Source organism: Streptomyces krungchingensis, assembly GCF_054729265.1.
The window spans coordinates 1,702,781-1,818,123 of record NZ_JBPUKY010000001.1 but is presented as its reverse complement, the minus strand read 5'-3'; the positions used below and the strand labels follow the sequence as shown (position 1 = coordinate 1,818,123).

Genomic DNA, 115,343 nt, shown 5'->3' with positions numbered 1-115,343 from the left:
TCAGTCCGCTGAGCGCGGTCAGCAGTGTTTGTTCGTCGTCGTCGAGCACGCGCGGCTCGTGGAAGCCGATCACCGCCGCGCCGATCCCGCGCCCCGATACGGCCAGCGGCAGGAAGGCCCACGCCTGCTTGCCGCTCTCCTTGACCAGGATCTCGGTCCCCGGGTACCGCTTCAGGAACTCCTCGGGGGAGGAGACACAGAGCGGCGTGCGGGTCCGCAGGGCGTCCACCACCGGGCTCGCGGTGTCACGCAGTGTCCACTGCCCGTCCAGCAGTCGGGCGAAATGCTCCGAATACCCCTGGGAGCCGATCACTTCCAGTCGGTCGCCGACCACGCCGAGCATGATGAGTCCGCTGGCGCCGAGGGGTGCCATCACGACGTCGGCCACCGCTGTCATCACGTCCTGGGCCGTGACGGCCTCGGCCAGCTCCCGCGTGATCCGCTGCACCAGGGAAGCGCGCTCCGCGGCCGCCCGTTCCGCGGCGACGCGCTCGGCCTCCCGCAGATGCCGCTCGGTGGTGTCGGTGATGTAGAGCGTGAGGCCTTCCGGCACGGGTACCAGCCGCAAGTGGTACCAGGACGCTCCGTCCGGCCCGGGCATGTCGAATCCGGCCGGTCGGCCCTCGGCGGCCGTGGCCCGGCACCACTGCTCCAGCTCCGGCGCGGCATGCGCCAAGGGAATGTCCCAGAGCAGGGCTCCGGCCACATCTCCGGCGGCGCCGAGGAGCCGTTCGGCGGCCTGGTTGAGGAATTCGATGCGCCAGTCCGTGCTCAGGGAGACGAAGCCGTCGCTCATGTGTTGCAGCGCCCGCCCGACCGTCTCGGCGGCGGCATGCGTTTCGCTGCTGTCGCGAAGGGTGCCGATCACCTTCACCGGCTTCCCCTCCGCGTCCGTGATCGTCCTGGCGCTGGCTTCGATCCAGACGTATGTTCCGTCCTGGCGCCGGATCCGGTACTCGTTCCGGAAGCCGCCGCGCCGCTGGATGCCCGTGTCGAAGCCGGCCACCGCGTCCGGCAGGTCGTCCGGGTGGATCAGCTCCGCCCACGCCTCGATGCCGCCGCTCATCACCTTCGGATCGATTCCGGCCAGCACCTCTTCGACGGGCACCTCGGAGGTCAGCTCGCCGGTGTGCAGGTCCCAGGTGTAGGTGAGGGAGGGCGCCTCTTCCACGTCCGACGGGGAGGCGGCCTCCCGCGGTACTGGCTTGTTCTCCGGGGCGCGCAGCAGAGTGGGGGACGGATTGAGGATTCCGGACGACCTGAGCCGTCCGGACATCCAGGCCGCCACCTCGCTCAGGAACGCGCGCTCCACCGCGCCGACCGTGGCGCCCGGCGCGAACAGGACGGAGAGCGCGCCGCGGCGCGAGCCACCGCTCGCGATGGGGACGGCCAGGTGACCGATGCCGGCGGTGAGCCGGGCGGGCCACATGGCCGCGGGGTCCCGGCCCGGCACCGGGTCGGGCGGGGCCAGGTCGGGCTGCCAGGCGATGGTGTCGTTGCGGGCGGCCTTGCTGGGCGGCGCCGTGTCCCGTATCGGGATGATGAGCCAGGGGCGGGTGATCGACTCCGGCAGGCCGCTGTCGGCGACCAGGTAGAGGATCCCGCTCATGCCGGCGCCCGGGAGATGCACCATGCCGCCCAGGCCGTGCACCTCGGCCACCGCCTGCTGGAGCGCGGTCAGCAGCACGTCGACACCGCGCCGGTCCTCGTCCACGGCGTCGAGCAGTTGCATCCGCATGTGGTGCCGGTTCATGGGCTGTAGGGCCTGCAGGGTCCGCAGGTCGTGCGTCTGGCGCAGCGGACGGGGGACGTGGGGTATGGACGAGTCGGTGTTCTCCGCGTCGCCGCCTCTAGTGTTCACCACTGTCGACTGTCGCCTCCGCTCACCGCTTGGGTACCGGCTGAGCCGTATGCGATCGGACATGGACCTACAGCGGTCTACATTCATCGCATCCAACCTAATTAGAACAACTTAGGCGATTTCATCCGCTCAGGTGAACCGTCTATGGCCGGGCAACTGTATGTCAGGCCGGCTCACGCTGTGTCACCGCAGGGAATTCGTCCACGGGCTCGGCGTCGCGGCGGCACCCGGAGGGCGGTGAATCCGGTGGTGGGCGGCGGTGCCGAGGTAGATGCCGCGTCGTGTGACGGCCGCTTCGGTCAAGGCTCGGTGCGGCACGCGTGTGCCGCGGCGCGACGGGTCAAGCCGCCCGGAAACGCCCCGGCTCCACCGTCTCGACCAGTCCGCGTCCGATCAGCCGGTCCAGGTGCTGGACCGCCGTCCGTCGTTCCACCGGATGCACATGCGGTCCCTCGACGTGCGGGCGGTAGACGAGCCTGTGCTCCGCGATCTCGTCGACGGTCCGCGGCTCGCCGAGGAACGAGAGCAGCGCCGCCTCCCGCCGCTCGACGACGCCGGCGAATGCGTCCAGGCGCCGCCGGAACTCGGCGGCGCCCTCGATCACGCCCTTCTGGTGCGAGGTGCCGTACCAGCGCGCGTCGATCTCCCGGCACCGGCGGATCGACGCCTCGAAGGCCTCGACGTCGCTGCCGAGGTCGCCGTAGAACGGGCCGAAGGACGTCAGGTCGATGTCCGCGGTGAAGAGGAAACCGTCCGGCTCGATCAAGAAGCCGCTGTGGCCCATGGTGTGACCGGGGAGGTGTACGGCGGTCACCGTGCGCCCGCCGAGGTCGAACGTGGCGCCGTCCTCGAACCCCAGCGCGTCCGGACGTCCCTCCACGTGGAACTCGTCGCGCAGCCTGTTGTCGAAGGCTTCGACCGCGTCGGACGGGATGCCGAACCCGGCGACCATGACCTCGCGGGACCGCACCGCGTCGAGGTCGCCCACATGGGCGTGGACCGGCACGTCGTAGCGTGCGAGGCCGACGATGTGGTCCTCGTGCGCGTGACTCACGAGGACCGCGTCCACGGCCGGCGCGTCCCCGACGAGCGACAGCGAAGGGTCGATGAGCAGTGATGCGGAGGTGCCTCGCACGAGCAGCGAGTTGCCGTACGGATAGGCGCCCTGCCGGGCGCCCACGAGCACGGTGACCTCACCGAATTCCGCCGCCGTGTATCCCTTGGGGTGCATGCCCGCGACCGTCCCCGCCCTTCGATCCGGCAATCGTCCGAGCCTCGCGTCCGAGCGAACTCGAACATGGTCCGAGACCGTAGCAGTCACACGTGCCGAGCTCCGGCCGTGGACACCGGTGCGCAGCCATGCCCCGGCGGGATAGGCGACCGGGGCCGAGCGCCGGTCAGGTGCGGGTCGCTGCCGCGGGCTTCCGCTCCGTGGGCGCGAACGCGAGGTCGACGAGCCGCCGCCAGTTCACGGGCGGCGCGGGAAGCGCCACGCCCGGGCGGTCGCGCGGCACCAGGACCCGCAGGGCGCCGGCGCGCAGGGAGCACACGACTGGCGTCGGCATCCGCAGGGCCTCACCGTCCACCGCCACCGGGATCGTGTCCTCGTCGGACGTCACCTCGACCCGATGCGCGGTCATGACGGTCAGACCCTCCGCCTGTGTGCCCCGCACGGCCACGTCCGCCGCCTGCACGGCGCCCTCCACCCGCATTCCCAGGACGCCCAGTTCACCGCCGTCGAGGCGGGCTCTGCGGCCGGCGCCGCTCAGTTCCTCGGGGGAGACGTACGGGTTGTTGCTGACCAGCAGCGCCTGCTGGGAGGAGAGCACGGTGTCGTCGACCCGCGCGTCGAGCCTCCGTGCCTGGTCGCCCGCCAGCAGATCCGGCATGAGGTTCAGTGCGGTGGCCGTCTTGGCGTCGCGGTACTCGGGGCTCTGCACGATGTCCGCGTACACACCGAACGACACCGTGTTGACGAAGGCGCGGCCCGCGACGTCACCCAGGTCGACCCGGATCTCCTCGCCGTCCGTGAGCGCGTCGAGGCAGCGTGCCGGGTCGGACCGGTCGAGGCCGAGGTCCATGGCGAAGTGGTTGCGGGTACCGGCACAGACGACGAGGAAGGGCAGGTCGTGCTCGGCGGCGACCGCCGCGACCAGCGCCTGGGTGCCGTCGCCGCCCGCGACGCCGAGCAGATCGGCACCCTCGGCCACGGCCTGACGGGCCAGCTCGGCGACGTCGGCCGGGGCGGAGGGGTCGAGCAGGATCACCCGCGCCCCGAGCTCCTCCGCGCGCTCGACGAGACCGAATCGGCCGACCTTCCCGTCACCGGACTTCGGGTTCATGACGATGACCGCCCGCCTGGGGCGGGGTGCGGGGACCGGGCGCTGCAACCGTGGCGGACGCGCCCTGCGCAGCGCCGACCGGCCGCAGGCCAGCGCCGTGGTCCAGCACAGGGTCGAGGCCAGTGCCGTCAGCCACAGGCCGCCGTGCGCGAACAGCACCAGGACGCCGACGGGCGCGGCGACCGCGACCAGGGCCCCGAACAGCCGCACCGCGCCCCGGTGCGCCAGGAACCACCAGCCGCCGGCCGCGCAGACGACCAGCCCGAGAAGCCCTGCCCCGAGGATGAGCAGCCCGCCCGCTCCCAGCGCGACCATCAGGACCACCGCGGCGGCGACCGCCGCGAGGAGGGCGCACCGGGCGAGCACCCGTGCGGCCGACGCGTCGCCGGGGCTCGTCACCCATGTCCTGCCCATGTCGTCCTCCCGACGTGGTGCCGATCCCGTTCCGACCCGCGCGTGCGAGCGGGGCCGAGGCCCTGAAGGAAGACAGAGCGCGGTCCGTCACGACCGGCTCGACGTGCCGGGAGCAGTCCCCGTCCGGGCCGCCGCCGAAACGTCACCCCGAAGTCAACCACCGCCCAGGGCGGACACCGGGATCGCCACCGTCACCGTGTCGAACGCTCCCGAGGTGTCCGGGGAGCCGCACCACCGCCACCGGCAAGGCCGCCGCGATGAAGATCGACACTCCCGGCCTCGGTGCCGAACAGATCGGAGCGCCTCGGATGCCGCTGACGACCGCCGTCGGGATGCATGACGGTCGCGACGGCGGTCGTCAGAGGCACCGACCGCGCCGGTGGTCCCAGCACCCAGGACACCGTGTCCCCGCGGATGCGCGGGGACACGTCACCGGTCAGCCGCGCAGTGCGGACGCGAAGACCGCGGGCAGGGCGGCGGCCTCGCCGCGGGCCAGGCCGTCGACGGCCCGGTGGATCGCCCATGCCTGGTCGGTCGCCGGCCGGGATGTCGTCATCGTCCGGCTCCCTCCGCGCCGTTGTCCGCCTCGATGAGGTCGGCCGCCTTCTCCGCGGCCATGATCGTCGGGGCGTTGGTGTTGCCCCGCGGCACCGTCGGGAACACCGAGGCGTCGACGACCCGCAGACCGGCCACGTCGAACACCCGCAGCTCCGGGTCGACCACCGAGCCGATGGCACAGGTCGACGTCGGGTGGTATAGCGTCTGCCCGGACCGCCGCGCCCACGCGAGGATGTCCGCGTCGGAATCGGAGTCCGGCCTGTCCCCGTACGGTCCGGTTGCGATGTCGGCCACCGCCCGCTGCCCCGCGATCTCCAGGGCGATCCGGACCCCGGCGACGATGCAGTCCTGGTCCGCGGCCGTCGTCAGGTAGTTGTGCACGATCCGAGGCGCGGCGTCCGGCCGGGGTGAGCGCAGGGTCACCGCGCCGCGGCTGGTCGGGGCGAGAACGCAGGGGCCGAACGCGAAACCGTGCTCGGTGGGCGCGCCGAGACCCTCCTGGTGGAAGAGCACGGGCGCGGCGTGGAACTGCACGTCGGGAGCGGCAAGGCCGTCACGGCTGCGGAAGAAGCCGCCGGCCTCGCCGATGTTGGAGGTCAGCGGGCCGCGGCCCTCGCTCTGCAGCAGCGCGGCGTTCGCGGCGCTCGCCGCGCCGATCAGCGACTCGACGTCGGTACGGAAGTTCAGCAGCGACATGTAGTGGTCCTGCAGACCCTCGCCGACCGGCAGATCGCGTACGACGTCGATGCCGAAGGCGGACAGGGTGGCGGCCGGCCCGATCCCTGACAGCATCAGCAGCTTCGGCGACTCGTAGGCGCCCGCGGACAGGACCACCTCACGCTCGGCGCGGACGACCTCGACGGTGTCGCCCCGCTCCAGTTCCACGCCGGTCGCCCGGCCGTCCTCGATCACGACACGGTGGGCACGGGCCGAGGAGAGCACGGTGAGGTTCGGCCGTTCGAGGGCCGGGTGGAGATAGGCCACGGCCGTGCTGCAGCGCAGGCCGCCGCGCTGCGTCACCTGGTAGCGCCCGACCCCGAACTGCGACTCGCCGTTGAAGTCGTCGTTCGCCTTGTGCCCCGCCTGCTCGGCGGCCCGCACGAAGGCCGAGGCGAGCGGGTGCCCGGACCTGCCGTCGCTCACCGTCAGCGGCCCGCCCACGCCGTGGAACTCGTCCTCGCCGCGCTGGTTGTCCTCGGCGCGCCGGAAGTACGGCAGCACGTCGGCGTAACCCCAGCCCGTGGCCCCGGACGCGGCCCAGCCGTCGTAGTCGGCGCGATTTCCCCGTATGTAGACCATCGCGTTCATCGAGCTGGAACCGCCGAACATCCTGCCCCGGGGCAGGTAGGTCCGCCTGCCGCCGATCCCGGGCTCCGGGTCGGAGTCGAGGTCCCAGTCGAGGCCGGACTTGAACAACTGGGGGAAGGCGGCGGGCACATGGATCTCCTGCGCGGTGTCGGGGCCGCCCGCCTCGATCACCGCCACCCGGACCTCGGGGTCCTCCGACAGACGTGCGGCCAGGACGCAGCCCGCGGATCCGGCGCCGACGATGACGTAGTCGTACGTGTTCATGCCCATCTCCTCGACAGAAAAGGTGGTTTCACGGGTGAAGAGGTGCGGTCGACCCCGCTTCGGGCGCGGAGCCCGGTGCCGTCCGTCCCCGGTGGTGACGGGGAGAACGCGGGGAAGTGAGGACGCTCAGCAGGAAGTCGAGCCGATCGGCCGACGACCGCTGCTGCCACGGCCCCGCGTGGACGTCGAGACGGTCGACGGGGTACTCGCGCAACTGGGCCCACGGACCTGCCTTCCGAGCCGTCCGGCGCGCCGCGCCGGCAGGCGCGATGCGGTCGTTCGTGCCGACCTGCACCAGGATCGGGCACGCCAGGCGCCCCGCGAAGGTGGTGGGCCGGTTCAGGCCAACCTTCACTGCCGCGCGTACGGGGGACCTCGTTGCGGAAGGTGGGCCCGGCGAACGACGCGCAGATCTCCAAGGCGTCGAGGAGGCTCATCATCGCCGGTGATCCAGGCTCCCCGACAACCGGTCTGTGGTGCGGCGCTCGTGCACTGAGGGCGCGAGCCGTGTCCCGCAGCCCGTGTCCCGCCGGCCGGCACAGTCGGCCGAACCCGGCACGGGGCCCGGAGCTCGCGACGACCCGGGGGACGGGCCCGCGGCGGCTCGGACGAGGGGCGGAACTCCCGATGGCCGGTGGCCGCCGCACCGTTGCTCGCCACGCGGAGCCGGGAGGACGGCCTGTATCCGCCAAGTCAGGGCAATTCGTCCATGTTTGAGTGCCCGACCGGGATCGGCTTTCTCGTCCGCGGAGTGCGCCGATGTGACGTCCTCCATTGCGGTCGCCCGCCCGTGCGGACAACCTCTCGGGAAACGAGTGACCGAATAACTGTTATCCGGGGCTCGCCGAGCGGTCTCCCATGTGTCGGACAGCATCGTTCGGAGTCGAGGACGGGGAAGTTTTGATGAGCACAGAGCGCACGGCGGCGTCGGCGGCACTGGTGACCGCCGCGCGGGAAGGCGACCCGGAAGCCCAGGACGCCTTGGTCAGCGCGTACCTCCCGCTGGTCTACAACATCGTGGGGCGGGCGCTGAACGGCTCGGTCGACGTCGACGACGTGGTGCAGGAGACCATGCTCCGCGCCCTCGACGCGCTCGAGGACCTGCGCACCCCCGAGAGCTTCCGCTCCTGGCTCGTGGCGATCGCGATGAATCAGGTCCGGGCGCACTGGCAGGACCGGCAGGTCGCGCCGGACGCCGTGGAGGACACCAAGGACTTCGCCGACCCGGGCGCCGACTTCGTGGATCTGACGATGGTGCGTCTCCAGCTGTCCGGCCAGCGGCAGGAGACGGCGCGTGCGACACGCTGGCTGGAGCCCGACGACCGCGGACTCCTGTCGCTGTGGTGGCTGGAGTGCGCCGGCGAACTGACCCGCAACGAGGTGGCCGCGGCGCTGGAGCTGTCACCCCAGCACGCGGCGGTCCGCGTCCAGCGGATGAAGGCGCAACTGGAGGCCGCGCGCGTGGTGGTGCGCGCGCTCGACGCCCAGCCGCCGTGCGAGGAGCTGCGGGGCGGGCTGGCCTCCTGGGACGGCCGGCCCTCGGCCCTGTGGCGCAAGCGAATAGCCCGGCACGCCCGCGGCTGCGTGTACTGCTCCGGACTGTGGAGCGGGCTGATGCCCGCCGAGGGGCTGCTCGCCGGCCTGGCGCTGGTGGCGGCCTCGCCCGCGCTGCTGGAAGGAGTGCGAGCCGCCTGCCGGGAGCTGGAGCCGGTCGGCTCGGCCTCCTCGCTCGGCGCGTCCGGCGGCCACGCCGCGCCGGGTGCCGGGGCGCGCCACCGTGCCGGACGCGGCCGGGGGACCTCCCGCAGCGAGGCCCGTCGGCAGCGGCGTGTCCGGCGCCGGGCCGTCGGCGGAGCGGTGGTGGCGGTCTGCGTCGCGGGCGGTGGTCTCTGGTACTTCGGCACGGACCCGGGCAACGGCGGCGGATCCGACGAGGCGACCGCCGTGCAGCCCGACGACCAGCACGTGGTGGACCTCTCCGCGTCCGGTCCCGCCGACAGTTCACCGTCGGCCTCCCCGTCGCCGTCCGTATCCGCGTCCGCGTCCAAGAAGCCGAGCCCTTCCAAGACCCCGACCCACGCCAAGGAGAGCGTGTCGACGTCCCGGCAGACGGCACGGCCGACGCCGACTCCCTCCAGGACGATCGAGGCCCAGTCGGCGCCGACGAACACCGTCACGCAGGTGGTCGCGCTGGTGAACAAGGAGCGGGCGGCCGCCGGTTGCGGGCCCCTCACGGAGGACCCGCAACTGGAGGACGCCGCGCAGGCCCACTCCGACGACATGGCGGCCCGCGACTTCTTCGAGCACACCAACCCGGACGGTGCCGACCCCGGCCAGCGCATCACCGCAGCCGGCTACCGCTGGTCCACGTACGGCGAGAACATCGCGCAGGGGCAGCAGACCCCCGAGGCGGTGATGGAGTCCTGGATGAACAGTCCCGGCCACCGCGCCAACATCCTCAACTGCTCGTTCAAGAACATCGGCGTGGGTGTGCACAGGGGGTCCGGCGGCCCGTGGTGGACGCAGGACTTCGGCGCCAAGCTCTGACGGGACGGGCGCCGCGGGGCGGCGCCGTCACAGCATGACGTGCTTGACCTGGGTGTAGTCGAGCAGTCCGGCGAGGGAGAGGTCGCTGCCGTGGCCGGAGTGGCGTACGCCGCCGTGCGGCATCTCCGACACCGTCGTGCCATGGGTGTTGACCCAGACGATGCCCGTGTGGAGCGCCCGGCTCGCGCGCATGGCCCGGTCGTGGTCGCGCGTCCAGACGCTCGCGGCGAGGCCCTGGGGCACGTCGTTCGCCATTCGGAGGGCCTCCGCCTCGTCGGCGAAGGGCTGGACGGTGGCGACCGGGCCGAACACCTCGCTCTGCACGATCTCGTCCCGCTGCCGTGCCCCGGCGATCACCGTGGCCTGGTGGAAGTAGCCGGGCCGGTCCACGGCGGCGCCGCCGGTGACGATCTCCGCGTGGTCCGGCAGCCGGGCCAACAGTCCTTGCACGGACGCCAGTTGAGCCGCGTTGGCGAGCGGCCCGAAATCTGCGCCGTCCTCGTCCGGGGTTCCGGGCCGCAGCCGTGCGGCCCGAGCGGCGAACGCCTCCAGGAAGGCGTCGTGGACCCCGTGGTGGACCAGGATCCTGGTCGCCGCCGTGCAGTCCTGCCCCGCGTTGTAGAAGGAGAGCGAGGACAACTGCTCGACGGCGTCGCCGAGATCGGCGTCCTCGTGGATCAGCACCGGTGCGTTGCCGCCCAGTTCCAGGTGGAGCCGCTTGAGGTCGGCGGCCGCGGCCGCGGCGATCTCCCGGCCCGCACGCACACTGCCGGTGACCGCCACCAGCCGGACCTGCGGGTGGGCGACGAGGGCCCGCCCGGTGTCGCGGTCGCCGCACACCACGTTGAGCACCCCGGGCGGCAGGTGCTCGGCGGCCAGCCCCGCGAGGAGCGTGGCCGACGACGGCGTGGTGTCGGACGGCTTCAGGACGACCGTGTTGCCGGCGGCGAGCGCGGGCGCGATCTTCCACACGGCCATCATCAGCGGGTAGTTCCACGGCGTGATCTGGGCGCACACGCCGATCGGCTCGCGCCGCAGCACCGACGTACGGCCCGGTGTGTACTCGGCTGCCGCGGCGCCCGGCAGGTTCCGCGCCGCTCCGGCGAAGTACCGCAGCACGTCGACGATCGCGGGCAGTTCGTCCGCCAGGAACAGGGCCCGCGGCTTGCCCGTGTCGGTCACCTCGGCGTGCGCCACCACGTCCGCGTGCCGCTCCAGGGCGTCGGCGATGCGCAGCAGCGCGGTCTGCCGTTGTCCCGGAGTCGTGGCCGACCAGCCGGGCAGCGCGTCCCGGGCCGCCCGGCACGCGGCGTTCACGTCCTCGGGGCCGGAGAGCGGGGCGGTGCCGTGGGGGAGTCCGGTGGCCGGATCGACCAGGCGGAGCGTCGCGCCGGAGGCGGCCGGTACGTCCTTGCCGCCCACGTGGTTGAGGCGGTCGGTGTCAGCCACGGCGCAGTGCCTCCTCGGCGGCGGCGCGGCCGGTGCGGACGGCGCCCTCCATGTATCCGGCGACCCACTGGTCGGAGCCGCAGACGTAGAACGGCGGTTCGTGCGTTCCGTGCAGCGGACCGACCGCCATGACCTCGCCCGGCGGCCACTGGGTGACGTAGCCCTGGGTCCACGGGTCGGTGCCCCACAGCCGCAGATGGCAGGCGGCCGGCCGCAGTGCCTCGTCGCCGAACATGGCGGCCATCTCGGCGAGCAGCTCGGGGGTGCGCAGATGGGGCGGGGTGCCGAGCAGGACGCCGTAGCGCTCGGGCGGGATCAGGGCCGACAGGACGCCTTCGTTCTGCGGCCAGGTGCTGCCCAGTACGCCCTCCGACTCGGAGAGGCCGTTCAGACCGGCGGCGCGCCAGAAGGGACGGTCGTAGACGGCGGCGAACTTGGCGGCCGTCGCATGGCGTTGACGGTGCAGGGAGGCGAGGCGGGCCCCGCTCACACCTCTGACGGCCACGTCCCGCAGCGGTCCCACGGGCAGGGCGCTCACCACGGCCGCAGCGGTGATGACCTCGCCGGTGGCCAGGCGCACGGAGCTGCTGCCGGGGCGGATGTCCAGGGCGGCGACGGGGGAGCCGAGCCGGATGCGCGGCCCCAGTTCGTGGGCCATGACCTCGGCGAGCGTCGCCGATCCCTCCGCGAGGCGCAGTCCCTCCCAGTCGTCGTAGTCGTAGTCGCCCGTGCCGGAGCCGGGTACCGCCGCGCTCTTGCGCAGCGCGGCCAGCAGCGAGATCCGCTCGTAGGAGCCTCCGGCCAGGGCGAGCTGGCCGATGTCCCACAGACGGACGACCGCGGGGGTGGCGTGCCGGGAACGCAGCCAGCCGGCCACGGACATCCGGTCCAGGGCGGCGGCGTCCGGATGCGACCAGGGGTCGTCGGGATCCACCGCGGCGGCCAGGGCGGTGAACTCCGCGCCGAGCCGCTCGTGCAGGGCCGCGTCGCCGGGACCGAACCAGTGCGGCGGATCACCGGCCGAGCGGCCCTCCGGCGTGGCCCGGGTGATACGGCCGGGCTCGGCGACGTAGCTGGGGACCAGTTCGAGGCCCAGTTCCTTGGCCAGGTGAAGGTAGGCGGTGTGTCCGTGGCCGACCACTTCGCCGCCCAGCTGGACGGTGCGGCCGTCGGGCGTGCGGGTCTGCTCGACCCGGCCGCCGACGCGGTCCCGCGCCTCCAGGACGAGTACGTCGGTGCCGGCGGCGGCCAGGTCCCGGGCGGCGGCGAGCCCGGCGAGACCGGCGCCGAGCACGATCACGTCGTGATGCATCAGCTTCGCTTTCCTCGGTGCGGCGGATTCGGGGTGCGGCGGCATCAGGCGAGCACGAGACAGTGCTCGGGCCGCCAGCCGAACTCCACCGACTCGCCGCCGCTCCAGCGGTCCTCCATGCGCGCGCGGTCCGTGTTCTGCTCCAGCACCGACAGCGTGACGCCCGGGGCGAGTTCGATCAGATAGGTGGTGGTCGGGCCGCTGTAGACGGTGTCGCGGAGCACTCCGCGCAGCTTCGACATGCCCGGCTCGAAGTCGGACAGCCAGATCTTCTCGGGGCGCACGGACACGCTGACCGCGGAGCCGTCGGCGATGTCGCTGCGGGGACCGACCGCGAGGGCGGGTCCCTGGTCGAGGGCGACCTCGCCGCCGCGGTAGGTGCCGGTCATCAGGTTGGAGGTGCCCATGAAGGACGCGACGAAGCGGGTGGCGGGGTGCTCGTAGATGTCCTCGGGGGTGCCGCACTGCTCGATGCGGCCCTTGTTCATCACCGCGATCCGGTCGGACATGGTCAGCGCCTCGTCCTGGTCGTGGGTGACGAAGACGAAGGTGATGCCGACCTCTCGCTGGATCTGCTTCAGCTCCACCTGCATCTGCCGGCGCAGCTTCAGGTCGAGGGCGGCGAGCGGCTCGTCGAGGAGGAGGACGGCCGGACGATTGACGAGCGCGCGGGCCAGGGCGACGCGCTGGCGCTGGCCGCCCGACAGGGTGCGGGGCTTGCGGTCGGCCAGACCGTCGAGCTGGACCAGTTCCAGCATCTCGCCGACGCGCCGCCGGATCTCGGCCTTGGCCACGCCCTTGCGCTTGAGGCCGAAGGCGACGTTGTCGGTGATGCTCAGGTGGTCGAACAGCGCGTAGCTCTGGAAGACGGTGTTGACGTTGCGCTTGTTCGGCGGCAGCGCGGTGACGTCCTCGCCGGCGAGCAGCACCGAGCCTTCGGTGGGGTCGCTGAACCCGCCGATCATGCGCAGCGAGGTGGTCTTGCCGCAGCCGGAGGGGCCGAGGAGGGAGAAGAAGTGGCCGGCCTCGATGTCGAGGTCCAGGTGGTGGACGGCGTAGGAGTCGGCGAACTGCTTGGAGACGCCTTCGAGCCGGACGGCGGGGGTCGCGTCCATGGGGTCACTCTCCGGAGAGGATGTCGAGGCCGCCGCGGCGGCCGAAGAGGCGCGGGATGAACAGGGCCAGGGCGATTAGGCAGATGGATCCCGCGAGCATCAGCGTGCCGACCGCGTTGATCGTGGGCTGCACCCCGAAGCGGATGGCCGAGTAGATCCGCACCGACAGCGGCTGGGGGTCGACGCCGGTGGTGAAGTAGGCGAGGACGAAGTCGTCGAAGACGAGCGCGAAGATCAGCACGGCGGAGGCGAGCACGGCGGGCAGCAGGGCCGGCAGGGTCACCAGGCGGACCGCCTGCCAGCGGGTGGCGCCGAGGTCCATCGCGGCCTCCTCCACCTCCGGGTTCAGTGCGGCGACCCGGGAGCGCAGGATGACGGTGACGTAGGAGATCGAGAAGGTGATTTCGGCGAGCATCACCGTGCCGGTGGACAGGGCCACGCCCAGCCCCTTGAAGAGCAGCATCGACGCGACGCCGGTGACGATCTCCGGGGTGATCAACGGGACCAGCATGATCAGCCCGGCCAGTGAGCCGAGCCGGGTGCGGGAGCGGACCAGCCCGAGCGCGAGCGCCACTCCGAGGAGGACCGAACCGGCCATCGCCACCAGGGAGATCCGCAGGCTGGTGCCCAAGGACGCGATGAGGACGTCGTCGTGGGCGAAGGTGCGGTACCAGCGCAGGCTGAACCCGCCGAACACGGTGAGGGACTTCTTGGAGTTGAAGGAGAACAGGGCCACCACGGCGATGGGCAGGTAGAGCAGGAGGAAGAAGAGGGCGGTGACGGTGATGAGGATCCGGGGCCGGCGGTCGGCCCGTCCGCGCCGGGCGCGGGTCCGGGCGGCCGGGCGGGCCGGCGCGGTGGCGGAGGGCAGCTTGAGCAGGGTCATCGGCGTGCCTCCGCCTCGTCCTTGCGGGTGCGCCGCAGGTAGCCGAGCATCCCGATCAGCAGGACCAGCATCAGCAGCATGGTGAGCGCGGAGCCCAGCGGCCAGTTCTGGCCCTGGAAGAATTTGTCCTGGATGAGGTTGCCGATCATGATCTGGTCCGGTCCTCCCATGAGCTGTGCGCTGACGAAGTCGCCCATGGCGGGCAGGAAGACCAGCACGAGTCCGGCCGCCGCGCCCTGCCGGGTCGCGGGCAGGGTGACGAAGAAGAACGTCCGGACCGGCCCGCCGTAGAGGTCGCGGCCGGCCTCGATGAGGGAGACGTCCAGCCGTTCCAGCGCCGCGTACAAGGGGATGATCATGAAGACGACGAAGCCGTAGACGAGTCCCGCGACCACGCCGACGCCGGTGTTGAGGATCTTGGTGTCGCCGTCGGCCAGTCCCACCGCGCGCAGCGCCCGCAGGAGGGGACCGTCGTCGGACAGGACGACCGACCAGCCGTACATCCGGACCAGGTAGTTGGCGAAGAACGGCACCACGATCGCGGCGATCAGCGCGTGCTTGTAGCGACCGCCGTGCAGGGCGATGGTGTACGCGACCGGGTAGGCGATCAGCAGGCAGATCGCGCAGGTCAGCAGGGCGTAGCCGAGGGAGCGTGCCAGGACCTCGGTGTAGGCGGGGTCGGCGAGGGCGCGTACGCCGGCCAGGTCGAAGCCGAAGCGCGGGTTGCCGAGGTCGTCGGTGGTGCCGACCGCGAGGACGGCGACGAGCACCAGTGAGGCGATCAGGAATCCGGTCATCCACAGGGTGCCGGGCAGCATGAACCAGGTCCACATGCGGGTGCCGCTGGCGTCCGGGCCGCGGCGGCGGGAGCGCGAGGAGGGGCGCAGCAGTGCCATGTCAGCCCGCCTTCACATGGGTCCAGGCGGTGTCGCGGGCGTCCTCCGCCGCGTGGCCGCGGTTGCGGAAGAACAGGTCCGCCTTCAGGTCCTCCTCGGTGACGAGGCACTCGGGGAAGGGTTTGACCAGGTCGGCGTAGACCTTCTCGGAGCCGGCCACCGGCATCGGATAGCCGATGTACTCGATGTTCTTCTTCACGTTCTCCGGACGGAGCATGTAGTCGATGAAGAGCATCGCGGTGCCCGGGTGCGGGGCGTTCCACGGGATGGCGTAGCAGTCGGAGTTGATCGGCGTGCCCTCCTTGGGGGCCTCGAAGCCGAACACGGAGGGGTCTTTGGCCTGGTTGAGCATGGCGGCCATGTCACCGCTCCACGCCTGCGTCATGACGGCGTTGCCGTTGAGGAGGTTGTTGTAGCTGTCGCTGGAGAAGCCGCGCAGCCGCGGGCGCAGGGTGCCGAGCAGCGAGGTGATGCGGTCGAGGTCACCGGTGTCTCCGGTGCTGACGTCCAGGCCGAGGGCGAGGGCGCCCATGCCGAGGACCTCGTCGCGGTCGTCCAGCAGGAAGACCTTGCCCCTGGCGCGGTCGCTCCACAGATCCTTCCAGGATCCGGTCAGCTCGCCGATCCGGTCGCGGCGCCAGCCGATGCCGGTCTTGTACGCGGTGAAGGGGACGGTGTGCGCGGAGCCGGGGTCGTACCAGGGGTCGGTGAAGTAGCCGTGCGCGCCGAACACGGCGTGCCCGTTGGTGAGCTGGGAGTGGTCGATGCGGCGCAGGCGGCCGCCGCGGACCAGGCGCTGGGCCCATTTGGCGGTGGGGAAGACGATGTCGTAGCGGTTGCCGGCGTTGAGCTTGGCGACCATGCCTTCCATCGAGTCGAAGTTCGACTGGACGACCCTGACGCCGTACTCCTTCTCGAAGCCCTTGAACACGGACGGGTCGACGAAGTCGGCCCAGTTGAAGTAGACGAGATCGCCGTCGACGCGCGCCTGGACCGGCGCGAGCTCCTTTGCGTCGGGCTTCTTCGCGGGCATGAACCCGCAGCCGCCGACCGCGGCGCCCAGCAGACCGCAGGCGCCTGCCCGCAGAAGGGCGCGCCGGGTCGGTGGGGGTACCTCGGGGGACATGGAACGTCCTCTCCGTCGAGGAACGGCACAACTCCAGGGCGGGACCGGCTGGTCGGCTCACGGAGGCCCTGACTCCGTAGTGAAGACCGGTCTGGGGAGGGTGCGAGTGGGGGTCAGCCGACGTGCGGTAAGCCCGACGGGGGGAGCACGGCGTACGGGCGGCGCGGCGCGGCGGCCGTACGGCGGGGCGTCACCGGCCGTCTCCGTCCGGGACGTGCCCGTCGCGCCGGCCGCGGAGCGGGGCCCGGCCGTCATGACCGGGACCGCCCGGGGTCGCGATGTGGCCCTTCAGGTCGTCCCTGACCCGGCGGGCGAACCATCCGACGGCGGCCTCGCGCTGTGACAGCGGCCCCGGCTCGAACCCGGGCGTCCGCAGCCCGGCCTGCACCCGCTCGACCAGCTCGGCGTCCTCGTCGTTGGTGACCCAGCCGATGTGGATGTTCAGCCGCCGGGCCAGCCTGGTGCGGACGCTCTCCCCGTGCCGGGTGTAGAAGGCACCGGGGATCGCCGCCCGGTCCTGGGCGGTGGGCAGGGCGGTCCATGCGAGCACGTGGTCAGGGTAGAAGTCGATGAGCGTGTTGGGGTAGATCACGGCGTAGCGCCACACGCGCCGGTCGTCCTCGGTGAGGCCGGGCATGGGGGTCGCGAGGCGCTGGTAGAGCCGCTCGGTCCAGTTCGAGGACGGCTTGTCGCGCAGCGGCGACTCGAACAGGACGTAGTTCTCCTGGACGTCCACCGTGTACGCCTGGTAGTCGAGCAGACGCATCAGCGCGGGGTGGGCCACGGGGACGTGATAGCCCTCCAGATAGTTGTCGACGATCACCTTCCAGTTGGCGTTCTGCTCCTCGCCGCCCGCCAGGTCGTGGATGCGATGCTTCCCGACGGGCACGAGACCGGGGCCGGCGTAGCGGCCGACGGCCTCGGCGAGCCCGGCACAGCTCTCGGCGAGCGGGGTCGCCTCCAGGTCGAGGTTGACGAAGACGAAGCCCAGGAAGGACTCCACGTTGACCGGGTGCAGTCCGAGGCGGGGCTTGTCCAGACAGGGGATGCGGCGCGCCTCGGGGGCGCCGACGAGCCGGCCGTCGAGTTTGTACGTCCAGCCGTGGTACGGGCAGCGGATCGCCTTGCCCGAGGGCTCGGGGGCGCTGACCAGACGGGTCCCGCGATGCCGGCACACGTTCAGGTGGGCGGCGAGGGCGCCGTCCTCGGTGCGCACGACCAGGACCTCCCGGCCGGCGGCGGTGGCGGTCAGCCGTGCGCCGGGGCCGGGGAGGTCGGATTCGTGGCAGACGAGCTGCCAGGACCTGGCGAAGATGTGCTCGGTCTCGGCCTCGGCGACGGCCGGGTCGGTGTAGTAGCGCGCGGACAGCGCTTCCCCGGGATGCTCGGGGGGCGGCTCCGCGGGGGCAGGGGAGACGGTGGCTGCCCGTGTGGTCGAGGGGTGCATGAAGTCCTCCTCCGCGCCGCGACGGCGGCGATGGGCGGTGAGGCCGTGCCCGGAAGAGGCGGCAGGTGAAGATCAGGACGAGCTCGTCCTGGAAGCCTCCGGACCTGCCGCGATCCGGCTGACTAATTGGTTAGTCAGAGTGAGACCGCCGGGGAGTGAAGTCAAGACTTGTGGGCTGACTAATTAGTTAGTTAGTGTCGTGGCAGGCGGAAGGCCCAGGCCCGCAGACGGCTCCCCGGGCGCATTCCGTAAGCCCGCGGACCACCGTCCGCACCACACCGGGCGTCCGCGTCGGACACCCCGGTCCCCGGACGACGCACGGCTCGGGCCGCGCGCCGCCCCGGTCCGGCCGTGCGGCTCGCACCGGCCCGGACACCCTCGGTCCACGCCGTGCCCGGCCACCGGTCAGGCACCCCGCACCGCTCCCCGCCCCTTTCGTCACGGCGCCGGAGCACCCCTCGTCCACGCCGTGCCCGGCCACCGGCCAGGTACCCCGCACCGCTCCGCGCCCCTCTCGTCACGGCGCCGGAGCACCCCTCGTCCACGCCATCGCCGCGCCACCCGTCTCCGGACCACCCGGAAACGGCGCGACCCCGGAGGCACGCATGAGCGCTCGCCGAAGTCTCGTATGGCTCGGCCTCACGCCCGAACCCGAACAGGAGCTGCCCGCCGCGGTGGCCGCCCTGCGCGCCCCGGCGGACGGCCGCCCGCAGCCGGCCCTGGTCACCGCCGAGCGGCACCGCGTCGAACGGCTGGTGCTGCGCGGTACGCAGCGCGGCTGGCTGCGCTACCTCGGAGAGGTCACCGACCTGGTCGTCGAGGCGGCGACGGAGCCCCACGGCGCCGACCCACGACCCGCGCTGGTGGCCGGCGAGGTCGTCCTCGACCACCACCGCATGCTGATCGGCCTGCCCGGGGCCGGCTATGCCCGCACCGCCCCGCAGCGGCGGGACCTGGAAAACGCGCTGGAGCGGCTCCGGTCCCGACACGGCACGGACCCCTCCGCGGGCTCGGATCCCTCCGGGCGGCAGGCCGAGCCCCTCGTCCCGTCGGGCCTCACCGGTCCCACGGGCCCGTCCGGGCAGCCGCACGAGGCCTCCGAACACTCCGAGTCCAGGAGCACCGCATGACCGGCGTCCTCTCCCTCCTCCCCGAAGGACGGCACGGCCTCCTCGGCGCGCCGCTGCCCGGTGCCGGGCTGCCCGGTGTCCGCGAGCCGTCCGGCCCGGTCGCCCCCTTCGGCGGCGAGGACCTCGCCTCGTACCTCGCCGAGGGCGGTTACGCGCCGCTGCCGGTGCCCGGCCTGCTCCTGGACCGGATCGCCGCCGCGGGGCTCCGCGGCCGGGGCGGAGCCGGGTTCCCCGCCGCCGTCAAGCTCCGTGCGGTACGCGACGCGCCGGGCCGCCCCGTCGTCGTCGCCAACGGCGAGGAGGGCGAACCGGGCTCGGTCAAGGACCGCTGGCTGCTGCGGCACCGCCCGCACCTGGTCCTGGACGGCCTCGGACTGGCCGCCGCCATGACCGGCGCCGGACGCGGCTGCGTGTACCTCTCCGACGCCGGCGCCGAGCAGGCCGTGCGCCGCGCACTGGCCGAGCGCCCTGGCGACCCGCCCGTCGACGTCGTACGCACCGAGCACACCTACGTCGCGGGTGAGGAGACCGCGGTCGTCCGGCGCATCGACGGCGGCCCGGCCCTGCCCACGGCCAAACCCCCGCGCCCCTTCGAGCGCGGTGTCGGCGGGGCGCCCACCCTCGTCGCCAACGTCGAGACGCTGGCCCGCATCGCACTGATGCACGCGCGTCCCGAGTCCGCGGACGCCGTAGCCGGCACCCATCTGGTGACCCTCTCCGGCACCCGGAGCCGTACGGGCGCCGACGCGGCCGCACTCGTCGAGGTGCCCGCCGGCACCCACCTGAAGGTCCTCGCCGACCTGTGCGGCCACGGCAGGTCCGAAGGGGTCCTGCTGGGCGGTCTGTTCGGAGGGCTGCACGGCGCCGGCTGGACGGACCTTCCGCTCGACCACGACCGGCTCCGGGCCGCCGGGGGAGCGCTCGGCTGCGGAGCGCTGCACTTCCTGCACCCCGAGGACTGCCCGGTCGCCGCCGCCCACGAGGCCGCCGCCCACCTCGCGGCCCAGAGCGCCCGCCAGTGCGGGGTGTGCGTCTCCGGCACCGGAGCGCTGGCCGGCGCCCTCGCGACCGTCGCGCGCGGCGAGGCGGACGACGACACCACCGACCGGCTGCGCCGCTGGGCGGAGCAACTGCCCGGGCGTGGCGCCTGCGGTCTGCTCGACGCCGCCGCCCGCATCGCCGGCACCCTCCTCACCCACTTCCCCGACCGCGTCGACGCCCACCGGGGGACGGTCTGCCCGCCGTGCCGGGCGACGCCGAACGGCGAGGCACACCGGTTCACGGTCCCGGTGCCCTGACCTGCCCCCGGCCTCCTCACCCCACCCCACCCCACCCCGCCATCCGCCCGCCCGAACCCGGCGCACCGAAAGGACCGCACCATGAAACTCCTGCTGGACTCCACCCGCTGCCAGGGCTACGGCCTCTGTCAGGAACCCGCGCCCGAGCAGATCGACCTCGACGAGTGGGGCTACGCACAGCTCCGCGTCGGCGACGTCCCGCCGGACGGCGAGGAAGCCGCCCTCGCCGCGGTCGCCGCCTGCCCCAACTCCGCGCTGCGGCTGGTGAAGTGACATGGGACGTGACCTGTCGGCCCTCTTCGACCCCGTCTCCGTCGCCGTCGTCGGAGCCAGCGACGACCCGGCCAAGTACGGCCATGCCATAGCCGCCCAGGCCATCCGCGCGAACGGCCGCCGCCCCGTCCACCTGGTGAACCGCCGCGGCGGCACCGTGCTCGGCCGCAGCGCCGCACCCAGCCTGAGCGCCATCGGCGAACCCGTCGACCTGGCGGTGGTCTCCGTGCCAGCCGCCGGCTTCGAGGACGCCGTCGACGAGGCCCTGCGCTGCGGGGCCCGGGCGATCGTCGCGATCACCGCCGGATTCGCCGAGACCGGAGAGGCCGGACGGACCCGGCAGTTCGCCGTCGCCGAGCGGGTCCGCGCCGCGGGAGCCGTGATGGTCGGCCCCAACTGCCTGGGAATCGCCGACAACACCACCGACCTCTTCCTCGCCTCCGACACCTTCACGCCCGGCGGCGTCGCCCTCCTCAGCCAGAGCGGCAACCTCGCCCTCGAACTCCAGCTCCGCTTCCGCCCGCACGGCCTCGGCTTCTCCCGGTTCGTCTCACTGGGCAACCAGGCCGACGTCACCCTCGTCGACCTGCTCGCCGACTGCGCCCGCCACGAGGGCACCCGCGCCATCGCCGTCTACGCCGAGGACTTCGCCGACGGACGCGCCTTCGCCGAGGCCGCCGCCGACGCGGGCAAACCCGTGGTGCTGCTCACCGCCGGACGCGGCGACGCCTCCGCCCGCAGCGCCCAGTCGCACACCGGGGCGCTCACCACCTCCGCCGACGTGGTGACCGCCGCGTGCCGCGACGCAGGTGTCGAACTCGTCGCCACCCCCCGTGAACTCACCGTCGCCCTGGCCGCGCTGACCGGCGCACGCCGGCCGGCCGGCCGCCGGGTCGCCGTGCTCACGGACGGCGGCGGCCACGGTGTCGTCGCCGCCGACGCCGTCGAGGCGGCCGGCTTCACGGTGCCCGAACTCACCGGGCCGACACGGCAGCACCTGCGCGAGGCCCTGTGGGAACAGTCGGCCGTCGCCAACCCGGTGGACCTCGCCGGGATGGGCGAGCAGGACCCGGGCTCGTACGCGCGGACCGTCGCCGCGCTGCTGGCCGCCGAGGAGGTCGACGCCGTCCTGATGACCGGCTACTTCGGCGGGTACGCGGCCGCCGACGGCGGACTCGGCGGAGGCGGCCTGGTGCTCGCGGAGGGGGAGCGGGAGGCCGCCCGTCTCATAGCCGACCACCACCGCGCCACCGCGAAACCGCTCGTGGTGCAGTCGATGTACCCGGACTCGCCCAGCTGCCGCACCCTCGCCACGGCCGGCATCCCGGTCTTCGCCGCCACCGAGGACGCCGCGCGCGCCCTCGCCGCCACGACGCCCGGCCCCCTGCCCACCGGCGTCACCCCGCTTCCCCCGGCCGCGGCCCCCCTGCGCGACAGCGGCTACATGGGCACCCGCAGAGCCCTCGAAGAAGCCGGACTCGCCTTCCCGGCCGCGCGCGAGATCCACGACGAGAGCGAACTGCTCGCCGCGGCCACGGAGTTCCCCGGACCCTACGTCCTCAAGGCCCTCCATCTGCTCCACAAGTCCGACGCGGGCGGTGTGGCCCTGGGGCTCGCCGGCCCCGGCGAACTGCTCGCCGCCTTCCGCGAGATGCACGCCCGGCTCGGCGCCCCCGCCTACTCCGTGGAGGCCATGGCGGACCTCACCGACGGCATCGAACTGATCGTCGGCGTCAACCGGGACCCGCGTTTCGGCCCGGTCGCCATGGTGGGCCTCGGCGGAGTACTGGCCGAAGCACTGCACGACGTCGCCTTCACACTGGCGCCCGTCTCCGCCGGCCGTGCCCTGAGTCTGCTGCGCGGACTGCGCACCGCCGCCCTGCTCGACGGCGTACGCGGCCGCCCGCCCGTCGACGTCGCCGCGGCGGCGGCGGCCGTCGAGGCGATCACCGCCTTCGCCGCCGCCCACCCCGAGATCGCCGAGATCGAGGTCAACCCGCTGCTCGTCAGCCCGCACGGTGCCCTCGCCCTCGACTCCCGGGCCGTCCTCGCCTGACCACCGCCGAAGGCCCCGCCCCGAGTCCCGCCCGCCGTCCCCCGACCCAAGAGGCCCCCATGGACATGCGCTACACCCCCGAACAGGCCGACCTGAAGCGCCGCGCCGCCGACTACGCACGGCTGCTCATGCGGTACGAGGACCAGTCCGAACAGGCCGGCGGCCCGCTGCCGCAGGCCCTCGTCACCGAACTGACCCGCGCCGCCATGGACGCGGGCGTCTACGCCATCAACATGCCCGCCGAATGGGGCGGCGCCGGACTCAGCCTCCTCGACCAGGTCGTCGTCGAGGAGGAGTTCGGCAAGGTCACCAACTGTCTGTGGGACATCCCCTGGCGGCCCGCCAACGTCCTGGCGTACGGCGACGAGCGACAGCGCGAGAAGTACCTGCTGCCGGTGATCCGCGCGGAGAAGTTCGACGCGTTCGCCGTCACCGAGCCGGGCGCGGGCTCGGACCCGTCCTCCGGCACCTCCACGGCCACCCGCACCGACGGCGGCTGGCTGCTCAACGGGGAGAAGTGGTTCGTCACCTGCGGCGACATCGCCGACTTCCTGCTGGTGCAGGCGGACGCGGGACCCGAGCGGCTGCCCACGCTCTTCTTCGTGGACCGGGCCGCACCGGGCGTGGAGATGACCCGCGTGCCGCACTTCATGCACTCCGCGGTCAACGGGCACCCCGAATTCACCTTCACCGACGTCTTCGTGGCCGACGAGGACGTGCTCGGCGGCGTCGGCAACGGCTACGAACTGACCAAGGAATGGTTCACCGACGAACGCCTGATGATCGCGGCCCGCACCGTCGGCGCGGCCGAACGCGCCCTGCAACTCGCCCGGGACTGGGCGGTGGAGCGCGAGCAGTTCGGGGCGCCGATCGCCTCGTACCAGCTGATCCAGGGCATGCTCGCGGACTGCGCCGTCGACATCGCCGTCAACCGCGCCTACACCCACCAGGTCGCCTGGGAGGCCGACCAGCCGCACACCGACCGCAAGACGCTGCACGCCAAGGCCTCCACCGCCAAGCTCGCCGCCAGCGAGGCCGCCGGCCGGGTCGCCGACCGCTGCCTGCAGATCTTCGGCGGCCGCGGCTACGACCGCACCTACCCCGTCGAGCGCATGTACCGCGAACTGCGCGTCGACCGGATCTGGGAGGGCACCTCCGAGATCCAGCGCCTCATCATCGCCAACGAGCTGATCAAGCGCGGCACCAGCGCCCTGGCCCTGCCCACGCACTGAAACCGCCCGCCCCGCGCCCCCGTACACCCGTCACCACACAGCGAGGACATTCATGGACTTCCGCCTCACCCCGCGCCAGGCGCAGCTCAAGGCCGACGCACGCGCCCTGACCGACTTCATCGCCGACTACGAGATCCCGTGCGAGGAGGACAACGGCCTGCCCGCGAGCGCCCACGTCAAGATCCGCGACGCGGTCCTCGACGCCGGCCTCCAGGCCGTCAACATGCCCGCCGAGTGGGGCGGCGCCGGACTCACCATCGCCGAGCAGGTGACCGTGCAGGAGGAGCTCGGCCGGCTCACCGGCGCCCTGTGGGACATGGTGTGGCGGCCCGCCAACGCACTGCGCTTCTGCACCCCGGAGCAGCGTGAACGCTTCCTCGTCCCGGTGATCAAGGGCGAGCGGCGCGACTGCTACGCCGTCACCGAGCCGGGCGCGGGGTCGGACCCGCAGAACCTCGCCACCACCGCCACGAAGAACGACCACGGCTGGGTGCTGAACGGCGAGAAGTGGTTCGTGACCGTCGGAGACCACGCCGACTTCATGATCGTCCTCGCCGCGGCGGGCCCGGACCGCGCCCCCACGCTGTTCCTCGTCGACAAGGACACCCCCGGCATCGAGATGACCCGCGTGCCGCGCTTCATGCACACCTTCGTCTACGAGCACCCCGAGTTCACCTTCACCGACGTGCAGGTCGGCGAGGACGCGGTGCTCGGCGGCATCGGCGAGGGCTACGACATCACCCGCTCCTGGTTCACCGAGGAGCGCCTGATGATCGCGGCCCGCACCACCGGCGCCGCCGAACGGGCACTGGAACTGTCCCGCGACTGGGCCGTGGAACGCGAACAGTTCGGCGCACCGATCGCCTCGTACCAGCTGATCCAGGGCATGCTCGCGGACTGCGCCGTCGACATCGCCGTCAACCGCGCCTACACCCACCAGGTCGCCTGGGAGATCGACCAGGCCTCGGCCGAGGACCGCAAGACACTGCACGCCAAGGCGGCCATCGCCAAACTCTCCGCCAGCGAGGCCTCGGGCCGGGTGATCGACCGCTGCCTCCAGATCCACGGCGGCCGCGGCTACGACCGCACCTACGCCGTCGAGCGGCTCTACCGCGAGCTGCGCGTCGACCGGATCTGGGAGGGCACCTCCGAGATCCAGCGCCTCATCATCGCCAACGAGCTCGTCAAGCGCGGCACCGAGGTCCTGGACCTGCCCGTCGCATGACGACGCCTCCCGGGCCGGGGCCCCGTGCCCCGGCCCTGGGCAGCCCCTGTCCGGGGACCGTCGCGCCCCGGCCCGCGGGCGGCCCCACTCGGCCGCGCGCCGGGCGGAACCGCCTCAGTTCGCCCCACTTCGGAGAGGAAGACGGATGACCGACATCGAGCGCGTGGGGGTCGTCGGCTGCGGCCTGATGGGCGCCGGCATCGCCGAGGTCTGCGCACGCGCCGGCGTGCCGGTCACGGTCGTGGAACGCGACGCGGAGGCGGCCCGTACCGGGCTGCTGCGCATCACCCGCTCGCTCGACCGGGCCGCCGCGCACGGCAGGCTCACCGCGCAAGAGCATGACGCCGCCACGGGCCTGATCACCGTGACCGACGAGATCGAGGCCCTGCGCGACCACGACCTGGTCATCGAGGCCGTGGCGGAGGACGAGGCCCTCAAACTCGACGTCTTCGCCCGCCTCGACTCCGTGGTCACCGGCGACCGCACCATCCTCGCCACGAACACCTCCTCCATCCCGGTCATCCGGCTCGCCGCCGCGACCGGCCGCCCCGACCGAGTCGTCGGCGTGCACTTCTTCAACCCCGTACCGGTGCTGCGCCTCGTCGAACTCGTTCCGTCACTGCTCACCTCGCCCACCACCGCGGCACGGGCCGAGGCCTTCGTGACCACGACCCTCGGCAAGGAGGTCGTACGCACCCGGGACAAGGCCGGATTCGTCGTGAACGCGCTGCTGGTGCCCTACCTCCTCGCCGCCGTCCGCATGGTGGAGTCGGGCAGCGCGACCGTCGAGGACGTCGACCGGGGCATGGTCCTCGGCTGCGCCCACCCGCTCGGCCCGCTGGCCCTGACCGACCTCATCGGTCTGGACACCACGCGAGCCATCGCCGAGTCTCTGTACGCCGAGTTCCGCGAACCCCAGTACTCGCCGCCCCCACTGCTGTCCCGGATGGTGGAGGCCGGCCTGCTGGGGCGGAAGTCGGGACGGGGTTTCCACACTTACGACGAACAACATCGGGAGGGGGCGACCGCGGCGCGGCCGAGTTGAGGGAAAATGGTCTTGGCGTACGACCACCGAACGAGGGGAGCCGCAGGGTGTCCACGAAGGTGCGCACGGCAGACACGCGCGAGCGCATCCTGACCGCGGCGTGCGAGGTCATCGCCGACATCGGCTTCGAGAAGATCCGCATGCGCATGGTCGCCGAGCGGGCCGGAGTGTCGACGGCGCTGCTGCACTACCACTTCGACACGCGCGAGAAGCTGTTCACCGAGGCGATGACGCACTCCTTCGCCAACACCGCCGTCGACGTCGAACGCGACGCCGAGTCGGCACCGGCGGCGGTCATCCTGGCCCGCATCGTGCGCAATCTGCTGCCCAGCGATCCCCAGCTGCACCAGGACTGGAAGCTGTGGCAGGAACTCTGGGTGAGGGCGCTGCGCGACGAGACCACCCGGGTCTTCGCCGTCGACCTGTACGCCCAGCTGCACTCCTGGGTGTCCGACGCGGTACGCCGCGGCATCGCGACCGGCGAGTTCACCCCCACCGACGTGGACGCCCTCAGCACCCTCGTCCTGTCCCTGTGCGACGGCTACGGCATCCGCCTCATGCTGCGCGACCCGACCATCACGCTGGACATGGTGCTCGCCGCCGTCTGGCGCCATGTGTCCGCAGCGCTCGGCCTGCCCGAGGCAGTACCGACGGAGTGAGCTCCCCGGGTGTCGGCGGCGCCCGACCGGTCGGTGCGGGCGACACCGACCAGGCGCGGCGCCGTCGTGGCCTGGTGGGAGAGGTCGTTTGTCGCAGGTACCGGCAGCCCCTCGCTGGCACCGCGCGATGGACCTAGCCTCGAATCATGGACACCGCCAAGGACATCAAAGACTTCCTGATGACCCGGCGCGCGAAGATCACCCCCGAGCAGGCGGGGCTCGCGACGTCGGGGCGTCGCAGGGTCCCCGGCCTGCGGCGCGAGGAGGTCGCGTACCTGGCCGGGGTGAGCGCCGAGTATTACATCCAGATCGAACGCGGACAGGTCTCCGGTGTCTCCGACGATGTTCTTCAGGCCATTGCCGCGGCCCTCTCCCTGGACGAGGTGGAGACGGCCCACTTGTTCGACCTGGCCCGGGCAGCAACCACCAAGGCGGGCGGGAAGCCGTCGAGGGGCCCGAGCCGCAAGGTTCCGCAGGGTGTGCAGGCGCTCATCGACGCCATGGTCTCCGCGCCGGCCGTCGTGTACAACGCCCACCTCGACATCGTCGCGGCCAACCCACTGGGCCGGGCACTCTACGGGGCGGTCCACGAGCGGCAGACCGAGCCGCCGAACCTGGCCCGGTTCATCTTCCTGGACGACCGGGCCGACGAGATCTTCCCCGACTGGGACAAGGCGGCCGACGACGCCGTCGCCCTGCTGCGCGTGGAAGCCGCACGGTCACCGCATTCCAAGGCGGTCACCACCCTGGTGGCGGAGCTCGCCACGCGCAGCACCGAGTTCCGTACCCGCTGGGCGGCCCACGACGTACTGGCCCACCGCAGCGGCACCAAGCACTTCCACCACCCGGCGGTCGGCGACCTGATTCTGAGGTTCGAGTCCCTCGACGTCACCAGCGCCCCCGGCCTCACGATCACCGGTTACACCGCCGAACCCGGCTCCCCCTCGCACGAGGCGCTGGCACTGCTCTCCAGCCTGGTCGCGACCGAGCAGGGAGGGGAGGCCGCGGCTGCCGACGAGGAGACGCATCCGGAACCGGGTCGCCCGCGGTGACCGGGAGGTTTCTTTCGGGGGCCACCTCTGCCGGCCGGAACGGCAGACTGCCCAGGTCCCGACCGACACACTTTCCAAGTTTGTTGGTCGGGTTCTGGCGGTGGTCCGCTGTGGTTGACGCGCGTTCGTTCCGGGTCGTCAGCGGTGCCCGATTGGACCTGTCGTATCGGTGCGAACGACTCTGAACGGCATTGAGGGAGACGGAAACTGAGGCAGTCCCTGGCCCTCGCTCTGAGAGCGCAAACCAGGCAGAAGCCCAGGGAAATGGACAGGGGCCCTCGGGAACCACCTGGCGAGCCGTGGCAACCACACCGCAACCCTTGTGCTGCTCTTCTGCGGAAGGTGAGAATCCCTCAGCCATCGGGTCACGGTGATCGGGGGCAGGGCCGGGGGGCTGTTGTGGCGCGACGGATGAATTTGCTGGGAGAACCAGGAATGGGGCTGTCGGGGGGACCGGGCAAGCCTGTTCCGAACGTTGCGAAAGTGCGGGCGCTGGCCCGCCGTCAGGTGTGGGGCCTGCTCATCGCGCTGCTCCTCCTCGCGACAAGCCACTCGTGGGTGCACAGGCACCAGCCACGGGACGTGGTCACTGGAGCCCACGGCCCCTTTCCCGCCGCGGTCGGCGCCGGAGCCCCTGTCGCACCTGAACACGTCGTACGTCGAACTTCGGGATTCGATGAAGCCTTGGTCCACGGACTGTACGTACGGCAGACAGGTTCGCTCTCCGGCGTGACTGCGGCGAACGTGCGGACCGGCAAGGAGTACTGGCGCTACGAGCGCCCAGACTCGGAGGCCGGTGTGAATACGTTCGACGTGTCGGAACGCACCGTGGTGGCCGCCTTCGGCGACGGGAGGCTCATCGGCGTCGATCTGCGCACGGGCAAGCCGCTGTGGCACGTAGAAATCCAGCATGCCAAGGGCCATAGGACCACGGCGCTCGCCAGCGGCCAAGCTCTCACCGAGGCCCCCGGTGCCGTGCGTGCCTTCGCCGAGCGCGACGGCCGGAGTCTGTGGACTGCGAAGACGCCCAGATCCTGCCCCGACGGGCTCGTGATCACTGCGTACGCCCTGCCGGGCCACCTGAGCGTCGTCCCTTTGGTCTGCAACGTGACGAGCCCCGACAGGGGCATTTACTACCTCCTGCTAGGCATCGACAACCGCACGGGCAAGGTTCTGTGGCAGCAGCACACCGCGGCCCCCAGGCTGATGGTCAGGGGAGGCGAGCACACGCTGGTCATCCCTGATCCGGACCACCCGCCGGCCATTCAGCTGCTCGGCGTGAACCGCCAAGGGGCCACTGCGCGCGCTCTCACTGCCGCGGATGCGTGGGACGCGGTCGCCGCGGGAGGCGGCATTGTACTGTCGGCCATCGACCCCGGCGACCGATCCGAGGAGGACCACGACACTCTCCTGCGCGCCTACCGCACCCGGGACGGACACCTTGCTTGGCAGCTGCGGGCGCCGACCGGCCAGGAGTACGGGTTTCCCGAGATTGCCGACGGCCGGGTGTACGTCGCACGCCAGCCGTTCCTCACGGGGAAGGACACGGGTCGCCGGATCCGCGCCGACCTGCTCGTCCTCGACGCGGGCACCGGGCGTCTGCTCCACACCCTGCGACTGCCGACCATGACCGTTCCGGACGAGAGCAGGGAACTCGACGTACGTGACATTGGCGACGGGGCAGTGAGCATCGGCTGGCGTGACAGTGAGGGAGACGTACTGATCGCCGCAGACTGACCCCTCCCTCGTGGCGCGCACCTCGCCATCGCCCAGCCCAATGGGCCTGGTGGCACGTGGCGCGTCTTTCCGCATGAGGTCAGCGGAGTCTCAACGGCGGGGCAGGACTGTCAGGGTCCGCCTCGCGGTGACAAAGCGCCATCGTGCCGGCGTTCAACGGGCCACCGCACGGGGGACAGGTTGGTACGGACTCGGTCGGCATCCCTGCAACGTATGTCTTGGCTCCGGTGACCAGAGTCCTCAGCTTGGGATGCTACGGGCCTTTACGGCCGGCCCGGGCCTGGGTGAATGACGTGGATACGAACCGTCGGAGCTGGCTGCATTCACCGTGATTTCCCGCTGTTCCCCGCCCGATCTGGTGCGCTTGTGGTGCGGAGTGATGCGATGTTCAGCGGCTCGCGTCGGAGCACGGATCTACCACTTCCGCCATTTGTCCGTGAGTTGGTACCGCCCCAGTCCATGGCGAGCCGTCAGTGCGACTACGTCGACACCGTGCTCGGTGAGCGACGTGTCGATGTAGTCGCACAATTGCTCACGCTCGTCGGTCTCGAAGGCGCCGCCGTTGGGGGCGTCGTCCACCGCGTTCAGGGCCAGGACGACGCGTTCCACCACGGCAAAGATCTGCGCGTCAGTGGCCTCGGCAAGTCCAGGAAGGTCACCGTCGAAGGTGTCGAGGACGGCATCGGTCGCAGCGAGTAGTTCCTCGGGGAACAGTCCTGCCATGCAGGCGCAGTCGGGATCCAGGGTTCCCGCGGCAAGCTCCGCGGCTTCCTGAGCTATGCCGTGACGCCAGCTTGTAGTTGGTCTCTCAGCCATGGGCGGGACCGTACAGGGCACGACTGACAGCAAGCCCGCACGACCTGCTCACCGATCATGCGGGCATCACCCGCATCTCAACTACGCCGGCATCGTCGTAGGGCAGCCGCGCTAGGGAGTGACCATGTCGAGCGGCTGACCCCTGCATCTGGCACGGCTGTGGCACGCGCGGATCTGCGGTGCGCTCGGGGGCGACCTTCAGATCCGTAGCTCTGTAGGGATCGGTCGTACAGGCCGCCCGAGGGCATGGGCGCTTGCTGACTCAATCTGGTTCCCAAGTAACGGGAAACGTACGCTGTGTACATGGAGTTGGCGACTCTCGCGGTTGCGGTCATCGGAGCGGTCTTCGGTGTCGGGACGACTCTTGTCACCGACCTCGTGCGGTCGCGCAGAGAACAAGACCGGTACTGGAATGAGACGAAGCGTGTTGTATATGCGCGCTTCCTGACATCTCTAGCACAGGCGCACAGTCGCATGATAGTGGCTGCATTTCGCGAGCAACCAGACGATGCCCGGCGGCAGGGGGTTCACGATGCCTTCCATAATGACCCTCAAAACAGTGACGCCAAAGCCGTTCTGCGAGAGTTGGCCATTGTTTCTCCGGATCGCGTTCATCAAGCCGCTCTGCCGGTTTATCGACAGCTCCGCATGATTCGTGAAACCCTCGCCGCGCAGCCTCTTCGGCCAGAATCCGCAGAATATGAGGCAGTAAGGCAGCCGTTCTTCCAGCAGTTGGAAAATTTACAGAAGGTCATGCGAGACGACCTGCAACCGAGAGGCTCTCGCCGGTCTTAGACGCGCTACTGCGTCAGGGAGTTTCTTCGTGCTCCAGCCGGATCGGCCAGTGACGGCCATTCCGGCCGCTCCCAGGGCCCCGGAGGGACGCTACCGGACGCGGGCGGTTGCTGAGGCTACGGTACCTGGCTGCCGTACCGCAGGATCTCGGCGGGGTGACCATGGAACGGCATCTGCTGGACGCGCTGTTGGCCGGAGACGACGAGGCGTCCGCGGCTGCGCGGGGTCGAACCTCTTGGGCTGGAACGAATGGTGCAGCTCCTCCGCGAGCATGGCCGGCCGGTGCGGGGAGGGCTGATCGATTCTGCCGATCAGAAATGGACGTTCCTGTGCTACTTCACCGAGGACGGCATCGCACTGGTGGCCTGCGCCCGTCCGCAGCGGTGGGCCGAGCGTTCACCGATTTAGGAGTTCGATCAGAGACTGGTCCTGGCGTCGTCGCCCGTTGTCGCGACGACGGGATCGGGCTGCATGGGCACATGCTTGACCGACGTCGTTGGTGTCAGGCTTGGATGTCCGGGGATCGTCGCGACGGCTGGGGGAGCTGGCTGCCAATATGTGCGCGAGATCGGGAGGGGCCCGGGATAACCTCCCGCGGTGACCTCACCTGACCAGCCCCTCGTGGCCCCCGATTTCGCCATACCGCACCCGCCCGCCACGGATCGATTCCGCCTCGAGCCCCTCGGCCCTCAGCACAATGCTGCCGACCACGCTGCCTGGACCTCAAGCATTGCCCACATTCGTGCCAACCCCGACTTCGTGGGCCGTTCCTGGCCGCCGTCAGGAGGCATGACCCTGGATGCCAACCTCGACGACTTGCGCCGGCACGCGGAGGACTTCGACCGGCGCGTCGGTTTCACCTATACCGTTCTCTCAGTCCCAGAAGACGACGTCATCGGTTGTGTCTACATATACGGCTCACGTCACGAGTCAGGTGTCACTGATGTCCGCTCCTGGGTCCGCGCGGACCACGCTTCCCTCGACGCCGAGCTCTACCGTGTCGTCAGCGACTGGCTGGCCCGCGAGTGGCCCTTCGAGCGTGTGGCCTACGCGCCTCGCTGAGCCGTGCGGTCTGTGCCGCCACGTGGCCCGGAGAGCAGCACGCGGAAGGCCCACAAGTGCACTGGGTGTTCGTCGGCGTTGCCATGCAGTTGGACAGTCACCCGTCAGAAGGTTCCTTCACTCCTCGCCCGGCGGAATGAGACGATCGGCGCTCTCTGCGTCGTCCACATGTCCGTGCGCGTCGACGGTGATCGGAGCGGCCCGTCCCATGGAAGTGACGAGCCAAGCAAGCACCTGCTCGGTCAACGGTCCGTCGTCGGGACCTTCGTCTTTCCAGTGGGCGCGCCAGCCGCCTCCCGGTATGGCGGCTACCACCTGGTCGGCTCGCTCCAGGTGTGAGAAGTCCGTGTAGTCCGTCACTGGCCGGCGGGTTCCTCGCTGGGGATCGACGACGAGGGCAACGCCTGTTGCCGCGTCCCAGGCGTCCACGTCGACGGTCCGGCTGATCATCGTCTCCGTGCCGGTGAAGATCGCGAGCCAACCTGTCCCATTGAAGTAGTGCATGCTGCCATCGTCCCTGACCGCGGTAGGGGCGCTCCACTACCTTTTCGTGAGACATCAGCTTGGAAGGCTGAGGTGATCTAGAGGCTACTCCGAGGCTGACCTGCTGCTGAGTGCTATCGGCGCCTGGGTTGAGGCCAGTTGGTTCACCGGTGTTCCCCGTGGTTCCCCGTACGATCTGGCACACGTCTGGCACGGCCTCTTCGTCCCGAGACGAGCGCAGGCGGGCTTGCCGCCTTGGGCTGGATTCAGGTGAGAGGGCCGGGCACCCGCGTCATTGCTCGCGCTGTCCTCACCCGGTAAGGTGCCGATCTTCGGTCGGCGGAAGCCGTACGGAGTTCTCGAAGGCCAGGCACATCATGCATCTCGCCGACCACCCCGCACGCCGCCGCCTCAGTGCCGCACTGGACAACATCGCCATCACTTTCCGCGATGTGACCGCGCATCCGGACGAGCACAACTGCGAATGCCACTGGGGGAGTTCGGAAGAACTCTCCCTTCTGAAAACGCCGAACGTGGAGCTGGAGCCGGATCTCCTGCGCCGGACCTGGCAGGCCTGGGACTGGACCGATCACGCGGCCGTGCTGCGCCGCATACTGCCTCAGTTCGCCACAGCACTGGTCGCCGGTCGCGCGGAGCCCCTGTTCGGCCTGGAAGAGGCCGGGTACTGCTTCGCCCTCGGCCGCTGGCAGCAGTGGCCCGACGATCAAGCCGGTCCGGTACGCGAGTTCTTGCATGCCTGGTGGGTGCAGAGCCTCACCGACCCGGATGCGATCGTCCCGGCGCACCAGGTCTTCGTGATGTGCGCCGAGGCATCCGGAACGCTTGGGCCCTGGCTCGCCGAATGGGAGGAGCAGACCGGTCACCTCAGCGACCGCCGTCTCGCCGAGACGGCGGCGGAATGGGAGTACAAGCTCCTGGGGGACAGCCTGCCGTGGCGGGTGAGCTGGTACGAGCATGACGAAGAGGAGATGCGCGCCGAACTGGTCGCGTGGCTCCTCGGACACGCTGCGGCACGGCTCCGCGAGTCGGGCGCTTCGACGGATCTGCAGCACCGGATACGGCTGCTCGGTCTCACCGAGCTGGACCGCTGGACGGATCCGCACTGGCCCGGTCACAGCTACTGACAACCAACCGACGCGACCACTTCGCCGCGAAGTGCCGGTCGTAAGGACTCGATCAATAGCCGAAGAAGTGAAAGGCCGGGTCTGTGACCTGCGGCCGTGTAATCGATCAACGCTGTGACCTGCGACTTACCTGTCGGTGGTTGTCAGCGTTGGTCGTCGTTGAGCGCCCTCGCACGGCCCAGGGACGGCCCAGACGTGATCACCCCAGCGACGCCCCCGACTCGTGCAGCCGAACTCGCACCTGGTGGTTGTGCTCAGCGTGCCCGATGACCTCACCGCGGATGCGCGCCCCGAGAACGGGCAGTCCCATCCCCTCGGGCATGGCAATGATCTCGGCCAACGCGACGGCTCCCGGAATTCCGTCGACCCGGATGAAGACACCGAAGGGCTGGCGTCCGATCACCTCTCCTGCGACGGAGGCTCCCAGGGGGAGGGCTGTAAGGGTCGCCGTCCAGACTTCCTCTGGCGACTGCCCCGGCACGTTGGGGCGGCGCGTTGGCCAGGTGTACTCGTCCATGGGTAGATCATGACCTGCCCAGAAGCCCGCGACCACTGCGTTGTAAGGGCGGACGTGGTCCGCGACATGTTCGCCCAGGTCACTACGGCCGTAGCGGCAGCCCAGGTGAACAGTGCATCTCGACTGCGGCGAGCCGTCGTTGACCGTGGTTGACCGCACGATGTGGCACGGCTGTGGCACGTCCCGAAACGACGGACCGTTTAGAAGGCGCTTTGCCCGTACGCCCGCAATCGGGCCCTGGCCTGGGTAATCACCCGCGTCGACGACCGCTTGCCACTCGACTTCGACAGACATTCGACACGGCCCGGATTACTCGTAGATGGTTGCCGCACGCAGAGCTCGTGCGAAGAACCTCCAGTCACCGCTATCGGGCAGCTCGCGGCCAGCGTTGCGGTACCAGCCGTCCGCGTCGTCGATCCATGCCGCCAAGGCCTCCAGGAAGCTCGGGAGGTCCCGGTTCTGCCATGAGCTGCCATCCTCGGCGTGGCTGCCCTGTAGGGAACGTACGAAGGCTGCCAGGTCTTCTCTGCTGTCGACGTGCTCAGGAGAGGTAGTCACGCGCGGACCCTACTTGGCATGCCGGCCCCGGGGCGCGGTGAGCACCGCCTTGTAAGTTCGCTCCGCAACCGTCGGTACCGCGGCCAGCGCCAAGAGGGGCCGTCGTCCCTGGCGGCTCAAGTCTTCCGAAGTTCGCTGTCGTTGATGTCAGGCATGGATGTCAGCTGAGTATTTCAACTCCTGTCGGCTGGGTCCTGCCAGTGCCAGGGCAGCACCGGCGGCAGCCAGGGAGTACTGTCACTGCGCTCAAGTACTGGTGCCGCGTAGTCATCCGGCAAGGTACTACCGTCGATCACAGCCTCAAGCGTGAACTGGACATAGCGCAGGTACCCACGTAGGTCGCGAATCTGGCGTTCGCGATGGATCTGGCCGATGCCTCGATAGCCGACGTCGAAACACAACCGCACAAGTGCCCTGTACCGATCGCGGACACGGTTGTCTCCTATGGAGAGAAGATCGGTCTGCATGCCCCGCCGGACCGAGTCGACGGCCACTGCACAGCGCTCACGAGCCCGCGGGCTCAACCGCGGCTCGTCCTGTGCGAGGTCCGGCAGCGATGGCAGCCACGCGTAAAGCTCTGCGAGGTGGCCTAAGAGCCGCTGTGCAGCCTCTGCAGAGCGCTGCTGCATCCCTTGTTGACGTGCTAACGCGCTGTTGGCAGCATCTTGAGATGCCGCGAGCTGGATTTGTGATTCGACAGTCCTCGCGGTTTGCCACCGCGCCACGTACACCGCGATACCTCCGCCGGCCAACGTCCCTACAAGCGCGCTGGCTGTTTGTCCCGCTAGATCCCCCCAGCTACCCATGCCTCCCATCTTGGCGGTCTGCGTGAGCTTCAAACCCTCACGTTGAGCCTCAAGACGCCCTTCGCCAGGGACAAGGGGGACAGAACGCAACGAGTGCCCTGAGCTTGGGAAGCTGAGCTGACCTGGGGCGTGTTGGGGGAACCGACCTGGGGTGGAAGGCCGTCGATGTCTGGTGGCGGGTGCCTCGATTCCCCGGTGTTCCTTTCGGTTCCCCGGCTCATCTGGCACGCGTCTGGCACGACCTATTCGTCCCGAATGCATGACTGGGAGGGCATTAGAGGCTGCTGGGATGGCCAGTCGGCCATCGACGGCCACTGGCACTGGCGGTCTACTGCGGTCATGGTGAAACCGATGTGGTAGCCGTGTCACCGTTCAAATTCCCTCTTCACGATCTCGATGACCTTCACCCTTTACGCAATACGAGAGTCTCTGAGTAGCGAAAGAGGTCGAGGGCTCTCACCGTTCCCGCTTTCGTAAAGAACAGCAATTGCCCTGCCTTACCGTCAGTTCGGGTATCCCAGAATGCCCTGCACCTCCCGTAAGGCGAGCGTCACTAGCCGCTTTTCTCTCACGTGCCTCTGAAGAATCAGCCCTCTCAAGGACTCTTGTTTTTGAGCGCACCGTGACCCACTCTGTGCAGATGACCCGACGCGTAGTCCGGCTCCTGGGAGCAACGCTGGCGCTTACAGCGACTGCCGCGTTGTCCATTTATCTGATCCATGTCGGCCTTGATCAGGCGGATAAAGTCTCTAGCGTCACAGGAGTCTTCCTGGCGATCATCGGCCTGCTCGCGACCCTCTATGGAGATTCATCTGCTGCGCACCATGCTTCCGGGCGAAGCGTTCAGCAGCGCACCCCTGGAGGGGATTCCACTCGCAATGCTGGGCGCAGCGCTAACGGCGACGCCTCTCCCTTCACTCATGTGATCAAGAAGGTTCAATTCCGCCCCCTGGTCAAAATTCGCAAGTTGTTGGCGCGGTCTGGTGGGCGTGTATCGATTCCATTCCCCAGCCTCTCCGACATCCTGCCGCAGGGGATACGTACATGGGTAGGCCAATTGGCCTACCGGCCGAAAGTGCTGATCGGTGTGCTTGACGCGAGCGGCGATGGGGACGTTGCCATAGGCAACCGGCAGGAGTCGCCGAGAGACTCCGGCAGTCCTGGGGGTTCCGGCTCCGGCGGCGGCGCCGGCAGCGGCGGTGGAGGCCGTGCAGGCAGCAGGCCTGCGGGAACCAACCCTGGGGGTTCCGGCTCCGGCGGCGGCGCCGGCAGCGGCGGTGGAGGCCGTGCAGGCAGCAGGCCTGCGGGAACCAACCCTGGGGGTTCCGGCACCGGCGGCAGCGCCGGCAGCGGCCGTGGAGGCAGTGCGCTCCACCGGGCAATTGATATGGACCTGTATGCCGCGGCGCCTTCGGAGGAGGCGGACCGCCCCGCGGTGATACCGATCCCACCCCCGCTCGACGAACTGTCCTGGGATGGCTGGGACCGCCCCTCGGTGACGCCGATCGCACCTCAGGTCGATATGGACCTGTATGCCGCGGCGCCTTCGGAGGAGGCGGACCGCCCCGCGGTGATACCGATCCCACCCCCGCTCGACGAACTGTCCTGGGATGGCTGGGACCGCCCCGCGGTGACGCCGATCGCACCTCAGGTCGATATGGACCTGTATGCCGCGGCGCCTTCGGAGGAGGCGGACCGCCCCGCGGTGATACCGATCCCACCCCCGCTCGACGAACTGTCCTGGGATGGCTGGGACCGCCCCGCGGTGACGCCGATCGCACCTCAGGTCGATATGGACCTGTATGCCGCGGCGCCTTCGGAGGAGGCGGACCGCCCCGCGGTGATACCGATCCCACCCCCGCTCGACGAACTGTCCTGGGATGGCTGGGACCGCCCCGCGGTGATACCGACCCCACCCCCGCTCGACGAACTGTCCTGGGACGGCTGGGACCGCCCCTCGGTGACGTCAGCGTCAGCGGATGACCTTCGGAGCGTGCGGGAGGCAGCAAGTGACCCCGAGGTTGACCCTCCTTCAGCAGGCATCCGGTTGAGGGGGCCCAGCTTGGGTTGGTAGTGAGGTCGAGATACTCCCCATCACGCTTGAGCGAGGCGGCGGCCAGCGGTTGCGTCCATGGAGATGGTGTATGGGTTCGACCTGATCCGGGGGTTTGCTCCGGCTTCTGGCTGATGCCCGCATAGATGAACGGCCACCGGCTGATCTTCGAAGTGTCGAAGCCTCGAAGGAGATCAGCACGATGACCGCACCTGACAGTGTGCCCCTGCATGCCCTCGCGGAAGACAACCTCGCCGCGGCGAGTCCCGATCTGCTGCGCGCGATGGTCAAAACCTTCGCCGACGCGCTCATGTCCGCGGAGGCCGACGCCCTCTGCAACGCTGAATACGGCCAGGTCAGCGACGAACGCGTCAACCACCGCAACGGCTACCGCCCGCGCGAGTGGGACACCAGGGCCGGCACGGTCGAACTGGCCATCCCCAAGCTGCGCCAGGGCAGTTACTTCCCGCACTGGCTCCTCGAACGGCGCCGGCGGGCCGAGCAGGCCCTGATTTCGGTGGTCGCCACCGCCTACCTGCTCGGTGTCAGCACGCGCCGGGTCGAGAAGCTCGCCGAGTCCCTCGGCGTCACCCAATTGTCGAAGTCCCAGGTCAGTGCGATGGCCAAGCACCTGGACGAGCAAGTCGCCGCATTCCGCAACCGGCCCCTGGACCAGGGCCCTTACGCGTTCGTCTGGGTCGATGCCCTGACCCAGAAGGTCCGCGAGGGCGGCCGGATCATCAACGTCCACGCGCTGATCGCGGTCGGTGTCAACGTCGACGGACATCGCGAGATCCTGGGCATCGACGTCGCCACCTGCGAGGACGGCGCCGGCTGGCTCGCCTTCCTGCGCTCCCTGATCGCCCGCGGCCTGAGCGGGGTTCAGTTGGTCGTCTCCGACGCGCACACCGGCCTGGTGAACGCGATCGGTGCGGTCCTGCCCGGCTCTTCCTGGCAGCGCTGTCGAACCCACTACGCCCGAAATTTGCTGAGCCAGGTTCCGAAGTCGGCCCAGCCCTGGGTGGCCACGCTGCTGCGGACCATCTTCGAACAGCCCGACAGTGACGCCGTGAAGGCCCAGATGCGGCACGTTCTGGACGCACTGGAGGCCAAGTTCCCCAAGGCCGCAGCCCACTTGGACGCTGCCCAGCACGAGCTGCTGGCGTTCACCGCATTCCCGCGCGAGATCTGGCGGCAGATCTGGTCGAACAATCCGCAGGAGCGGCTGAACAAGGAAATCCGGCGTCGCACCGACGTGGTCGGCATCTTCCCCGACCGCACCGCCCTGATCCGCCTGGTCGGCGCGGTCCTGGCCGAGCAGAACGACGAGTGGACCGAGGCCCGTCGCTACATGGGACTCGACCTGCTGGCCAAGGCCCGCCTCCACCCGATCGAGTCAGAAATCGACGAGACCGCTCTGCCCACCGAACTCACCGCATAGCCTCAAAACGAGATCACCTAGTGGCCGTCGATACACCACTCCAGCGGACGTGACCCGGCCAGCCCACGCCGCTAGCGTGCAATCGACATTGGCTCCACGGCCCAGGGACGGCCAAGCCATGATCGAGGATGCCGTGATAACTGCTTTGTAAGGGCGGACGTGGTTGGCAGCTCTGTTCCCTAGGTCGTTCGGGGTGTAGCGGTAGCCCAGGAGAGCGGCATATGTCGACTGTGGTGGGCCGTCATTGACAATGGTTGACCGCACGATGTGGCACGTTCCGAACGACCGAGCGCTTAGAAGTCGCTTGGTGCGTCGCGCGGGGCACTCCCTCTGACCTGCACCGCTCCCCCGCCCCGGCGCCCCATCGACTGACCCTCGACACGCATTCGACACGGCCCGGTGTTTGCTACGGCCGCCGGTAGACATCGAGGTCGACTCCCTCTTCGGGCGTCCTGGAGAAGCTCACATAGACGGGGTACTCAGGATCGCCCACCTGCATGTTGGCAAACTGATCCACATCGTGGTTGGCGAACCGGTGCAGATACTGGAGGAACAACTCCAACTCCGCTTTGGACAGTGGCTCGTCGTGTCGCTCGTTGCGCATGCGTGCACGATACGAGCAGAGCTCGAAGGGGCGTTATGGAGCCGCCCACTTGCAGCATCATGCACCCATGGCACTGGCTTCGGGGAGTACCGCATTAGGAGCGAGGATGGGCGATCGCATGCGTGACCTGCGGATTCTCTGCCTTGGGAACAGGCCGGCGGTATTGCCCTGGCGAATCCTGGTTTCCCGTGAGTCCCCGTGTGTTCTGGCACGAGAGTGGCACGGCCCGGGAACCGTGCCACGACCCCTCGATGCGAACTACGGGCGGGAAAGTTGCTGAGGTCTGTGGGGCTGGTCAGTCGACCTTTGAGGAGCGACTTAGCTGTCGACGGTTGTCGGCGTCGGTCGTCGTCGAGCACCCTCGGACGGCCCGGGCAGCCGAGTCTGTGGTTCGTTCATGGATGGTCCGTACTGTCTGCGCCCATCATTGCGCGTGCGGGTCGCCAGGCCCCCAGTGCGCTCTGTCGGCTTCAGGACGGCTGCCCGGGCCCGATGATTGTGAGTCCTGCCTGTTCGGCGAGCCAGTGCGCGTACGGCTCCTTCATCTGGCGGCCGCCGATGCTGATATTGCGAACGTGGACGAGGACGGTGTGGTCGTCGGCGGGCTTGTCGAGGTCGCGGGTGCGGGTGTTGCACAAGAGCGTCACCTCGGCATGTGTGGATTCGCCATGGAGGTTCCGCTCGGGCACGTCCGGCCAGTACAGCCACTTCCAGTTGATCCAGCCCATGTTCGGACCGATCGCCGCCGCGAAGACGTCCTCGATGCTGTCCACCGGCAGGTCCCCCAGTTCGTACTCCACTGGCAGCCGCCCTTCGTACGCCGCTGGATCGGTCGGCAGATCAGGCCCGGGAACGCCGGCGACCAGCGGGGGCCAGTTCTTCAGCGGCACTCCGTCGAACTCCTTGTCATCCCACTGTCCCGAGAACCGCCCCTGAGGCAGTTCCCTCGCCATCTGGCGCACCTCGGCGACAGACCAGAGCTCGGCGAAAACGTCGACCTTGGACTCCTCGTAACGGCCGAACTCCATGAGGCGGCGGGCTGTGCTCAGAGCCACTGCGAGGTCGGGGGTACAGAAGACGGGATAGGCGATGTCGATGGACATGAGATGACTGTGCCACGACCCATTCCCGCAGGTCATCCGGTTTCCATGCTGTACAAGCATGCTATCGGGAGCGAGGGGTTGCTGTACTTCGCGGCTGTACGACCGCCCCGCCTCCTGGCCAACACGTTTTTCAAGTCTGTTCGTGCCTTACTGCGCGGAGTGGTGGTGGGCCGGAGCTGACATAGCCAAGAAATCGAGGTTAGTGCTGCGGTTCCGTCAATGGTCGATGTCGCCACCCAGAAGGATAAGAATGCCTTGTGCAAGGCCAATCACAGCGGCAACGAGGCTTATGAGGGCGAGCGCCCCGAAGATCATCACGAGCGTCCACCCAAGGCGGCTAGCGGCCATGTGAAGCCTGTCTTGCGTCGGGTCTTCTTCGGTCACGGAGCCCTCCCTGGCCCGGACTGTACAGCGCGGTCGGCGTAGCGACTTTGGCCGGGAGCTGCTTTGGCGCGAGTGATCATGGCCCCGTAAGCTTCCGGCGCGTCGGGCAGTCTGTGGACCTGCCCGGTAAAGCACGACGTTGGGGCCATGATCTTCGAGGCTCGCGCCAAAGCAGCTGGCCAAAGTCGCGGAGCCGACCGCCCCAGCCACGACGTGTTCTGAACCGTCCCGACTTTCCTGCCGGTGTTTTGCTGGCCGGTGATCAGTCGGCCAAGGGTTCTGTGTCAGCGTAGTGTGCTGCCTCGTATTCGGTGGGGCTGATCATGCCCAGGCTTGAGTGCAGGCGGCGGTTGTTGTACCACTCGACCCAGGAAGCCGTGGCGTACTCGACATCCGAGATGGTCCGGTACTGGCCGTCGTGGAAGACCTTGGTGCGAATGCATTCGGCCTTGTAGAGGCGGTTGATGGTCTCCATCAGCGCATTGTCGTAGGCATCGCCGACGCTGCCGATCGACGGCTGGATGCCTTCGATGTGGAGGTGGTCGGTGAAGCGCACACTCGTATATTGCGATCCCGCGTCGGGGTGGCATATGGGCTGGTCGCGTCCGACCGGGGTGCCTTCGTGGCCACGGCGCCACAGCGCCATCCGTAAGGGCACGTCGACCAGTTCCACGTCCCGTTTGATCGAAGCGTGCCAGCCCGCGATCTTCTGGGAGAAGCAGCCCACGATGAACGCCACGTAAGTGAACGACTGATACGTCCGCACGTACGTGAAGTCGATGATCCACTTGTGGTCCGGGGCCGGAGCGGTGAAGTCCCTGTTCAGCAGGTCCGCCGCCCTCTTGTCGGCTGGGTTGGGGACGGTGGTTCTGAGTCTTCGTCCGCGGACCACGCCGTTGAGGCCGAGTGAGTGCATCGCGCGGTCGACGGCGCCGAAGCCGGCTTCGGGCAGCACTGTTTTGCGGATGAGAGCCAGCATCTTGCGCCGGCCATAGAGTCCCTCGGGAGCCAGCACGCGATGGCCGACTTGGTTGGTGGTGAAGGCCAGTTGGCGGACGGCGTCTTCGACCTGAGCGTCACTCATGGTCCGGGCCGCTGGTCCGTTCGACGGGTCGGCTGGGGCGCACCAGGCCCGCAAGGTTCGTGCCGCGATCTTCAGCCCTGCCTGGTTCAGGGCGATGAGGATCGACTCGACGGCATGACCGACCGCTCGCATCTGGTCGACGAAGCCGACAATCGGCGGTTTCGGGGGTCGAGTTCCCCCACGAAGAAGATAGTCGCGGACTTCAAGACCTCGTTGACCTCACGCAGCCTCTTGTTCTCTGCCCGCAGCCGCTTGAGTTCCTCGCGCTCGTCACTGGTCACGCCCGCGGCCTGACCGCTGTCGATCTCGTGCTGGGCCACCCAGCGCCGCACCGACTCACGCGAGACACCCAGTGATTCAGCGACCTGGACATGCACGGCTCGCTCGGTGGAGTACTCCGATCGATGCTGGGTCACCAGACGCACAGCCTGGTTCCGAAGCGCGGGATCAATCTTCTTGGGCACGTGTCCCATCCTCTCTGCTACCTCACAACAAGGCGGCAGAAAAGCCAGAACGGTTCAGCATGCGACGGTGCTGATGTGCCGCCGATTGTTGTGGTGGCACGGGAGTTACGGATCGCTGCTGACACGGTCCGCAAGTGGCGTCGCCGGTTTCTGGCCGCCCACCTGGACGGGCTCGTGGACGAACCCCGGCCGGGCCGGCCGCCCACCATCAGCGTCGACCAGGTGGAGGCCGTCGTGGTCAGCACGCTGGAAGAGATCCCGAAGAACGCCACGCACTGGTCGCGTGCATCCATGGCCGACCGCAGTGGCCTGTCGAAGTCGACCGTGGGCCGGATCTGGCGACGATTCCAGCTCAAACCGCATCTGAGCGACACGTTCAAACTGTCGACGGACCCGCTGTTCGTGGAGAAGGTCTACGACGTGGTGGGCCTGTACTTCAACCCGCCCGAGGGCGCGGTGGTCCTGTCAGTGGACGAGAAGTCCCAGATCCAGGCCCTGGACCGCTCCCAGCCGGTGCTGCCGATAATGCCGGGCATGCCCGAGCGCCGCACTTATGACTACGTCCGCAACGGACTGACCACCTTGTTCGCGGCCTTCGACGTCGCGACCGGCGAAGTCATCACCTCCCTGCACCGCCGGCACCGGGCCACGGAGTTCAAGAAGTTCCTCATCAAGATCGACAACGAGCTTCCCGGACACCTGCAGGTCCACTTGATCTGCGACAACTATGGCACCCACAACACCCCGGCCATCAAAACATGGCTGGCCAAACACCCCAGGTTCCACCTGCACTTCACACTCACCGGATCCTCCTGGATCAACCAGGTGGAGCGATGGTTCGGCTTCCTCGCCGACCAGAAGATCCGCCGCGGCGCACACAAGAGCGTGCGTTCCCTGGAAGCCGACATCCGCGCCTGGGTCAAGCAGTGGAACGAGAACCCGACCCCGTTCACCTGGACCAAGGCAGCCGAAGAGATCCTCGACTCACTCGCCCGCTTCTGCCAACGAGTCTCCGGCGCAGGACATTAGTGGAGCCTCTTGTCAGTGCTCATGGCTAGGGTCTTAGACGCGCGGCCGGCTTCCGAGGTGTCCAGCTCTACAGAGCAGCTGCATCCCCGGCTCTGTCAGGGGGTGGCCCGGGTACGACCCGGGACCTAACCGACGGTCGGGCTTCGTCGATGGCCAAGGAGAAACCTGCCAGCGCCGGCTGCGCGCTTGGCACGCAACTGGCGCGGCTCTTGGACCCGGTACGGGGGCCTCGGGGGCTGGCGTCCTGGGCCGGAGGTAATCGTGGCGCTGTTCTATGAGGGGCCTGACCTACGAAGATCTCGTCGACTGGGCTGGCGGGCAGGGAGTGACCCGGGCCAAGGTGTCAGAAGTGGGCGACTGGCGGATACCGGATGCAGACAAGGCGGTCCTGACGGAGGTCGGCATTCCGCACACTGTGGACACGCCTCTCACCCCAGTGTGTTTCCAGGGGCCACAGCCGTCGTTGTCGACCACTGATGGTCGACTGTTGTACCGCGTGGCCGAGAGGCAGCTCTCGGACCTCCCGGACGATGCCCTGACGTCCTCGTGGGCCGTGGAGCCGGATACCGGAAGGGTCTACTGCGTTCAGCCGGACGGCGAGCCGTGGTTCGCCAACTCCTCCCTCGTTCTCTGGGTGCAGTCCCTGCACCACTACGGGCTGCGGGTCGACACCTGTGACCTGCTCCTCAACGCCGGCGACCATGAGGAGGACGCCGTCCTGGCCGAGTTGGAAGAACTGGCGGCCGAACTGGAGGAATGCGACCCTCCGGCGTTCGCGGGGTACCAGGGATACATCTGGGCCGAGTTCCTAGGCCGCTGGTTGTGGTGATTTCGCCGGATCGGCCGGTGACAACCATTCCGGCCGCCGGCCGCTGCCAGGCCCCGGAGGACGCTGCCGGACGCGGGCGATCGCTGGGGTTGCCGTACCTGGCTGCTGTACCTCAAGATCCCGGTGGGGGTGACCATGGAACGGCATGTGCTGGAGAGGCTGTTGGCCGGTGACGACGAGGCGTCCGTGGCTGCTCTGGCTGCCCTCCGTAGCGGCGCCACCTACGGCGTGTGGGACACGACGCATCCCGCAGAGCGGCATGCCGGGGTCTTTGCGCGCCGGCTCCGGCGCATGCGGCTGCGCGGGGTCGAACCTCTTGGGCTTGAACGAATGGTGCAGCTCCTCCGCGAGCATGGCCGGCCGGTGCGGGGAGGGCTGATCGATTCTGCCGATCAGAAATGGACCTTCCTGGTCTTCCTCACCGAAGACGGCAGCGCACTGGTGGCCTGCGCCGGCGTGCAGCGGTGGGTCGAGCCATCACAGGCGTGAGGTTGGGTGATCGTAGGCGTGACCTGCTGATTCTCTGCCTTGGGCAGCATCCGGCCGAAGTCGTCCTGCGCCCCGGTTCCCCGTGAGTCCCCGTTCGTTCCGGCACGGGAGTGGCGCGACCTGGGGTCCGTGCCTTGTGACGTCCGGCCCTGGTTCCGAAGACCACGTACGCGGACGCCCGCTGAGCTGTGAGCTCGCTGACCTGGTGGGTAGGGCTACGCCGCCGCGGTTTCCCGTTGTCGCCCGCTCATCTCCAACCGATCGGGCACGGCTGGGGCACGCGCGGGTCGCTCGCCTAGCCGGAGGCCGGCGCCGGCCCGGGGGAAGATTCACCGAGCGCGTGGGTAAGGCGATTGATCACCTCGGGGACGGTGAAGCTCCATCCGACCAACCGCGGGCCCGACCAGTTGATCCCGACGAGCAACTGTTCGTCGGCCAGGTCAGGAAGTTCGGTATTGCGCCAGTGGTCCAGCGTCAGAGATTCGACTCGAAGGTTTCCACCCCAGAGCTCGGCTGCTCGTTTCGCGCGTGCGGCCGTGGACCAGAACGGAGCCGATCGCTGTCCGCCGGAGTCCATCGGGGCAGGGCTGCCGGCATCGTTGCGCACGAACCAAACCGTCCCCTCGCGCGCGACGTCCCGGAAGAATGCAGCTGCTTGGGATCCGCTCTGGCTCACGGCTCCAGAGAGTAGCAAGCGCCCGGCTTCGTGAAGGGGCTGCACTCGGGACGGGCCATGGCACGACTGGTCATGCCGGACCCAGAACACCCGTCGCGCCGAATACGAGACACCCGGCACCGAAGAGGAAGAAGCACTCCGGCCCCCGAACAGCACGCCGTGGCAATGGGCCGCCCAGAATCCCGCCGAACCCTGGACGGAGCCCGAACTCCCGCCCCGCGCCGCTGTTTTTCGGGTCACCCTGCGGAGTGCCTCCCTCCGCTGGGCGGGCCCGGAGATCATGCGAGAGTGGGCCCATGACAGCACCGGAAGCCAAGGTTGTGGCGGTCGACGAGGTCGAGGGGCTGGCGGTGGAGGGCCTGCGATGGCTGACCGCGGCGGCGCGGGAAACCGCCGGCGGGGGCCTCGCCTGGGCGACCAGGCCCTCGGACGACGAGCTCAACCCGATGCTCTACTCCGGTACGGCCGGGATCGTCCCCGTACTCCTGGAGGCATGGCGGCACTTCGGCGACGACTCCTACGCCGACACCGCCCTGCGCGCGGCCCGCAGCCTCGCGGACTCCGTCGACGGCATCGACGACGACTCCCTCTACTTCGGTCGCACCGGAATGGCCCTCGTCCTGCGGGCCGTTCACGACGAACTCGGGGACAGGGCCGCCGGCGCCGCCGCGGACCGCGCGCTGGAACTCGTGCGGTCACGCTTCGACGGGACGCGCTGGGGCGAGCTGTTCGAGCTGATGGGCGGCAACGCGGGGATCGGCCTCGGCGCGCTCGCGGCCGGCGACGCCGACCTGGCCGTCCTCGCGGTGGAGCCGTATCTGCGGACGGCGGAGCAGACCGCGGCGGGCGTTCACTGGGCCCATCGCACGGGCATCGACTCCCGTCTGCATCACATCTCGCACGGCACGCTCGGCATCGTCCTGGCGCTTGCCCGGGTCGGCCGGGTCACCGGCCGTGCGGACCTGGTCGAGCTGGCCCTGGCCGGCGCCGCGGACGTCGTGGCGCGTGACGAAGCGGGGCCGGAGGGCTTCCTGGTGCGGCATTCCACTCCGCAGTACCAGCCCGATGTGATCGAGCCCGTCAGCTACGGCTGGTGCCACGGCCCGGCCGGCGACGCTCAGGTCTTCCGGCTTCTGCGGGACGTCACGGCCGACCCCGTCTGGCCCGTCCTGGCCGACCGCTGCTGGCACACGGTCACACGGTCCGGCCTGCCCCAGCGGCTGCGCCCCGGCTTCTGGGACAACAACGGCCGCTGCTGCGGCACCGCGGGCGTTCTCGCGCTGGCCTGCGACCGGATCGTCGAACGGCAGGACCCGTACGACTTCGCGGACGTTCTCGTCGCGGACCTCGTCGCCCGCGCGATCCGGGACACCGACGGCGCCCGCTGGTCCAACTTCGACCACCAGGGCAGCCCGAGCGACCTCGAACCGTGCACGGGCTGGGCCATGGGCAACGCGGGCATCGTCCGCGAACTCCTGCGCTTCGTACGGCTGAACCGCGGGGGCGATCCCCGGTACGCGTTCGCCTGGCCGGACCAGCCTCCGGTACCCGCTCGGGCCACGATCCACCGCTCCGGTAGCGACCCCGGCCCGAGCACGGCTGATGTCGACGCCCCGTGACATACCCCTGCCTACGCGGACGTCCGCTGTCGTCGCCGGCAGGCGCCGTCGGCCCGGGAAGGACCTGAGAATCGTCGTGGCCGGGAAGTCACCGTCGGCTCACATCCCACACCCACCGTAGATGAACGGCCCCTGACCAGGTGACTGACTCGGTCGGGGGCCGTTCTCGGGACGGTTCACGTCAAGGGCGTGGGTATGGCTGTGGCCGGAGAGCCGAAGGCGCCCAGCCCAGGAGAGCCGAATCAGCAGGTGGCGTTCAAACCGGCCCAGTCGGCACGGTCGTTGTAGCCGCCGTCGCCCGCGTCGCCGACCACCAGGTCGAGCACGCGGACGCCGGTCAGGTCGATGTCGGCCTGGCGGACGTCGTCGCGGCTCAGCACACCGCTGTCGAACAGCACCCGGCCGTCACCGATGACCTGGAAGGTCGACGTTCCGCCCTCCGGGCCGACGTTGCGCACCGCGTCGTCGATGCCGACGGTCGTGGTCAGTCGTGTGCACCGATCGCCGAGGTAGTAGCGGACGGTGGAGGGTGAGGCAACCCCGATACCGGTCGAGTGCACCTGGCCGAGCATGCTGATCGGCGTCCAGCCACCGACGCTCCGGTCGACCGTCGGGCTCATCCACCCGCTGGTGGCGCTGATCCAGTCGTGGTGCGACAGGACGACGTCGCCGTCCGGCGCCGCCGGTGCCACGACCAGTGACGTGGCCGTCTCCTGCCGCAGCCGCCCCTTGCCGGTCACCTCGTACGAGGTGGTGGCCGTCAGCGTGGCGCTGCCCGGCGCGGCGGTGGCCGGCAGGGTCACCGTGAAGGCCAGGGTCGCGGAGCGGTTGGACGGCAGCAGTTTCGGCGCTCTGCCGAGCGGACGTGCTGTCCACCCGGCGGGCACCGCCAGTTCGACCCGCGGCGTGAAGACCGGCTGCGCACCGTCGTTGCGGACGGTGACCTCGACCCGGGCCTGGTCGCCGCCGGCGACCACCGGGGCGATGCCGGCCGGCACCGCGTCGCCGTCGACCGCCGTCACCTGCGGCAGGCCGGCGACGACGTGCGGGACACCGGGCTTGCCCGTTGCCCGGCCGACCCGGAACAGGGCCGCGCCGTGGGCCGGGACGGCGGCGCTGATGGTGCCGGCGCTCTCGGTGACCTTGTCGGTCCAGGCGTTCTTCAGGGTGAACCGGTCCCCGGTCAGCCCGACCGACGAGGCCTTCGTGGTCAGGGTCGCGGGGCTGTCGCCCCGGTTCAGCAGCACCACGGCGCGGTCACCGTTGGCCAGCCGCTTCACCCAGGTCTCCGTCGTGCCCGCGGGGCCGACGCGGACGGCCTGGACACCGGCGGGGTCCTGGTTGATCGCGATGACATCGGGGTCCGAGAGAATGCCGAGGGAGGTCTTGCTGAGCTTGCGGACGTCGCTGCCGATCATCAGCGGCGCGGCCGCCGCCGACCAGAGCGTCATCTGGGTACGGAACTCCTCGTCGGTCATCCCCAGTTCGGGTCCGAGGTAGTCCGGGTCGTTGAAGTGCCCGGGACCTGCGGCCTCGGGGTGCCGCGCGTTCGCGTCGTAGTTCCGCAGCACGTCCTTGTACTTGATCTCGCCGACGAATCCGACATCCGTGTACGTCCGCCAGGACTGCGCGATCGCCGGGGCGTAGGACCAGGAGTGCGTCGACTGCTGCTCCTCCGGGTAGTTGCCCCAGTCCGGGGAGGTCACCGGGTTGCAGAGGTTGAAGATCATGGGGCGCTTGCTCGCGTTGTTCCGCAGCGCCTGCGCGAACTCGGTGTAGACGGTCTTCGGGTCGAGGTCCGCGGCGATCCCGCAGAGGTAGTCCGCCTTGACCGCGTCGAACTCCCAGGCGGCGAACTGGTCCGCGTCGTGCTGGTAGTGGCCGTGGCTGCCGAGTCCGCACTTGCCCGGGATGTACGGTCCGGCGTCGGTGTAGATGCCCGCCTTCAGGCCCTTGGCGTGGATGTAGTCGACCAGCGGCTTCAGCCCGTTCGGGAATTGGTCGGGGTTGGCCACCAGGTCGCCGGCCGAGTTGCGCGGGGTCGGTGCCGCCCAGTTGCCGTCGATCCAGACGTACCGGTATCCGGCGTCGCGCAGTCCGCTGCTGACCAGGAAGTCGGCTGTCGACTTGATTTCTGCCTCGGTCGGGTCGCCACCCAGCGCGTAGTAGGTGTTCCAGCCCATGTACGGCGTCGGGCTCAGCACCTGCTGAGACGTCGGCGCCGTGACGGCGGCACTGTCGGCCGGAGGGGCCGCGTGGGCGGGTGCCTGTGCGACCAGCAGGCCGGTCAGGAGAGCCAGGAGGACGGTGAGATGTCGTTTCACATCGGATCCTTCGGTGTCCGATCAGGCGTGCCGAACCGTCCCGGTCGTGAGTCTGAGGCGGCCGCTGCCCGGCGGAATGTGCGGCGGTCGTTCCTGGAACCGGTCAACGCCCGCTCGCCTACGGGTTGGTTGCCAGGATCTTGCAGCGGTCACCGGCGCGCGTCAATAATAATTCCTAAATTAATAGTTAGCGATGGGTCCTCGGTCGGTACCCCAACTGCCGTCCGCGAGGCGGTACATGCCCCGGAACGAACAGCACTTGCCGGTACACCGGGTGCCGGCAGGCGGGGTGTTCGGGGCCCGTGGCGACCCGGTCGACCTCCACGAACGCCCCGTGGGGCGGCCGGGCCGACCCGGAGTCGGGTCGCTCGGCCGCCCCACGGGGCGTGTGCCTGTGCAGGCGTCAGGAGTGGTCTACTACCGCAGGCTGCGCAGGCCCGAGCGGATCTCGTTCACGAGGAGCTCCGGCTGCTCCCAGGCGGCGAAGTGGCCGCCCTTGGGGACCTGGTTGTAGTGGACGAGGTTCGGGTACGCCTGCTCCGCCCAGCTCTTCGGGGCCCGGTACATCTCGTCGGGGAAGACGCTCACGGCGACCGGGAGGGCGACGCCCTTGACCCCGAAGAAGGAGGTCCTGTTCTCCGAGTAGAGGCGAGCCGCGGAGACGGCCGTGTTGGTCAGCCAGAAGAGCGTGATGTTGTCGAGGACGTCGTCCCGGGTCAGGCCCTCCTTCTCGCCGGCGAAGGACCGGGAGATCATGGCCAGGCTGGCCGCGTCGTGGTCCAGCAGGAAGGCCGCCAGACCGACCGGAGAGTCCACCAGCCCGGTCAGTGTCTGCGGACGCGACGCCATCAGGTAGGCGAAGTAGACGTGCCGGTACACGAAGTCCAGCTGCTCCACCGCCGCCTTCTCCTCGTCGGAGAGCGACAGGCCCGCGGGCAGCGGATTGCCCGCGATGAGCGCAGCGTCGATGGCGGGCGGTACGACGCCGGCCATGTTGGTGTGGATGCCGATCAGGCCCTCGGGCGCCTGGACCCCCATGAAATCGGCGACGATCGCACCCCAGTCGCCGCCCTGGGCCGCGTACTTCGTGTAGCCCAGGCGCTTCATCAGCTCGCCCCAGGCGCGTGCGATGCGCTCGGGACCCCAGCCGGTCGAGGTGGGCTTGCCCGAGAAGCCGTAGCCGGGCATCGACGGGATGATCACGTGGAAGGCGTCCGACGCGCTCCCGCCATGGGCGGTGGGGTCGACCAGCGGCTCGATGATCTTCAGCTGCTCGACGATCGAGCCGGGCCAGCCGTGCGTGACGATCAGCGGCAGGGCGTTCTCGTGCTTCGACCGGACGTGGATGAAGTGGATGTCCAGGCCGTCGATCTCGGTGATGAAGTGCGGCAGGGCTTTCAGCTTCGCCTCGACCCTGCGCCAGTCGTACTCCGACGCCCAGTAGCGCGCGAGCTCCTTCATCGTCTCCAGCTGCGTACCCTGCGACTGGTCCGCGACGGTCTCCTTCTCGGGCCACCGCGCCGCCTCGATGCGTGCACGCAGATCGTCGAGTTCCGCCTCGGGGAACTCGAACGTGAACGGCCGGATCTCGGGAGTGCCGGGATGGGCGGACATATGAATCTCCTTGCTGTCGCCGGCGACCTCGTGTCGCCGGCTCGTCCACGATGTCCGAGGTCGGGCATGCATCGCCCCCGGGAAACCCCCGGGGATCGGGCCCGGGGCGGAACCCGGGGGCAGCGCACTCGCGGCGGAGGTGACGCAAGCGTGGATCACGTAGGGGTGCTGACAGTCGCTGCCGGTGATCAGAGCGCTGCAGGTCTCATACGGGGGTAAGCCTCATATCGGCTGAAAATGGTCAAAGTGCACTACGGTGGCAATGGTGATGTCCGAAGGGGCCATGCCGAGCCGACCGGTCGCATCGGCCGGCCGCGGAGAAACACACCAGGCAGCGGGGTCAGGAGATCGACCATGAGCGTGCCCGGCATCGATGCTCAGGTCGGACTGCTGGGGCGCGACCGGGAGCTGGCCGCACTGGAGCAGGTACTGGCCACGGCGCAGGCGGGCAGCAGCGCGGTCCTGGTCCTTCGCGGCGAGGCGGGGATCGGCAAGACCGCCCTGCTGGACTACGCGGCCGGCCGGGCCGTCGGGTTCCGAACCGCGGCCATCGCGGGCGTCGAGTCGGAGATGAGGCTTCCGTTCGCGGGCCTTCAGCAGCTGTGCACGTTCACCCGCGCGCGGGACCGGCTCCAACAGCTGCCGGAGCCGCAGCGCGATGCGTTGTCCGTGGCGTTCGGACTGCGGGAGGGTACGGCGCCGAATCGGTACCTGGTGGGCCTGGCCGCCCTCGATCTGCTCGCCGGCGCCGCCGAGGCGCAGCCACTGGCCTGCCTCATCGATGATGCGCAATGGCTGGACGGCGAGACCAAGGAAACGCTGGTGTTCGTCGCCAGGCGGTTGATGGCCGAACCGATGGCGTTGGTCTTCGCCCTGCGGGAGCCCGACGACCATCGTGAGCTGACCGGCCTGCCGGAACTGATCCTCGGCGGCCTCAGCGAGCGCGACGCACGCACCCTGCTGGCTTCGGCTCTCCCGGGGCCCCTCGACCCGCGGGTACGGGACCGGATCGTCGCCGAGGCCCACGGCAATCCGATGGCCCTGCTGCTGCAGCTGCCGCAAGCGCCCGCGGAGCTGGCCGGCGGATTCCGGCTTCCCGGCGGGCGCCCCCTGGCGGGCCGCATCGAGAACGCCTTCTACCAGCAGTTCCGATCACTTCCGCAGGACGGCCGGCGTCTCCTGCTGACCGCCGCGGCGGAGCCGACCGGAGACGCGTCCCTGCTGTGGCGCGCGGCCGGCCTGCAGGAGATACCGCGGGACGCGGCAGCGCCGGCCGAGGCCGCGGGGCTCGTCGAGTACGACACCGTGGTGCGGTTCCACCACCCCCTGGTGCGCTCGGCCATCTATCAGCGGGCGTCCGCGCCGGAGCGCCGTGCGGCACACCGGGCACTGGCAGAAGCCACCGACCCCCACCTCGATCCTGATCGCAGGGCGTGGCACCACGCTCACGCCGCCACCCAGCCGGACGAGAGCATCGCCGTCGGCCTGGAACGCTCGGCCGGCCGGGCCCGAGGCAGGGGAGGAACCGCCGCGGCAGCCTCGTTCCTGCGGCGGGCGGCGGAACTGACGCCCGATCCCGCACGCCGTGTCACCCGCGCACTGGCCGCCGCGCAGGCCGCGATCGACGCCGGCGCGGCCGACCAGGCCTGCACGATGCTGACGGCCGCGGAGGCCGGCCCCCTGGACGACCTGCTGCGCGCCCGCATCGAGCGGCTGCGAGCCCGACTGGTGTTCTCCCAGGTGCGAGGCAGCGACGCGCCCCGGCTCCTGCTCGACGCGGCACATCGGCTGGCGCCTCTGGATGCCGCCCACGCCCGTGACACCCTCCTCGAAGCGGTCGGCGCGGCGATCTTCGCCGGCCGTCTGAGCGAGGGCCCGGGGCTCCGGGAGGTGGCCGAGGCGGTCCGTGCCGGACCGCCGCCGACGACGCCACCGCGGACGGTCGACATCCTTCTGGACAGCGTGGTCAGCCGGATCCTCGACGGCTACACCGCAGGCGTCGCCCCTCTCAGGCACGCGCTGCACGTCGTACAGCAGGAGCAGGCATCCGGCGCGACGGATGCGGACCGGCGCTGGCTGTGGCTCGCCTTCCGTCTGATACCCGAGCCCCTCGCGTCCGAGCTGTGGGACGACGACGCGTGGTACCAGCTGGCGATCAGCGCCGTCCGCATCGCCCGCGAGGCGGGGGCGCTCACCATCCTCCCGATGGCGCTGACCTACCAGGCATTCACCCACGTCCATGCCGGCGAGTTCGACACCGCGGCGGCTCTGATCGACGAGGCCACGGCGATCTCGGACGCCGTGGGCGGCGTACCCATGATGTACACGTCACTCGTGCTCGCCGCCTTGCGGGGCCAGGAGCGCCAGGCAAGGGAACTCGTCGAGACCACCGTCGAAGAAGTGCGCGCCAGGGGCGAGGGGCGCAGTCTGGGCCTCGCCGAGTACGCAACCGCAGTCCTGTACAACGGCCTCGGCCGCTACGACGCCGCGCTGGCAGCCGCGACGCGCGCATGCCAGTACGACGATCTGGCCTTCTTCGGGTGGGCACTGGCCGAACTCGTCGAGGCGGCCGTCCGCAACGGGCAGCCGGAGGTCGCGGTGACGGCACTGGACGACCTCACCGAGCGCACCCGCGCGAGCGGAACCCGGTGGGCCCTGGGCGTAGGTGCCTGCGCGCGTGCCCTGGTGGCAGACGACCAGGCTGCCGAAGCGCTCTACCAGGATGCGATCGAGCATCTCGGAGGCTGCCGCGTCGCCCTTCAGCTGGCCCGTGCCCGACTGCTGTACGGCGAGTGGCTGCGTCGTCGTAACCGCCGTCAGGAAAGCCGTGTTCAGCTCCGGTCCGCCTACGAGGCGTTCCGTCGGTTCGGGGCCGACGGCTTCGCCGAGCGCGCCCGCAAGGAGCTCTCGGCGACCGGAGAAACCGCACGCAAGAGGTCGGACGGCACCGACATCGAGCTCACCGGCCAGGAAGCCCAGATCGCCGGGCTGGCCAGAGACGGGCACACCAACCAGGAGATCGCCGCCCAGCTGTTCATCAGCCCGCGCACGGTGGAATGGCACCTCGGCAACGTCTTCGCGAAGCTCGGAGTCAGCTCTCGAAGGCAGCTTCGCTCAGTGGTGTCTCGTCTGTGACCGAAGCCCCCGGTTGGTGTCACCAGTGGGGGCGGAGGTCCGGTGGCGGTGGAGGACGTCGGTGGGTCCTGGCGCAGGCTTCTACGCCGCCGCCGCGTTTCGCGGCGATGCGGCAGGCGATGTGGCTGGGCCGCATCGCCTGCCGACTTGAGCTGGACGAGCGGCGAGGGAGGTTTCGCTACTGCGGCAGCGCGGCGTTCAACTGCGGGCGAACTCGAGGAGGTCCTTGTTGAAGACCTCGGCGAACTTGGGGACCATCGCGAGACCGTGCGGGGCGCCTGGGTAGACCTTGTAGATCGAGTCCTTGACGAGCTTCGAGGACTTGTCTCCCGCTGCGACCTTGGGAACGATCTGGTCGTCGTCGCCGTGCACGATGAGCGTGGGCACGTCGATCTTCTTGAGGTCTTCGGTGGTGTCCGTCTCGGAGAAAGCCTTGATGCAGTCGTAGGCGCCCTTGATCCCGACGGTCATGCTCCAGAGCCAGAACTCGTCGCGTGTGCCCTGTGTGACGGTCGAGTCGTCGCGGTTGGCGCCGTAGAAGGCGGCGCTGAGGTCCTGGTAGAACTGCGAGCGGTCCGTCTCCACGCCCTTGCGGATCCCGTCGAAGACCTCGATCGGCAGGCCCTCGGGGTTGGCGTCCGTCTTGAGCATGAGCGGGGGGATCGCGCCGACCAGGACGGCCTTGGCGACGCGGCCGGTGCCGTGCCGGCCGATGTAGCGGGTGACCTCGCCGCCGCCGGTCGAGTGACCGACGAGGATGACATCGTGCAGGTCCTCGGCTTCGATGACCGCGGCCAGGTCGTCGGCGTAGGTGTCGAGGTTGTTGCCCTCCCAGGGCTGGCCGGAGCGTCCGCCACCGCGCCGGTCGTGGGCGATGGCACGGAAGCCGTTGTCCGCCATCACCTTCATCTGGGGATCCCAGGCGTCGGCGGTGAGAGGCCAGCCGTGGGAGAAGACGACGGGCTGGCCCGATCCCCAGTCCTTGTAGAAGATCTGCGTGCCGTCCTTGGCGGTGGCGAAGGGCATGAATATTTTCCTTTCGAAACCGGTCCCGAACACCTCAGGTCACGCGAGTCCGGTGCCCGGGGCGGATTGTTCCCAACGCCGCGAGCCGGCTCTGGCGTACAGGGAGACTGCGCACACGTAAGCAGTGAAAGGTGACTGAGGGTGAGTACGTGGTCGCCATCAGCGTAAGCGAGGGGCATCGCTTCGGCGCGACGAGGAGTCTTGACCGCCAGCGCAGAAGTCAGGGGCACCTGCGTCTGCTCGCCGTGCCCGGATGGCGGTCTTGGACCTCTGGGCAGGAGAAGCCAAGGCCGTCACCCGTGCGCTCCGAGTCCTGGGCAGACTGGGCGCCTTCTGACTCGCTGGGACCGGGTGGGTGAAGCTGGATGGTCCTCTGGGGCTGCCTTCTTCAACGATCATCGAGGCCGTGGGTGCGGGTGGCTATTACTGGCCAACGCGAGGAGACCGTGTTTCCGAGTTCCGCACATGCTGGAAAACGCAGGTACGCCGTCTTACGTCGGCGAGACGGGGCAGGAACGGAGTCAGCCTGTGCCCAGCTGTCGCAAGGATCGTTGTGTCTAATAAGGGACACCCGACGGACGTCGGTCAGGCAGCCGAGAACAAGATCGTGCGGTTGAGGGACGAGAACGCCCAGCTGCGCTAAAGCCGTCGGCTTCCGCGCGGTGGTCGACCAGGCGATCGGTGTGCTGATCGCGGTATGGCAGGTACCGCCGGCAGACGCCTGGGAAGTACTGGTAGCAGTCTCCCAGCGCCTTAACTGCAGGCTCTACACCGTCGCTGAAGAGACCATCGACCGGGCTCTGGGCAACCATCCGTTGCCCGCCCGGGTCCGTTGCGAGCTGGAATACGGGCACCAAGGGACGTCGGAGAGGCAGAATCCGATGCCTGCGGCGAGCATGCAGTCGATGCCGCTGACCGCGTCAAAGCCCAGCCGTGGACGATGGCCGCGCCCACCGACGCCGCAGTGCAGTGGCGAATGGGGTACCACGACTGTGGCCCTGGGCCCGTGGAGGACTGTGCGATTCTGGCAGAGGGGCTCGACGCCTGAATCCCGCGGCAGAGATAAGGAGCCAGCTATCCGTTCCCACTCCACGGGTCCGCATTCAGTGGACCGTGCGCTGGCCCTTCTCGACGCCCTCGCCAAGGTGCCGCACCCCGTGTCAGCCAAGTTTCTGGCGCGGCGGCTGGACTGCGCCTTGTCGACCATCTACAGCCTCCTCGCGGCGCTGACGGCTCGGGGCTACGCAGCGCGTACAGCGAACGGCTACACCCTGGGACCCGAGGTGCCCGCGCTGTATCGGGCGTTCCAGCGTCAGCTCGCGCTCGGCCCCACGGAGCGAGAACTGCTGCAGCAGGTTCGCGATGCGGTCGGCGCGGAGGCATACCTCAGCATGTATCGCAGCGGCCAGATCGCGGTACTGGACAGCACGCTCCCACTCACGGCGAGCGTGGATCCGTTCCCGGTCGGTCGCGACCTCAACGCGCACGCGACGGCCCACGGGAAGGTGCTGCTCGCCTCTCTTCCTCGCGAATCGCGCCAGCGCTATCTCCAGGCGCACGGGATGACGCGGTGGACAGCGCGCACCATCACCGACCCCGAGGACTTCGAGTCCGAAGTTGTGCAAGTCCGGCGGCGAGGAGTGGCGGTCTCCGTGGGCGAGGTCGTGCCTGCGTTCACCTGCATCGCCGTGCCTGTGCCCCGCGGGGGCCCGAAAGAGCCCGCCAGGGCGCTGTCCGTGTCCTTGCCGACCGACGATTACGCGCGTGGGCACCTACGGGTCGCGGCCGCACTGACACGCGCGGCCGCGACCCTGAGCGGCTGACCAGACGGGCGGTCTACGGAAGCCAGAGAGAGCACCAAGGTGCTGACTCACGAGGCTGCCGCTCTTCGGACTGTGGACTGGTGGGGAGCGACACCCCTGGGCATGGTCGTCACAAGCATGGTTTCCGGCATTGCTGGAATCGGGGCGATCGGACTTCGCTCACTATCCCCAGCGTGGGCAGGGTGGGGTGCTGGGCACTCAAGCCCGTCAGAAGAAGTCCGAGGAGTCAGAGAAACCAACCATGATCTTCATCGCCGTCAAGTTCACTGTCCGTCGGGAGCACAGCGAGAGCTGGCTCGACCGTGTGGAGGACTTCACCCTCAGCACCCGCCGCGAGCCCGGCAACCTCTTTTTCGAATGGTCCAGGAGTGTCGCCAACCCCGACCAGTTCGTACTCATGGAGGCCTTCACCTCCCACGAGGCGGGGGCGGTGCATGTCAATTCGGATCACTTCAAGACAGCCATGACGTGGATGCGGGAGGTCATTGCCGCTACACCGGAGATCATCAACGTCGAGGTCCCCGGCAGCGCCTGGTCGACCATGACCGAACTCTCACCCGCCATCCCATGAAAGCCAGTACCCACGTCGAGGCCTCTCGCCTGACTGAGCCCATCCTCCTCGGCTTGGCGGTCCTGGCAGCCCGCGACCGGGCCGAACGCTGACAACAGCACACCCACCTCGCGGCCTTGCAGTGCCGGAGCGGGGGCCTGGTGCCTCAGGCACCGGGCCCCCGCTCCTTCAAGATGCGCGTGCCGCCGCTGATGGGCAGAGGTCAGAACCCGAGATCGCTCAGCCCGGGGTGGTCGTCGGGACGCCGGCCCAGCGGCCAGTGATACTTGCGGTCGGACTCGGCAATCGGGAGATCGTTGATGCAGGCAAGACGAACCCTCATCAGGCCGTCCTCGCCGAAGTCCCAATTCTCGTTGCCGTACGAGCGGTACCACTGGCCGGAGTCGTCGTGGCACTCGTAGGCGAACCTCACCGCGATCCGGTTCTCGGTAAACGCCCACAACTCCTTGATGAGCCGGTAGTCCAGCTCACGGTGCCACTTACGGGTCAGGAAGGCGACGATCTCTTCGCGTCCGTTGACAAACTCCGCGCGGTTGCGCCAGCGCGAATCCACCGTGTAGCCGAGCGAAACCTTCTCGGGATCGCGAGAGTTCCAGGCGTCCTCTGCCAGCCGGACCTTCTCGATCGCCGTCTCCCGCGTGAACGGTGGCACGGGTGGACGTGTGGTCATGACTGTTCCTCCCGGATGATGGGATCTGCGAGTCGCCCATGAAAGGCATAGCGCGGGCCAGGCACGTGTAATCGGCCGGGCCGCCACCTTCTTTAAGGTTATAGGCGGGCTACCGCATTGGCCTGGGAAGACACGGCGGTTCCGGATGCCGGCTTCGTCGGCGGAATCGTCACACGCACATACGGATCCGGTGGCGCGCGCCGTCATGGCCTACCAGGCCCCTTGGGGTTGTCCTGACGACGCTGTGCGCGGACGGAGGGCGCGGACAGTCAATTGAGTGTGCACACACATGCACGCCAGCCCCGCCAACGCCGCTTACGGTGAAACCACGCCAGGCAGACCCGGCTATTTGCGCGCGGCTCGGGCTGCGCTTGTTCTGATCAGGAGACGACATGAGTCAACGTCCCCCCTCCCGTAACCATGGGCAGCGTGGACGGACTCCGCCTGCCCGAGCATCAGAGGGCTTTTCATCAGAAGTTTCGCACTGAGCCTTTTCCAACCTCCGTAGAGGGTTTGCCCGTTGGCCTGACAGGACGGCGAAGCCCCTGGTAGATGGGCTTTCTGCCGAGAGAACCGTCTCCACCAGGGGCTTCATGTGCTTGTCTACCCGTCCGGCCTCGACGTCGCCTCCTCGACCTTGCGCCTGCTGTCCGCCCAGCTGCGCGCACTGCGCCACGAGCGCGGGACCCGATGGCGGCGTCTGAGCCCAGGACGTCAGGCCCTGCTCGCCCTCGCTCACCTGCGGTGCGGGCACACCTACGCCCAGCTTGCAGCCGGGTTCGGCGTCGGCACCACCACCGCCTACCGATACGTCGTCGAGGCTGTCGAGTTGCTCGCTGCCCTCGCGCCCACCCTGGCCGAGGCGGTCCGCGCCGCGACGACGAAGGCGTACGTCATCCTCGACGGCACCCTGCTGCCCATCGACCGGATCGCCGCGGACCGGCCCTTCTATAGCGGCAAGCACAAGAAGCACGGCATGAACATTCAAGTCCTCACCGATCCACTCGGCCGCCTGCTGTGGGCCTCCGCCGCGCTGCCTGGCGCCGTGCATGACATCAAGGCCGCTCGCACCCATGGAATCATCGACGCCCTGGCCGAGGCCGACCTGCCGTGCTGGGCGGACAAGGGCTACCAAGGCGCCGGCGCCACCGTGCGGGTTCCCTTCCGCGGCAAGCTCCGCAGCTTGCCCTCCGGTCAACAGGCCGTGAACATCGCCCACGCCCGCATCCGGGCCGTCGGCGAGCAGGCCATGGCCACCCTCAAGAGCTGGCGCCTCCTTCGCAAACTGCGCTGCAGCACCACCCGAATCACCAGCCTCGTCCAGGCGGTACTCGTACTTCACCTTGCATCATCTTGAGTGGGAATCTGCTCCTCTTCCTGGCTCTTCCCGGGCTCCATCCCTCCCCGTCATGCTCTTTGCAGAGGCAGAGGCAGAGGCAGAGGCAGAGGCAGAGGCAGAGGCAGAGGCAGAGGCAGAGGCAGAGGCAGAGGCAGAGGCAGAGGCAGAGGCAGAGGCAGAGGCAGAGGCAGAGGCAGAGGCAGAGGCAGCGGGGAGGGGACGCGCATGCCAGACGGGGGAGCACCGAGGCGGACGAGATTGCGCCTGGCTCGGTACCGGCCAGGCCCAAGCCGGGTACGGGCCCGAGAGCGAGCCGACGAGACCGAGGCCAGCACTCGGCTGGGTGGCCTGAACCTCCTCACCCTCGGCGCGGCCGTCACCATTGTGGCGAGCCTTGGCGGCCTAGTGACCACGGGCATCGGCACGATCTGGAGTGCCCGGGTGTCCGCTGACCAGTTGGCGCAATTCCGCGAGCAGGCAGAGGAGAAGCAGCGGGAGCAGGCTGCGCGCGTGTCCTTCTGGGCGGATGGAGGGCCGAAGGGTGAGAGCCTCCTCCACGTGATGAACAGGTCACCAGACCCCTTGTCGAACTTGCACATTGTGTTCCTGATCTCGCAAGATCCGCCTGGCGACGTGGCGTTCCAGGTGTTACTTCCTGCGCTGACCCCCTGCTCGGTCCTGACCATCGAGGCGAAGTCCCTGAGGTACGTGGAGGATGATCCGGCGGACGAGGACGGCTATTGGCCGCCCCTGTTAGAGGCTGATGCCAATGGCATCGACCTCGGGGATTTCGAGGACAGCGTGGGCTTCCTGGAGGCAAGCGTCGGGTTCCAGGACCGCAACGGTGCGCACTGGGCTCGCATCAACGGCGAACTGACCAGGGGTGATGTTTCCATCGACCGGACGCCGGCTCGTCACGGCCGGGTTGTCGGAGAGCCAAAGGTCAAGCTCGTCGACAACTGCGGAGACTACGGGGGGAACTGACACAGCTAGGAGGGCCGACGGCCGCGAACTTGTGCCGCACGTCGTCCGAGCCATCATCACCCTGCATCTGGCCTGGACGAACTGAAGTTGGAAAAGGCTCCCTACGTTGTTCTGCGGGGAGGTGGTGAGCCCTTCGTATGGTTCACCCACCCAGGGGCACCGGGTGTGGTTGAAAAGGCTCTGCCGCTTGTGGCTCTCAGTGATTGGCCGCTCGGTGCCCCACGACGACTCGGCTGCCAATTAGGAATTGCGAATGATCGCTCCGTAGGGAATCGACAGCGAGGTCGTCCGTGGGAGGCACCAGCCGCACACCGCACGGAGGCACCACATGGCCGCGATCTGGGCCGGCATTGACGCAGGCAAGACCCACCACCACTGCGTCGCGATCGACGAGAGCGGCCGCCGACTGCTGTCGCGACGCGTCGCCAACGACGAACCCGAACTGCTCGAACTTCTTGCCGATGTACTGGCGTTTGGTGACGAGGTGACCTGGGGCATCGACCTGGCCGACGGCGGAGCCGCCCTGGCCATCGCCATCCTTCTCAACCACGATCAGCCGGTGCACTACATCTCCGGCCGGGCCATCCACCGCGCCTCCGAGAGCTACCGTGGCGAAGGCAAAACCGACGCCAAGGACGCCGCCGTCATCGCCGACCAGGTCCGCGTCCGCCGCGACCTGCACCCCTTACGCGCCGCCGACGACACCATCACCGACCTCAAGATCCTCACAGGCCGACGCATGGACCTGGTCGCCGACCGCACCCGCACGGTGAACCGCTTGCGAGCCCAGCTCACCGGCGTCTTCCCCGGCCTGGAACGGGCGTTGGATCTGACCAACACTGGCCCGCTCATATTGCTGACCGGCTACCAGACCCCAGCGGCCATCCGCCGAATCGGCACCAAGCGGCTGGAGACCTGGCTGCGCAACCGTCACGTCGTCCGCGCCGACCGGCTCGCCGAGATCGCAGTCCAGGCCGCCGAACGGCAGCACACCAGCCTGCCCGGCGAGAAGCTGGCCGCCCAGCTGGTGCACACGCTGGCGAGGGACGTAATGGGCCTCAACCAGCAGGTCGCCGAGCTCGACAAGGACATCGAGGCCAAATTTCGCGACCACCACGCCTTCGACGTGATCACCAGCATGCCTGGTCTGGGCGTGATCCTCGGCGCCGAGTTCCTGGCAGCCACCGGCGGTGACATGACGATCTTCGGCACCGCTGACCGTCTCGCCGGCTTCGGCGGCGTCGCCCCGGTGCCCCGTGATTCCGGGAAGATCAGCGGCAACCTGCGGCGCCCGCAGCGCTACAACCGCCGCCTCCAACGCGTCTTCTACATCTCTGCGTTGTTCAGCATCCGACACTGCGATGAGTCGCGTCAGTTCTACGACCGCAAACGCACCGAGGGCAAACGCCACACTCAGGCCGTCCTGGCCCTGGCCCGCCGCCGCGTGAATGTCCTCTGGGCACTCCTACGCGATGGGCGGTGCTACGAGCTCACGCCGCCCGGCGCCCTCGCGGCTTGACAGACAGCATTAGGAATCACTGGCGCGTGATGTGCATGTGCGTGAGAGTGGGTTTGGAACCATCGTCTTTTGGGTCCTGCCCAGGCCAACCCTACCGGTGGCACGCACCGAGGCCCTCTGCAGCGAAGAGACCCGGAACAGACCGTGCGAGCACCGAAATCGGGCGGCCCCACGGCGTGACCAAAATCCCCAATTAAAATCAGGGCGGCAGGCGCCGCGATAAACCGCAGCCCCCATAACGTGCGTCTGTGCAAACGGCCGAGATTCGTGGAGAGACCAAATATGATCCCCGTTCACTACCGCACCCAAACCATAGACAACTTGGAAGTCTTCTACCGTGAAGCAGGGTCGCCTGATAGGCCAACGTTGGTACTGCTGCACGGATTTCCGACCAGTTCCCATATGTTTCGGGGGTTGATACCGGAGCTGGCCGACCGGTACCACGTGATCGCGCCCGACCACATCGGTTTCGGATACTCGTCAGCTCCGCCCCTGGGCGAGTTCCCCTACACCTTCGCCGCACTGACCGAGGTCACTGCCGGTCTGCTGCAACACCTTGGAGTCGACCGATACGCGGTCTACGTCCAGGACTACGGCGCTCCGATCGGCTGGCGTCTCGCGCTCCGTGAGCCTGAGAAGGTCGCAGCGATCATCACGCAGAACGGAAACGCCTACAACGACGGTTTCGTCAAGGACTTCTGGGACGGGCTGTTTGCCTACGCAGCGGATCCGAACCCGGAAACCGAATCGGCCATCCGAGTCGCACTCACCCCGAAGATCACCCGCTGGCAGTACGAGAACGGAGTCGCCGACAAGTCCCTCGTCAGCCCGGACACCTGGACCCACGACCAGGCCTTGCTCGACCGCCCGGGCAACGACGAGATCCAGCTGCAGCTCTTCAGGGACTACCCGACCAATGTCGAGCTGTACCCCGATGTACAGGAGTACTTCCGCAAGAGCCAGGTACCCCTGCTCGCTGTCTGGGGGGCCAATGACGAGATCTTCGGCCCCGACGGTGCCCGCGCTTTCCAACGTGATCTCCCGGATGCCGAGATCCATCTGCTCGACTCCGGGCACTTCGCCCTGGAGAGCCACCTTGATGCGATCTGCGGCTACATCCGCGGCTTCCTGGGCAGGTGCCTGGCCTGAACCCAGGACGGCCGCGGAGCGTCAGACGGGCCCCGGCCACGCTCGGAAGGTTCGGCAGCCGTTTTGCTCGTCCAGCAGGCGCAGTCAGTCGCACCCGTCCCGGGTCCGTTCTTGGGGCGCGAGTCCCGTTCGGTCGTGAACGGGCCGGCGCAATGCACTGGTCAGTGTGGACGGTTGCGCCGCATCCGTGGAGGGCGGCCTGGCAACCGACGGCGGCGAGATCACCACGGCGTGATGCTGCGTGGCTGCTGGCCGGGCCCGCTGGGCGGCAGGCGCCACTAGGGGCCTCTGCCATCTGCTTTCGAGCCTAGTAGGACGGGGCCGTCCCACGCTTGGTGGTGCGCGTGCCAGCGACGGCGGCAGCAAGCCAGCTTTCACTTGCCGCTCTGGACGGCCTTCTCGAACGTGTCCATCAGCCTGCGTGCCGCATCCTGCGCCTGGCGGGCGGGCTCGGGCGTGCCGGCGATCGCGGCTGTGGTCATCGCTCCCTCGGCCAGCAGAGTCAGATGATCTGCCAGCTCAGCGGGGCGGCCGGCGGCCGCGACGAGGCCTGCGAGGTAGTCGCGGAAGGCCTTCTTGTGATGCCTGGCCTGCTCGGCGACATCCGGCGAGACTCCGCCGAGCTCACCGAAGGAGTTGATGAAGGCGCACCCGCGGTAATCGGCCTCGGAGAACCATTCGTGCAGCCACGTGAACACCGCGAGGATGCGCTCATCGGGGAGGGCGTGCCCGTCCACGTAGTCGGCGAGGGCCTCCCGCCACCGGGTGTCCCGCCTGCGCAGGAAGGCCAGTACGAGCACCTCTTTCGAGGGGAACAGCTGGTAGAGGCGCTTGAGTGAGACGCCGGAGGCGCTGCGCACCTTGTCCATGCCCACTGCCTGGACCCCCTCGGCGTAAAAGAGCCGCTCGGCTGCCGTGAGCACCTGCTCCTGCGCTGCTTCTTGATCCAGCATCTTCACCCCTTGCGTGGAGAACCATCGTTCTCTACTCTACAAGAACCAAGGCGGAGAACGCTCGTTCTCCGCAGGTCGGTGGGCTTGCCGCCTCCCCGACGCGACCCCGAAACAAGGAGCTGACATGTCTGACACCACCCGTCCCCCGCTCCCGCCCTTCACGCGGGAAACCGCCATCGAGAAGGTCAGGCTGGCCGAGGACGCCTGGAACTCACGCGACCCGCAGCGGGTCTCGCTGGGCTACACGGTCGACTCGCGCTGGCGCAACCGCTCGGAGTTCGCCACCGGCCGTGACGAGATCGTCGCGCTGCTGACCCGAAAGTGGACCAACGAACTCGAATACCGGCTGATCAAGGAGCTGTGGGCCTACGACGGCAGCCGCATCGCGGTGCGCTTCGCCTACGAACACCAAGACGACGCCGGCAACTGGTACCGCTCCTACGGCAACGAGAACTGGGAGTTCGACGAGCAGGGCCTGATGCACACCCGCCACGCCTCCATCAACACGCTCCCCATCGCCGAATCCGAGCGCAAGTACTTCTGGCCGCTGGGCCGACGCCCTGACGACCACCCCGGCCTCAGCGACTTCGGTTTCTGACCACCCGACCCGGCAGCCGAGGCTCGCGGACCTCGGCCCGTGCCCGGACAGAACGCACCACTCAGAGCGACTGCCAGCCCTGCCCCGGACTCACCCCCGAGAGCACCCGCCTCGACGGCACCCACCCCGAACTGCAGAGCCGACCCCGGCCTGCCGCCTCAATCCCTCATCTTCCAAGGAGTCCCCATGCCCACCAACCGGCGTACCCACCGCAAGCTCGCCCTCGTGGCTGCGGCCGCCATCGCGGCAGGCGCCACCGTGACCGTCAACGCCGTGGCATCACCCGCGCCTGGCCCCGGCGTCGTCCTCGAAAAGGACACCCAGGCCTTCGCTGACGCGGCAGCGAAGAACCCACCGATCTACACCCTCTCCTATGAGGACGCTCGCAAGGCCCTGGATACCGCCCAATCCGGGCCCGTGGACAAGCTGCCCGCGGACATCACCCACCGCACACTCCCCGTCGGCCCGACCGGCCAGGTGAAGATCCGTGTCGTGCGACCTGCCGGCGCCACCGAGCAGCTGCCTGCAGTCGTGTACTTCCACGGGGGAGGCTGGGTCCTGGGCAACGAGAACACCCACGACCGCCTCGTGCGGCAGATCGCCAACGGTGCCCAGGCAGCCGTCGTCTTCGTCGACTACACACCGTCCCCCGAGGCCCGCTACCCCGTAGCGATCGAGCAGGCCTACGCCGCCACCAAGTGGGTTGCCGAGCACGGCCGCGACCTCAACATCGACGGCTCCCGGCTGGCGGTGGCCGGCGACAGCGTCGGCGGCAACATGACCGCCGCCGTCACCCTCATGGCCAAGCAGCGCGGCGGGCCGGCCCTGCGCCAGCAGGTGCTGCTCTACCCCGTCACCGACGCCAACTTCAACACCGGCTCCTACCGACAGTTCGCCAACGGGCCGTGGCTGACACGCAAGGCCATGCAGTGGTTCTGGGACGCCTACGCACCCGACGAGAAGGTACGCAGCCAGATCCTTGCCTCTCCGCTGCGCGCCAACCTCAACCAGCTCAAGGACCTGCCCAAGGCCCTCGTGATCACCGATGAAGCCGACGTTCTGCGGGACGAGGGCGAAGCCTACGCCGCCAAGCTGCGCGCCGCCGGGAACGACGTCACCGCCGTCCGCTACACCGGCACCATCCACGATTTCGCGATGCTCAACGCCCTGAGCAACACCAACGCGGCCAAGGCAGCCGTCGACCAGACCAGCCAGGCCCTCCGCGCCGAACTCCACGGCACCTCCTGACGGCCCCACCCAACGGTCATGACCGCCGCCCCGGTGCAATGAGGCAACGGACCAGCCGCAGACACAGACGGTCGGCCACGGCCGCCCGGGTGTCCGTCGCGGCCCGGGCGGCCTGACCCGCAAGACTCGCCGGCCCCGCCCCACCCCCGACCAGCGGGGCCGGGCCGGCGGACCAACCGAGCGACGACAGCACCCGAGGAGGAAGGCCATGACCGCCACAACATCCACTACCCAAGCCGGCTTCCACGAAGGCGAACTCGCTGTTCAACGCTCCGCAGGCGTCGAAGCCCAAGCGGCTCGCCTGTCCCCACTTCTCGACCCGCCAGCGCTGAGCCCGGGCTTCAACCAGTTCCTCGCCACACGCACCTTCGCCGCCCTGACCGCCCGCGACCGCACCGGGACCCTCTGGATCTCCCCGCTCACCGGGCCCCCAGGCTTCATCGAAGCAACCACACCCACCACCCTGTCCGTACACGGCAGGCCCTCGCCCGGGGACCCCCTCGAGCACGTGCAGCCGGACCAACAGGCAGCCCTGATCGTGATCGACTTCGCTGCGCGCCGCCGCATCCGCATCAACGGCACCCTCAGCCACACCGACAGCGGCACGCTGCGCATCAGCGTTGACCAGGCCTACGGAAACTGCCCCCAGTACATCCAGCAACGGCACATGGATCCCCAACCCGCAGGCAGCGCACGGCACATGCCGACACGCCACGACGGCCCGCTCACGTCCGCAGAGGCAGAACTCGTCCACCGCGCCGACACATTCCTGATCGGCACCACCCACCCCACACGCGGAAACGACGCCTCCCACCGAGGCGGTCCGCCTGGCTTCGTCCGCGTGGAAGGCGACCGTTTGTGGTGGCCCGACTACCAGGGCAACAACATGTTCAACACGATGGGCAACCTCGCAGTGGACCCCACGGCCGCCCTGCTGTTCTTCGACTTCACCACCGGCGAGACCCTGCACCTGTCCGGAAGCGCCACCGTCGACTTCACCCCGCAGGACATCCCCGGCGACGACGGCGGTACTGGCCGCCGGCTCCACTTCATCCCCCGCCACGTCGTGGCCGGTCACCTACTGCCCATGCGGGCAAGCACGGTTGCGCCCTACCCCGGCAACCCAGACCTGACCGACGAGCCGCAACCGAGGTGAGGACAACCCTGCCCGGCCGGACCACACACCGCCAGGCACGCCCGGCTCGCCGAGCCACTGCACGGTACCGTGACGCCAGGGTCGACCGCAGAAGGAAGCGCACTGCGCCACTGCGACAGGTCCGAACACGCGCATTCCAGCGTCGCGCTACAACGGACTCCCCAGACCACCCGCCGCCCAGCATCGAGCACGATGGGGCCGCGACCATCAACACACCGTCAGCACGGCCCGGGTCACTGGCCCTGGAACGCCCGGCTGTACAGGTCCCGCATCTCCGGCTCAGCCCAGGCCGTGCCGCCGCACGCGTCGATCCTGCCGTGCTTGGCAACGACAAGGTAGCTGTCACCGGTACTGAACGAGACGGCTTCCAGGTTCTCGACGTGCTCCACCGTCACCGTGCGACCGTCTCCTCCGCGGTACCAGCGCTCGACCCGGAACGTGACCCGCTGGCCCGTCACAGAGGTCACCGCCCCTTCGAAGGCCGTGGTGTTGGTGCGCAGTATGCCAACGCTGGGTGCAGCGCACCTGGTCGCTCCGTCTGCGGCCTGCACGGTCAGCACGAGGGGGGCCGCAGCCGGAGCAGAAGCAGGGGAGCCGGTGATCTGCCAGGCAAGGGTGCCTGCCGTCGTCATCACGACGGCGGCCGCGGCAGCCAGCAGCAGTGTCCGCCGGGGGCGTCGCGTCCCGCTGTCCTGGGCGGGAACCTGGGTTGTAGTCATGGCAGCCTCCAAGAGCCGGTCGACATCAGGCGGAGGAGCATCGCCAACCAGCGCGGGATCCGCGGCCCTGAGGTGGGCAAGCAGTTCGTCCTCGTTCACCGGGTGCTCCCTCCGTCAGCCGTTTCGTGTCCGGCAGGCAGACTGTTCTTTCGTTCGAGCAGCGAGGCCAGCTTCTTCTTCGTCCGGTGCAGGCGAATACTCACTGCGTTAGGACTCAGGCCTGTCACCTCGGCAATGGCACGGGGCGCGAGCTCTTCCCACGCCCACAGCAACACCACCTCACGGTCCGTCTCGCCGAGCGCATCGAGGGCGGCGTGCAGTTGCTCATGACTGCCGTACTGCGGCTGCACGGCCGGGACGGCAGCCGCCCGGGTCAGCCGTTCCACCAGCCGAAGGCGACGCCTATCAGCTCTGCGCGCGTTGGACAGGCACCCCCGAGCCACGCCGTAGCACCATGGCAGGACCGCATCGGCGGCCGGCACACGTCCCACATCCAGACCGGGCACGTCCTCCAGGCGGCGCCACAGGACGAGCATGGACTCCGCGAGGATGTCGTCGACCTGGTCGGCATTGGCCCGTCTCCGTATGTAACGGTGCAGCGGTTCCGCCACAACACGTGCCAGTGCCTCGTACCGCTGCTCGCGGGAGCGGGCGGGCTCCTGTTCTTGGATCGATTCCACACGCCTACCTGTCCGCACCCGAGCCGTTCCTTTCACGGTTCTGCAGATCGGCCGAACCGCCGCTGGGCGCCGCGTCACCGAGGGTCAGCTGGCGCAAGGCTAAGTATGTTGATAGCCCAGCCGCCTCCACAGCGGACCAATGCCGGGGATGGGCTCTCGTCAGCGTCGGTTTGTCCCGAGCCGGCGAGCGAACCGCATGCACCGACAACGCTGCCTGCGAGATGGCGCGGACGATGTGCTCAGACAGCCCCACTGCGCTCTCCGCCTGGGAGAACCCACGTTCAGCGAGCCGACAGCCAGGCCTTTCGGGCCTCGCACTCTCGGCCTCCTCACGGTGGCGGCGGTGAGGCGTAGCCGCGGGCCCCGACGAGGTGGTGCGTGAGGTCTGTGAAGGCTTGGGCTGCGGCGCTCGGGTAGCCGCCCTGGCGTCGGAGAAGTACCACGGTGCGCTTGGGCAGGGGTGGGGTCAGGGTGATCGTGTCGAGCTGAGGGTGGTCGTCGGTGACGGCGTCGGGCAGCACGGTGGCCAGTGTCGTGCGTTGGACGATTTCGATGAGCGCCTGGATGGAGTTCGCCTCGATCGCGATGCGTGGGTTGACGCGGTGCCGTTCGAAGTAGGCGTCGATGTGGCTACGGGTGGCGAAGTCGGGGCTGAGGAGGGCGAGCTGCAGCGTGGCCAGCTCTTGCACAGCCGGTGCCTCGGGTTTCCGGTCCCGGGGGTAGTCGGGGCCCACCACGAGGCTCAGGCTCTCGGTGAAGATGCGTGTGGCGTGGATTCCCTGCTGATGGGGTGCGTCGAAGGCGATGCCGAGGTCGATGTCGTCGTCGAGCAGCGCGGCTTCCATACGGTCCTGGGTCATCTCGGTGAGGGCCAAGGAAATGCCGGGGTGGCGGGTATGGAATTCGGCGGCCATCGGTCCGACGAAATAGCCGATGAACGTGGGTGTGACCGCCAGACGCAGTTCGCCTCGGGAAAGGTCCTGAACGTCGTGCACGGCACGCTGGGCAGTCGTCAGTGAGCGCATGGCCTGCCGGGCGTAGCGCTGGTACACCTCCCCGATGTCGGTCAGCCGTACCGTGCGACCCGAACGGTCCAGCAGCTGAACCCCCAGGCTGCGCTCCAGCTGCTTGATCTGCTGGGACAGCGTGGGCTGGGAGATATGCAGATCGTCGGCCGCGCGAGTGAAACTGCCGTGCTCCGCCACAGCCAGCAGGTAGCGCAGATGGCGCAGTTCCAGAGTCATGGACCCACTATAGATGGCATCAATAGGTTTTATGGTTGATAGGTCTTGGACGCTATAGGAGCAGGCAGGGCAGGGTGGATATCAGGCAAGAGACTCCATCCAGGACCAGTCGAAAGGCCCAGGCCATGCATGACCTCACCGGCGGCGTCACCCGATTCCAGCGAGACGTCTTCCCTGAGAAAGCGGATCTGTTTGCCCGCCTGACAACTGTCCACGCCCCTCACGCCCTGTTCATCAGCTGCTCGGACGCGCGCGTCGTGCCCGAGCTGATCACGGGCAGCGAGCCGGGGGAGCTGTTCGTCATCCGTACCGCGGGCAATCTCGTGCCGGCGCACGGCGTCAGCGCCGACGGGGTCGCGGCGAGCATCGAGTACGCGGTGGACTTCCTCGGCGTGCCCGACGTCGTGGTGTGCGGACACTCGGGATGCGGTGCCATGACCGCCCTGGCCGCAGGGCAGGACCTGAGCACCACGCCGGCGATAGCCGCCTGGCTCCGGCACGCCGACGCCGCCCGGGCCCGCTGCAACACCCCAGATGTCGCAGCGCTGGTCCACAGCAACGTGATCGCGCAGCTGGCGAACCTCTGTACCCACCCCTCGATCGCCCGCGCACTCACCCACGGCGAGGTGGCACTGCACGGCTGGGTCTTCGACATCGCGACCGGACGCGTCGACCAGCTCGACGCACCCGACGCCCCCGCGCAGGCAGCCTGACAGGCCCCACCTGCCGCGTTGCGCGCACAGCGCAATCCCCTAGCCACCCCTGCCCGTTCTCGCGCAGGGCGATTCACCCGAAAGGAATGTCCGCCATGACATACGTTCAGTTCGACCCCGCCGCCCGTCAGGCCCTGGCCAACGACGCAGTCGAAGCCAAGAACCGCAAGGACGTCACCTGGCAGCAGATCGCCGACGCCGCCGGCCTGTCGGTGGCCTTCGTCACCGCTGCCGTGCTCGGCCAGCACGCTCTGCCCAAGCAGTCCGCCGAGGCAGTCGCAGAGGTGCTGGACCTGGGCCAGGACGCGGCGGCACTGCTGCAGACGATTCCGACGCGCGGTTCCATTCCCGGAGGCATTCCCACCGACCCGACCATCTACCGCTTCTACGAGATGATCCAGGTGTACGGCACCACGCTGAAGGCCCTGGTCCACGAGCAGTTCGGCGACGGCATCATCAGCGCCATCAACTTCAAGCTGGACGTCAAGAAGGTCGCCGACCCCGAGGGCGGCGAGCGCGCTGTGATCACCCTCGACGGCAAGTACCTGCCGACCAAGCCCTTCTGACACTGCAACTCCAGGGACGCAGATGGGCCGGCCGTTCTATAGCTGCCGACCCCCTGCGCCTGCCTGGCGAGCGGTGCTGCCCGCCACTTGGCTAGTAGATGACGCCCGCAGGTCCGGCATCTCAACTGCCCAAGGCGGCTGGCGCTGTCGATGACTCGCCGGCTGTCGCCCGGCCATGGCTGGACGCGCTCGCCTCGATTTCGTACACGCCTCCCCGATAGAGAGGGTGGTCCATAAGCTGGGACCGTGGCTGACTCCAGACCGATCTTCTGCGTCGCTGAGGTGCAGAATCTCCTAGCCGGCCTGTACGCCTCGCCGGTCACGGTGGACCGGATGGAGCGGATGGCACCGTGGGCTGTGGCGCGGGTCTGGCTTCGCGGTGCTGCAGGAGTCCCGGGCTCCGTCATTGTGAAGCGGGCGCTGGGCAGGCTGCGCGAGGGGCGCACGGCCGGGTGGCGACTGCGCACCGAACTGGCTGCACTCCGGTTCCTCAGCAACGACCTTGGATCCAGGCTTGTCCCCCGCGTTCTTGCCGCCGATACCGCCGCCGGACTTCTCGTCCTGGAAGACCTGGCGCCCCGCGTGAGCCTCGACGGGCTGCTTCGACGAGACGGCGCGGCAGAGCACGGCACCAGGCTGGCCGCGTTTGCTCGCGCCCGCGGTGCACTGAGCGCTGCCACCGCGGGGCGTGCGGCAAGCTACTACACCCGCCGGGCCGATCTGGGCTCAGTGGACCGTGCGGCAGACCGGGCGGGACGGCACGCCCCCCTGCGGGAAGCAGGAATCGAGCATGCCTCGGCAATCGGGGTACCTCTAGAGGGCCGGGCCGCGTACGAACTCGCTTCAGCTACCGATGAGTTGACCTCTCCCGGCCCATTTCTCGCCCTGAGTAACCAGGACGCGGAAGCCAACAACATTCTGCTCCACGCCTCGGGTCCGCCTGACGCACGCCTCATTGATTTCGAATTCGCTGGCTACACCCACGCGTTGGCGGATGCCGTGTGCCTCTACGTACCAGGCCCAGCCTGGCTGACGGTAGGCGATCCGACCACGACGGGCCTGGCAGACCAGTACCGGCACGCCCTAGCCCTCGGCATCCCAGAGGCCGAGGACGACCGGCGATACGGAGACGGCCTTGCCGCAGCCTGCGTGTCCTGGACGCTGATCCGTCTCCAGCGGTTCCCGCTGCTGGACACCCGCCCACCAGGTGACCACAGCCGACTTCAACTCATCTCGACACTGGAAGCAGCTGCACACACCTGCGAGATCCATCGGTCCCTTCCCCGCCTCACGGACTGGATCCGCAGTATCGCCGCCGTACTGCGCTGCCGTTGGCCCGACGTCGACAAGGATCTTGCCGACCCGGCAAGATTCCCGCCTTACACGCCCCGACTGTGACCGCCAGGCGCCAGGGCCGCCGAGTAGGCAGCAATAACCGTTGCCGTTGAAGCCGAAGCAGAGAGAGAACGTCGCCCGCGCGGCATCAGACAGCTTCAGGTCCGCGCAACAGCATTGCCGGGAGCGCTGGCGTTTGTCCTGACACACCATCCCCGTGCGAATGCCTCGTTCACGCTGATCAGACAGCGGGCAAGCGTCCTGCCCCTATGCACAGTGGGTAGTGCCGGCGTGCAGGAGCAGGGAGTGGTGCCGGGCGAATGGTTGGGGAAGTGGGCCCAGTGGATCTCGGCGCGTTCGCGGAACTCCCAGTCGATGCCCTTGTGCATCCAGGAGGAAGGGGTCGGTCCGGGAGTCTTCCGGGATACATTTGGCTGCAAACGAACTTGTCGGCGGTCCCGCGCCGCCCAGACGCAGTGGAGGAGTCTTTGCCCGCGCCCCGCCGATCCATCACCGAGACCGAGCAGGCAGTACAGCGCAGGCTGGGCGGCCTGACACTGCAGCGCGAAGCCATGGCCGCCGTGGGCAACATCCATCGGGCCGCCGCAGCTGTCCGCCAGCACCTGGAGAACTCGGTGCTGCGGCCGCAGGAACTGACGTGGACCGGCTTCGTGGTGCTATGGGTGTTGTGGATCTGGGGCGAGGCGGAGACCTGGTCGGTGGCCGAGGAGGCGGGCATCTCGAAGGGGACCCTGACTGGCATCTCGCGCACCCTTGAATCCCGCGGCATCGTCGCCCGCGCACCCCATCCCGAGGATCGTCGCCGGGTCCTGCTCTCGCTGACGCCTCAGGGGGAGAGCCTTATGGAGGAGCTCTTCCCGGCGTTCAACGCGGAAGAGGCCTTCGTCGCCTCCTCGCTCAGCCCCGACCAGTGCCTCCAGCTCGCCGAAAGTCTGCGTGCCATCGTCAGCCGGCTCGAGGAGCACGGCGAGCAGCGCAGGCGCGAGCTGCTCGACGGCGAGAACCTGGCGCCGCGGCGTTCGGGCCGCCGCCCGCGGACGTAGCCGAGCCGTCAAGTTCCGTCTTTGATGGCGCGCTCGGCGTCAAAGGTGGTGTGGGTGCCCCGGCTCTTCGAGACCCGCCGCCCGGCTAAATGTTTGGGGTCAAAATTCGCGGCATCCCTTGACACTCCTGCGTCCCGGCTGTCTATTTGGGCCCAAACGAATTGAGGCTGGGACATGACCGCGAGCCCCAAGCTGTCATCGCCGGGATACCTGTTGACACTCGGCACCGGAATCACGGCAAACGCGTCGCCTCCAGCGAGACGATCCCCGACAACTCACCGACCGACGGGAGAGTTCGGGGTGATCGCCGGCTACACCATCGCCAAGGACTACGGACTGCACGATTTCCGTGAGACCGATGCCGGCTCCATGCTCCGCGTCACAGGGTCCGACACCCTCTGTCCACGGCGAGCGGGTGCGTACCTACGTGAACAGCCGCATAGTCCAGGACTGCTCGACGGATGAGATGACCCGGGACATGCAATACCTCATTGTCGACGTCGCCCGCAGCAAAACCCTGTACCCCGGAGCTGTTCTCCTTTTCGGTACCCCGGCCGACTCGCGTCCCGTCCAGCCGGGCGACGTCGTCGAGGTCAAGGTCGCAGGCCTGGGACGCCTGACCAATCACATCGTCACCGGTCCCACCCTCCATGCGCGGCGGCGTCGGAGCCGAGCCCACCGAGTCCGAGGACGTGCTGTCCACCGCGCTCGGCGGGGACTGGGAGTTCCGCGGCATCCGCCCGCCGCGGCGCTAGGTCCGGACGACGTCAATACACCAGAATCAAGGAGAGTGACGGGATGGACCTGACCAGTTGGTTGGCCGCGGCGGTCGCGTCGAACGCCGAATGGGCGAAAACCTTCGGCCCCTTTGACCCGCATCCGGCGCTGGCAGTCGACGACAGTCGGTTTGCCGCCGCGTTCGAGGTCTTCACCGAGCGGCTGACAGACAACTACCCCTTCTTCCACCCCCGCTACGCAGGTCAGATGCTCAAGCCTCCCCACCCGGCGGCCGTGGTGGGCTACCTGACCGCGATGCTGATCAACCCGAACAACCACGCCCTGGACGGCGGGCCGGCCACCGCCGCGATGGAGCGTGAGGTCATCCAGCAGTTGGCTGCAATGTTCGGCTACGAGACCCACCTGGGGCACCTCACCACCAGCGGCACCATCGCCAACCTCGAGGCTCTCTTCGTGGCCCGCGAACTGCACCCGGGCAAGGGCATCGCCTACAGCACCGAGGCTCACTACACTCACGGCCGGATGTGCGGCGTCCTTGGCATGCAAGGCTTCCCCGTCCCCACCGACGACCTCGGCCGCATGGACCTTGACGCGCTGGAGGACCTGCTGCGCGGTGGAGAGGTCGGAACGGTAGTACTCACTGCCGGCACCACCGGTCTCGGCGCGATCGATCCGATCCACGAGGCACTGGCGCTGCGCGAGCGGTACGGCATACGGATCCACGCCGACGCCGCCTACGGCGGATTCTTCACACTGCTGGCCGGTGCGGACGGTCCAGAAGGCCTGCCGGCAGAGCCCTGGCAGGCCGTCGCCCAAGCCGACTCCATCGTCGTAGACCCACACAAGCACGGTTTGCAGCCCTACGGCTGCGGCGCCGTCCTCTTCCGCGACCCTTCGGTCGGCCGGTTCTACCTCCACGACTCCCCCTACACCTACTTCACCTCCGAGGAACTGCATCTGGGCGAAATCAGCCTGGAGTGCTCCCGGGCGGGTGCGGCAGCCGCCGCGCTGTGGCTCACCTTCCGACTGCTGCCACCCACGCACGAGGGACTTGGCCAGGTGCTGGCAGCCAGCAGGCGCGCCGCACTGCGCTGGGCGGAGCTGATTGAAGGGTCCGAACACCTGGAGCTCTACCAACCCCCGCAGCTCGACATCGTCAGCTACTTCCCGCTGGTAGCCGATCCCTCCCTCTCGGCAATTGATGCGGCCAGCCACCGGGTCCTGCAGGAGGGAATGACCGACAGCCATGACCCGGTCTTCCTCAGCACACTTCGCGTCGGAGCCGAGCGCTTCACCGCCCGCCACCCCAAGATCACGGCCAATGCCGACGGCGCACGGATCTTGCGCAGCGTACTTATGAAGCCCGAATCCGAGACCTACGTCGAGCACCTGCATCAGCAGTTGGAACGGCTAGCCCGCTCATGACGGCTCAGGCGCCACCGGCTCACCACAGCCCCACTGACGGTGAGCCGGACGCCAAACCCGAACTCACGCTACGGCGCACCCCCTTGCCGCCGAGGCGCTGCGTCCCCGCAGGAGGCGCTCCCGCCCCTGGAGCACGACGACATGGCCAGTGTCCGCGGACGTCCACCCCAATAGGGCGACAGCATCGCCGACCGAATCAACCAAGCCATCGACCCCGGCGGCAGCCGTGGGTGAGCCCTCATCCGCGCCCTAGTGCACGATCCCGACGACCCACGGCTGCCCCGGTGAGCCGCCGCATGGGGCAGCGCCGCTTCGCGTCGGGAAGCCAGCTCCGGCCACCTGCTCGGCGGCCACCGTCGCCTCGCGGAACAGGCGGCTGAAGTCAGCCAGCATGGCGAGCCTCCATCTCCGCAAGCCGACGTACGGAGTCCATCCACCAGGTCGTTTCGGGTTCAGATGCAGCGGACCTTCCCGCAGGTGCGCGGTGCCGAAGAAGCGCGCGTTCCACGGCCAAGCACGTCAGGGGAGGGCGCCTTCGCGTCTGACTCCGTGCTGCGACACTCACATTTGCCGAACCTCCGACAGGAAAGCCGCAGTACGGCAGGAGCCCCCGGGCCGGCACCTGATCCGGACCTTGGACCGCCAGAGGCACAGCTTCCAGTCAGCCCGCTTCAGCCACTTTCCCCACAGTCGCCCGTACGCAGGATGCGGACCAGGGGAGCGCGTCAGTCGGAGCACTACCCCTGGACGGGAAGATCCGGATGAGTAGCCAGAAAGATCATTTAGGCAATGGCCATGGTTGCCCCCAGGAGGGACAGCACACCACCTACCACGGCCCGCGGCCTGCTTGCCCGGCCCAACCTTGATGCGCGGAACTCGACGTAGGCCGAGACGAGGCCGACGAGCGCCAGGGGCAGCGAGATGAAGCAGACCAGGATCCAGAACGGGCAGCACAACCAGCACGCAATCGAAGCCCCGCCGAACCAGACCGCAAGCTCTGCCCTTGCTCGCGTCTCGTCCGTTGCGCCGACAGAGGTCACGAACTGATCTAAGCAGAACACCAGTAGGAATTGCACAGCAGGTGGCGTCCGATCAAGGCTTCGGTCGACGACACCGGGTGGCACGTCAACGCCGCCAGTGCGGCGGAGTAACGCACCACAACCGCACCCGAGCGAGCGAGCACCTTTTGCCGTAATCATTCCCGCAATTGCTCGGGCGGTCCGAGCATCGGCTCGCGCGACCATGCCCGCAGGCGTGGGGAGTAGACCCCGGGCCAACGATGACTTTGGCGACACGGCGGGACGCACTCGAAGGCGGGCGTACCTACGTCGAGGGCCATGCCGAAGTTCCGGAGACGACCGGGGGGTTGACTGCATTCCACATCTGGCTGGCGTCTTCGCCTTGTCCCGGCCTGTCCGGGACACCCCAATGCTTGTCCGGGACAGGGTGAACGCCTTGTCGGCCACTCGTGCTCTGCGGCAGCGTCTATGGCGTCGCCCGGCCCACGAGACCCATGAGGCCCACGGGTCAGTCGCGACGATCACTCATGCCACCCACCAGCGACTCTTGGAGCGCACATGCGTATACGTCATGCCCTGATGGGCGCCACCGCGGGTGCCGCACTCGTCCTCGGCGGCCTTGCTGCCCCGGCCGTCCAGGCCGCCGACGCCAGCACCAGCGCGGTCACCTGCGGGAACGCATACTGGCCGCACTCCGACAAGGACCGCGGCTCCGGACAGATCTCCAAGTCCGGTAGCGCCGCGGTGCACACGGGGCCGTACGGCGACTGCCAGATCGTGGGATACGTCGCGGAGGGCACCACGGTCTTGTACGACTGCTACTCGGTGAACGACTACGGCAACACCTGGACCTGGGTCCGCGACAGCAGCGGCAGCAGCCTCGGCTGGGTCTATGACGCCTATCTCGACGATGGGGGCTCCACGGCACGCTGCTGACCGACCGGCGCCCTGTGGATCAGGTACTGCTGATCAGGTACTGCTCGTCACGGCCGCCGTCGCATGACCGGAAGGTAGCCTCGGTACCCTCCCGCGGCGTCGGCCGGGCCGCAGTCACGCATCGGCCGACGTCGAGGCGGAACACAAAGGCGGGCGACTCACCATCGTTGCCCGGCACGAGCTGGATCCGAAAGCGGGTTGCCGCGGCGCACGCATCCCGCGGTTCGAGCAGGCCACGGGCGGGCCCGCTGGTGAGCGCCTTGAGGCAACCGGTGCCCTGTACAGGGTGGCGCCAACGTATCCGGTAGGTCCCGCCTCCGGCCGGTACGAGGTCCGTGACCGGAGGCGTGGCCCGTAAGCAGGCCCGGTGCACCGCCACTTGGGAGGTGTACCGGCCGTCCTGGACAAAACCGTCGGTCAGGCACAGTGTGGGGGATTGCACCGGCCGCACGCGCACAGGGCCGCTGGGGATCGCGGCCGCAGTATCGGCGTCACTCCGACGTTCGCTACCGCGGCCGCCACCTTGCTCGCCGGTGTCGGGTCCGGTCGGGGCGAGGATCCAGGCGGCGAGGGTGAGTGCCGTGACTGCCGCACCGACCGCCACAAACCGCCAGCCCCGCCGCCGGGACCGGCCAAGCACCCCCTCATCGCCGACGGCCTCTTCAGCAGGCTCCCCGCTCGATTCGGCCGTTGTCTCGCGCAGGGCGATCCGCTCCCGCGCCGTCAGCCACCTATCCACCCACGCCTCGGACTCCGACTGGTTCCCCGTCGCGCACGCCCGTACAAAGGCGACCACCAGTTCCGGCCTCGGCAGCACGTCACGCGCGAGCGCGTTAGCAAGCGTGCTGCGCGCCAGCACCTCACCACGTGCCGCCGCCCGCTGCTCAAGTTCCCGGTAGGTGAACCCACAGGATTCCTTCACCTGCCGCAGTAGCGCTACGAACTCCTGTGCATCCGACGCCTGTTCGGGATGCGGCGCCTTCCGGGTCTCCATGACATACCAATGTCTCCGGCCGCCTGGGCACCCCACAATTTCCGATCACGCCATTTCCCAGAAGTCCCCTGAACCTCTCCGGCGACGCGGAGACCGTGAGCCCCACAGGCTGCTGCCTCAGACGGGCAGCGTGCTGCGAGGTCCGGCAAGCACTGCCGCTGCTCCACCCTGCGGAACTCGACGCGGTACACAGCAGGACGCTGCACGCCGTCTGGCGATGGACATCAGGGTGTCCTGGATGCAGCGTTGCACGTCCAAGCCCCGGTACTCGGCGCCATTCAAGTGCCCGTCGCGGGCGTACAACTGGCGGCCACACGATGCATGGCCGACCAGTCGGCCTGCATATCCCACCCGCCGGCCGCGCCCCCTGCGAGGGCTTGTTCGGCAGGCAGGCTCGGCACGGGACGTGCACAGTGCCACCGAGGGACAGCACGCATCGCCCGCCAGGCTGGCCCCGTCATCGGCGACCAGCCAGCAACGGCTCCGAACATCCGCTTCGGGGCGGTCTTACAGGAGCGCTGGGGCTGGCCGCCCTGCCGTCGGCTCCCGCCTACAAGAGCACTCTCGCCGGGTTGTGAACCCTCCCCGTGCACGGGGAGCCGTCACAGCACCACGACCGAGCGCAGCACGTCGCCCTTCTTCATTCGCTCGAAGGCCTCTTCCACATCGTTGATGCCAATGGTCTCGGAGACGAATGCACCGAGCGGCAAGCGTCCTTGCAGGTGCAGACTGATGAGTGTGGGGAAGTCCCGGGAGGGAAGGGCATCGCCGTACCAGGAGGACTTGAGCGAGCCGCCGCGCGAGAAGAAGTCCAGCAGTGGCATTTCGAGGGTCATCTCGGGGGTGGGGACGCCGACGAGGACGACAGTGCCGGCCAGATCGCGGGCGTAGAACGCCTGCTTGTACGTCTCGGGGCGGCCGACGGCGTCGATGACGACGTCGGCGCCGAAGCCGCCAGTCATCTCGCGGATGGCCTCGACCGGGTCGGTCTTCCGGGAGTTGACAGCGTCGGTGGCGCCCAGCGTGCGCGCCTTCTCCAGTTTCCCGTCGTCGATGTCGACCGCAATGATTTTCGTGGCTCCGGCGAGCTGTGCCCCGGCGATGGCCGCGTCGCCGACACCGCCACAGCCGATGACGGCGACAGAGTCGCCGCGGCCGACGTTGCCGGTGTTGATCGCGGCGCCGATGCCGGCCATCATGCCGCAGCCCAGCAGGCCTGCGACGGCCGGAGAGACGGACGAATCGACCTTGGTGCACTGGCCCGCGGCAACGAGGGTCTTCTCGGCGAAGGCGCCGATGCCTAGTGCCGGTGTGAGTTCCTGGCCGGTGGCGGCCAGGGTCATCTTCTGCTTCGCGTTGTGGGTGTTGAAGCAGTACTGGGGCCGCCCACGTCGGCAGGCGCGGCAGTCTCCGCACACTGCACGCCAGTTGAGGATGACGAAGTCACCCGGCGTCACATCGGTGACACCCTCGCCGACCGACTCCACGATCCCGGCGGCCTCGTGGCCGAGCAGGAACGGGAATTCGTCGGTGATGCCTCCTTGCTTGTAGTGGAGGTCGGTGTGACAGACACCGCAGGCCTGGATCTTCACGACCGCCTCGCCGGGCCCCGGATCGGGGATCACGATCGTCTCGACCCGCACGAGTTCGTCTCTCGCCGGTGAGACGACGCCGCGGACTTCCTGCGCCATGACCTGGCCCTTTCTCGTCAACGTGGCCTTGGTGCGGACCATACGCGCGACTGACACCACCGATCGGTAGCGACATGGACGCGGACTCGGAGTACCACTGGCGAGCGTTTCGTCGTCGACGCTGATCGCTGAAGAGTTGTCGGTTCTAGGGAGGCCCATTGCAGTGAGAGAAATCAGGGTGTTCGACCCGGGTTCCTCGAGGCGTCGGTCCAGGGTGAGCAGCTGGTCGCAGTCGGGGCAGCCCGGCGCGAGCGAGGCCCTGAGCTTTGAGCCAGGCCGGACAACCGATGGGACATGGGTATCTCCGCCAGGAACAGGGCCCTCGTCCAGCTGCCCTACGGACACAGCGTGACGGCGAGGGCTGCGTGAGTGGCGACGTCCATGCCGAAGGTCATCACGCGGCGTGACATCCTTCGAGATCCGCTGTAGATGCTCAGGCCGAGGTCGTGTGAGCGTCGAGGACCTCGAACGCAGGCCAGACCCCGTCCGGCGTAGAGGGGCCATCCCGCGGACCCCGGTATGGACCCGAAGCTGAACTTTTCGGCTACCTCGCCATCTGCGTGTCAGCCGTGTGGCATCAAGCCGTCAGGTCAGGCGTGGTGATTCGTAAGGTTCTGCAGCGCCTCGGCGAGCGCAGCACGGGAAGTGATGCCGAGCTTGGGATAGAGCTTGTACAAGTGGGTGGCGATGGTGCGGTGGGAAAGGTGCAGCCTGTCGCCTATTTCCTTGTTGCTCAGCCCGGTGGCCGCCAGCTGGGCGATGTGCAACTCCTGGGCGGTCAGGAGCGGTTGTGACGCATGGGATTCGGCAGTCGATACCCCCGCCGCCCGCAGGTGAGCCCTGGCCCGGTCGGCCCACGGCGCCGCACCCAGCTGAGAGAAGGTGTCCAAGGCAGACCGCAACTGGAAGCGCGCACGGGGAAGATCCCGGCGGCGGCGCAGCCACTCGCCGTGGGCGAGCTGGATGCGTGCTCGTTCAAAGGGCCAGCTGTCTGCCTCAGGCAGCGACAAGGCCGCCTCGTAGAGAGCTCCTGCCTGGTCTTCCGGTGCGACTAGCGCCATCGCGCCCGCTGTGATGAGCGCACTGCGCGACGACAGGTTGGCGACCCCTGCTCCCCGTGCCGCGGCAACATGGGCCCGCGCCATCGCCACGTCACCACCGCGAACAGCGGCCTCGGCCATGTCGAGCACGAGCTGCGAAAGGTAGGGAGCGTGATCCGGAAGTGCGCCATACGGGCTTATCGCCTTCGCCAGCCGGAATGCCTCGGCGTGGTCGCCGTCGCCGAGAACAGCGACGGTGCGAGCGTGTTGCGCCGCAGCCAGCAGAGCCTCGATGCCGCGCGGCGCGGCCCAGGCAGTGACCTGATCGCTTATTTCATGGGCAGTCGAGGCCATGCCGCGCGAGGCGTACAGCAGGGCGAGCTGGGAGCGGAAGAGATGGGCCAGAAAGGGATATCTGGTCGCCGTCGCGGTCTCCAACCCCTGCTGCGCCTGCTCGTGCGCCTCCTGCCACCATCCGCGCAGGTATGCCTCGCGCGCCAGTAGGAAAAGGGCGGCGAGACGGCTCGCCGTGGCCCCAGCGTCCTGCTCGCGCTGCACGATGTGCAGGAGGTGGGAACGCAGTTCGGCGATGGCGTCGATCTGGTACGCGGCGAACCCATACCTGACGGCCTGCCAGGGCTCGGCGGTGTCGGAGAGCATTTGGTGCGCGTGCCGGATCCCTTCGAGTACCGTCTGCGCGTTTGCTGTCGGCTCGGTGAGTGCATCTTTGTACAACCGGCTGAGGGGTGATGCCGTCGTGGGCAGACGCGCTGGATCGAATGCCTGCCGCAGCTCACTGCGGCCTCCGAACCAACAGCAGTTGAACAGCAGGATGTAGAGGGTGTCGTCGATGCTGTCGCTGCCACCGCCCGGGCTGGACTCCATCCGCAGAGCGCTGACCAGCAGCCGGTGGGCGGCGTTGAGATCGCCGTGGTGGTGCAGTAGCAGGTACGCGGAGGTGATGCGGGCCTCGCGGGCCGAGTCCAGGGGATTGCCCTGGGCTGACTGGGCCTCCTCCAGCAGCCGCCTCGACTCGTCGTGCAGCCCGCTCTGGCTGGCGACATAGGCCGCCTCGGTCAGTCGCCGGACCCGGTCGCTAGGGTCGGGGCTCAGCCCGGCGGAGTGCGTCAGCGCAGAGACGGCCGAGGCGGCACCACCGCGGCGGGCCGCCAGGGCGGCCGCTTCTTCAAGGGCAGCAGCCACTTCCTCGTCCGGCTCCACGGTTGCGGCGCCCAGGTGCCACGCCCGCCGCTCCGGATCGACCGCAGTGGCAGCCAGCGCCCGGTGCGCTGCGCGGCGTTCCTCCGCTCCGCACAGCTGGGTGACCGCAGTACGGACCGAAGGGTGACGGAAGTGCACGCGGCCGTGGCTGAGTCCGATCAAGCCCGCGTGTTCGGCAGTGAGCAGCGCGTCCAGGTCCCATTTCTCGCCCGCGCCAGCGCGAACTGTCTGAAGCAGGCCGGACTCCTCCAGGGCCGCCAGCAGCAGCAGGTGGCGTGAGGACAGAGGCAGAGTGCGAACCCGATCCGCGAAGAGGCTCTCCGGTGCACTGCTTGGCGTCAGGCCGCTCGGCAAAGGGTCGTGGCCGGTGCGTTGCCGGTCGGTCAGCAGTGTGGGCAGTTCCAGCAGGGCCAGCGGGTTACCGGCCGCCTCCTCGAGCACGCGGGCGCGCACAGCCGGAGCCAGGTCCCGGCAGTGATACGAGAGCAGTTGGCCGGCGGCCTCGTCGGCCAGCGGCTCCACGGCTTGCTCAGGGATTGTGGGCCGCTGGGCTTGGCCCTCCTGATCCGTGCGGCTCGCGGCAAGCAACATGATGGAGGTGTGCTGGAGCCTGTGGGCGATGAACGCCAGCACGCCGATGCTGGACCGGTCCATCCACTGAACGTCGTCGAGCACCAGGAGCAGGGGACGGGCTTGCGCTGCGGTGCACAGCAGCTCTAGCGAGGCGGTCGACACGGCCATCCGGTCGGGCAGCGCGCCCTCCGCCATGCCGAGGGCTAGTTCGAGGGCTTCTCGCAGCGGGGCCTTGAGCCCTGTGCTACTGCCCATCAGCGGATACAGCACCTGGTGCAGCCCGGCGAAGGCCAACTGTGCTTCGCACTCCACACCGGTGCCCCGCAGTACCAGGAAGCCGGCCGCTGCTGCCTGGGCCGTGGCGGCTTCCAGGAGGGCGGTCTTGCCGACTCCGGCTGCACCCCTCAGCAGCAGTGCAGAGTGCTGACTCCGGCCCTCGAACAGCGCTGCAATGGCTTGGAGGTCTTTGTCACGTCCCACGAGGCGAGGCCCAGCGGGAGCGGGATCCTGCGCCACGGCAGGACCGACAACACTGTCGGACCGCAAATGGACAGCAGCCATGTCTGTGGTTGCTCTCCTTCCGCGCGCTACCACCCCTCCACATTGGCCCGCGCTACCGCGGGCGTCACCGAAGAACCTACACCGTAACGCGCCCGGCACTAACCGCTGACCTGGCCATTTCCCTCTACGCGGGGTCTATGGGTGTAGTCGTGGCGGGCGCGAGAGGCGAGGTATCAGCCTTTGACCGCTTCGCCACCCGGGGGCGGCTCCTTCGATTGGATTCTGTGAGACCGCCCCAAACGCCGTACGGCTGTTGGGTGGTGACAGCGAAGTTACGGCACGAGCTCTGCACGGGGCATCGACGGCAGATTCTCCTGGCGGCGGCCTCTCTGTTGCGTTTGGCCTTCCCCCGCTCACCAGCGGGGGAGAAGAACACGGAACTGTCCATGTCGCGGCATGTTGCCTGCAGCTGCCAATCCCAGTGTTCGAGGACGGGCGCGAGATGGCGAGAGGACATGAAGCCGCTCCTTCGGAGGGAGTGATCACGTGGCAGGCGCCGCCGGCCCCCACACCGAGGTCACGATCGAGATAGGTGTGAAGTCCGGCGGCGCCGGGGTCGATACAGTCGAAATTAGGTGCAACCGGGCCATCCTCGGCGGCTACCGGGGAACCGAGCCTTGACTGCCAGTGCAGAACTGCAGACCGTTTCAGATGCTGGGGCGGGCATGCAGGGCGATGTGGAGAGTGTCCGACACCTGCATGGACGCCGCCCTGGCCGCCTGCGTGTCACGCAGGGCGTCCAGCACCGTGAATCCGTGGATCGTTCCGTGGTAGCGCAGGGCAACGACTGGGACGCCCGCGGCGCGCAGCTTGGCCGCGTACGCCTCGCCCTCGTCCCGTAGGACATCGGCCTCCGCCGTGATCACTAGGGCCGGCGGGAGCCCGGCGAGCTGGTCGAGCGGGGTGAGTAACGGCGACGCGGTGATCTGAGAGCGGGCATCCGCGTCGGTGGTGTATTGATCCCAGAACCAGCGCATCGTCTCGCGGCGCAGTAGATAGCCTTCGGCGAACTGGTGATACGACGCGGTATCGAAGTCCGCGTTGGTGACTGGGCACAGCAAAACCTGCTGGACGATGCGGACATCGCCGCGCTGCTTGGCCATGAGGGTCAGTGCTGCGACCATGTTGCCGCCCACCGAGTCGCCGGCCACGGCCAGCCGTGTGGGGTCCAGCCCCAGGCCGGCGCCATGGACGGTGATCCACTGGGCCACCGCGTAGTTCTGCTCGATGGCGACGGGATACTGGGCTGCAGGAGACAGGTCGTACTCCGGGAAGACGACCGCCGCATCGGCACCTACCGACAGTTCGCGCACCAGTCGGTCATGCGTGCAGGCACTGCCGAACACCCACCCCGGACCATGCAGATACAAGATCACCGGAAGCTTCTCCGGGCAGTCCGGCGGCCTGACGATACGCGTTCTCACATGACCCGTAGGGCCCCCGGGCAGGGCCAGCCACTGCTCGTCGACATCCGGCCGTTCACTCGGGTGGCACTGCAAGGCCTTCAGGGTTTCCTCCGCCTTGGCCAGCCCGAGATCGGGAAGGAACGGCGGCCGAGCGTGCGCATCGGCGAGCGCCTGCGCTGCGGGCTCCAGTATGGGTAGCGGTCGCGTGGTGGACACGTGGTCTCCTCGACGTGGGCAGTACTTGTGACGACTCCCGTGCCGCCCGCCTGGAGCGAGACTTCTTGGGCCGCCTGCACAACCCCTGGCTTCGCCCGGCTTAGAGAGTCGGGCGGCTGGGCGCGGTCCAGTTGTCGTGACCTTAGGCACCGGCGTCTTCAGCAGTTGACTGAGAGCGCACGTCGGGTGTTCCAGCAGCGCACCCGTCGCGGCCACTGACAGGTCCCGGTGCCGCATCCGCGCGGTATCAGCATTTCGCCAGTCATTTGACGTACGTATTCGGCCGCAGGATTCCGGACGATTCCAGGGGCCGTCGACACGCTGCGCCAAGCATGCTGAGCGCGTCCGCTGTGGCGTTCCCGGCGGCAGTGGGCGCCGGCCGCCGTACTGACTCCCACCCATGGAGACACGATGAGTCTGGTTGTCACGACCGAAGACGTCCCGGACGGAGAAAGACGCGACTACTGGCACAACGTTGTCATGGAGACGTTCGTGCCGCTCAACGTGGCGATCACCCAGGACGGCTCGTTCTCCGGCAACATCACGACCGACCACCTCAGCTACCTACAGGTGTCGACGGTTGAAGCCGACGCCGAGCACGTGACGCGCACCGAGAGCCTGATCAGCCGGGCCGTAGAGGAATACCTGCTGGTCGGACTGCAGGACGCCGGGCCAGGGGTGGTCTCCCAGGACGGTCGACAGGCCCAGTTGGGGCCGGGCGACATCGCGCTCTACGACACGACCCGGCCCTACACGCTGGACTTCCAGGAACACTTCCGCATGAAGGTCTTCCAGTTGCCGAAGCGGCTGCTCGCGGTTACACAGGACGACCTGCGCCTCGTCACGGGGACGACCATCCGGTCCGATGAGGGTGTGGGTGCGCTGCTGTCACCGTTCCTGTCCGCCCTTTCCGACAAAGCGGCGGACTACCACCCCGCAGCTGGCGAAAGACTCGCAGGCAATGTGGCAGATCTGCTGGCCACCTTGGTGTCCGAACGACTCGGCAAAGAAGCCGACCGGGACACCATCCGCGGCACACACGCGCTGCGGATCAAGCTGTACATCAATCAGCGGCTCGCCGACCCCGAACTGACGCCGGAACTCATCGCCAACGCTCACCACATCTCGGTCCGCTACCTGCACAAAATATTCGAAGAGGAGGGCCTGACGGTCAGCAGATGGATCCAGCGCCGTCGGCTCGAGGAGTGCCGCAGGGAACTGCGGAGGCGCGCCGCGACCAACCCCACGGTCGGAGCGATCGCCCACCGCTGGGGCTTCACCAGCGTTGCCCACTTCAGCAGGGCGTTCCGCGCCACCTACGGCATGTCCCCGAGCGAGTGGCGCGCCGGACAGGGCTCCGAGCCCGCATGACCGGCCAGTGGACACGATAACGGCTGGACACTGGACGACCGCCTCACCGACGACCAGCCCGGCCGAGGGCTTCGGCCCTCACCCGCTCCGGAAACGACGCGGAGGGGTTCGGGCGCACCGCCGTCTCCTTTCCCGTTCCCCGTGATCGCGCACGTGCGACCACAACGAAGGGTGCACACCGGGACAAAACCCAGTGCGTTCACCGTCAACGCGATCCCGGCGAAGGTCATTACGGTTCCCAGTGCTGCGCGAGCACTTCACTCACGCAGCGCGAATGGGAACACCCCTCGAGCGTTCCCCGCGGTCCCTACTTTTCTTGCGGAGAATTTCATGGCAAAAATCGTCTGCGTCCTCTTCCCCGATCCTGCCGATGGGTATCCCCCGAGGTACGCGCGGGACACCATCCCCGTTATCGATGGCTACGCGGGAGGACAAGCGCTGCCTCGGCCCGAAGGGCTTGACTTCAGCCCCGGCGAGCTGGTCGGCAGCGTCTCGGGCGAATTGGGACTCCGGTCCTTTCTCGAGGAGCACGGTCACACGCTCGTCGTAACCTCGGACAAGGAGGGGCCCGACTCGGTGCTGGACAGGGAACTGTCAGACGCCGACGTGCTCATCTCGCAGCCCTTTTGGCCGGCCTACCTGACCGCCGAACGAATCGCGCGCGCCCCCAAGTTGAAGCTGGCCATCACCGCCGGCATCGGCTCCGACCACGTTGACCTCAATGCGGCCATCGCCCGTGACATCACGGTCGCCGAAGTCACCTACAGCAACAGCATCAGCGTTGCCGAGCACGCGGTCATGCTCACCCTCTCCTTGGTGCGCAACTATCTTCCTTCGCACCAGTGGGTCGCAGAAGGCGGATGGAACATCGGCGACAGCGTCGCCCGCGCCTACGACCTGGAGGGAATGGACGTCGGCGTCATCGCAGCCGGCCGCATCGGCCAGGCGGTGCTGCGTCGGCTGGCCCCCTTCGGCGTCAAGCTGCACTACACCGACAAGCGCCGCCTGCCCGTAGCCATCGAAGAGGAACTCGGGCTCACCTTCCACCCCGACGCCCGTTCACTCGCCCGCGCATGCGACGTCGTCTCGATCCACGCCCCGCTGCACCCCGAGACCGAGGGCCTGTTCGACGACGCGCTGATCTCGTCCATGCGGCGTGGCTCGTACATAGTCAACTGCGCCCGCGCCCAGATCGTCGACCGCGACGCAGTCGTACAGGCCCTGCAGTTCGGACAGTTGGCCGGCTACGCGGGAGATGTCTGGTACCCGCAGCCGCCGGAAGCGGACCACCCTTGGCGCACCGCTCCGCACAACGGAATGACCCCGCACGTCTCCGGCGCGTCCTTGTCGGCCCAGGCACGCTACGCGGCTGGTACGCGGGAGATCCTGGAAGCCTGGCTCGCGGGACGACCGATCCGCGACGAGTACCTCATCGTGGACGGCGGCCACCTCGCTGGCACCGGCGCCGTCTCCTACACCGCAGGTGGCGCAGGACATTGACGCGAGGCGCATACGCCCCGCAGTACAGAACGCGCCATCGCAGCCAGCGTGCAGGCAACGAAGCGCCGCGCCCGATCGACGTGCGATCGGCGCCGATGAGGCTCATCACGTCTCTACAGCCCCAGCAGCAAGGCGCCTCCTGCGTGTACAGCCGCACCCCAGGCCTGTGATTCCAGGCCGATGAATACTGCTGCCGTCTCCGGCGCAGCGACGCTGCGCCGGAGACGGCACGTAGATCGGCCGGTTGATCCGCTGGTGCGTCGCACCTGTCTCATGCACCAGGCGCGAGCGAGCCGGTCCGCGGCTGGAGCCGTCGGCAGCGCCTCAGCCGCAGCCAGAGCCGGACCGGCGTCCACTGCCCCAAGTTCGACGATCGCCTCCTGCTGCTTGGCGATGTCGTTCCGCCAAGGCTCTCGGCGTGCAGCTCGCGGACGAGCTGGCGCTCTTCGTCGGTGACGGGGTTCGCACTGCCCATGGGCCTCGCCCCCTGGACACTGCGGAGGCCCGCACGCTAACGGGCCCCCTGTGGTGCGCACGGAGCGCGAATGTTGAGTCTCAGTGTCCAGGCATGCCGGGCTTGGCCCCAGGATTGATCATGTTGCCCCGGGATGCGAGCAGGTCACGCCTCGTTGGCCGTGGCCTTCTTCAGCGCGGCCACCAGCTCGTCCCGCCGATCGTCGTCCGTCAGCTTCTGGTCCCGGGCGGTCCAGGCGAGCGCGAAGCGTCCGACCTGCCGCCAGTCCCCGTTGACCTTCATCGTCTCGACCCAGTGCGCGGACGCGGCTGTCGTCTTGAACTGGTAGATGCTGACGGTGTCGGTAGTGATCAGCTGGACGCAATTGTTCTCAGCGTACTTGCCCTTGCCCGTGCTGCACCCGGAGGTGTTGTCGGTCGGGTTGCCGAGGTCGGTGACACCCGTGGCGTCGGCGAGCTTGGCGGCGGCCGCTTTGGCGGTGAGGCTCGCGGGCTTGGCCGGTGCCTTCGTGGGCGCCTTCGCCTTCGCGGACGTTTTGGGCTTCGCGTCGCTGTCGGTGGTGGAGTCGCTGCTGGACGAGCAGGCGGTCAGGGTGAGGGCGGCGGCCGCGAGAAGCGCGGCAGCGGTGGTGCGGGTGTTCATGGTCCCCCCATGGACGGTTGAGCTTGCTGGGGCATCATGCACTGTGAAGACGAAGTGAAGGAAATGGGGAGTGGCGTGTGACGGGGCCGCGGCTGTAATGCCGCGGCCACCCCAGCCACTCCGGATCGCCGAGTGCACGCAGCAGCGTCAGCAGAACCGGTTCACCCATCGTCCACCCGTTCAAGCTCGGTAGCTTCAGCCTGTCACGGACTCAGATTCAGCCCAGGTTCAGGCGCGGACCAGGGGAGTGTCGACCAGGTGCTCTGCCAAGAACCAGGCATGCAGCTCCCCAGTACGGATCACCTGCGAGACCAGCAAGTCGTTGGTGCCGTCATCGCCCATCTCGGAGGTCCGAGCGGCCGCGTCACGGGCGTCCGTCAGGATCGTCTCGTGGGCTTTCAGCAGCCGCGCGAGCATGGCCGGCACCGCCTCGACACCGTCCGGCGGGCGCGGAATCGACGTGATCTCGGCGACGTGCCGGGGGTCACCTACTGCGACGCCGCCCAGAGTCTGGGCCCGCTCGGCGATTGTGTCGACAAGCTCCAGCTGTTCCCCGGCGTGCTTGTCCAGCAGCAGATGCAGCTGGTAAAAGGTCGCACCGCGCATGGCCCAATGGTGCTTCTTGTAGAGCCCGTAGAGGATTTGGGTGTCCGCCAAAACCTGATTCAGCCGCTGACACGAGTACTTGCGGGTGTCGTGAGAGAGGCCGATGGGGAACTGTTTGACGGCCCCGAACTCCTGAGTGACTTCTCCCTTCTGATGCAGCCAGGGCTGGCTACTTGCATGCTTGGGGCCAGTGGTCATGATGTGCCTCCTGCGAAGTTGTGCTGCGGATAACGCCGCCGACGCTAGGGCTTGGGACAGACGTCGCCTTCCCCCGGAGTGCACGACGTCGTGCCTGTCAGCGCACCGAGCTATCACTCGAAGGCGTGCTGCGCTGTGCCACCTCGTCAGCCTCGCGATCGAGGACGCCTGTCGGTGTTGTCACGCAGCACCAGCTGTGAACCGGTTGGCGACGATGCCTCGATCGATGTGTTGCCACGTGGTTCCAAGCGGCACCATTGCGTCGGCTCGGCGCTGAATGCCGTGACTGCGTAAGTCTCGAGTTCGAGGCCCCCCCCGGAAGGTGCGCCGTCGTACTGCCGGATGGTCACCACGTTCGCGACCCTCGCAAGCCGACGAAGACTGTCTGCGAAGAGCGATCGCCCATGAGCACACGCCGCACGTGGGCCAGTGACGGTCATGAGTGGGCTCGTCCCCATCAGCTGGCCTCAGCGCCGCGCTCCCACTCCGTCCCCAGCTATGCCGAGGAAGCCGGCTGGCGGCACAACGCCGGCGCCCCGCCCCCCTCCCCGGAACGTTGCTGCCTGCTACTCCCTAAATTGACAGTGCCGTCAAGGTGCTCGGAATCACCCGCGACCGTCTGGTGCGCGAGCTCGCCTTTGGCCGACACGGCCGGCACCCTCGAGGACGGCCTCCCCGCGGCGCAGCATCCCGTAGCCGCCGAAGACCGGTGAACGGCAATACGCCCGCTGCCCTGACGCCGATGGACGGCGAACACGGCAAGCTCCTCCTGCTCTGCAGACGCCCTGTCGGTGGTCTTCGAAAAGTGGACCAGTCTCCGACTTTGAGAATTGACCCCGTTCCAGGGTCTGGCTCGTTGAGTCAGGCCGGGAGGATGGGTGATCGACGTGGAGGACTGGGCGGAGATCCGCCGGTTGCACCGGGCTGAGCAGATGCCGATCCGGGCGATCGCGAGGCATCTGGGCATCTCACGGAACACGGTGCGGCGGGCCTTGAACAGCGAGGCGGCGCCGAAGTATCAGCGGGAGCCGAGGGGGTCGATCGTGGACGCGGTCGAGCCGCAGATCAGAGAGCTGCTGCAGCGGTTCCCGGAGATGCCCGCGACGGTGATCGCGGAACGGATCGGCTGGAGCCGTTCCTATGCCGTCGTCCGGCGGCGGGTGCGTGAGCTGCGACCGGTCTATCGGGCCGCGGATCCGGTCTCGCGCACTGGTTATGAGCCGGGTGAACTCGCCCAGTGCGACTTGTGGTTCCCACCTGCGGAGATCCCGCTCGGCTTCGGGCAGACGGCGAGCCCGCCGGTGCTGGTGATCGTGGCGGGCTACTCGCGCTGGATCATGGCAAGGATGCTGCCCACCCGGTCGGCGGCCGACCTGATCGCCGGGCACTGGCGGCTACTGACCGGGCTCGGGGCAGTGCCCAGGGCTCTGGTCTGGGACAACGAGGGCGCCGTCGGATCCTGGCGGGGTGGACGGCCCCAACTCACCGAGGACTTCGCGGCGTTCGCCGGTCTGCTGGGCATCCGGATCATCCAGTGCCGCCCCGGCGACCCGGAGGCAAAGGGCCTGGTCGAGCGGGCCAACGGCTATCTGGAGACCTCGTTCCTGCCCGGCCGGGTGTTCGCCTCGCCCACCGATTTCAACATTCAGCTGGCCGACTGGCTGGCCAAGGCCAACCGGCGCATCCACCGCACCCTGCAGGCCCGCCCGGCAGACCGGATCGACGCCGACACCGCCCGCATGCTGCCCATCCCGCCTGTCGATCCCCCCGGCTGGTGGCGCTCCAGCCTGCGACTTCCGCGCGACCACTACGTCCGCCTGGACACCAACGACTACTCCATCCACCCGCTCGCCATCGGCCGCCGCATCGAGGTCAAGGCCGACCTGGACCAGGTTCTCGCCTTCTGCGAGGGCATGGAGGTGGCCCGGCATGCCCGCTGCTGGGCCCGCCACCAGTCGCTGACCGACCCGGCCCACGCGGCTGCCGCGGCGGCCAGCCGGACGGCAGCCCGGCAGAGGTTCGTGCCACCGGACGAACTCGAGTTCGAACAGCGGCCGTTGGAGACCTACGACCGCATCTTCGGCGTCATCGACGGCGGTCTCAGCAACGGTGAGGGAGTCGCGTGATGGCCCCGACGAGCAAGACCGGCAAGGTGGCCGGCAGTGGCCGCGACGTCGCCTCCGAACTGATCTATCTGACCAAGGCGTTGAAGGCTCCGGCGCTGCGGGATGCGGCCGGCCGGCTGGCCGAGCGGGCCCGCGCGGAGGAGTGGAGCCACGAGGAGTATCTGGCCGCCTGCCTGCAGCGGGAGGTCGCCGCCCGGGACAGTCACGGCGCCGAGGGCCGGATCCGGGCCGCCCGTTTCCCCTCGCGGAAGTCGATCGAGGACTTCGACTTCGACCACCAGCGGTCGATCAAACGGGAGACCCTCTCCCACCTGGGAACCCTCGACTTCGTCGCGGGCAAGGAGAACGTCATCTTCCTGGGGCCGCCCGGGACCGGGAAGACCCATTTGGCCACCGGCCTGGGCATTCGGGCCTGCCAGGCCGGCCACCGGGTCGCGTTCGCCACCGCCGCCCAGTGGGTCACCCGCCTCGCCGAGGCCCACCAAGCCGGTCGCCTGGGTGACGAACTCACACGGCTCAGCCGGATCCCGCTGATCGTGGTCGACGAGGTCGGCTACATCCCCTTCGAACCCGAGGCCGCGAACCTGTTCTTCCAGTTCATCTCGGGCCGCTACGAACATGCCTCCGTGATCGTGACCAGCAACAAGCCCTTCGGACGCTGGGGCGAGGTCTTCGGCGACGACACCGTCGCCGCCGCGATGATCGACCGCCTCGTCCACCACGCGGAAGTCATCTCCCTCAAGGGCGACAGCTACCGCATGCGCGGCCGCGACCTCGGCCGGATTCCACCCGCCAACGCAGGGGAATGAACAACATCAACTGACCGACCGGGGGTCCATCTTCGGAGTCGAGCACCGGGTCAGCTTTCGAAGTTCACCGACAACGCCCTCCCAAACCGGCACCCATGCCTCCCTCAACGCCAGCCATACCAGCAGGTAGCCGACGGGCACCTCGTCCACGACGACATGTGGTTCCCCTGATACGGGCACAGCACCCGCCTCCGCCGATCCCGCTGCGCATCACTGCCTTGCAGCTGCACGACACCGCCGGTCGGCCCCCCCCCACGTCGCACAAGAGAAGCGGAGAACCGGCCCGCAACAGCAGTTCAAGCCCCTTTGGTTTGTCCTGCCGACGCTGTGCGCGGACGTAGGGCGCGGACAGTCAATTGGGTGTGCACACATGCACGCCAGCCCCCAGCCGACGCCGCATACGGTGAAACCACGCCAGGCAGACCGGGCTCCGTCAACGGTGAACGGGTTGAAGGCAAAGCAACGCCGCAGCTTTCTGCGGCCGGCATATACGCGCGGCTCGCGCTGCGCTTGTTCTGATCAGGAGATGACATGAGCCAACGTCCCCCCCTTCCGCCCTTCACACGCGAGACGGCCATCGAGAAGGTCCGTCAAGGCGAGGACGGGTGGAACACCCGGGACCCGGAGAAGGTGTCGCTCGCGTACAGCAAGGACTCCCGCTGGCGTAACCGCGCCGAATTCGTCACCGGTCGTGATGAGATCGTCGCCTTCCTCGCCCGCAAGTGGGACCGAGAGCTGGAATACCGCCTGATCAAGGAGCTGTGGGCGTTCTGCGGCAACCACATCGCGGTCCGTTTCGCCTATGAATGGCGTGATGACTCGGGCCACTGGTTCCGCTCCTACGGCAACGAGAACTGGGAGTTCGACGAGGACGGGCTGATGCGCGTCCGGCACGCCTGCATCAACGACCTCCCGATCGATGAATCCGAGCGCAAGTTCCACTGGCCGATCGGACGCCGACCCGATGACCACCCCTCTCTGAGCGACCTCGGTCTGTAGGCCAGCTCCGGCTGACTCGGCGTGTGCCTGTTCCACGAGCAACGGGCACACGCCGGGCACCTCACGCCAACTGAAGAAGTAGCTGACCGAGCCAGGGAATCAAGGGCGTGGTCCATACAGGGCCCCACCCCCACGGCTCCACACCGAGGACATGCGGGCAGCTTCACCCGCGCGGCTGAGCCTGAGGCACGGCATGCGTGGGTCAAACGCCGTCCCCGGCGATCGCAGACGCACTGCCCGGCGCACGGCGCCAAGCCCGTAGATGCCATCGCCGGGCGTAGGCGTCCAGCCGCCCCGCCCCGAGGGGCTGCCCCTCGTCACCATCGCAATTTTCCCGGGGCTCTCCGGTCTCGCCAAAAGACTGCATTCGCCGGCCAGGCAGCGTTCCTCTCCGCAACAGGAGCGCCGGGGGCATCCGAGCGCAATAGGGGGCTAACGCCGAGCTGTTGCCACAAGCGCCAGCCTGCCCACTGCCCACCCGGTGGCGTCCCACGGACGGTGAACGCCCGACCGGACCGGTCCCCCAGAGGAACGGAAGCAGTTTCATGACTCACTTCGACACGACACGGCCACACCTGCCCCGCCGGCTTCGGCGCAGAGTCGGCCTTGTTCTGGAACGCACCGCAAACGCATTCCTGGTCTGCTCCGAGGATGTGCTCGTCCCTTTCACCATCCGCCTTGTCTATGACTCGGCAGATCCATATGCCGCGCAGATCCACTTCCCCGGCCTTGATAAACAGCGCCGCGCAACGATTTGGTTCCTGGCCCGAAGCCTCCTGGAAGAGGGGCAGCGGGTACTGACAGGCGAGGGCGATGCACTGGTCATCCCCTGCGGCGAGGGCTGGACAGGGTTGGAACTTCGCGGCACGACAGGGAGCACCACCGTGCTGATCGCCGGCACCACCCTCCAGGACTTCATCGCGGCCACCTACCAGACGGTGCCCGCAGGTCACGAGCACCATCTCATCGGCCTCGACGAGGGCCTTGCAGACCTTCTCGACGAAGTCTGCTGACACCAGGACCTGGCGATGCACAGCATCGCTGGATCTACCCGTTCAAGCCCGCTGGGCCAGCGGAGCACACCGCGTACCGCGCCCGGTCACGACACACCTGCTCTGTTCAGACGCTGTGACCCAGCAAAGACCATCGCGGTATTCCCCCGGGACAGGACACCCCGCAGGACGCTCCCGCCCCTGAACGCTTCCTCACAGTGAGCCGCGTGCATCAGCACCGTGCACATGAGGATAAAACAACACGGAGCGGTGCTTTTCTTCAAAGGCATCGACCCTAATACACGTCACCATCTACCACAGAAAAGACAATCGGAGACACGCAATGCCCTTTATCACCGTTGGCCACGAAAACTCCGCCGACATCGACGTCTACTACGAAGACCACGGCCAGGGACAGCCGGTCGTGCTCATCCACGGCTTCCCTCTCAGCGGCGCATCGTGGGAGAAGCAGATACCCCTCCTCCTGCAGGCCGGATACCGGGTCATCACCTACGACCGACGGGGCTTCGGCAAGTCGAGCCAGCCCACCACCGGCTACGACTACGACACCTTCGCTGCCGACCTCAACATTCTCATGGAGACACTCGACCTGCGCGAGACGATCCTGGTCGGCTTCTCGATGGGCACCGGAGAGGTCACTCGCTACCTGGGCAACTACGGTTCACGCCGCGTCAGCAAGGCCGCCCTGCTGGCACCCGTCCCGCCGTTCCTGCTCAAGACCGACGACAACCCCGAGGGCGTTGACCAGAGCGTCTTCGACGCAATCATGAACGCCATCGTCGCTGACCGCCCCGCCTACCTCAGCGCGTTTCTCGACGACTTCAACAACGTCGACCGCTTCCACAACACACGCATCAGCGACCAGGCACTGCAGTCCCAGTGGGCGATCGCGGTCGGCGCATCGGCGCACGCCACCCTCGCCTGCGTGCCGACCTGGCTGACCGACTTCCGTGACGACCTGCCCAAGAACGACGTCCCCACCCTCATCGTCCAGGGCGACGAGGACCGCATCCTGCCCATCGCATCCACCGGACGCCGCCTCCCGGAGCTGATCAAGAACAGCCGGCTCGTGGAGATCCCTCAGGGCCCGCACAACATCGGCTGGACGCACGCAGAGGAACTCAACCCCATCCTCATGGACTTCCTCAACGAGAACTAGCTCACTGCAGCGACGAGAGGGCCGCCGACCGGTCCCTCGCTCCCCTCTCGGAACACCGGGTGAGGGCCATAGGGCAGCCGCCGACCTGCTGCGGCCGCCGCTAAAGGCAAGCCCCCGCACAACACAGGCTTCGTCGGGGCCAGCGGTGGAACAGCCCCTGTCAATCCAAGGTCGCGAGGCCAAGGGCCCTTGCGGCGCCCAAGGGGACGACATCCCCCTCGTGGGGGTGTCCCTGCCACCACATCCAGGGCCCAGGGCTGACCCACTTGGCCACTCACACGACCTTCTGGGCCGTCGCAGGCCCACCAGCTGCAGACGAGACTTCTCGCTCAGTAATTTTTTTCGGTGGCACCCGCCTCACGTTCCGGCGGGTGCCCCGTCGCGTCCTACGACACCTTGCCGTCACACGACTTCTGGGAAGGCGACCATTGAAAGCCCCGCACCCTGCACCCGCTCCCCAAGACCCACCTCACTCGGCCGCCCCTGCAATGCCTGTGTCCCAGCAGTCAGCCATGGAAGGACAGCCCCAGCCTGGGCACCCGGCCCGGGGGAGAGGCCCGGACCCGGCTGGCCCACCCCAGCAGGACGACTATCACCATCCGGCGGCAGGCTGGGGCGCCGCCGAGAGCGTCGCACGCGTCCTGGTCCGCGAGCGTGCAACTGTCAGCGGCCCACGCGCGATCACGAAGATGAATCATGAGAGGAGCGGCTTCGACTGTCCCGGCTGCGCCTGGCCCGACGACACCAAGGGCCTCCACCTGGACATCTGCGAAAACGGCATCAAGCACGTCGTATGGGAAATGACCCCCAAGCGCGTAGGCCGCGAGTTCTTCGCAGCCCACACAGTCACCGAGCTCATGGAGTGGAGCGACCACGCACTGGAAGACCAGGGCCGGCTGACCGAGCCCATGGTCTACAACCCGGAAAGCGACCACTACGTCCCCATCAGCTGGCAGGACGCCTTCGCTCTGGTCGGAGACACGCTGCAGCGACTCGACAGCCCTCACCAGGCGTCCTTCTACACCTCAGGGCGCTTGAGCAACGAAGCGACCTTCCTCTACCAACTGCTCGCCAGGGAACTGGGCACCAACAACCTGCCCGACTGCTCCAACATGTGCCACGAAGCCAGCGGCCGCGCCCTGACCGCGGCCCTTGGAACAGGCAAGGGCACAGCCGATCTCAACGACTGGCAGCAAGCCCAAGCTCTATTCATCCTCGGCGTCAACGCCGCAAGCAACGCCCCACGCATGCTCACCACACTGGCGGAAGCCCACCGCCGCGGCGCCCAGATCGTGCACATCAACCCACTCGTCGAAGCCGCCGCCACCCGCACCATCGTCCCCCACGAATTCACCGAGCTGGCGCGCTTCCACGCCACCCCCACCAGCACTTTCAACATCCAGCCACGCATCGGCGGTGACATGGCACTGCTGCGCGGCATAGCCAAATCCGTCCTGGAAGCAGCCCACACCGACCCCACTGTCCTCGACCGGCCCTTCCTCGAGCGCTACACCACCGGCTTCGCCGCCTACCGCGCTCTGTGCGAGGCCACACCGTGGCAGCAGCTAGAGGACCAGTCAGGAGTCGACCGCGAGAACATCCGCCAGGCGGCTCGCATCTACCAGGACTCCGACCGCACACTCATCAGCTGGTGCCTGGGAATCTCCCAGCACGAACACGGTGTCGATACCGTCCGAGAAATCGTCAACCTGCTCCTGCTGCGCGGCAACATCGGCCGCGAAGGGAGTGGGCCCTCCCCAGTTCGTGGACACAGCAACGTACAAGGCAACCGCACCTGCGGAGTGGACCACCAGCCCACCGACCAGTTCCTCGACCGACTCGCCGCCGCCTGCGCCATCGACCCACCCCGCGCCCACGGCCTGGACACCGTCGGCACCATCGACGCCATGCACCGCGGAGAGGTCACCGTCTTCATCGGAATGGGCGGCAACTTCGTCCTGGCCGCCCCCGACACCCGCCACACATCCAAGGCACTTCAGCGCTGCGACCTGACCGTCCAGGTCAGCACCAAACTCAACCGCAGCCACCTCGTACACGGCAAACAGGCCCTGATCCTGCCCTGCCTGGGCCGCACCGAAAAGGACCAACAAGACGGCGGACTGCAGGCACAGTCCGTCGAAGACTCCATGAGCATGGTCCATCTATCCCGCGGCATGAAAAAGCCCGCCTCACCCCACCTGCTGTCCGAACCGGCCATCATCGCCGCAATAGCCAGCGCCGCCCTGCCCCACAGCCGCACCCCCTGGGAGCGGTACGTGCAGGACTACGACCACATCCGCGACACCATGGCCGCCGTCCTCGAGGGTTTCGAAGACTTCAACCGACGCGTCCGACAACCCCTCGGCTTCCGCATCGCCCAACCCGCCCGCGAACTGGTCTTCCTCACCCCCTCCGGGAAGGCCGAATTCTCCACAGCACCACTACCCGACGTGGTCCCCGCCCCCGACCGCCTAGCCCTGACCACCGTGCGCTCCCACGACCAGTGGAACACCACCATCTACTCAAACGACGACCGCTACCGCGGCGTGAAGAACCTCCGCACGCTCGTCTTCATGCATCCCAATGACATGAGGGACAGAGGAATCAACAAATTCGATCTCGTCGACATCACCAGCCATGCCAAAGACGGCACCACACGCCACGTCAGCGGCTACTACGCCATCCCCTACGCGATCCCCCAGGGGTGCGCTGCCGGCTATATGCCCGAGCTCAACGTTCTCATCTCAGCCGCAGACTTCAGCGAGCAAAGCAACCAGCCGCTCATGAAACACCTTGACGTGACCATCAAACCGACCACAGCAGCTGCGGCCGACCAGAACAGACAGTGACGCCCCCTGACATTCGGTGGGTGTATGTAGCTGCCTGTTACCACAGCGGTGTACATCCAGCCGTCAGGCCACAGCTAGCGGTGAAGCGGCCCTCGCTGAAGTCTGTGCCCCCGTCCTGCTAGATGGGCCCATCCCCGTAGACCGTGGGCGCGACGAGTAGGGCTTGGGCGGCTCCGGGTAGTGCCATCCTCGGGTGGGCGGGGAGGACGAGTGGCCCCCGCCCGTGAAGTAGCCGAGGAGCGGACCGCCCCAGCCTCGGCGGGGAGGACACGAACGCCAAGAACAAGGTCGCGGGGTTGGCAGGATTACCCCTGCGTCGGCGGGGAGGACCCACGCTGTGCACGGAAGGGGGCCATCTCGCGCGCCACCTAATACCGTTCACCCCTGGCGAAGATCATCACCGGACTGCTCCGGACACCGGCCTCGCCCCGACCGCAGACCGACACCCTGACGGCGGACATCGCCCGCCTCAAGAAGGCGGGCCGCACGCTGCGCTCCCAACACGCGGTCGAGCAGCGGGAGGCACGCGTCACCATCGCGGCCTACGCCAACCGCATCCAGACGCTGAGCCTGCGGAACGCCCAACTCGGAGCGGAGAACGCCACCCTGCGCGAAGCTCTAGGCCAGGGCGGCACCGTGGCCTCCCTCCCTGTGACGCGTTGAACGCTGCAGGAAGGACTGCCGCAACCAGGGCGTGCCACCTGTCTTACTTGGGCTCACCCGTCGACCCCGCCGGCAGCGCAGGGGCGGACACGGGGGCGGCGAGCATCGGTTCCGGCAGTGTCCACGTCACAGCCCATGCCTTCCGCCCAGCCCGCCCGTCGGCAAGCCGAGTGCGCGTACGCACCCGACTACCGGCCCGAGCACGGAGCACGGCAGGTCAGCGCAGCCGGACACCGGGCTGCCCGGATCCCGGGTCGTACGGTCTGATGTCGCGGCCGCGCACCGTCCGCAACGGATCTCACCGAACCCGGCGGTGCCGCTGGCACGGCCGAAGATCTGAATCAATATCGGGAATCAGGCTGCGACGAGCTCCTGCTCGCGGTCCGGCGTCTTGACCTTGGGCTTCTTGTTCGGCAGCGAGAGCCGGACGACCTTGCGCCACGCGGAGAACACCTGCTTGGGCAGCGGCCCGGTGACGTACTCCAGCTCGTACTTTTCGAACAGTGCGCGCACCTTCACCGCGACCTCGGCGTACCGGTTGCTCGGCAGGTCCGGGAACAGGTGGTGCTCGATCTGGTGCGACAGGTTGCCGGTCATGAAGTGCATGGCCCTGCTGCCGCTGATGTTCGCCGAGCCCATCATCTGGCGCAGGTACCACTGGCCGCGCGTCTCGCCCTTGATCGACCGGCGCTCGAAGACCTGGACGCCCTCGGGGAAGTGCCCGCACATGATCACCGAGTGGGACCAGAGGTTGCGGACCAGGTTCGCGGTGAACGTGGCGGCGAGTGTGGTGAGGAACGACGGGCCCGACAGCAGCGGGTGGATCACGTAGTCCTTGAGCACCTGCTTGCGGATCTTGCGGCCCACGGCCTTGGCCTGGGCGCGGAACTCCGGGTTCTTGCGGCGGCGCTTGTCCAGGTTCTTGCCGAGTTCCAGGTCGTACGCCGCGATGCCGTACTCGAAGAAGCAGGCGTTGATGAAGTTCCACAGCGGCTGGCCGAGGTGGAACGGGTGCCACTTCTGGTCCTCGTCGACGCGCATGATGCCGTAGCCGAGGTCGTTGTCCTTGCCGATCACGTTGGTGTACGTGTGGTGCAGCTCGTTGTGCGAGTGCTTCCACTGATCGGCCGGCGAGACGTGGTCCCACTCCCAGGTGGTGGAGTGGATCTTCGGGTCCCGCATCCAGTCCCACTGGCCGTGCAGGATGTTGTGGCCGATCTCCATGTTGTCCATGATCTTCGCCACGGACAGACCTGCGGTGCCGAGCAGCCACGCGGGCGGGAAGAACGAGAACAGCAGCACACCCCTGCTGGCCAGTTCGAGCTTGCGCTGCGCCGAGATGACCTTGCGGATGTAGGCGGCGTCCTTCTCGCCACGGCTGGCGATCACCTCGTCGCGGATCGCGTCCAGCTCGCGGCCCAGCTCCTCGATCTGCTCCGCGGTCAGGTGGGCGGTGGGGTCGATGGCGGTCAAGGTGCTCCTACCGTTCGATGTCGCAGGGGCCCGCCGCGGCGGACACGCAGGTCTGGATGAGGACGCCCGGCTCGGCCTCGGTGATCTCGCCGGTACGCAGATCGCGGACGGCGCCCGCCTTGAGCGGCGTGATGCAGCCGAAGCAGATGCCCATGCGGCACCCGGAGGGCATGAGCACGCCGGCTTCCTCGCCGACGTCCAGCAACGGCGTGGCGCCATCCGCGTCGACGGTCTTGCCGGTGGCACTGAAGGTGACCTCGCCGCCGTCGCCGGCGACGACGATGCTGGGGCGGAAGCGTTCGGTGTGCAGGCGCTCTAGTACGCCGTGCTCACTCCAGTGCTCTTCGGCGGCGTCGAGCAGTCCCGCGGGCCCGCAAGCCCAGGTCTCGCGCTCGGCCCAGTCGGGCACGAGTGCGTCGAGACGGGCGATGTCGAGCATGCCGTCCGTGTCGGTGTGCACCTCGGTGAGCCGCAGCTTCTTGTCCGTGACCAGGTCGTGCAGTTCGTTGCGGAAGATCACGTCCTGCGGCCGTGGCGCGCAGTGGACCATGACGACGTCGTCGAACTCGGTGTCGCGCAGCATGCCCATCACGGGCGTGATGCCGCTGCCGGCCGTCAGGTAGAGCACCTTGGCGGGCTTGGCCTGCGGCAGCACGAAGTCGCCGGTCGGCTGGTCGAGCTGGAGCAGCGTGCCCGGTGCCGCCCTGCGGACCAGGTGGTTGCTGACCTTGCCGTCCGGGATCGCCTTCACGGTGATCGTGACGCGGCCGTCCTGGCGGTTTGTCGGCGAGGTGATGGAGTAGGCCCGCCACAGGCGCACCCCTTCGACATCGACCCCGATCCGCACGTACTGACCGGCCGTGTGGCCGCGCCAGCCCCGTCCCGGCCTGATCACGACAGTCGCGGCGTCACCCGTCTCGGGGTGTACGTCCTCGATGCGCCCACGCAAGTCAGCGCCGGCACGCAGCGGGCTGACCAGGTCGAGATAGTCCGACGGCAGCAGCGGCGTCGTGACCATCTCCAGCAGTTTCCACGCCCTGCTGCGGAGGGCTGCACTCGTCATGACTCCAGCTTGCTGCGCCTCAAGGCGTAAAGTCCTGACCGCAGGACGTAAATCTGGTCGGCTGAATTGTTCGCAGGGAACAAAAACGTGAACCATGCAATCCGGAGGGCCAGCGAACTGGCCCTGGATGAGACGACGGTCACCGCACTTCGGGCCGCGGTGAAGACCACCGCCGACGAGGTCGTCCAGGCGATCATCGACGAGGTCCCTCCCTACGCCAACGCCCTTTCGGGCCGTATGGGCGGCACCATCCGCCGAGCCGTCCGCACCGCCCTGGGGCACTACCTGGACCTCGCGAGCGGGAACGCCGCAGGCGGCGACGGCGGTGACGCAGCCTACGAGCTGGGCCGCGGCGAGGTGCGCGACGGCCGTTCGATGGACGCCCTGCTCAGCGCCTACCGCGTCGGCGCCCGCGTGGCCTGGCGATGCCTGGCGGCGGGTGCCGTACCCGCAGGTCTGCCCGCCGCCGAGGTCGCCAAGTTCGCCGAGCTGACCTTCGCCTACATCGACGAGCTCTCCGCCGCGAGCGCCGCGGGCCACGCCGACGAACTGGCCGCACAGGGCAGGGCCCACGAGCGCCACCTGGAACACCTGGCCCGCGACCTCCTCGCCGGCGCGAGCCCGGACGTGCTGCTGGCCTCTGTTCAACGGGCCGGGTGGCAGCCTCCGGTTTCGCTGACCGCGGTCCTGCTGCCCGCCGTCCAGGCCCGGCCTGCCTACCGCACGCTCGACCCGAGCACCCTCGTCCTCGACGATCTGCCGGACGCCACCGGTGTGCTGCTCGTCCCCGATGTCGACCGATCACATCTCTTGCGGCAGCTGACCGACCGCACCGCCGTGGTCGGCCCGGCCCGGCCGTGGACTCGCGCGTCCGCCTCCTACGCACGAGCCGTACGCGCGCGCTCCCTCTCCTCTGATATTCGCGACACCGAGGACCACCTGCCCGAGCTGGTGCTGAGCGCCGACGCGGACGCGTTCGCAGACCTGCGTACCCGAGCCCTCGCACCGTTGCGGCCCTTGCCTGTCGCGACCGCACGGCGGCTGGAGGAGACGTTGCGGGCGTGGCTGCTGCACCAGGGCAGGCGGGACGAGGTGGCGGCGGCGTTGTTCGTCCATCCCCAGACGGTCCGGTACCGGATGTCGCAGCTGCGGGAGCTGTTTCCGGACCTCGCATCGCCACAGCGGGTCCTTGAACTGACGCTGGCGGTCGGTCTTCGGGTCAGCTGACGCGTACTTCGACCGTCCGGGACTGTGTCCGCTAGCGGTCCAGGGATCGTGCGTCGTTCTCGGTGCCGTCAGCTGGCTCATGCGGCCCGGGGAAGAGCGGTATTAGCCAGCTGAGACCGGGGGTTGATGCGAAGACCAGACAAGGCCTCGGGAAGCCCGCCGGGGGCGCTGTCTTTGAGAAGCGCGGTGGTGGATACGGCTCGACTGGATCCGGTGGACGATGCGCACCGGCCCGCTCGTCGACGCGCTCATCGAGCGCCTGGGTGATCTGGGCCACTATGCCTTGGAAAACGGCTATCTGTCGTCGTGGAGGGCGGTGTCCTGGCACGAGCTGACCCACGGGCGCGCGGCGGGCTGCAGCTGGGTGACCGGCGGGGCGTCCAGGCCGGGTCACCAGGGGCGGGGGCCGGGCCGCTCGCGCTGGGGACCACCGTGGTTCTGCGACGGCCCCGTGCCTCTCTTCCGGCCTTCCGACAGGTCAACCGGACGACCGACCGGGCCGGCCTGGCTCACCGTGCAAGGGATGATGGGGATGGAATGGCGGAACGTGAGGTCAGGACCATCGATGGCGAAGCGGGTTCACCGACCCCGTGAGGACGCGGAGTTCAATTTCAGCCTCGGGATGAGCGGAGTTCCGGTCCTCGCATACTTCACCGGGACATGGCCCAAGGCAATCGAGCCCTGCCGGGTGATGGACCTCATCGTGGGTAACATCGCCGACGACTACACGGGCCGCCTGACGGCCGTCCGCGCCGACATCACGCGTTGTCCGGCCGCAACCGAGCGATACGGGGTCACCGGCGCCCCGTCCTACGTCCTGCTGAAGGAGGGCGAGGTGGTGGCGCATGGCACGGGGCCTATGACCACCGCCGAGGTACAGAAGTTCCTGGACGGCCACCTCTGAGCGGCCGCTGCGGCACGTGGCCGCGACGCCCGTCACGTCTCGTCTAGGCGGGGGCCGCTGGGAGCGGCTCAGCCGGTGGTGGCCCTACGGCTTGGATCCCGATGGCACTCCCACGCCTCCATGGCAATGATCAAAGGAGGCCATGCACCGGGTACTACCGAAACATGACGCGACAACGCCCGTATCCCAGCGACCTCTCCGATGCGCGCTGGGAGTTGATAGGGCCCACACTCACCGCCTGGCGGGCCGAGCGCAGGAGCAAGGGGCTCGACATCGGCCGGCCACCCCGAGCACGACCTGCGCCGCATTATGGACGCCATCCTCTACGTCGACCGCACCGGCATTGCCTGGCGTTACATGCCACATGACTTCCCGCCGTGGGAGACGGTCTACGGCTATTTCGCCGCCTGGCAGAATGAAGGCGTCTTCGACCAACTCAACGGCCTCCTGCGCCGACTGGTGCGAGAGGCCGAAGGCCGCGACGGCGAGCCAAGAGCCTTCCTCTTCGGGCTCGGCGATCAGATCGTGGGCGCCGTGGCATTCGACATCACAGGCGGAAAGATCGCAACCGTGCGCGTGGGATCGCCGTCTCATGCGCCTCGCTTGCCTCACCGAAGCCTGGCGGGTCACACAAACCAGACACGCCGTTCATCACCCAGTGGTGTCCGGACGCCGACCGCGGCCGGGCACAGCACCCGTGCTGACCATTGAGCCAACCGACCGACGCAGATGCCCAGTCCTGAGATGCAGGCCTTTCTGAGGGGGCTATCCTGCGGCCAGGGGAGCCGAGTTGAGTTCGCGTACCAACTGTGGGGTGAGCAGTTCACCGGCGCGGTCGGCGAGGACGGCCATTTCATAGCCGACCAGGCCGACGTCGCACCCCTCGTCGGCGAGGACGCCGAGGCAGCTGCCGTCGCGGATGCGGCCGACCATGAGAAAGCCCCCGAGCATTTCGATCATGACGAGCTTCATGCCGAGGAAGCCGTGTGTCGTCGCCGCATTCTGGGCGAGACTGGTGATGCCGGAGACGACGGCAGAGAGATGGTCGGCGCGATCTCGGACGAGGGTGTCAGAGGCGGCCATGAGCAGGCCGTCGGAGGAGACGGCGACAGCGTGGGTGACGCCATCGGTGGTGCGTACGAATTCGGAGATGAGCCACCCGAAATTCTGGAATGCGCTTGTCACGATGATGCTCCTTGGTTGCTTTGAGCCTCTGCGCGGGCAACGCCTGCTCGAAAGCCGTTGAGCAGGGTGGAGACAACGGGGCTGATGGGCGGGGGCGAGGTGGAGGCGGCTTCGGCCGAGGTGAGTAGGCGCCCGGGAATGGCGAGAAGTGCGGACAGTCCGCCACCGGGGGTCTCGGATAGGTGGACTTGGGTGCCCTCACCGAGACGATGGGTGAGTCGGCCGACGACGAGGTGGCCGAGAAACCGGGCGGGCGCGGAGAGGAGACCCTCCTCGCCTGCGCCGGAGAGGCGGGCGTTGGCCCGTTCCCTGTCGGCTTCGGACATGCCGATGCCGTGGTCAACGACAGCGAAACAGTAAGCGTGATCCTCGGTGTCGTACCAGCCGTGCACCTCGACCGGTTCGGTTGGCGGCGAGAAAGTCAGCCCGTTCTCGATGAGTTCGGCAAGGAGGTGGGCGACATCGGCGACGGCGTGCCCACGTACTCGTACAGGCTCTACCTCAGCGATCACGACCCTTCGGTAGTGCTCCACCTCGGCAACGGCGGACTGGACGACTTCCAGCCCGTCGGCGGGTGCTGCCGTGGGCCGCGGCGGATTCTGCCCGGTCAGGACCAAGAGACTTTCGGCGTTGCGCCTCATACGGGTGGCGAGGTGGTCAAGCTCGAAGAGCTCGGCGAGGGCGTCCGGGTCCAGTTCCTTGTGTTCGAGGCGGGTGATGAGGCCCAGCTGACGACGCACTAGGTTCTGGTTGCGTCGGCCGAGATTGGCGAGCGATTCAGTGGTGTTACGGCGCAGACTGGCCTGCTGAGCAGCCAGGTGGAGGGCGGTCTGTTCCACTTGACGCAAGGACGCTGCGACCTCGGCGATCTCCACCGCGCCGGTAAACAGGCCTGAATCAGTGGTTTCCGGCGCGTCAGTCGACGCAAAGAGCTCGCCATCGACTGGCGGGGACTGCTGGATACGGGCCACGGTTGCGGGCAGCCTGCGCCGTGCCACGTCATGGGCGGTACCAGCGAGCGCGCCGAGAGGGCGCGTTAGGGAACGGGAGGCAAAAGCCGCGAGGCCTGCCACGAGGGCGGCCATGAATATTCCAGCGGCGAGGTAGGCGGCGAGGCCAATCTCTGCATCCCGGCTGAGCCGGTCGGCCCGGTCTCTTGCGTCGTCACCGACCGACTGCTGGACAGCGTACAGATCGTCGACGAGCACGGTCATGGAAGCCCACCAGGAGCTGGCGTCGGCGCCCAGTGCGGAGCCGTCGGCGGCGTCTTCCGCACGGTCCTCGGATGCGGTGGCGCGTTTGGCATCCTCGGTGCTAAAAGCCTGCTTCACGGCGGCAAGTTGGGACGGGGTGGCGACTTGCCGGAAGCGGGCGAGGGCAGCAACGCGCGTGGCACGTACCTCGGCGAAGGTCTGGTATTCGCTCCCGTGGAAGCCGCCCTTGGCGAACACGCCGTTGAGCAGACCTCGTTCGAGCGCGACTGACTCCTTGGCCGTGGCCAGTTCCCGCAACGCCGCAAGTCCTCTGCGCAGTTGAAGGTCGGCGCCGGCCGCGGATTCCGCCACCGGGTCGACCGAATTGAGGGCGTCGACTGCGGTGGTATAGAAGGTGAGGGTCGCGGTCCGATCCCCACTGCCCTCGTCAGCGGCAGCTCTCGTATCGGCAAGGCGCTGCAGGTGCCGCTGGATGACTTCCGCGACAGCACTTTCGGATCGTATTCTGCGAAGGGCCGAGTCGACGCGCTTGCGAGTAGCGGTGAGCGAGGAGCGAAACCCTCCCTCGCCTCCCAAAAGACCATTGGTCAGGCCGCGTTCGCGTTGCAGCTGGTGCACCAGAGCCTGGATGCGCAGGCTGAGACCAACCTCCGAACGGGTCGTCCCGGCGTCACCGAGAGCCTCAGCGCGTCCGAACACGGCGACGCCGGCCACCACCAGCAGCAGGCAGATAGGGACCGTGATTACCACCGCCACACGCCCTCTGATGCTGCGCCAGCCGGGTACCGGCCGACGGCCAGGCGACGTCAGCCTTCCGCTGTGGCGGCGCCCTGAAGAGGTCATGCCTAAACCGCGCTTGCTGATTGCGCCGTGTCCGCTGAGTGCCGAGCGTACTGGCGTCCACACCTTCATGCTCACGAAGTTAGTCCGAGTGCCATAGAGGCCGGTTTCCCACCTGTTAGGTCGTGTGGGAGATTCAGTTGCGCCTCCCTCACACTGCGGGTCAAGAGCCTGTGACCGTGTATGACAAGACGGCTTTGGGCGCGCGAGAAAGGCGACCTCAGGAACCGACTGCTCCTCAGCGCACCAGGGCCGTGGTCGGCGTACGATTTGATGCGGTGAGTTTTTCTTACCGGGACTCTTGCAGAAAGGCCCCAGCGCGCGCTCAGGTTCTAGTGGTCGTTGTAAGAGTCCCGGTAAGCCGGGTGATCCGGCGGGCTCGTACCGTCAATCGTCGACTGCCACACTGGTGTCAGGACCAAAGAAGACGAGTTGGGTGACAGCAGCCCCGTGGTCAGCTTTGGCCGTATGGCGGTAGAGCCCAGGGCTGGGCAGGGTGACTTCGGCACCGAGCATGTCATCATCGGTGGCTTCGAAGCGCAGGGGCTTGCTCCAGTCAGATTCCACGGCGGTGATCGTGCCCTCGACTTGAGCGGGGTCATCGGTGCCAGCGACGACGCAGTCCCATGGCGTCCCGACCGTGGCGTAGTCGAGCAGGTTGAGGCCGATGCCGTCCGCGGCTTGGTCGGGACCGAGGTGGTCGTCCTCATCGACGCACAGTCTGTGTGCGGTCGCGGCGCCGACATTCCTGAGCAGAGACCTGCCGTCGTCGCGCCGATCGATACGGAGGAGGACCTCTTAGGGCGGGCGGCTTCCTGTTCGAGCCGTTGCGCTTGGGCGGCAATCTCGACTGAGCGCACGGCGGCGTCAGCTGACCGGCGGATGTCTACCGTTGATTGCTCGGCCGCACTGCCTGCCTTCTCCGACGCGGTGGCGGAGCGCCGCCCGTCTGCCCTCGCTCTTGCTCCCACGAGCGTCGCAATGACTGCTGCTGCACTGGCTACGGCTGTGGGCACGTCCTCCAGTTCATGGGCGGCACGGTATCGCGCGAACGTGGGCGTGCGAAGCCCATGGGGCGGCCATAGCCTGGCCTCCTCGGGGCTGCTGTGGAGGTTCGTCATGCCCCGAACGATCTGGTCAGGCGCGATCAGCTTCGGCCTGGTCACGGTGCCGATCCACGTCGTGTCTGCGACCGAGGACCACTCTGTCCGCTTCCACCAGGTGCACCTCGAAGACATGGGCCGGGTGCGGAACCGGAAGATCTGCGAGCTGGAGGACCGCGAGGTCAGCCAGGCGGAGATCGGGAAGGGCTACCAGCTGACGAAGGACCGGATCATCCCGGTCACCGATGAGGAGCTGCGGGAGATCCCGTTGCCGACGGCGAAGGCGATCGAGATCCACGCGTTCGTACCGCTCGACTCCATCGACCCGATCAAGATCGGTGACGGGTACTACCTGCAACCCGACGGCCAGGTCGCCGCCAAGCCGTACACGCTGCTGCGGAAAGCTCTGGAGCGGTCGTCCAAGGTCGCCGTCGCCAAGTACGCGTGGTCGGGACGCGAGCGCCTCGGCCTGCTGCGGGTCCGCGAGGACGCGATCGTGCTTCATTCGATGCGCTGGCCCGACGAGATCCGCAGCCCCGACGACCTCGCGCCCGCCGCAGCCGACGTGTCCGACAGCGAGGTCGATGAAGCCGTCGCCCTCATCGAGAGCCTCACCCGCGACGAGCTCGAAGGCGACGACCTCCGCGACACCTACACGGAGGCCGTCGAGGAGCTCATCGAGGCGAAGCGCGAGCACCGCGAACCGCCCGCGGTCGCCGAGCCGGCTCAGGAGCGGGCACAGATCGTCGACCTGATGGCTGCACTCCAGGAGTCCGTGGCGAAGGCCCGCGAAGCCCGCGGCGAGGACGCCACCGTCCACGAGATGTCGAAGAAGAAGACGGTGAAGAAGGCTCCCGCGAAGAAGACCGCATCCAAGAAGACGACCGCGAAGAAGGCCACGGCCAAGAAGGCCACGGCCAAGAAGGCGACGGGGCGGAAGTCGCGGAGCGCCTAGGCCGGCTCGCCGGGCGCCGTCCACACGTCGGATCCGCCGCCCTGCCATTCGATCAGCTCGGGGTCGTCGATCGTCGTATCCGCCTCGGGCAGGCCTGCCAGGCGCAGGAGCTCGACCAGGTCCAGCAGGTGGTAGGCCGTGCCGACATGCTCGCCGCGGATCGACACCCGCCTGCCGCCGTCCGGCTGCGGCGGGTGCACCACTACAGGCACACTCTCCGGCACGCTTCCAGCCTCTCACCCGGATTACTTGAATACAGGTCTGCGCTGGTCACTCCAGGAATCTGAGCTCGCGGTCGGGCCGGCAGTGCGTGCAGGCGTCGACCCCGTCGGCGAGCGCCTGCAGCGTCTGCCCCCTGCTTGCAGGCCGGGACCGCTTCCCCGCCATGTGGCAGTCGCCTGTGTGGACGTAGACGGCGGGGGAGTGTCCGTCGAGCCCCCGCTCGATTATCCAGTCGGGGGTGGGCGGCCGGGCTTGCTCCCCGCGGCGCCGTTCGGCTTCCCGCTGCTCGACGGCGGAGATCTGCTGCCGGACCTGCTGGAGGCTGTAGCTGAGCCAGGTCTCCAGGGTGCGGAGTCTGGGCAGGTCAGGCGGTAGGGCGCCCACGTGTCCAGCTTGCACCAAAATTCGAACACACGCTCTAATCGATTTATGGGCCACTACAAGGTCGAGTACCTCACCGACCGGCAGGAAGCCATCCTGCGCTACATCCGCGACACCATCGCCGACACCGGCGAGGCCCCCACCATGCGCGAAATCGGCGCCCACGTCGGCCTCCGCAGCCGCTCCGCCATCCACTACCAGCTCCGCGAGATGGAAGCGAAAGGCGCCATCGTGCGCGAGCGCCACCGTCCCCGCGGGATCCGGCTCACATGACCAGCCCCGGCCGCTACCACCTCCTCCTCGCCCTCAACGGCCGGCCCGCCATGCACGGCTGGTGGGAGAAGGAGAGCGTCGCCCGCCGCCAGTTCTCCTCCTGGGTAGGTGACCGCGGGAGCATGCCCGGCGTCCGCATCACCCTCACAGACGTAGAGACCGGCCGCCTGTTGACGGAGTGGCCAAAGGAGCGGTGAGCTTCTGCCACGCTTCCCGCATGATCCATGAGGAAGACCCGGCAGTAGGCGAAGAAGAAGACAGCTTCGAGGACGATGCGGCGGACTTCGCCGAAGCCCCACCCGTCGACGAGTACCGCATGTCGACGCGCTGACGCCCTCTTGCCGCGCTCCCTCTGGTGGGTCACGCTCGCGGGCATGGGACACAACGAGGGGGCGGGCCCCATAGGAATGGACCACGTCGCCGACATACCGCTCGTCGATGGGCCCTACGGTCAGCCGGCCCCGAAGCCGAAGCGGCAGGAGCAGGTGCCGGGCCACGACTGCTACGCGCTCGTGCGTCATCCGGTGCAGGGCAAGGGCAACGAATACCGATGCCCGTCATGCGGAGTCGAGTACGTAGTGCAACGGAAGACGCCGCCAGTTCCAACGATCAGGATGCCAACCATCGGTCGGTAACGAATTGCGTAAGGTCCATCTCCCAGGCGCGGCCGTGGAGCGGTTGTGCCGCGCTGCCGCCATCGCACCCGATACCACCGCTCGCGCTGCGGCTGTGCCCTTCCTCGCCCGGCCTTAGGTGCCCTGGCTAACAGCCTCGCCCTTCGAGTCGCTCTCCTTCAGGTGGCTTGGCGCCGACCGGGCCTGCGGCCGTGGCACCTGTCCGGCGCCCCCCGAACGAAGGGGAAGGGGGGCACAGCGCGGACGTGGGCGATGCCGCAACTGCCGGCACAGAGGCCCACATGCGCACCACACCTCGGCAAGCTTTTACAGATTGTCTATAGTGTTGCTATGGCGACAACGACGATTCAAGTATCCCGCGAGGTGCGGGACCACCTGGCTACGCTGGCCAAGGAGCGGGGACTGAGCCTGGGCCAGCTGGTCGAGGCGCTTGCTGCGGAGCAGCCGACTGCCGCACAGCGCGCCGAGCGCCTGGCCGCGGACCGGGATGTTGCGCGGCGCCTGATCGGCGTCGAGGTGAGTGACGAAGAGTTCGATCAGGCGCCGGACGTCCTGGGCAACATCTACAAGATTGCTGCCGAGAAGGCCCGCACGACCAGGGGCACCGCTGCGTGATCATTCTCGACACCAGCGCCGTCCATGCTCTCGCTGTCGGGCACAAGGCGTTGAACCTGCTCGCCGGCAACATGGCACACACTCCCACGGACCAGCTCCGCATCCCCGCCCTGTGTCTCATGCAGGCCGAGGCTGACGAGGCACAGTTGCATCGCCGAGTGCTGGCCTTCTCTTCCGTCGTCGTCGACCCACTCGACACCATGGCGGCCGCCACCGTCGGCACCATGATCCGAGACGGCTATGGCGGCCCTGACACCTGCCACGCCCTGTACTGTGCCTTGCCGCGCGCCGAGTTCACCGGCATGTCGATCCTCCTCACCGAGTTTGAAGACCGCTACCCGCCCGGCGTGGTCACCGTCGACATCAACTCTCCCGGCATGCTCGGATTCCGTTAGCTTCTGCTGGTTCACTCGCCGTGGCGGCCGGCTCCGCGCACGGCCTCGGCGACGGCACCTGGCCCGCACGCCTCGTCCAACGCAGTATCGCCCTCGTCCTCGGCACCGAATTGCCCGACGTCGCGGCCGATCGACGCGCCGGGCTACCTGCCACCTGATTCGCCGCTCGCTAATGCATCCTGGCATCCCGCACTCGGGACGGCCCTCGCTCCAGCCACTTGCCGAGGCAGCGCTCGCGAGCTCGAAAGTACTTGGCAGCTGGGTGTCAGACGGTTCTGTGGCGGGCGCCGCCTTCGATACGGGGGTTGTCGGACGAGCAGAGCGTGACGTCCTCGGGGCCACCGGGATACAGGTTGGGGGCGATGCCACCTGGGCCACGGCCGCGAAGTTGCCCTCGAAGACCAAGCGATCGATGACATCCCGCGCGTAGGCACCAAGTCTGGTGCACCGAAACTGGGCGGAGCATCCTGGGTCTACGCGCCTGTCCCGCCGTACGACGAACTGGCCGCAGAGGGGGAGCCGCATGGACATTGAAGGTTGTGGGTCGTCGGGTGAGTGGTGCACCACGTCGCCTGAGCATCTCGACCGGCTGGCTCGCGGAGTGCTGAGGGCCGCCCGGGCCGCGGCTGTGGAACTGCGGAGGAAGCCTTCCGACGCTGACCGGCGGTTGTGGGCGCTGGGCATTCTGGAGGGGCAGACTCAGGCGATGCTGGGACCAGACCTGCCGGACCTGCCGACCGGGGCCAAAGCGCAAGATGAGTTCGTTCACAACGCTCTGGCGCTCGCCGTACACGTGCGGGCGCACAGTTGGGCGGAGAAAGACCTGGGCAAGGATGGAGTGCTGGGCCGGGCTGACGTCCCGCACCCTGGGGAGCGCGGGGCAGCCGACGCCTTTGACGTCCTCGGGCGGCTGGTGATCCCGCACTCCTCGCCCGCAGGCTGGGCGGCCACCCTCGTCACTGATCTGTCCCGTGGCAACAAGACGCTGGAGGCGGCGGTCAGTCTGGGCAAGTACGTGCTGCACCCCACCTTCCTGACCTTCGTCAACGACGCGACACGTGTGGTTGGCGAGGCTCTGCATGAGATCAATGTGCGCCGCCTGCAGGAGCTGAGGAACGCGCTGGTGCAGCCTCCGAACCGCATCGCTCGACGGTCGGCTACACGAAGCAGGCCCTCCGCTGCGCTGGCAAAGCATGACAGCGCAGCCCCACGGACGGCGCCACTGCCGCTCCAAGCTCCCCGGTCCCGGCAGAGCGTCACACCTCACGAGTTGCGGTCCCCGCGCAGCCAACGCAGGAAAAGGCTGCCGCTGATCCCAGAAATCACTGAGCCTGCAGGCCGCCCCGAATCGCAGCCCGACATACAGCTACGCTTGCCGCCACTTCGGTCACCCAAGCCCACTCGCCGGCCGCCAGAAACGCCAGGCAGCCCGTCAGCACGCTGACATCTCAGGGCTCTCTCTAACTGCTGGAGCGTGTCTGTATTGCCGGTTGCTACCAGATGACCAGCGATTTCCTACATGGTTGCGATGCGCGCTGATCGTTCTGCGTCGAAGCTCACTAGACCGCCTCCCTGGGATGGGTCCGTCCACTATCGGCGGTGGTGGCGCGGGTGGCAGGTTCAAGCGGCGCGAGCTACTTGTGGGCAGAGGGTAAAGGGCCTTTCATCGCGCAGGAGGCCATCCCCAGGAAGTGGGATGCGTAAGGATGTCAGCGTGCCTTCTGGTAGGCCTCTCGGATGCTGGCGGGAACGCGGCCTCGGTCATTCACCTGGTGGCCGTTCTCCCGGGCCCAGGCCCGAAGTTCCTCTGCACTGGGCCCGTCGGCCGACGCCTTACGCGATCGCCCCGCACCCACCGACCGGCCGAGCTTGCGGCCCTTGCCGATGAAGGGAGCAAGCGCCTCGAACAGCTTGTCATAGTTGTCCGACACGAGGTCGATCTCGTAATTGACGCCGTCGAGCGAAAAAGTGTGCGTCTGTACCTCTTCGGATTCTGCACCCGTGAGGTCATCCGTGTAGACAGTTACGATCTTCTGAGCCATAGAGGAATGGTACCGAGTTTTTCGAGGGTGTCCACTTCGAGATTTTCACGGAGCCGCTAGAAACGCGTAGGCCTGTTTTCTGGCTCGGTGTGCTGATGGCCGGAGGTTTCGAAAATGGACAAATCGACCTCGGGTGCGTCCACTCAGGACTGCAGGACCTGCACCTTTCGAAGGGCTCTCTCGCGACCTGTAGCCAAGGGGTCGGGCAAACCGGCTGAGAGTTCACGGAACTTTCTGCCGCGATGTGGGGGGCAATGCCCGTTCAAGTTTGGCGGTGACGTATGCCCGAAAGTTGTCGTGGATGTCGCTGGCTTCCGTGGCCCGGCTCAGCAGCGGCTCATGATGGTTCTAATGGAGGTGCCGGCCGCTGAGTCGGTAGCGGAGGCGAGCCTCGGATCCGTTGATACGCGCGTCGACCTGGCTCGGGTCGAGCTGAAGGCCGCGCTGGATACTGTGCTTGAGAATGGCGGGAACGGCTGGACGCCGAAGCCGCGTACGGCGTCGACGGCCGCGGCGGGCGGCAGCCGGATCAGGCTTGGGGCCGCAGTTCGCGTGCTCCTGACCGATCGAACCTGGGAGCTCCCGGCCGCCGGCGCGTCGATGTGGGAGCGGTGGGAGGGCATCGCCCCCGAGCTCGCCAGATGTGCCTTCGCCGGTGGCTACGACACCTGCTCCGGCCTGTTCGCCATCTGCCCCTGGAATCGGCGGAGTGCGCGACAAATCGGCGTCTGGAGCAGGCCCGCTGCTGCGGCCCCGTCCAACGGACTGTCAGGCAGCCCATGCCTGCTACCACGTGGTGTACCAGGGCCTGTTCCGACGCCTCCCGTCACGCGCCAGGCGCGGGTCGGCCTCCGCATTCATGCAGCTGCCCAGCGCCGTGTTGCACGGGCGCGTGCTCGCCGCAACTCACGATCAATGCGAGCATTCTGATTCTCCTGACGGCTCCCTGCCAGGACGCGAAGATGAG

97 protein-coding genes and 4 pseudogenes (1 of these 101 cut by a window edge) are annotated in these 115,343 nt (G+C 68.4%); 56 read left to right on the top strand and 45 right to left on the bottom strand.

Annotated elements, in window-relative coordinates; translation table 11 throughout:
- From ACSYGO_RS08285 to ACSYGO_RS08270, 4 genes are all read right to left on the bottom strand, one after another.
- Positions 1–1,861 carry the 5' portion of a SpoIIE family protein phosphatase gene (locus ACSYGO_RS08285; RefSeq protein WP_426679228.1) on the bottom strand. Its footprint begins 1,172 nt before the window's first position, so the window shows 1,861 of its 3,033 coding nt (coding positions 1–1,861); the start codon lies at positions 1,859–1,861; its stop codon lies off the left edge, out of view.
- Positions 1,862–2,201: 340 nt separating this feature from the next.
- Complete coding sequence (locus ACSYGO_RS08280) at positions 2,202–3,092, bottom strand: MBL fold metallo-hydrolase (RefSeq protein ID WP_426679227.1); 891 nt, start codon at positions 3,090–3,092, stop codon at positions 2,202–2,204.
- A 166-nt stretch (positions 3,093–3,258) separates the two neighbouring features.
- A complete protein-coding gene (locus ACSYGO_RS08275) occupies positions 3,259–4,617 on the bottom strand; it encodes a diacylglycerol/lipid kinase family protein (RefSeq protein WP_460386374.1) in 1,359 nt (452 codons plus the stop codon).
- Positions 4,618–5,169: 552 nt separating this feature from the next.
- On the bottom strand, positions 5,170–6,747 hold the full coding sequence (locus ACSYGO_RS08270) for a GMC family oxidoreductase (protein ID WP_460386372.1): 1,578 nt from the start codon (positions 6,745–6,747) through the stop codon (positions 5,170–5,172).
- 903 nt (positions 6,748–7,650) lie between these two features.
- Between ACSYGO_RS08270 and ACSYGO_RS08265 the strand changes: the two genes are divergently transcribed.
- Positions 7,651–9,294 (top strand): sigma-70 family RNA polymerase sigma factor, encoded by a 1,644-nt coding sequence (locus ACSYGO_RS08265; protein WP_460386371.1) that lies wholly within the window; start codon positions 7,651–7,653, stop codon positions 9,292–9,294.
- Positions 9,295–9,321: 27 nt separating this feature from the next.
- On the opposite strand, the gene ACSYGO_RS08260 is transcribed toward ACSYGO_RS08265, so the two are convergent.
- The 7 genes from ACSYGO_RS08260 to ACSYGO_RS08230 form a co-directional block, all read right to left on the bottom strand.
- Positions 9,322–10,743 (bottom strand): aminobutyraldehyde dehydrogenase, encoded by a 1,422-nt coding sequence (locus ACSYGO_RS08260; protein ID WP_460386369.1) that lies wholly within the window; start codon positions 10,741–10,743, stop codon positions 9,322–9,324.
- Complete coding sequence (locus ACSYGO_RS08255; protein WP_460386368.1) at positions 10,736–12,055, bottom strand: flavin monoamine oxidase family protein; 1,320 nt, start codon at positions 12,053–12,055, stop codon at positions 10,736–10,738. Before ACSYGO_RS08255 ends, ACSYGO_RS08260 begins: the two co-directional genes overlap by 8 nt.
- A 44-nt stretch (positions 12,056–12,099) precedes the next feature.
- Positions 12,100–13,170 (bottom strand): ABC transporter ATP-binding protein, encoded by a 1,071-nt coding sequence (locus ACSYGO_RS08250; protein ID WP_426679221.1) that lies wholly within the window; start codon positions 13,168–13,170, stop codon positions 12,100–12,102.
- A gap of 4 nt (positions 13,171–13,174) precedes the next feature.
- Positions 13,175–14,056: an ABC transporter permease gene (locus ACSYGO_RS08245; RefSeq protein WP_432173893.1), complete on the bottom strand. Its 882-nt coding sequence runs from the start codon at positions 14,054–14,056 to the stop codon at positions 13,175–13,177.
- A complete protein-coding gene (locus tag ACSYGO_RS08240) occupies positions 14,053–14,952 on the bottom strand; it encodes an ABC transporter permease (RefSeq protein ID WP_460386367.1) in 900 nt (299 codons plus the stop codon). Before ACSYGO_RS08240 ends, ACSYGO_RS08245 begins: the two co-directional genes overlap by 4 nt.
- A 1-nt stretch (position 14,953) precedes the next feature.
- Positions 14,954–16,078, bottom strand: a complete 1,125-nt coding sequence (locus ACSYGO_RS08235) for a polyamine ABC transporter substrate-binding protein (RefSeq protein WP_460386366.1) — start codon at positions 16,076–16,078, stop codon at positions 14,954–14,956.
- A 190-nt stretch (positions 16,079–16,268) separates the two neighbouring features.
- Positions 16,269–17,525 carry an aromatic ring-hydroxylating oxygenase subunit alpha gene (locus tag ACSYGO_RS08230; protein WP_460386365.1) on the bottom strand — a complete coding sequence of 419 codons (1,257 nt, stop codon included), beginning with the start codon at positions 17,523–17,525 and terminating at the stop codon, positions 16,269–16,271.
- A 605-nt stretch (positions 17,526–18,130) separates the two neighbouring features.
- On the opposite strand from ACSYGO_RS08230, the gene ACSYGO_RS08225 reads away from it, so the two are divergent.
- The 10 genes from ACSYGO_RS08225 to ACSYGO_RS08180 all read left to right on the top strand — a co-directional run bounded on the left by ACSYGO_RS08225 (position 18,131) and on the right by ACSYGO_RS08180 (position 29,232).
- Positions 18,131–18,655: a hypothetical protein gene (locus ACSYGO_RS08225; RefSeq protein WP_460386364.1), complete on the top strand. Its 525-nt coding sequence runs from the start codon at positions 18,131–18,133 to the stop codon at positions 18,653–18,655.
- Complete coding sequence (locus tag ACSYGO_RS08220; RefSeq protein ID WP_460386363.1) at positions 18,652–19,953, top strand: NADH-ubiquinone oxidoreductase-F iron-sulfur binding region domain-containing protein; 1,302 nt, start codon at positions 18,652–18,654, stop codon at positions 19,951–19,953. The genes ACSYGO_RS08225 and ACSYGO_RS08220 overlap by 4 nt, the downstream gene beginning before the upstream one ends.
- Positions 19,954–20,034: 81 nt before the next feature.
- Complete coding sequence (locus ACSYGO_RS08215) at positions 20,035–20,226, top strand: ferredoxin (RefSeq protein ID WP_432173899.1); 192 nt, start codon at positions 20,035–20,037, stop codon at positions 20,224–20,226.
- Position 20,227: 1 nt separating this feature from the next.
- A complete protein-coding gene (locus ACSYGO_RS08210) occupies positions 20,228–22,282 on the top strand; it encodes an acetate--CoA ligase family protein (protein ID WP_460386362.1) in 2,055 nt (684 codons plus the stop codon).
- A gap of 59 nt (positions 22,283–22,341) precedes the next feature.
- The gene (locus tag ACSYGO_RS08205; RefSeq protein WP_432187552.1) at positions 22,342–23,514 is read left to right on the top strand and encodes an acyl-CoA dehydrogenase family protein; all 1,173 of its coding nucleotides are present in this window, start codon (positions 22,342–22,344) and stop codon (positions 23,512–23,514) included.
- 52 nt (positions 23,515–23,566) lie between these two features.
- Entirely contained in the window at positions 23,567–24,739 is a 1,173-nt protein-coding gene (locus tag ACSYGO_RS08200) for an acyl-CoA dehydrogenase family protein (RefSeq protein WP_460386361.1), read from the top strand.
- A gap of 145 nt (positions 24,740–24,884) precedes the next feature.
- Complete coding sequence (locus ACSYGO_RS08195) at positions 24,885–25,784, top strand: 3-hydroxybutyryl-CoA dehydrogenase (RefSeq protein WP_460386360.1); 900 nt, start codon at positions 24,885–24,887, stop codon at positions 25,782–25,784.
- Positions 25,785–25,831: 47 nt separating this feature from the next.
- A complete protein-coding gene (locus ACSYGO_RS08190) occupies positions 25,832–26,443 on the top strand; it encodes a TetR/AcrR family transcriptional regulator (RefSeq protein WP_426679209.1) in 612 nt (203 codons plus the stop codon).
- 146 nt (positions 26,444–26,589) lie between these two features.
- A complete protein-coding gene (locus ACSYGO_RS08185; RefSeq protein WP_460386359.1) occupies positions 26,590–27,495 on the top strand; it encodes a helix-turn-helix domain-containing protein in 906 nt (301 codons plus the stop codon).
- 264 nt (positions 27,496–27,759) lie between these two features.
- On the top strand, positions 27,760–29,232 hold the full coding sequence (locus ACSYGO_RS08180; RefSeq protein WP_460386358.1) for an outer membrane protein assembly factor BamB family protein: 1,473 nt from the start codon (positions 27,760–27,762) through the stop codon (positions 29,230–29,232).
- A 414-nt stretch (positions 29,233–29,646) separates the two neighbouring features.
- On the opposite strand, the gene ACSYGO_RS08175 is transcribed toward ACSYGO_RS08180, so the two are convergent.
- Positions 29,647–30,048, bottom strand: a complete 402-nt coding sequence (locus tag ACSYGO_RS08175) for a hypothetical protein (RefSeq protein WP_426679206.1) — start codon at positions 30,046–30,048, stop codon at positions 29,647–29,649.
- 303 nt (positions 30,049–30,351) lie between these two features.
- Between ACSYGO_RS08175 and ACSYGO_RS08170 the strand changes: the two genes are divergently transcribed.
- From ACSYGO_RS08170 to ACSYGO_RS08160, 3 genes are all read left to right on the top strand, one after another.
- Positions 30,352–30,843, top strand: a complete 492-nt coding sequence (locus ACSYGO_RS08170) for a hypothetical protein (RefSeq protein WP_460386356.1) — start codon at positions 30,352–30,354, stop codon at positions 30,841–30,843.
- A gap of 249 nt (positions 30,844–31,092) precedes the next feature.
- Positions 31,093–31,251, top strand: a complete 159-nt coding sequence (locus ACSYGO_RS08165) for a hypothetical protein (protein ID WP_426679204.1) — start codon at positions 31,093–31,095, stop codon at positions 31,249–31,251.
- A 381-nt stretch (positions 31,252–31,632) separates the two neighbouring features.
- Positions 31,633–31,905, top strand: coding sequence for a hypothetical protein (locus ACSYGO_RS08160; protein ID WP_460386354.1), 273 nt, complete (start codon positions 31,633–31,635; stop codon positions 31,903–31,905).
- 117 nt (positions 31,906–32,022) lie between these two features.
- Here the strand turns inward: ACSYGO_RS08160 and ACSYGO_RS08155 are convergent, their stop codons facing one another.
- Positions 32,023–32,409 (bottom strand): hypothetical protein, encoded by a 387-nt coding sequence (locus tag ACSYGO_RS08155; RefSeq protein ID WP_460386353.1) that lies wholly within the window; start codon positions 32,407–32,409, stop codon positions 32,023–32,025.
- Positions 32,410–32,765: 356 nt separating this feature from the next.
- Here ACSYGO_RS08155 and ACSYGO_RS08150 point away from each other — a divergent pair, with 356 nt between their 5' ends.
- Positions 32,766–33,533, top strand: a complete 768-nt coding sequence (locus tag ACSYGO_RS08150; protein WP_426679201.1) for a hypothetical protein — start codon at positions 32,766–32,768, stop codon at positions 33,531–33,533.
- Between the two features lie 199 nt (positions 33,534–33,732).
- Here ACSYGO_RS08150 and ACSYGO_RS08145 read toward each other — a convergent pair whose 3' ends face one another.
- From ACSYGO_RS08145 to ACSYGO_RS08135, 3 genes are all read right to left on the bottom strand, one after another.
- Positions 33,733–34,050: a hypothetical protein gene (locus ACSYGO_RS08145; protein WP_426679200.1), complete on the bottom strand. Its 318-nt coding sequence runs from the start codon at positions 34,048–34,050 to the stop codon at positions 33,733–33,735.
- A 309-nt stretch (positions 34,051–34,359) separates the two neighbouring features.
- Positions 34,360–34,608, bottom strand: coding sequence for a DUF7660 family protein (locus ACSYGO_RS08140; protein WP_460386351.1), 249 nt, complete (start codon positions 34,606–34,608; stop codon positions 34,360–34,362).
- Positions 34,609–34,781: 173 nt separating this feature from the next.
- On the bottom strand, positions 34,782–35,447 hold the full coding sequence (locus tag ACSYGO_RS08135; protein WP_426679198.1) for a hypothetical protein: 666 nt from the start codon (positions 35,445–35,447) through the stop codon (positions 34,782–34,784).
- Between the two features lie 1,354 nt (positions 35,448–36,801).
- Between ACSYGO_RS08135 and ACSYGO_RS08130 the strand changes: the two genes are divergently transcribed.
- Positions 36,802–37,488 carry a hypothetical protein gene (locus ACSYGO_RS08130; protein WP_460386350.1) on the top strand — a complete coding sequence of 229 codons (687 nt, stop codon included), beginning with the start codon at positions 36,802–36,804 and terminating at the stop codon, positions 37,486–37,488.
- Positions 37,489–37,669: 181 nt separating this feature from the next.
- The gene (locus ACSYGO_RS08125; protein ID WP_460386166.1) at positions 37,670–38,908 is read left to right on the top strand and encodes an IS256 family transposase; all 1,239 of its coding nucleotides are present in this window, start codon (positions 37,670–37,672) and stop codon (positions 38,906–38,908) included.
- Positions 38,909–39,314: 406 nt separating this feature from the next.
- Here the strand turns inward: ACSYGO_RS08125 and ACSYGO_RS08120 are convergent, their stop codons facing one another.
- From ACSYGO_RS08120 to ACSYGO_RS08105, 4 genes are all read right to left on the bottom strand, one after another.
- Entirely contained in the window at positions 39,315–39,512 is a 198-nt protein-coding gene (locus ACSYGO_RS08120; protein WP_426679197.1) for a hypothetical protein, read from the bottom strand.
- Positions 39,513–39,982: 470 nt separating this feature from the next.
- Positions 39,983–40,615, bottom strand: a complete 633-nt coding sequence (locus ACSYGO_RS08115; RefSeq protein ID WP_460386349.1) for a hypothetical protein — start codon at positions 40,613–40,615, stop codon at positions 39,983–39,985.
- 216 nt (positions 40,616–40,831) lie between these two features.
- Positions 40,832–40,999: a hypothetical protein gene (locus ACSYGO_RS08110; protein WP_460386348.1), complete on the bottom strand. Its 168-nt coding sequence runs from the start codon at positions 40,997–40,999 to the stop codon at positions 40,832–40,834.
- A gap of 262 nt (positions 41,000–41,261) precedes the next feature.
- Positions 41,262–42,547 (bottom strand): IS3 family transposase gene (locus ACSYGO_RS08105; protein ID WP_460386347.1). Its coding sequence is split into 2 segments (ribosomal slippage): positions 41,262–42,268 and positions 42,268–42,547, totalling 1,287 coding nucleotides; the frame shifts between segments, so codons are not numbered across the junction.
- Between the two features lie 81 nt (positions 42,548–42,628).
- Between ACSYGO_RS08105 and ACSYGO_RS08100 the strand changes: the two are divergent.
- From ACSYGO_RS08100 to ACSYGO_RS08090, 3 genes and pseudogenes are all read left to right on the top strand, one after another.
- Positions 42,629–43,576, top strand: a pseudogene (locus tag ACSYGO_RS08100) (IS630 family transposase); the annotation flags it as partial.
- A 274-nt stretch (positions 43,577–43,850) separates the two neighbouring features.
- Positions 43,851–44,405, top strand: a complete 555-nt coding sequence (locus ACSYGO_RS08095; RefSeq protein ID WP_426679193.1) for an SUKH-4 family immunity protein — start codon at positions 43,851–43,853, stop codon at positions 44,403–44,405.
- Positions 44,406–44,540: 135 nt separating this feature from the next.
- A complete protein-coding gene (locus tag ACSYGO_RS08090; protein ID WP_460386346.1) occupies positions 44,541–44,894 on the top strand; it encodes a hypothetical protein in 354 nt (117 codons plus the stop codon).
- Between the two features lie 295 nt (positions 44,895–45,189).
- On the opposite strand, the gene ACSYGO_RS08085 is transcribed toward ACSYGO_RS08090, so the two are convergent.
- Positions 45,190–45,570 (bottom strand): DUF2750 domain-containing protein, encoded by a 381-nt coding sequence (locus ACSYGO_RS08085; RefSeq protein WP_460386345.1) that lies wholly within the window; start codon positions 45,568–45,570, stop codon positions 45,190–45,192.
- Positions 45,571–45,866: 296 nt separating this feature from the next.
- On the opposite strand from ACSYGO_RS08085, the gene ACSYGO_RS08080 reads away from it, so the two are divergent.
- Positions 45,867–47,189 carry a lanthionine synthetase LanC family protein gene (locus ACSYGO_RS08080; RefSeq protein ID WP_460386344.1) on the top strand — a complete coding sequence of 441 codons (1,323 nt, stop codon included), beginning with the start codon at positions 45,867–45,869 and terminating at the stop codon, positions 47,187–47,189.
- A gap of 242 nt (positions 47,190–47,431) precedes the next feature.
- Here the strand turns inward: ACSYGO_RS08080 and ACSYGO_RS08075 are convergent, their stop codons facing one another.
- Both ACSYGO_RS08075 and ACSYGO_RS08070 read right to left on the bottom strand, forming a co-directional pair.
- Positions 47,432–49,513 (bottom strand): NPCBM/NEW2 domain-containing protein, encoded by a 2,082-nt coding sequence (locus ACSYGO_RS08075; RefSeq protein ID WP_460386343.1) that lies wholly within the window; start codon positions 49,511–49,513, stop codon positions 47,432–47,434.
- Between the two features lie 417 nt (positions 49,514–49,930).
- The gene (locus ACSYGO_RS08070) at positions 49,931–51,127 is read right to left on the bottom strand and encodes an epoxide hydrolase family protein (protein ID WP_460386342.1); all 1,197 of its coding nucleotides are present in this window, start codon (positions 51,125–51,127) and stop codon (positions 49,931–49,933) included.
- Positions 51,128–51,481: 354 nt separating this feature from the next.
- On the opposite strand from ACSYGO_RS08070, the gene ACSYGO_RS08065 reads away from it, so the two are divergent.
- Positions 51,482–54,262, top strand: a complete 2,781-nt coding sequence (locus ACSYGO_RS08065) for a helix-turn-helix transcriptional regulator (protein WP_460386341.1) — start codon at positions 51,482–51,484, stop codon at positions 54,260–54,262.
- 198 nt (positions 54,263–54,460) lie between these two features.
- On the opposite strand, the gene ACSYGO_RS08060 is transcribed toward ACSYGO_RS08065, so the two are convergent.
- Positions 54,461–55,288 carry an alpha/beta fold hydrolase gene (locus ACSYGO_RS08060; protein WP_435222569.1) on the bottom strand — a complete coding sequence of 276 codons (828 nt, stop codon included), beginning with the start codon at positions 55,286–55,288 and terminating at the stop codon, positions 54,461–54,463.
- 662 nt (positions 55,289–55,950) lie between these two features.
- On the opposite strand from ACSYGO_RS08060, the pseudogene ACSYGO_RS08055 reads away from it, so the two are divergent.
- The 3 genes and pseudogenes from ACSYGO_RS08055 to ACSYGO_RS08045 all read left to right on the top strand — a co-directional run.
- Positions 55,951–56,061 (top strand): annotated as a pseudogene (locus ACSYGO_RS08055) (ANTAR domain-containing protein); the annotation flags it as partial.
- 219 nt (positions 56,062–56,280) lie between these two features.
- A complete protein-coding gene (locus ACSYGO_RS08050; RefSeq protein ID WP_460389687.1) occupies positions 56,281–57,111 on the top strand; it encodes an IclR family transcriptional regulator in 831 nt (276 codons plus the stop codon).
- A 241-nt stretch (positions 57,112–57,352) separates the two neighbouring features.
- Positions 57,353–57,682: a putative quinol monooxygenase gene (locus tag ACSYGO_RS08045; RefSeq protein WP_460386340.1), complete on the top strand. Its 330-nt coding sequence runs from the start codon at positions 57,353–57,355 to the stop codon at positions 57,680–57,682.
- Positions 57,683–57,884: 202 nt separating this feature from the next.
- On the opposite strand, the gene ACSYGO_RS08040 is transcribed toward ACSYGO_RS08045, so the two are convergent.
- Positions 57,885–58,352: a nuclear transport factor 2 family protein gene (locus ACSYGO_RS08040; protein WP_435227489.1), complete on the bottom strand. Its 468-nt coding sequence runs from the start codon at positions 58,350–58,352 to the stop codon at positions 57,885–57,887.
- A gap of 595 nt (positions 58,353–58,947) precedes the next feature.
- Between ACSYGO_RS08040 and ACSYGO_RS08035 the strand changes: the two genes are divergently transcribed.
- The 4 genes from ACSYGO_RS08035 to ACSYGO_RS08020 all read left to right on the top strand — a co-directional run bounded on the left by ACSYGO_RS08035 (position 58,948) and on the right by ACSYGO_RS08020 (position 63,343).
- On the top strand, positions 58,948–59,709 hold the full coding sequence (locus ACSYGO_RS08035) for a transposase family protein (protein ID WP_460386202.1): 762 nt from the start codon (positions 58,948–58,950) through the stop codon (positions 59,707–59,709).
- Between the two features lie 387 nt (positions 59,710–60,096).
- The gene (locus ACSYGO_RS08030; RefSeq protein ID WP_460386200.1) at positions 60,097–60,675 is read left to right on the top strand and encodes a hypothetical protein; all 579 of its coding nucleotides are present in this window, start codon (positions 60,097–60,099) and stop codon (positions 60,673–60,675) included.
- A 328-nt stretch (positions 60,676–61,003) separates the two neighbouring features.
- Positions 61,004–62,194, top strand: a complete 1,191-nt coding sequence (locus ACSYGO_RS08025; RefSeq protein WP_460386199.1) for an IS110 family RNA-guided transposase — start codon at positions 61,004–61,006, stop codon at positions 62,192–62,194.
- 282 nt (positions 62,195–62,476) lie between these two features.
- Positions 62,477–63,343: an alpha/beta fold hydrolase gene (locus ACSYGO_RS08020; RefSeq protein WP_435227487.1), complete on the top strand. Its 867-nt coding sequence runs from the start codon at positions 62,477–62,479 to the stop codon at positions 63,341–63,343.
- A gap of 374 nt (positions 63,344–63,717) precedes the next feature.
- Here ACSYGO_RS08020 and ACSYGO_RS08015 read toward each other — a convergent pair whose 3' ends face one another.
- Positions 63,718–64,296 (bottom strand): TetR/AcrR family transcriptional regulator, encoded by a 579-nt coding sequence (locus ACSYGO_RS08015; RefSeq protein WP_460386339.1) that lies wholly within the window; start codon positions 64,294–64,296, stop codon positions 63,718–63,720.
- A 124-nt stretch (positions 64,297–64,420) separates the two neighbouring features.
- Between ACSYGO_RS08015 and ACSYGO_RS08010 the strand changes: the two genes are divergently transcribed.
- From ACSYGO_RS08010 to ACSYGO_RS08000, 3 genes are all read left to right on the top strand, one after another.
- Positions 64,421–64,894 carry a nuclear transport factor 2 family protein gene (locus ACSYGO_RS08010; protein ID WP_435227483.1) on the top strand — a complete coding sequence of 158 codons (474 nt, stop codon included), beginning with the start codon at positions 64,421–64,423 and terminating at the stop codon, positions 64,892–64,894.
- 186 nt (positions 64,895–65,080) lie between these two features.
- On the top strand, positions 65,081–66,142 hold the full coding sequence (locus ACSYGO_RS08005; protein WP_460386338.1) for an alpha/beta hydrolase: 1,062 nt from the start codon (positions 65,081–65,083) through the stop codon (positions 66,140–66,142).
- Between the two features lie 208 nt (positions 66,143–66,350).
- A complete protein-coding gene (locus ACSYGO_RS08000; protein WP_460386337.1) occupies positions 66,351–67,298 on the top strand; it encodes a pyridoxamine 5'-phosphate oxidase family protein in 948 nt (315 codons plus the stop codon).
- Positions 67,299–67,531: 233 nt separating this feature from the next.
- On the opposite strand, the gene ACSYGO_RS07995 is transcribed toward ACSYGO_RS08000, so the two are convergent.
- The 3 genes from ACSYGO_RS07995 to cynR all read right to left on the bottom strand — a co-directional run bounded on the left by ACSYGO_RS07995 (position 67,532) and on the right by cynR (position 69,941).
- A complete protein-coding gene (locus tag ACSYGO_RS07995) occupies positions 67,532–68,116 on the bottom strand; it encodes a hypothetical protein (protein WP_460386336.1) in 585 nt (194 codons plus the stop codon).
- Complete coding sequence (locus ACSYGO_RS07990) at positions 68,113–68,697, bottom strand: RNA polymerase sigma factor (protein ID WP_460386334.1); 585 nt, start codon at positions 68,695–68,697, stop codon at positions 68,113–68,115. Before ACSYGO_RS07990 ends, ACSYGO_RS07995 begins: the two co-directional genes overlap by 4 nt.
- Before the next feature lie 329 nt (positions 68,698–69,026).
- Positions 69,027–69,941: a transcriptional regulator CynR gene (gene cynR / locus ACSYGO_RS07985; protein WP_460386333.1), complete on the bottom strand. Its 915-nt coding sequence runs from the start codon at positions 69,939–69,941 to the stop codon at positions 69,027–69,029.
- Positions 69,942–70,066: 125 nt separating this feature from the next.
- Between cynR and ACSYGO_RS07980 the strand changes: the two genes are divergently transcribed.
- The 6 genes and pseudogenes from ACSYGO_RS07980 to ACSYGO_RS07955 all read left to right on the top strand — a co-directional run bounded on the left by ACSYGO_RS07980 (position 70,067) and on the right by ACSYGO_RS07955 (position 75,782).
- Positions 70,067–70,654, top strand: coding sequence for a carbonic anhydrase (locus tag ACSYGO_RS07980; RefSeq protein WP_460386332.1), 588 nt, complete (start codon positions 70,067–70,069; stop codon positions 70,652–70,654).
- Positions 70,655–70,749: 95 nt separating this feature from the next.
- The gene (gene cynS / locus ACSYGO_RS07975) at positions 70,750–71,220 is read left to right on the top strand and encodes a cyanase (RefSeq protein ID WP_460386331.1); all 471 of its coding nucleotides are present in this window, start codon (positions 70,750–70,752) and stop codon (positions 71,218–71,220) included.
- A gap of 246 nt (positions 71,221–71,466) precedes the next feature.
- Entirely contained in the window at positions 71,467–72,618 is a 1,152-nt protein-coding gene (locus tag ACSYGO_RS07970; protein ID WP_460386330.1) for a phosphotransferase, read from the top strand.
- A 413-nt stretch (positions 72,619–73,031) separates the two neighbouring features.
- Positions 73,032–73,619, top strand: coding sequence for a MarR family winged helix-turn-helix transcriptional regulator (locus ACSYGO_RS07965; RefSeq protein ID WP_460386329.1), 588 nt, complete (start codon positions 73,032–73,034; stop codon positions 73,617–73,619).
- Between the two features lie 300 nt (positions 73,620–73,919).
- Positions 73,920–74,374: pseudogene (locus ACSYGO_RS07960) on the top strand (fumarylacetoacetate hydrolase family protein); the annotation flags it as partial.
- A 43-nt stretch (positions 74,375–74,417) separates the two neighbouring features.
- Positions 74,418–75,782, top strand: a complete 1,365-nt coding sequence (locus ACSYGO_RS07955; RefSeq protein WP_460386328.1) for a pyridoxal phosphate-dependent decarboxylase family protein — start codon at positions 74,418–74,420, stop codon at positions 75,780–75,782.
- A 249-nt stretch (positions 75,783–76,031) separates the two neighbouring features.
- Here ACSYGO_RS07955 and ACSYGO_RS07950 read toward each other — a convergent pair whose 3' ends face one another.
- Entirely contained in the window at positions 76,032–76,175 is a 144-nt protein-coding gene (locus ACSYGO_RS07950) for a hypothetical protein (RefSeq protein WP_460386327.1), read from the bottom strand.
- Between the two features lie 1,184 nt (positions 76,176–77,359).
- Between ACSYGO_RS07950 and ACSYGO_RS07945 the strand changes: the two genes are divergently transcribed.
- The gene (locus ACSYGO_RS07945; protein ID WP_460386326.1) at positions 77,360–77,737 is read left to right on the top strand and encodes an SH3 domain-containing protein; all 378 of its coding nucleotides are present in this window, start codon (positions 77,360–77,362) and stop codon (positions 77,735–77,737) included.
- A 19-nt stretch (positions 77,738–77,756) separates the two neighbouring features.
- Here ACSYGO_RS07945 and ACSYGO_RS07940 read toward each other — a convergent pair whose 3' ends face one another.
- The 5 genes from ACSYGO_RS07940 to ACSYGO_RS07920 form a co-directional block, all read right to left on the bottom strand.
- Positions 77,757–78,731 carry a hypothetical protein gene (locus ACSYGO_RS07940; RefSeq protein ID WP_460386325.1) on the bottom strand — a complete coding sequence of 325 codons (975 nt, stop codon included), beginning with the start codon at positions 78,729–78,731 and terminating at the stop codon, positions 77,757–77,759.
- Between the two features lie 602 nt (positions 78,732–79,333).
- A complete protein-coding gene (locus tag ACSYGO_RS07935; protein ID WP_460389686.1) occupies positions 79,334–80,422 on the bottom strand; it encodes an S-(hydroxymethyl)mycothiol dehydrogenase in 1,089 nt (362 codons plus the stop codon).
- A 590-nt stretch (positions 80,423–81,012) separates the two neighbouring features.
- Positions 81,013–83,736, bottom strand: a complete 2,724-nt coding sequence (locus ACSYGO_RS07930; protein ID WP_460386324.1) for a helix-turn-helix transcriptional regulator — start codon at positions 83,734–83,736, stop codon at positions 81,013–81,015.
- Positions 83,737–83,941: 205 nt separating this feature from the next.
- A complete protein-coding gene (locus ACSYGO_RS07925) occupies positions 83,942–84,274 on the bottom strand; it encodes a WhiB family transcriptional regulator (protein ID WP_460386323.1) in 333 nt (110 codons plus the stop codon).
- Positions 84,275–84,464: 190 nt separating this feature from the next.
- Positions 84,465–85,439 (bottom strand): alpha/beta hydrolase, encoded by a 975-nt coding sequence (locus ACSYGO_RS07920; RefSeq protein WP_460386322.1) that lies wholly within the window; start codon positions 85,437–85,439, stop codon positions 84,465–84,467.
- Positions 85,440–85,850: 411 nt separating this feature from the next.
- On the opposite strand from ACSYGO_RS07920, the gene ACSYGO_RS07915 reads away from it, so the two are divergent.
- Positions 85,851–86,810, top strand: coding sequence for an AraC-like ligand-binding domain-containing protein (locus tag ACSYGO_RS07915; protein ID WP_460386321.1), 960 nt, complete (start codon positions 85,851–85,853; stop codon positions 86,808–86,810).
- A 330-nt stretch (positions 86,811–87,140) separates the two neighbouring features.
- Positions 87,141–88,310 (top strand): NAD-dependent formate dehydrogenase, encoded by a 1,170-nt coding sequence (locus ACSYGO_RS07910; RefSeq protein ID WP_460386320.1) that lies wholly within the window; start codon positions 87,141–87,143, stop codon positions 88,308–88,310.
- A gap of 619 nt (positions 88,311–88,929) precedes the next feature.
- Here the strand turns inward: ACSYGO_RS07910 and ACSYGO_RS07905 are convergent.
- Both ACSYGO_RS07905 and ACSYGO_RS07900 read right to left on the bottom strand, forming a co-directional pair.
- Complete coding sequence (locus ACSYGO_RS07905; RefSeq protein ID WP_460386319.1) at positions 88,930–89,427, bottom strand: hypothetical protein; 498 nt, start codon at positions 89,425–89,427, stop codon at positions 88,930–88,932.
- Positions 89,428–89,655: 228 nt separating this feature from the next.
- Positions 89,656–90,231 carry a Dps family protein gene (locus tag ACSYGO_RS07900; protein WP_460386318.1) on the bottom strand — a complete coding sequence of 192 codons (576 nt, stop codon included), beginning with the start codon at positions 90,229–90,231 and terminating at the stop codon, positions 89,656–89,658.
- An 878-nt stretch (positions 90,232–91,109) separates the two neighbouring features.
- Between ACSYGO_RS07900 and istA the strand changes: the two genes are divergently transcribed.
- The 6 genes from istA (at position 91,110) to ACSYGO_RS07870 (ending at position 99,186) form a co-directional block, all read left to right on the top strand.
- On the top strand, positions 91,110–92,357 hold the full coding sequence (gene istA, locus ACSYGO_RS07895; protein WP_460386142.1) for an IS21 family transposase: 1,248 nt from the start codon (positions 91,110–91,112) through the stop codon (positions 92,355–92,357).
- Positions 92,357–93,166: an IS21-like element helper ATPase IstB gene (gene istB, locus ACSYGO_RS07890; RefSeq protein ID WP_460386141.1), complete on the top strand. Its 810-nt coding sequence runs from the start codon at positions 92,357–92,359 to the stop codon at positions 93,164–93,166. The genes istA and istB overlap by 1 nt, the downstream gene beginning before the upstream one ends.
- A gap of 531 nt (positions 93,167–93,697) precedes the next feature.
- Positions 93,698–94,165: a nuclear transport factor 2 family protein gene (locus tag ACSYGO_RS07885; protein ID WP_460386317.1), complete on the top strand. Its 468-nt coding sequence runs from the start codon at positions 93,698–93,700 to the stop codon at positions 94,163–94,165.
- 545 nt (positions 94,166–94,710) lie between these two features.
- A complete protein-coding gene (locus tag ACSYGO_RS07880; protein WP_460386316.1) occupies positions 94,711–95,178 on the top strand; it encodes an SsgA family sporulation/cell division regulator in 468 nt (155 codons plus the stop codon).
- A gap of 322 nt (positions 95,179–95,500) precedes the next feature.
- The gene (locus ACSYGO_RS07875; protein ID WP_460386315.1) at positions 95,501–96,337 is read left to right on the top strand and encodes an alpha/beta fold hydrolase; all 837 of its coding nucleotides are present in this window, start codon (positions 95,501–95,503) and stop codon (positions 96,335–96,337) included.
- 512 nt (positions 96,338–96,849) lie between these two features.
- Positions 96,850–99,186 carry an FdhF/YdeP family oxidoreductase gene (locus tag ACSYGO_RS07870; RefSeq protein WP_460386314.1) on the top strand — a complete coding sequence of 779 codons (2,337 nt, stop codon included), beginning with the start codon at positions 96,850–96,852 and terminating at the stop codon, positions 99,184–99,186.
- 1,017 nt (positions 99,187–100,203) lie between these two features.
- Here ACSYGO_RS07870 and ACSYGO_RS07865 read toward each other — a convergent pair.
- Together ACSYGO_RS07865 and ACSYGO_RS07860 are read right to left on the bottom strand one after the other, a co-directional pair.
- Positions 100,204–101,322, bottom strand: coding sequence for a fatty acid desaturase family protein (locus ACSYGO_RS07865; protein WP_460386313.1), 1,119 nt, complete (start codon positions 101,320–101,322; stop codon positions 100,204–100,206).
- Positions 101,323–101,329: 7 nt separating this feature from the next.
- Positions 101,330–102,385 (bottom strand): ferredoxin reductase, encoded by a 1,056-nt coding sequence (locus ACSYGO_RS07860; protein WP_460386312.1) that lies wholly within the window; start codon positions 102,383–102,385, stop codon positions 101,330–101,332.
- 87 nt (positions 102,386–102,472) lie between these two features.
- Here ACSYGO_RS07860 and ACSYGO_RS07855 point away from each other — a divergent pair, with 87 nt between their 5' ends.
- From ACSYGO_RS07855 to ACSYGO_RS07845, 3 genes and pseudogenes are all read left to right on the top strand, one after another.
- On the top strand, positions 102,473–103,612 hold the full coding sequence (locus ACSYGO_RS07855; RefSeq protein WP_435227429.1) for a PucR family transcriptional regulator: 1,140 nt from the start codon (positions 102,473–102,475) through the stop codon (positions 103,610–103,612).
- Positions 103,613–104,177: 565 nt separating this feature from the next.
- Entirely contained in the window at positions 104,178–104,516 is a 339-nt protein-coding gene (locus ACSYGO_RS07850; protein ID WP_460386310.1) for a thioredoxin family protein, read from the top strand.
- Positions 104,517–104,680: 164 nt separating this feature from the next.
- Positions 104,681–105,014: pseudogene (locus ACSYGO_RS07845) on the top strand (transposase); the annotation flags it as partial.
- 267 nt (positions 105,015–105,281) lie between these two features.
- On the opposite strand, the gene ACSYGO_RS07840 reads toward ACSYGO_RS07845, so the two are convergent.
- The 3 genes from ACSYGO_RS07840 to ACSYGO_RS07830 all read right to left on the bottom strand — a co-directional run bounded on the left by ACSYGO_RS07840 (position 105,282) and on the right by ACSYGO_RS07830 (position 108,322).
- Positions 105,282–105,701, bottom strand: a complete 420-nt coding sequence (locus ACSYGO_RS07840) for a roadblock/LC7 domain-containing protein (protein WP_426679182.1) — start codon at positions 105,699–105,701, stop codon at positions 105,282–105,284.
- Positions 105,698–107,671 (bottom strand): sensor histidine kinase, encoded by a 1,974-nt coding sequence (locus ACSYGO_RS07835; RefSeq protein ID WP_460386309.1) that lies wholly within the window; start codon positions 107,669–107,671, stop codon positions 105,698–105,700. The genes ACSYGO_RS07840 and ACSYGO_RS07835 overlap by 4 nt, the downstream gene beginning before the upstream one ends.
- Before the next feature lie 471 nt (positions 107,672–108,142).
- Positions 108,143–108,322, bottom strand: coding sequence for a hypothetical protein (locus ACSYGO_RS07830; protein WP_460386308.1), 180 nt, complete (start codon positions 108,320–108,322; stop codon positions 108,143–108,145).
- 552 nt (positions 108,323–108,874) lie between these two features.
- On the opposite strand from ACSYGO_RS07830, the gene ku reads away from it, so the two are divergent.
- Positions 108,875–109,813, top strand: a complete 939-nt coding sequence (gene ku, locus ACSYGO_RS07825; RefSeq protein WP_460386307.1) for a non-homologous end joining protein Ku — start codon at positions 108,875–108,877, stop codon at positions 109,811–109,813.
- Here the strand turns inward: ku and ACSYGO_RS07820 are convergent.
- Positions 109,810–110,037 carry a hypothetical protein gene (locus tag ACSYGO_RS07820; protein ID WP_435227412.1) on the bottom strand — a complete coding sequence of 76 codons (228 nt, stop codon included), beginning with the start codon at positions 110,035–110,037 and terminating at the stop codon, positions 109,810–109,812. The two genes, ku and ACSYGO_RS07820, sit on opposite strands and share 4 nt — an antisense overlap.
- 46 nt (positions 110,038–110,083) lie before the next feature.
- Positions 110,084–110,419, bottom strand: a complete 336-nt coding sequence (locus ACSYGO_RS07815) for a DUF6233 domain-containing protein (RefSeq protein WP_460386306.1) — start codon at positions 110,417–110,419, stop codon at positions 110,084–110,086.
- 45 nt (positions 110,420–110,464) lie between these two features.
- Here ACSYGO_RS07815 and ACSYGO_RS07810 point away from each other — a divergent pair, with 45 nt between their 5' ends.
- From ACSYGO_RS07810 to ACSYGO_RS07790, 5 genes are all read left to right on the top strand, one after another.
- Positions 110,465–110,689 carry a LexA family protein gene (locus tag ACSYGO_RS07810; protein ID WP_460386304.1) on the top strand — a complete coding sequence of 75 codons (225 nt, stop codon included), beginning with the start codon at positions 110,465–110,467 and terminating at the stop codon, positions 110,687–110,689.
- Positions 110,686–110,886: a hypothetical protein gene (locus ACSYGO_RS07805; protein ID WP_460386303.1), complete on the top strand. Its 201-nt coding sequence runs from the start codon at positions 110,686–110,688 to the stop codon at positions 110,884–110,886. The genes ACSYGO_RS07810 and ACSYGO_RS07805 overlap by 4 nt, the downstream gene beginning before the upstream one ends.
- A gap of 768 nt (positions 110,887–111,654) precedes the next feature.
- Positions 111,655–111,939 carry a hypothetical protein gene (locus ACSYGO_RS07800; RefSeq protein WP_460386302.1) on the top strand — a complete coding sequence of 95 codons (285 nt, stop codon included), beginning with the start codon at positions 111,655–111,657 and terminating at the stop codon, positions 111,937–111,939.
- Positions 111,936–112,334, top strand: a complete 399-nt coding sequence (locus ACSYGO_RS07795; protein ID WP_460386301.1) for a hypothetical protein — start codon at positions 111,936–111,938, stop codon at positions 112,332–112,334. The genes ACSYGO_RS07800 and ACSYGO_RS07795 overlap by 4 nt, the downstream gene beginning before the upstream one ends.
- 523 nt (positions 112,335–112,857) lie before the next feature.
- Positions 112,858–113,778 carry a hypothetical protein gene (locus ACSYGO_RS07790; protein WP_460386300.1) on the top strand — a complete coding sequence of 307 codons (921 nt, stop codon included), beginning with the start codon at positions 112,858–112,860 and terminating at the stop codon, positions 113,776–113,778.
- A gap of 265 nt (positions 113,779–114,043) precedes the next feature.
- On the opposite strand, the gene ACSYGO_RS07785 is transcribed toward ACSYGO_RS07790, so the two are convergent.
- Positions 114,044–114,376 carry a histone-like nucleoid-structuring protein Lsr2 gene (locus tag ACSYGO_RS07785; protein ID WP_435229285.1) on the bottom strand — a complete coding sequence of 111 codons (333 nt, stop codon included), beginning with the start codon at positions 114,374–114,376 and terminating at the stop codon, positions 114,044–114,046.
- Positions 114,377–115,343: the final 967 nt, after the last annotated feature.

Excerpts from the sequence above, each read along its gene's own strand:
- ACSYGO_RS07800 (WP_460386302.1), top strand. The coding sequence starts at position 111,655 with ATGGCGACAACGACGATTCAAGTATCCCGCGAGGTGCGGGACCACCTG.
- ACSYGO_RS08240 (WP_460386367.1), bottom strand. The coding sequence starts at position 14,952 with ATGGCACTGCTGCGCCCCTCCTCGCGCTCCCGCCGCCGCGGCCCGGAC.
- ACSYGO_RS08270 (WP_460386372.1), bottom strand. The coding sequence starts at position 6,747 with ATGAACACGTACGACTACGTCATCGTCGGCGCCGGATCCGCGGGCTGC.
- ACSYGO_RS07915 (WP_460386321.1), top strand. The coding sequence starts at position 85,851 with ATGAGTCTGGTTGTCACGACCGAAGACGTCCCGGACGGAGAAAGACGC.
- ACSYGO_RS08045 (WP_460386340.1), top strand. The coding sequence starts at position 57,353 with ATGATCTTCATCGCCGTCAAGTTCACTGTCCGTCGGGAGCACAGCGAG.
- ACSYGO_RS08065 (WP_460386341.1), top strand. The coding sequence starts at position 51,482 with ATGAGCGTGCCCGGCATCGATGCTCAGGTCGGACTGCTGGGGCGCGAC.
- ACSYGO_RS07905 (WP_460386319.1), bottom strand. The coding sequence starts at position 89,427 with ATGAACACCCGCACCACCGCTGCCGCGCTTCTCGCGGCCGCCGCCCTC.
- ACSYGO_RS08200 (WP_460386361.1), top strand. The coding sequence starts at position 23,567 with ATGGACTTCCGCCTCACCCCGCGCCAGGCGCAGCTCAAGGCCGACGCA.
- ACSYGO_RS07805 (WP_460386303.1), top strand. The coding sequence starts at position 110,686 with ATGACCAGCCCCGGCCGCTACCACCTCCTCCTCGCCCTCAACGGCCGG.
- ACSYGO_RS08040 (WP_435227489.1), bottom strand. The coding sequence starts at position 58,352 with ATGACCACACGTCCACCCGTGCCACCGTTCACGCGGGAGACGGCGATC.
- ACSYGO_RS08255 (WP_460386368.1), bottom strand. The coding sequence starts at position 12,055 with ATGCATCACGACGTGATCGTGCTCGGCGCCGGTCTCGCCGGGCTCGCC.
- ACSYGO_RS08195 (WP_460386360.1), top strand. The coding sequence starts at position 24,885 with ATGACCGACATCGAGCGCGTGGGGGTCGTCGGCTGCGGCCTGATGGGC.
- ACSYGO_RS08250 (WP_426679221.1), bottom strand. The coding sequence starts at position 13,170 with ATGGACGCGACCCCCGCCGTCCGGCTCGAAGGCGTCTCCAAGCAGTTC.
- ACSYGO_RS08015 (WP_460386339.1), bottom strand. The coding sequence starts at position 64,296 with ATGCTGGATCAAGAAGCAGCGCAGGAGCAGGTGCTCACGGCAGCCGAG.
- ACSYGO_RS08095 (WP_426679193.1), top strand. The coding sequence starts at position 43,851 with ATGAGGGGCCTGACCTACGAAGATCTCGTCGACTGGGCTGGCGGGCAG.
- ACSYGO_RS08175 (WP_426679206.1), bottom strand. The coding sequence starts at position 30,048 with ATGGCTGAGAGACCAACTACAAGCTGGCGTCACGGCATAGCTCAGGAA.
- ACSYGO_RS08020 (WP_435227487.1), top strand. The coding sequence starts at position 62,477 with ATGATCCCCGTTCACTACCGCACCCAAACCATAGACAACTTGGAAGTC.
- ACSYGO_RS07935 (WP_460389686.1), bottom strand. The coding sequence starts at position 80,422 with ATGGCGCAGGAAGTCCGCGGCGTCGTCTCACCGGCGAGAGACGAACTC.
- ACSYGO_RS08010 (WP_435227483.1), top strand. The coding sequence starts at position 64,421 with ATGTCTGACACCACCCGTCCCCCGCTCCCGCCCTTCACGCGGGAAACC.
- ACSYGO_RS08155 (WP_460386353.1), bottom strand. The coding sequence starts at position 32,409 with ATGCACTACTTCAATGGGACAGGTTGGCTCGCGATCTTCACCGGCACG.
- ACSYGO_RS07790 (WP_460386300.1), top strand. The coding sequence starts at position 112,858 with ATGGACATTGAAGGTTGTGGGTCGTCGGGTGAGTGGTGCACCACGTCG.
- ACSYGO_RS08000 (WP_460386337.1), top strand. The coding sequence starts at position 66,351 with ATGACCGCCACAACATCCACTACCCAAGCCGGCTTCCACGAAGGCGAA.
- ACSYGO_RS08090 (WP_460386346.1), top strand. The coding sequence starts at position 44,541 with ATGGAACGGCATGTGCTGGAGAGGCTGTTGGCCGGTGACGACGAGGCG.
- ACSYGO_RS08225 (WP_460386364.1), top strand. The coding sequence starts at position 18,131 with ATGAGCGCTCGCCGAAGTCTCGTATGGCTCGGCCTCACGCCCGAACCC.
- ACSYGO_RS08245 (WP_432173893.1), bottom strand. The coding sequence starts at position 14,056 with ATGACCCTGCTCAAGCTGCCCTCCGCCACCGCGCCGGCCCGCCCGGCC.
- ACSYGO_RS08215 (WP_432173899.1), top strand. The coding sequence starts at position 20,035 with ATGAAACTCCTGCTGGACTCCACCCGCTGCCAGGGCTACGGCCTCTGT.
- ACSYGO_RS07870 (WP_460386314.1), top strand. The coding sequence starts at position 96,850 with ATGGAAGGACAGCCCCAGCCTGGGCACCCGGCCCGGGGGAGAGGCCCG.
- ACSYGO_RS07785 (WP_435229285.1), bottom strand. The coding sequence starts at position 114,376 with ATGGCTCAGAAGATCGTAACTGTCTACACGGATGACCTCACGGGTGCA.
- ACSYGO_RS07880 (WP_460386316.1), top strand. The coding sequence starts at position 94,711 with ATGACTCACTTCGACACGACACGGCCACACCTGCCCCGCCGGCTTCGG.
- ACSYGO_RS08220 (WP_460386363.1), top strand. The coding sequence starts at position 18,652 with ATGACCGGCGTCCTCTCCCTCCTCCCCGAAGGACGGCACGGCCTCCTC.
- ACSYGO_RS07955 (WP_460386328.1), top strand. The coding sequence starts at position 74,418 with ATGGACCTGACCAGTTGGTTGGCCGCGGCGGTCGCGTCGAACGCCGAA.
- ACSYGO_RS07875 (WP_460386315.1), top strand. The coding sequence starts at position 95,501 with ATGCCCTTTATCACCGTTGGCCACGAAAACTCCGCCGACATCGACGTC.
- ACSYGO_RS07940 (WP_460386325.1), bottom strand. The coding sequence starts at position 78,731 with ATGGAGACCCGGAAGGCGCCGCATCCCGAACAGGCGTCGGATGCACAG.
- ACSYGO_RS08025 (WP_460386199.1), top strand. The coding sequence starts at position 61,004 with ATGGCCGCGATCTGGGCCGGCATTGACGCAGGCAAGACCCACCACCAC.
- ACSYGO_RS08070 (WP_460386342.1), bottom strand. The coding sequence starts at position 51,127 with ATGTCCGCCCATCCCGGCACTCCCGAGATCCGGCCGTTCACGTTCGAG.
- ACSYGO_RS07850 (WP_460386310.1), top strand. The coding sequence starts at position 104,178 with ATGGCGAAGCGGGTTCACCGACCCCGTGAGGACGCGGAGTTCAATTTC.
- ACSYGO_RS07945 (WP_460386326.1), top strand. The coding sequence starts at position 77,360 with ATGCGTATACGTCATGCCCTGATGGGCGCCACCGCGGGTGCCGCACTC.
- ACSYGO_RS07860 (WP_460386312.1), bottom strand. The coding sequence starts at position 102,385 with ATGACGAGTGCAGCCCTCCGCAGCAGGGCGTGGAAACTGCTGGAGATG.
- ACSYGO_RS08280 (WP_426679227.1), bottom strand. The coding sequence starts at position 3,092 with ATGCACCCCAAGGGATACACGGCGGCGGAATTCGGTGAGGTCACCGTG.
- ACSYGO_RS07900 (WP_460386318.1), bottom strand. The coding sequence starts at position 90,231 with ATGACCACTGGCCCCAAGCATGCAAGTAGCCAGCCCTGGCTGCATCAG.
- ACSYGO_RS08275 (WP_460386374.1), bottom strand. The coding sequence starts at position 4,617 with ATGGGCAGGACATGGGTGACGAGCCCCGGCGACGCGTCGGCCGCACGG.
- ACSYGO_RS08210 (WP_460386362.1), top strand. The coding sequence starts at position 20,228 with ATGGGACGTGACCTGTCGGCCCTCTTCGACCCCGTCTCCGTCGCCGTC.
- ACSYGO_RS08130 (WP_460386350.1), top strand. The coding sequence starts at position 36,802 with ATGGACCTGTATGCCGCGGCGCCTTCGGAGGAGGCGGACCGCCCCGCG.
- ACSYGO_RS08060 (WP_435222569.1), bottom strand. The coding sequence starts at position 55,288 with ATGCCCTTCGCCACCGCCAAGGACGGCACGCAGATCTTCTACAAGGAC.
- ACSYGO_RS08165 (WP_426679204.1), top strand. The coding sequence starts at position 31,093 with ATGGTGCAGCTCCTCCGCGAGCATGGCCGGCCGGTGCGGGGAGGGCTG.
- ACSYGO_RS08115 (WP_460386349.1), bottom strand. The coding sequence starts at position 40,615 with ATGTCCATCGACATCGCCTATCCCGTCTTCTGTACCCCCGACCTCGCA.
- ACSYGO_RS08265 (WP_460386371.1), top strand. The coding sequence starts at position 7,651 with ATGAGCACAGAGCGCACGGCGGCGTCGGCGGCACTGGTGACCGCCGCG.
- ACSYGO_RS07910 (WP_460386320.1), top strand. The coding sequence starts at position 87,141 with ATGGCAAAAATCGTCTGCGTCCTCTTCCCCGATCCTGCCGATGGGTAT.
- ACSYGO_RS08080 (WP_460386344.1), top strand. The coding sequence starts at position 45,867 with ATGACAGCACCGGAAGCCAAGGTTGTGGCGGTCGACGAGGTCGAGGGG.
- ACSYGO_RS07980 (WP_460386332.1), top strand. The coding sequence starts at position 70,067 with ATGCATGACCTCACCGGCGGCGTCACCCGATTCCAGCGAGACGTCTTC.
- ACSYGO_RS08170 (WP_460386356.1), top strand. The coding sequence starts at position 30,352 with ATGGAGTTGGCGACTCTCGCGGTTGCGGTCATCGGAGCGGTCTTCGGT.
- ACSYGO_RS08235 (WP_460386366.1), bottom strand. The coding sequence starts at position 16,078 with ATGTCCCCCGAGGTACCCCCACCGACCCGGCGCGCCCTTCTGCGGGCA.
- ACSYGO_RS08145 (WP_426679200.1), bottom strand. The coding sequence starts at position 34,050 with ATGGACGAGTACACCTGGCCAACGCGCCGCCCCAACGTGCCGGGGCAG.
- ACSYGO_RS07885 (WP_460386317.1), top strand. The coding sequence starts at position 93,698 with ATGAGCCAACGTCCCCCCCTTCCGCCCTTCACACGCGAGACGGCCATC.
- cynR (WP_460386333.1), bottom strand. The coding sequence starts at position 69,941 with ATGACTCTGGAACTGCGCCATCTGCGCTACCTGCTGGCTGTGGCGGAG.
- ACSYGO_RS08180 (WP_460386358.1), top strand. The coding sequence starts at position 27,760 with ATGGACAGGGGCCCTCGGGAACCACCTGGCGAGCCGTGGCAACCACAC.
- ACSYGO_RS08005 (WP_460386338.1), top strand. The coding sequence starts at position 65,081 with ATGCCCACCAACCGGCGTACCCACCGCAAGCTCGCCCTCGTGGCTGCG.
- ACSYGO_RS08230 (WP_460386365.1), bottom strand. The coding sequence starts at position 17,525 with ATGCACCCCTCGACCACACGGGCAGCCACCGTCTCCCCTGCCCCCGCG.
- ACSYGO_RS08120 (WP_426679197.1), bottom strand. The coding sequence starts at position 39,512 with ATGCGCAACGAGCGACACGACGAGCCACTGTCCAAAGCGGAGTTGGAG.
- ACSYGO_RS08150 (WP_426679201.1), top strand. The coding sequence starts at position 32,766 with ATGCATCTCGCCGACCACCCCGCACGCCGCCGCCTCAGTGCCGCACTG.
- ACSYGO_RS08160 (WP_460386354.1), top strand. The coding sequence starts at position 31,633 with ATGACCCTGGATGCCAACCTCGACGACTTGCGCCGGCACGCGGAGGAC.
- ACSYGO_RS08125 (WP_460386166.1), top strand. The coding sequence starts at position 37,670 with ATGACCGCACCTGACAGTGTGCCCCTGCATGCCCTCGCGGAAGACAAC.
- ACSYGO_RS07950 (WP_460386327.1), bottom strand. The coding sequence starts at position 76,175 with ATGCTGGCTGACTTCAGCCGCCTGTTCCGCGAGGCGACGGTGGCCGCC.
- ACSYGO_RS08185 (WP_460386359.1), top strand. The coding sequence starts at position 26,590 with ATGGACACCGCCAAGGACATCAAAGACTTCCTGATGACCCGGCGCGCG.
- cynS (WP_460386331.1), top strand. The coding sequence starts at position 70,750 with ATGACATACGTTCAGTTCGACCCCGCCGCCCGTCAGGCCCTGGCCAAC.
- ACSYGO_RS07810 (WP_460386304.1), top strand. The coding sequence starts at position 110,465 with ATGGGCCACTACAAGGTCGAGTACCTCACCGACCGGCAGGAAGCCATC.
- ACSYGO_RS08205 (WP_432187552.1), top strand. The coding sequence starts at position 22,342 with ATGGACATGCGCTACACCCCCGAACAGGCCGACCTGAAGCGCCGCGCC.
- ku (WP_460386307.1), top strand. The coding sequence starts at position 108,875 with ATGCCCCGAACGATCTGGTCAGGCGCGATCAGCTTCGGCCTGGTCACG.
- istB (WP_460386141.1), top strand. The coding sequence starts at position 92,357 with ATGGCCCCGACGAGCAAGACCGGCAAGGTGGCCGGCAGTGGCCGCGAC.
- ACSYGO_RS07925 (WP_460386323.1), bottom strand. The coding sequence starts at position 84,274 with ATGTCCTCTCGCCATCTCGCGCCCGTCCTCGAACACTGGGATTGGCAG.